Genomic DNA, 110,864 nt, shown 5'->3' with positions numbered 1-110,864 from the left:
CCGCGGCGTTCTCCGGGTCAAGCTTGCTGAACGCCGTCACCATGTTGTCCACATAGATCTGCACGTTCACGGGCGACATCCACGCATGCGGGTTCGGTTTGCCCTGGTAGGAGTCCTCGCTGATGGACATGACCTCCACACCGTCACTGACCACGGCGTGCGGCACGTCCAGGCCCTCCACAAACTGCCCGAACCAGGCTTCGAGGTTCAGGCCGTTGTCCAGGATGAGGTCCGCCTTGGCTGCCTTGCGGATGTCGCCGGGGGTGGGTTCGTAGCCGTGGATCTCGGCGCCCGCCTTGGTGATGGACTCCACGGTGAGCTTGTCCCCCGCAACGTTCCGGGCGACGTCGGCCAGGACCGTGAAGGTGGTCAGGACCACGGGCTTGTCACTGTCGCTGTTGCCTGACGCGGCACCCCCGCACGCGGTCAGGGAGAGGGACAGGAGGACGACGGCGGCGGCGCCGGCAGCGCGGAACGCCGCCGATCCAAGGGCGAGGGTTCGGACGGCTACTTTGGCGCGCCGAAACAAAAAGTTAGGCATGCCGAACATTCTACCGGACGCCGATCTTGCCCCGCAATGTGACGCCCACCCGCCCACTCCCAACTAGGTAGCGCTAACTGTCGCTTTGGGGCCTCAAAACGACAGTTAGCGCTACCTAGTTGGGGGGGGAGCTAGGCTGAAGACATGGCCACCACACACCGGAAACCACCCGCGCCGCAGCCCGAGCTTTACCGGTTTTCCGCCCTTGATTTCACCGCCGTCAGCCTCTATGTGGCCGCGGCCGGGCTCTTCGCCGTGGCCGGGGAACTGCTGGTCCCGTTCATCAGCCAGCTTGCCCCCAGCCCGGCCGCGGCGTCGTACGCCGTGAACCTCATCTTCTATGGCTCGATCGGGATCCTGGCGCTGGCCGCCGCCCGCCGTGTGATGGCCCGGGACCTGCGCGTGCTGGCCACGCGTCCGTGGTTCACGCTGCTGATGGTGCCCGCGGCGGTGGTGGCCATGATGATCCTCACGGCCGTGGTGGTGTCAGCCGGCGGCGGAGTGGAGACGTCGGCAAACCAAGCCGGACTGCAGGCGCTGATGCAACAGGTTCCTGCCTGGCTGATGGTGCCGGTCCTGGTGGTGGTGGGCCCGTTTGTGGAGGAGTACATCTTCCGGCACCTGCTCATCGGCAAGCTCAGCCGCCGGCTCAACATCTGGCTGTGCTGTGCCCTCTCTGTAGTCCTCTTTGCCGGCATCCATATCGCAGGCCAGGAAGCCATCACGCTCAGTGCTTTGCTCCCCTATCTGGCCATGGGCGGCACGCTGGTGTTTGTCTACGTGTGGACCGGGAAGAACCTGATGTTCTCCTACTTTGTGCACGCGGCGAAGAACCTGCTGGCGGTCATCTTCATCTACGCCATCCCGCCCGAGCTATTCGAGCAGTTGCAGCAGGTCCAGCCCTGACAGCTGCCGTTCCCGAGGGCAACGGGTTCTGCATCAGCTGACCCGATTACTAGACTTGTCCGGTGAGCAACCAAATTCCCGCCAAGGTGTCCGACGTCTTTGACCCCACCCGCTGGCGCACCGTGTCCGGTTTCGATGACTTCCAGGACATGACGTACCACCGGCAGGTTGAGCGGGTCTCGACAAGCTCGACCACCGGGACGGGCTCAACAACCGGAACGGAAACCAGGGACCTGCCCACCGTCCGCATCGCCTTCAACCGCCCGGAAGTCCGCAACGCCTTCCGCCCCGGCACGGTGGACGAGCTCTACCGCGCCATGGACCACGCCCGCATGACCCCGGACGTCGCTACGGTCCTGCTCACCGGCAACGGCCCTTCCCCCAAGGACGGCGGCCATTCATTCTGTTCCGGCGGGGACCAGCGCATCCGCGGCCGCGACGGCTACCGCTATGCCGACGGCGAGACCCAGGAAACCATCGACCCCGCCCGCGCTGGGCGCCTCCACATCCTCGAGGTCCAGCGGCTCATGCGGACCATGCCCAAGGTGGTCATCGCCGTCGTGAACGGCTGGGCTGCCGGCGGCGGGCACTCCCTGCACGTGGTCTCGGACCTCACCATCGCCTCCCGCCAGTACGGCAAGTTCAAGCAGACGGACGCCACCGTGGGAAGTTTCGACGCCGGGTACGGCTCGGCGCTGCTGGCCCGCCAGATCGGCCAGAAGTCCGCCCGCGAGATCTTCTTCCTGGCCCGCGAGTACTCCGCGGACGACATGGTCCGCATGGGCGCCGTGAACGAGGCCGTGGACCACGAGCGCCTCGAAGAGGTGGCCCTGGAATACGCCGCGGACATCGCCCGGCAGTCACCGCAGGCCATCCGCATGCTGAAATTCGCCTTCAACCTTGCCGACGACGGCCTGGCCGGCCAGCAGGTCTTCGCCGGCGAAGCCACCCGCCTGGCCTACATGACGGACGAGGCGGTGGAAGGAAAGGAAGCCTTCCTGGAGAAACGGGACCCGGACTGGTCCCGCTTCCCGCACTACTTCTAGGCACCACGTCTAGGCACCACTTCAAGCCGGCCGGCCCCAGGCCCCGGCTGACTTCAAAGGCAGGACGGCACATGAATCTCGGAACCCAGACCATCGGTCCCACGGACATCGACCCGGTGCTCAAAGCCCTGGCCGCCGCCCTCCACGGCGAGGGACCCGCCGTCGAACTTTCCGTGGGCCCCAACGGCGAACTGGTGGTGGGACACACCGAGACGCCCGGCTGCGATGACGCCGTGGCGGTGGTCCGCACATCCGGCTCCACGGGCGCGCCGAAGGCCACCATCCTGACCGTCGAGGCGCTGGCGGCCTCATCCATGGCCACCGCCCTTGCGCTCAAGGGCGAGGGCCAGTGGCTCCTGGCCCTCCCCGTGCAGTACGTGGCAGGCGTGCAGGTCCTGGTGCGGTCACTGTTCGCCGGCACCCGCCCGTGGGTGATGGACATGTCCGGCGGTTTCACCCCCGAGGCGTTCACGGCCGGTGCCCTGGAGCTGACCGACAAGTTCCGCTTCACCTCGCTGGTCCCCACACAGCTCCAACGCCTCCTGGAGGCGCCGTCGCCGGAGACCCTGGCCGTCCTGCGGCGGTTCAACGGCATCCTGCTGGGCGGCGCACCGGCGTCGGCCGGGCTGCTGGACGCCGCCCGCGAGGCCGGCGTCAGGGTGATCACCACCTACGGGTCCGCCGAAACCTGCGGCGGCTGCGTGTACGACGGCGTGCCGCTGGAAGGCGTCCAGGTCCGGGTGGCCGACGACGGCCGTATCCTGCTGGGCGGCGACACCGTGGCCGCAGGGTACGTGGATGCGCCCGAAGCGACGGACACGTTTTTCGAGGAGGACGGCGTCCGCTGGTACCGCACCAATGACCTCGGCACGCTGGACGCGGACGGCCGGCTCACCGTGCTGGGCCGCGCCGACGACGTCATCATCACCGGCGGCGTCAAGGTCTCCGCCGCGCATGTGCAGGAAGAGCTGGAAAAGTCCGACGGCGTCGCGGCGGCTTTTGTGGCGGGTGTCCCGTCAACGGAATGGGGCCAGGCCGTGGCCGCGTTTGTTGCGCTCGACGCAGGCGCCGCGGGCACCCCCACCGGGGATCACGCCGTCGTACTTAAGGAGGAATGGCACCGGCGGCTGGGCCTCCTGGCGCCGAAAACCGTGCTGGCTGCCCCGGAACTGCTGATGCTTACCAACGGCAAGCCGGACCGTCTGGCGATGATCGACCGGCTCAACGCGCTGCATCAGGGAAAGTAGAGTAGAGCTGCACCGGCGCCCGTTCGCGGCCGCCACCACCGTTTCGCCGTTCTCCCGACCCAACACGAGGTACTGACCGTGGCCACAGCCGCACAATGGATCCAAGGCGCCCGCCTCCGCACTTTGCCGGCCGCCATCGCCCCGGTACTGATCGGCACCGCCGCGGCCTACGAGCTGGATTCGTTCCGCCCCGTTAATGCCGTGCTGGCCGCCCTGGTGGCGCTGCTGCTGCAGATCGGCGTGAACTACGCCAACGACTATTCCGACGGTGTCCGCGGCACCGACGAGGACCGGGTTGGACCGCTGCGGCTGGTGGGCTCCGGCGCTGCCCGGCCGGAACACGTCAAATATGCAGCGTTCGGCGCCTTCGCCGTGGCCATGCTGTTCGGCCTGGCGCTGGTGGTGATCACCCAGAGCTGGTGGCTGATCCTGGTGGGAGTCGGCTGCGTCATGGCCGCATGGGGCTACACCGGCGGCAAGAACCCCTACGGCTACATGGGCCTGGGCGACGTCTTTGTGTTTGTCTTCTTCGGCTTGGTGGCAACGCTCGGCACCACCTACACCCAGGCCGGCCAGGTCAACCTGTCGGCCGTTATCGGCGCGATCGGCACCGGTCTCATTGCCTGCGCCCTGCTGATGGCCAACAACGTCCGCGACATCCCCACCGACATCCAGGCCGGAAAAAAGACCCTGGCCGTGCGCCTGGGCGACAAGCACGCCCGCGAAAGCTACGTGCTGATGCTGGCCGTGGCCATCCTGCTGGTGGTCATCCTGGCTCCCGGGCGGCCGTGGATGCTGATCGTGCTGCTGCTGATCCCGGCCTGCCTGATGCCCGCCTGGCTGATGATCAACGGCCGCAAGCGCAAAAGCCTCATTCCCGTGCTGCAGCAGACCGGCCTGATCAACCTCGGCTACAGCCTGCTGTTCTCACTGGGACTGGTGCTCAGCCACGGATTCTAGGCCGAATCGGGGCGGGGCTAAACGTCGGGCGTCTTCGGGGCCGGTGTTCCGGTTTCGGGTGCCTTCGTTTCGGGTGCCTTCGGGCCGCTGTTCCGGATGGTGACATCCGGGTTGGCGTCCAGGAGGCTATCCTCGGCTTCGGCGTCGGCCACCTCGCTTTCACTTCGCAACGGCTTGGCCTTGCCGGAGAGCCGTCCGTGAATGGCGGCAGCGGCGGCGTCGCGCTGTTTCTGGAAGAAAAGGTAGCTGACCGCAGACGCGATCAGCGCTGCGCAGATGACTGACAGCACCGCCCCCAGCTTCAGGAACATAAAGAGCACAAAGAGCGGCGCAAACAGCGCCAGCCGGATCAGGGAGTATTTCAGAAAAGCCACGGTACAAGTTTAGCCGCCTTCCCTGAACGCCCCCGGCCTGCGGACGATAGACTTAATGGCATGCTCTTCCGTGTGGTTCTCGCCGTCGCCGTTCTCGTCATCTTTGTGTATGGCCTGGTGGACGTGATCCGCACTGACGGCCGCCTCACCCGCGGGATCTCCAAGCCGGCCTGGATCGTGGTGATGATTGTCCTTCCGGTGCTCGGCGCCATCCTGTGGCTGCTAATCGGCCGTCCCCGTGACTCAGCCCCGGTCCGCCAACCACGCAGCCACCCCACCGCGCCGGATGATGATCCCGATTTCCTCCGCAACCTGGAAATGCGCCGACGCAACCAGACCGAAGCTGCCCGCCTCAAGAAGCTCAAGGATGACCTTGAGGCGAAGGCCAAGGCCGACGGCGGTCCCGCTGGCACCGGACAGGACAACGCCGGTACGCGGGGCAAGGGTGGGATCGGCCACGAGGAAGCTGGCGATGCGAGCACGGGAGACGCGGACACGCACGATACCGGCGACGTAAAGTAGGAGATACATGGCCCAGCACCCCGACGGAGAATCCCAACAGCCAGTTGCACCCGCCGGGGCTGCTACGCCCCCTCCGCCGCCGCCGCGGCCCGGGCTGTCCTACGCCGCGCCGGCGCCCATCGTGGTCATTCCGCCGACACCGCGGAGCGTCCGTCTGGCGCGGACACTCTGGCTGCTCAGCTTCGTTGCCGGCCTCGCCGTACTCATCGGCTCCTTCCTCACCCTCGACTCACACCTGGAGCGGCTCCGCACTGTGGTGGACCAGATGTCCCCCGGCGGCGGACCTGATGCTGTGACCACATCCACGGCCATTGTTTTCTGGGGTAGCCTGGGCGCCCTGCTGCTGGTGATCCTGCTCGAAGCGGCGGCGCTGGCTATTTTCTCAGCGCGCCGCGGCTGGTCCCGCTGGCTGATGATCCCCCTGCTGGCCGGGCAGGTGGTGGTCATGGTGGTGGCCGCGGCTTTCCTCGTCCCCGAGGGCGACGCCGGCAGCTATGTTGTCCTGCTCTGGGGAGCCCAGTTACTCCTTGCGTTCCTCGGCCTTGTGGCGGTTTTTGTGCCGTCGGCGGGCGGGTGGCTCAAGGCAGCGCGGATCCAGTCGGCGCAGGTCAGGCCGGCGCGGACGCGGCAATAAGGGCTGACCTCAGGCGGACTGCGGGTGGAGCTGCAGGGCCGAACATTCAGCCACAACGCCCTCACAGCTGCGCATCACCACGCGGCAGGCCTCCACGGCTGAGCGCTCCGTCAGCGGGTTTTCCGATACCGTCCGCCACCGGTTTAGGAAGCGGCGGGCTTCGGCCAGGACTATGTCCGGTCCGGCATCCGGAGCCAGCCCCATCCTCAAGGCGGGCGCCGCACCCCAGCCGCCGACCAGCCTTTCAGCCTCCACCGCCAATTCATCACTGAGGGATACCCCCGTGGTACGGATCGTGGCGAGCAGGCGGAGCTCACGGAACTCATGGGCGTTGGCCTGAAGGCGTTCCAAGGCTGCGGCCAGGCGGCCGGCCCCCTCCCTGGGCGCGGTGCGCAGCAAGCTTTCCACTCCCACCAAGGCATTGCGGGCTTTGAGGGCATCCCCGCGGGCCTGAAACTGCCGGGCCACAAGGTGCAGCAACGGGTCCAGCCCGCTGCGCCGGGCCAGTTCATGCGCCAGTGGCGTGGGTTCCGTGAAGCCACTCCGAATCAGCACCACGCCCAGCCGTATCCCAAACAGCCCGAACCGCTCAAGGAGGGAGGCGCGGGCTTCGGCGCCCAGGCTTTGCGGGACAGTGGCCCTGATGAACCTGTCCGCCGAGAGCAGCATCCGCTCCCGGGCCGACCGCTCCATGCCGGCCAGGACCTGCATGGACTCGAAGTCCGACTGGCGCATGCTGCGTGCGCTTTGTGCCAGCAGCCCGGCCACCGGGACCACCCCCAACGCCAGCTTCCGCAGGCTGTGGTCCCGGCGGTACCGGTCAGCGATGTCACCCGCGGAGAGCAGCGAATCAATACGGCCCGCACCGATCTCGTCGGCACGGGACAGCACGGCAAGGGCGTTCACGGTTCCCGACCTACCCGCCTCGGTATCCCTGAAGGATTCGAGGAACCGCAGGTCCGAGGCGTGCATGTGGCGCATGAGGTAAATGATGGCATCAGCCTCGGAGGGCGCGTCCACGGGGATGAGGAAATCGGTGGACCGGGCAGAGACGTTTTCGGACAACGAGGCGATTCCCGGAGTGTCTATCAGGGTGAGCTCGCGCAGGGCCGGCGAGGGCCACTCCACCACCAGCCGTTCCATGTCCTCGGCGCGGGCGTTTCCCAGGACAAACACCAGGCGGCCGTCCACGCGCTTCAGCGGCAGGATATGCGGTTCACCGGCAATGGGGTAGGCCGTGATCCGCGGCGTGTGCCCGTAGCGGTACCAGGTCACAATCCTTGTGCATTCCCCGGTGTCGGTCGGGGCGATCTCCTCCCCGATGATGGCGTTCAGCAGCGTGGATTTTCCCGCCTTGACCATGCCTGCCACAGCGAGCCTGAGGGGCTCGGACAGCCGCCGGGCATAAGTCTCCAATGCCGCAGCCGCAGCGGGGTCGTCCGCATACACGAGCAGGGCGTCCTGGATCAGGTCCGCCACTCCCGCGCTGATGGACTCCTTCATCTGCCCGCCGAACCCACCGGCGCCGTGCCCACCGACTGACTGCCCGTCGTCGGGTTTCCCGACGCCGGGTTCCCCATCGCCGTTGCGCGCCCGGCCGGAGACTGCGCGGCCTGCGGCCCCGGGGATTGGGCCACTTCGGCGGCCACCAGGCCGGCGGCATGGTGCAGGGCGTCCACCTTCTTGAGCTCGGCCTTGATCTCGCGGATGCGGATGTCCTTTTCCAGCGTGTAGGTGGTGGCTGCCTTCTGGGCCGCCGCCACCGAATCCGCCAGGGAGCGATGGTGTTCGTCCGCGATTTCCGTGAAGTGGTCCCGGGTGGAGCGCTGCACCAGCCGGAGCCGGTCCTTGAGCTGCTTGCCCACCTGGAAGGTGACATCGTCCAGCTGCCGGCGGACCAGCGCCTTGGCTTCGGCCTGCCGGCGCTTCAGCCTTGCTTCCTTGTCCTCGCGGTACGCCTTGCGGCCCAGCAGCAGGCCCGCGCCCACTGACAGGGGATTGATCAGGGCCATGCCGAAAATCCCGGTCAGGAGCCCGAACATCAGCACGCCGCCGTAGGATCCGCGCATGCCGATCAGGACCTTCTGCAGGGGGTTGATGTGCCCGTCGTCGAGCCTTGGCATGTTGTCCACCGGGTCCAACGCGTCGTCGGTGTCCGAGACGTGAAGCACCGGCAGGGCCACTTCGTCCTCTGAAAAATGCTCCGCCACCTGTGCGGCCAGCCACTGCGCGCGTTCGCTGGCCCACACAAACGTGTCCGAGATCGCGGCGGCGGCGCACTCCTCGAGCCACGCGGAAAACTGGGTCCAGGTGGGGCCGGGATCGCCCTGGTCAATAGCGGCCTCGGCTTCGCGCTGGATGCGCCGCAGGCGGTCCCGGAGGTCGTACTCCATGTCCGCGATCAGGTCGCCGATGCCGTCGTTGAGCGTAATCTGCCACCGGGCGGAACGTTTGCGCAGCTCATCGGCCTGTGACTTCGCCTCCTCCAGCCCTGCAATCATCCGCGGCGTCCCGTCAGGATCCTCAAGCGCTCCCAGCTCGGACCGCAGGGACAGGCGCAGGTTCTCAGTCACGGAGAGCAGGTCCTGGCTGACGGAGCGCCGTTGCAGCCGCTCCGCCTTGCCCACAATTTCATTCCGGAGGTGGCCGATCAGCACGGGGAAACCCGACTCGGCGTTGAGTTCGCTGTCCTGCAGGCGTGCAGCCTCCAGCCGGAGATCCGAGGAAACCGCGAACAGCGGGATGTCCGGCGCCACCTGCGCGAGCTGGGCACGGTCCATGGCCTCCACACGCCGCCAGTCCGGATACAGGTCCGTTTTGGACAGGATGCCCGCAACGCTCGGGGTGATCCGCATGGCCTGGCGCAGGAACCGCATTTCGGGCTCGGTGTATTCCTGCGAGGCATCTGAAACCAGCAGCATGGCGTCCGCTGTGGGCAAGGCTGTGAGGGTGGTCAATGTGTGCGAGGAGCCCAGTCCCCCCACACCCGGGGAATCGATGACCGTCAGCCCGCCGGCCAGGACCTTGCGGGGCAGGAAAACTTCGGCCGCTACTAGCTTCTTGACGTTTCCGGGGTTGCCCCGCTCGGAAACGTAAGCCGCCAGGTCCGCTATGTTGATGGGCTGCCGCTCCAGTGCGGCTTCGTCGCCGGGCTCTGTGCCGGCTTTGGGCAGCAGGATGGCGGCGGACGCGGGTTCCCCGTGGCGGACCACGGTGGACACCGAGGTGGCGATGTCGTCGTCGACAGGGCACACCGGGGCGTTCACCAGGGCGTTGATAAGTTTGCTTTTTCCTTGCTTGAATTCCCCCACCACGATCACGCGGATACTCGGATCCTTCAGCCGGCGCAGGGTCTGGTCCAGGCGTTTCCGCAGGTCCGCGCGGTCCCCTGTCCCCACCAGCTCGATGCCCTGCTCCACCAGCAATGCCAGCTGGACGGCGTTCATCGGCACCGGCGCACGTCCAGGACCTCCCGGTCGTTGCGATTCAGCCATGATCTGTCCTTTGCAGCAGGAGTGCGGGTGGGGCGGGGGATAATCCGCGAAGAGCCCGGCAGGAGGTCGATGGCCTCCTGCCGGGCGCTCCCGGTACACGGAACTTGATGTTTATAGGCTGATCTCCGAATCTTCGACCGCGACGTCGGTGTCCACAGCCACGTCAGTGTTCGTCGAGTTGTCCTCGGTGGAGTTGTCCTGGAAAGAATCCTCAACCACAACCTCAACCGGGTTGAAGGAATCAACCACCTTCACCTCGGTGGTCTCCGCCTGCGAGTTGTCGTTGAAGGAGTCCTCAACCGCAACCTCGGTGTTGGTGGTGTTATCCGAGTTGTCCTGGAAGGAATCCTCAATCGCAACATCGGTGGTGGAGTTGTCTTCGATGGAGTTGTCCGAGTTGTCGTTTACTACGATGGAGTTGTCCTCGGTGGAGTTATCGGAGTTGTCCTGGAAGGAATCCTCAATCTTCACCGAGTTGTCCACCGAGTTATCCGAGTTGTCCGAATTATCGGAGTTATCGGAGTTGTCCGAGTTGTCGTTGAACGAATCAGCGACATCAAGGTCAACGTCGGTGTTGAACGAATCGGCCACATCCAGATCGCTGTTGCCGATGTTGACGTCGCCGCCGGCGGTGATCGAGTTGTCCGTGGAATTGTCCGTGGTGTTGTCCGTGTTGTAGGAGTCGGTGGTGTTGTAGGAGTCCCGGACGTTGTTGTCGTCGCCGGCAGCCAGGGCCTGATCGCCGGATGCGATGACAGCCTCGTTGTCGAACCACTGGCTCACGTCGCCGTCGGCCCAGATGTTCTGGTTGACCGACTGGTCCGTGATCGTGTCCCGGTCATCCACCGTTGAGGTGTAGGAGTAGTTGTTCACCACGTGGTGCAGCTGCTGGACGGCGTGGGCGTGATCGTCATGGTGGTCGTGCCCCGCCGGTGGAGGGGTGTGGCCGGCGCCGCCGTTGCCGCCGGTCCACGAGGTGTTCCCGCCGGTGTTGTACTCCCGGTCGAAGGAAGAAGCATTGACAGTGATGGGTGCGTAGTCCAGGACAACCGGCATAGCGGCGTCAACATCGGCGGAGCAGACTTCGCGCAGGCCGGCACCCTCGAGTGAACGCTCCGGATCGTTCAGGAACTCCTGGGCAGCGGCGGGGTTGTTGAACAGGCCCATCAGGAACTGGACGAGCTGGTTTGCGAGTGTAGGCATTGGATGGTCCTCAAATCTTCTCGGAGTTGTGGATCGCCGGGCCTCGGTGCCGGGCTTAAATCAAACCTAAGGTCCTTCGTAGGGGCCGGGCATCGGGTGTGGCCCCGTACCCGGATGCCCCGCATTAGGGGTTTGCCTGTTTCGTGGCTAGGGGCAGCAGGGCTCAGTCCGGGCCCGGATGATCTGCCCTTAGCGCCAGCCTCAGGCGCACCAGCAGATCGGAGCGGTTTTCGGCCCCAAGCCTCCGCCGCATCCTGGCAATGTGATGTTCAGCGGTCCGGGGGGAAATGTAGATGGCTTCGCCGATTTCCCGGTAGGTCTTCCCTTCCAGGACCAACCGCGCCACTTCCTTTTCGCGTTCGCTGAGCCCCGAGGCGTCAGGATGCGCGCCATGGTTGTTCTCGGCGGCGCTGCGGCGTACTTCCGGTGACAGCCCGTCGGGTGGCCCTGTGGTTCTGCCCTGCGGGTGGAGGTCCCTGGCGCAGGCAAGGAGCCGCATCATGTCCCTGCGCTCGTCTACCTGCGCGGCCGCATGTCCTGCCAGCCGGGCCCCTTCCCACGGCATGCCCACCATTTTCAGTCCCCGGGCAGCGTTCTCCACATCCGTCGCCTGGAACCGGCCGGCCAGGACGCTGACCCAGGCCTTGCCCGCGGCGGCGAGCACAGCGGCCATGTGACTGTAGTCCGCGGCCCGCACCAGCGCTGCCGCGTGCGGGGCAAGGTCGGCCGGGCTCTTGTTCAGCAGGGCAGCCTGGACCGCCGCCCAGTGAAGCGGAACGGCCCACAGGGGTGGCTCCCCCAGCTTGGTCAGCAGAGCCCACGCTTCATCCAGATAATCCGCGACGCGCCGTGTCTCCCGCAACCGGGCGGCAGCAATCATCAGTTCGCCCCACGGCAGCAGGCTGTAAAGGTCGACGGCGGAGTGCAGCATCGCTTCGCGGGCGCGCTCCCAGGCCATCACCAGGTCATGGACGTCGCCGCTACGCCGCGCAAGGCCCACTTCCAGGGCCGCGCACAGGAACTCGTCCCTGGGAACCAGCGGCCAGTGGTTGGCTTTGGAGGCTTCGTTGATGGCCAGCCGTGCTTCGCCAGCATCGTCCTGCTGCATGGCCGACCACGCCTGCAAGAGGTGGAGCCGTGGCTTGGCGGCGTCACCGCCCTGCCTCGCGGCGACGGCGGAGCGGATGATGGTGTCCGCTACGTGGGATTCACCGCTGTGGAGGGCCAGTAACGCGGCCAACGCTCCAGGGGTGTCCGGAAGGGGCAGCGCCGAACCGGACGCGTTGAGCATGTCCGAAGCATGGATCAGCAGGGGAAGGCCCTTGTGTGGATCCCGCTCCATCGACTCCATCACGCCCTTGCCCGTTTGCGAAAGCGCCACCGCCAGTAGGGTGGGCGACACCGGTGCCGACCCGGCGGGAAAGACCTCTTCCGCGCCCGCCCGGTCGCCGCTGCCGATCATGGCCACCGCGGCAAGCGGGGCGGACCGGCCCATGTTCGCCGGACCAAGCCAGGCATAGAGGTCGGCACTGCGGACCAGCAGCCCGCGCTGTGCCCAGACGGAAGCAGCAACATCCACGCCAAGTCTGACATCCGGCGGATCAGAGCTCACCAAGAGCCCGTCAATAATCCGGCCGGCGGCGTCGAGGTCGCCCGTGGCGGCTGCGGCCTGGGCGCGGCGGGCAGCGATGCGCAGTTCGTCCACCCCTGCCAGCAGCGCTTCGCTGTACAGCTGGGCGGCCAGACCGGGGTTGTGCTGCAGTGCTTTGTCCGCTGCGGCTTCGAGTTCGGCGGCGACCCTCGGGTCCGCCAGTCCGCCCCTCGCCAGCTCGCGGGCAAGGTCGCCGAAGGGCCGGCCCTCGGCCGAAACAAAACCGACGAGTTCCCGCTGCAATGCATGCACACGGGCTGTGGGCGTGCCGTTCAGGAGCGCATGTTGCGCGGGTCCGACGACGGTCCCGTCGGCAAGCAGCAGGCCCGAGGCCTCGGCGCGGTTTACCACGGCGTCCATGCCCGGACTGTCAGGGCTTTCCAGCTTGTGCGCCAGCTCACCGGGCAGCGGACCGGGCAAGGTGAACCCCACAGACAGCGCCAGCAGGAGTTCACGGACTGCCGCATTCTCGCCCCGCAACTGCTGTGACATGTCAGCGGCTCCGGCGGGAGCCGACGTCCCTGCCTCGCGCAGTTCCCGTTCGGGCTGAGTTTGATCGGCGGCCATGCCTCAGACCGCCGGTTCGGTGGTTGGCACGGGATCCGTGGTGGGGGACGGTTCCGCGAACGGGTCGGGAACTGGCGCAGGGTCCGTCGTCGTATCGGGCTCCGGCGCAGGTGCCGACGACGGCTCGGGAGCCGGGCCGGTGGTCGGATCGGGAGCCGGGTCAGTGGTCGGATCCGGCGCAGGGTCGGTGGTCGGATCCGAAACCGGGTCAGTGGTCGGATCAGTGGTGGGATCCTGTGCAGGGTCGGTGGTCGGATCCGAAACCGGGTCAGTGGTCGGATCAGTGGTGGGATCCTGTGCAGGGTCGGTGGTCGGATCGGGAGCCGGGTCTGTGGTCGGATCAGGGCCCGGGTCAGTGGTCGGATCCTTTATAGGATCGACGGGCAATGGGACCGGGCCCGGAACCGGGTCCGTCGTCAGGTTGGTCACCGGACCCTGGGTGGAGCCTCCGGAACCCTGTGCAGGCTCACCAGAAGTGCCCGTCCCGGCAGCGGCCCCGCCGGCGGCTGGTTGGCCTGCTTCGGTAGGTGGCCTGCTGGTGGACGAGGCAGCAATGTCCAGTCCCGAGGAACTGGCCGGCGTGCTGCTGTCCTGCAACTGGGCGCTGGCTTCAATCCCCTGCACGGGGACCTGCGCCGCGCCTGCTCCTGCTCCTGCCGCGCCTGCTCCTGCCGCGGGGCCACCGGAGCCAGGCCCGCCGGTTCCGTCAGGAGGAGCAGCGCTTGGGGTGTCCTTCGCTGCATCTGCCGGCGCGGCGAACATCGCCGAGAGGCTGCCGAGTCCGTCCGGGCTCTGGGCTGCAGTCGCCGTCAGCCCGGTGAAGAGCGCCGCCACCGCTGCCACGGCGGTGAGCCGCACGGACGGACGGGGGGCATGCGCTCCGCCCTTGCGCCCGGCGGCATGGGCACCGGCGGCGAGTGCTGCAGCACCGGCGTCGGCGTGCCGGGACCAGCTGGCTCGTCGGCTGGCAGCTCCATGATGCCCGTCAGCCTGCGTGAGTACGACGGCGTTAGCCAGCTGTGCGGTCAGGGCAGCGGGCTGCGCGGCCCCCTCCGGCTGCGTGCGGAGGGCGGCAACCGCGGCGCCGAGGCAGATGGATGACTTGGGATCGGCATCCACGGCGATGGGCCGGTCCAGCTGCTCCGAAATCAGCTGCGCCACCAGGGGAATGCGCGAGGAGCCGCCGATGAGAAGCACCGCGGACAGGTCAGCCGGGGTGAGCCCCAGGTCCTGCAGCGAACGCTCCAGGGCATCCACTGTCTCCCGGATGGGCTCGCTGATCATTGCCTCGAACTCGGAACGGACCAGCCGCACCTGCTGCTGGAACCCCGGCAGCAGCACCGAAATGCTGGCCTCGCTGTCCGCGGACAGTGCCTCCTTGGCTTCAACACACTCCCGCCGCAGGCGCGACAGCGCCGCCAGGGCGCCGGGCGCCGACGGGTCAAGATTGGCCAGGCCCTGCCCGGCGTGATCGGCAACGTACCGCAGGACAGCTGCGTCGAAGTCGGCGCCGCCGAGCCCCTCGATCCCTTCGGGACGGCCCAGCAGTTCAAAGTGGCCGGCGTCCGTTTTCTTCAGGACGGCGGTGTCGAAGGTCCCGCCACCGAGGTCGTAGACGGCGATGGTGCTGCCATCCTCCACGCGCACCTGGGCGGCGTAGTGCAGCGCCGCCGCTTCCGGCTCGCTGATCAGGGTGACCTTGGCGAGGCCTTTGTCCGCGAGGGCAGCGAGGATGAGCTGCGTTCGGTGCGCGCCCCAGGAGGCAGGGTGGGAAAGGATAATGTCCGACGGCGGCGCGCCCTCGCGCTCTTCAGCCCGGTCTGCGACCCAGCGCGCCATCGTGGCGAAGACGTCCTCAGCTGGGAGGGAAAGCGTGCCGACGGCAATGGGGACGTCGTCTCCGACCCGCCTTTTGAACTCCCGCACCACCCGCTCCGGAGAGTCAAGGCCGCGGCGTTCGGCCGCCTCCCCCACCAGGATGGGGCCTTCCTCGGGGTAGTAGACCACAGAAGGAACAGCCGTTCCGCGGAGCCCCAGCGGCAGGCTCTCCGGTACACGTGAAGCGTCCTGATCGATTCGGACTATGGCGGCGGCAGTGAAACTGGTCCCGACGTCTACGGCGAGAACATAGCTCATGGGCACCTCGGGCAAAACGCAGCTAGTTGTCTGCGAGCTTCATCACTGACAACTCCCACCAAGGTAGCATCACCGTCTGCGGGGCAACACCCTTATTCATACATCGATTGGCGTATTATGTGGCCGCTTGTGCGGACATCCGGAGAAACCCCAGTTCAGAGGCCCGAGTAGGAATGCAGGCCATTAAAAAACTGGTTCACGATGGTGAAATTGAAGACCACGCAGAGGTAGCCAACGATCGACAGCCACGCGGCGCGGGTGCCGGTCCAACCACGCGTGGCGCGGGCGTGCAGGTAGCCTGCGTAGACCACCCAGATCACGAAGGTCCAGACTTCCTTGGTGTCCCAGCCCCAGAACCGGCCCCAGGCTTTTTCAGCCCAGATGGCACCGAACATGAGGGTGAAGGTCCAGCCGATGAAGGCGATGGCGTTGATGCGGTAGGACAGGTTTTCCAGGCTCAGTGCCGAGGGAACCAGGCGCATAAAACCAAGCTTGTCGGCACCGCCGACTGCCACCGTCTTTTGCCGGTGGGACTGCACCAGTTGCAGGGCGGACATGGCGAACGTAAGGGTGAAGAGCGCGGAGGAGAGCACCGCGATGGAGACGTGGATGATCAGCCAGTAGCTCTGCAGCGCCGGGACCAGGTGGCCCACGGGGGTCCAGTACGCCACCGACGCAGCCACCAGCATGATGATGGCCAGGCCCACCACAAACGTGCCCAGGAACCGCAGGTCGCGGCGGATCAGTACCAGCAGGAACACGGCCACGGCCACAAAGGCGCCGGTGGTCAGGAACTCGTACATGTTGCCCCACGGCACCCGGCCTGCACCCACGGCACGCGTGATGACGCCGGCGGCATGGATCAGCACGCCGAGGACGGTGAGGGCAACTGCGACGCGCCCCGGAACGCGCCGTTCCGCCGCATAGCGCATATCGGCGTCGGCGGTCTGCCCTGCCCCGGAAGCGTCGCCGCCCCGCTTGGCCACGGATGACGACGGCCGCTCGGCCCGTCCCACCGGTCCGGCCAGGTGCGAGTCCACCCTGTCCGCTGCCACTCTGTCGGCTGCCGCGGCTGAACCAGCAGCAGAACCAGCAGACGCACCGGCGCCGGCCATCGCGGGCACCTTGGTCCCGGCAGCCTCGGCCGCCTTCAGGTCAATGGCGCCCAGCGCCCTGCTGCTCTTGGCGAGGTCCCAGGCGAAGGCGATGAAGGCCACGGTGTACGTGCCGGCGGCGAGCAGCATAAACAGCTCGCTGTACTGGCCCATGGTTTCGTTGATGGCGAACGGCATTAGTGGTCCTTTTTCGGCCCGGTGGGGCCTGCTGGGGTGGTGAGCGAGTCTTCGCCATTATCGTCCTGGCGGCTGGGAGTTTGCTGGGTGACGCTGGAGTCGGAATCGTCAGCAGATTCGCCGGAATCGGAATCCGCAAGCTGCCACTCTTCGGACAGCAGCTTCCTGACGGCAACCGCTTCCGCGGCGAGCCGGTGGTCCTCACCGCGGGCAAGCAGGCCATACTCCACCATGGTGCGACCGTCCTCGTGGGTCCCGGTCCGCACCCAGACGCGGCGCCGGTTCACGTAGAGCGAGACGATCAGGCCGCCCACGGCCAGCAGCGCGAAAATGAGGGCGTAGAGCTGGCCCGGGTTGTGGTGGATGTCCACGCCCACGTAGCGCTTCACGCTGTCAAAGCTGATGCTGCCTTTGCCGTCCGGCAGGGTGTAGGTGCTGCCCGGAGCCAGGGTAATGCCGCCGGCGTCCAGGTTGCGGGCGTTCAGCGGCGTGAGGTCACTGACGTCCAGTTCAAAGACGTTCTGCGGCGAGCCGGCGTCCAGGCCAAGGTCCCCGAAGTACGAGTTCAGGGTCAGTTGCGGGTTGAAGAGGTCCGGATCGCCGCTGAAGGACACGCCCTCCTCGGTGATAAACGCCGTGGGCAGGAAGAACCCCACAAAGCCCAGCTGTTCGGGCCGTGCGTCGGGGACCTTGATCACCAGGGACGAGTAGTAGTTGTCACCCTGGAGCTTGGCCACCACGGGACCCTGCATGGCCACGTTGCCGGCGCCGTCACGGACGGTCACCACGGGCGCGTAGCCGTTGCCGGTGAGGTAGATGCTGGTGCCGCCCAGGGTCACGGGATCGTTGACCTTCAGGACTTCCTGCTTGGCGGGCGAGTCCGGGGTTTCCCGCGTGGTGACTTCGGCGTTGAAGTCGATGGGCTGGCCGATTTTTCCTGGTGATTCGCGGTCAAACAAGACGTCGAATTTGTCCAGCTGGATGGAGTACGGCTGCAGCTGGCTGGACTGGAAGTTGGTGCCGGGGGTGAACTGGTCGTAGCCCACCAGGGTGTTCACGAAAGTGTCGCCCTCCACCAGGATGCGCTGGCCGCTGTAGCCGAACAGGCCGCCCACGGCCACCGAAACCAGCACGCCGATCAGCGACGTGTGGAACACCAGGTTCCCCACTTCCTTGGCAAAGCCGCGCTCGGCGCCCAAAGACGGCCGCGCGCCGTCGTCGTTCCTCACTTCAACGCGGTAGCCGCGCTTCTTCAGCACCCCGGCGGCGCTGCGGATGGCGTCCGACGCCGGGAGGCCGGCGTCGGCGGGAACCACCAGGGTGCCGTACTCCGGGAGGCGGGAGAGACGTTTGGGGGTCCGCGGCGGCTGGGAGCGCATGGCCCTGTAGTGGGCGATGGCGCGCGGGACCACACACCCGATCAGCGAGATGAACAGCAGGATGTAGATCGCAGAGAACCAGGCTGAGGAATAGACGTCGTAGAGCTGCAGGGTGTCCAGCAGCTTCCCGTACTCCGGGTTGTCCTTGATGTACTGCGTCACGATGGACGGGTTGGCCGGGCGCTGCGGGAACAGCGAACCGGGCACCGCGGCGACCGCCAGGAGCAGCAGCAGGAAAAGCGCCGTGCGCATGCTGGTCAGCTGGGTCCAGGCCCAACGCAGCATCTCCACCGGCCCCAGGACTGGCAGCGCCGCCTCAGTTCTGGCGGCGGCAACGGGGGCCGGGGACTTTTTGTTTGCTTTCACGCGCTCGCTCATCAGATCGGCAACTTCACATCGGTTTGGAACCAGTACTGCAACTCGGTGACCCAGGTGCCCCAGACGCCGCTGGCCATCAGCAGGCCCAGCACCACCAGGATCCCGCCGCCGATCCGCTGGATGGCCAGGCGGTGCGTGCGGAAGAAGGACATCACGCCCATGCCGCGTCGCACCGCCAGGGCGATCAGCAGGAACGGGATGCCCAGGCCCAGGCTGTAGACAAATGCCAGAAAGGCACCCTTGGCTGCGGAGGAACCGCCGGACAGGCTCAGGAGCTGGACGGCGGAGTAGGTGGGCCCGATGCACGGGGCCCAGCCCAGGCCGAACGTGAGGCCCAGCAACGGCGCGCCCCACAGGCCGGCCGGCGGCTTGGCATGGATCTTCGCATCACGCTGCAGCCAGCCGAAACCGCCCATAAACACTACGCCCATGAGGATGACCAGGAGCCCCAGCAGCTGGGTGATCCAGGCATTCTGCGAGCCGGTGATCAGGGTGCCGAGCTGGCCGAACGCGCCGCCCAGAAGCACGAAAATCACCGAGAACCCCAGCACAAAAAGCCCGATGCCCGCCAGCATCCGGCCGCGCTTCTGTTTCTCCAGGTCCACGCCGCTCAGGCCCGTGACGTAGCCCAGGTAGCCGGGCACCAGGGGCAGCACGCACGGCGACAGGAAGGACACCAGGCCGGCGAGCAGCGCCACCGGGATGGCAAGCAGGAGCGAGCCGTTCAGGATGGTTTCGGCGAAGGGGCTGTTCACGGTCCGGGGCCGCCGCTACTCTGCCACGGCGGCGGTGATGAGGGCTTTGAGGGTGCCCTTCTGGATTTCGCCCAGCACGCGCGAGGCCACGCGGCCCTGCTTGTCCAGGACCAGCGTGGTGGGGACTGCCCCCGGCGGGACCAGCCCGGAGACGGCCAGGAGCACGCCGCCGTTCTTGTCGTCGAAGCTGGGGTAGGTCAGGCTGAAGGTCTTGTCGAAGGCCTCTGCGGTGCCTTTTTCATCGCGGAGGTTGACGCCGAAGAACTGCACGCCCTGGTCCTTGAAGTCCTGGTGCAGCTCTTCCAGGATGGGTGCTTCAACGCGGCAGGGTGCGCAGGCGGCGAACCAGAAGTTCAGGACTGTCACCTTGCCCTGGAAGTCCGCGGGGGCTATCTGGGTGCCGTTGAACAGCGTGCCGTTAATGGCGACGGCGGCCTTGCGGTCCGCCGCGGTGAACTCGGTCACCGAGCCGTCCCCGGCCACGTAGTTCTTGTTGTCGCCGGCTTTGGCCTGCTTGGCGAGGGCGTCTTCCTGCGCACAGGCGGACAGCCCCAGGGTCAGGGCGGTCAGGGCGGCGCCGCCGGCAGCGAGTATGGCACGGCGGGATGCGGTGCCTGAAATAGCGCGGGATGTTGCGCGGTTGTTCGTCATGTCAGGCTCCAGGGGTGCTGGCGGCACCGGGAAGAAGTACGGCAGCGGGCTCACTGTACTCAACGCGCAGGAGCGAGCCGTCGTCGTCGAACACCAGGGAGGTGATGGAGGTCAGCGTGCACTCGCGTTTGCGCGGGTCATGCCACAGCGGCCTGCCTTCGGCTCTGAGGCGGGTGGCCCAGATGGGGAGCTGGTGGCTGACCATGATGGCTTCCGGGCCGTCGGTTCCGTAGTCGCCGGCGGCCAGTTCGATGGCCCGGAGCCGGGCGTCCTCAACAGCTGACATGACGCGCGCGGCCTGGGCCTTGTACGGTTCGCCCCAGGACGGCCGGAACGGGTTGACCAGGTGGGGCCAATGCTTGGGCTTCCGGAGCTCGGCCTTGGTGACCTTCATGCCCTGGAAGTAGTTTTCCGCTTCAATGATGCGGCTGTCCGTGTGGAGTTCCAGGCCAAGCGCCTCTGCCGTGGGGGCCGCTGTCTCCTGCGCCCTGACCAGCGGCGACGCCGCGAGATAGACGATCCTTGCCCCTCGCGCGGCACGTTCGGCGAAGTGGTCGGCAAGCATCTGCGCCATTTCCCGGCCCAGCTCGGAGAGGTGGAATTCGGGCAGCCTGCCGTACAAAACGCGGTCAGGATTGTGGACCTCGCCGTGGCGGAGCAGATGGACAGTGGATTGGGGCATGTTTACCAGTTTCTCAAAGATGGCGTGCGATCCGAAATCTTCTACATTCAGTAGAACTCAAATTTTTGGAAAAATGTTCCGGAACCCGGAACAAAACATGCAAACGCATGTTTATACTGGATGCAGCGGATAGTTGAGGATTCAACAGATGAAGCGTCAAGCTATCCGGAAGTACCACCCGACAAACACAAGGAGAAACACCATGACTCTTCCCGCAGACGTCACCACCGGCACCTGGACCCTCGACAACTCGCACAGCGAGATCGCCTTCACCGTCCGGCACGCGGGCATCAGCAAGGTCCGCGGCCAGTTCAAGGATGCCGTGGCAACCCTGGACCTCGCCGACAACGTGGCCGATTCCAAGATCAGCGCCACCATCCAGACCGCCAGCTTCGACTCCGGCGATGTCAACCGCGACGGCCACGTCCGCGGCGAAGACTTCTTCGACGTCGAGGCCTTCCCGGAAATCTCCTTCGTCTCCAACGGGCTCGTGGCCAAGGGCAACAGCTACGAGCTGACGGGGGACCTCACCATCAAGGGCGTCACCCGGCCCGTTGCCCTTGAGACCGAGTTCAACGGCGTGGCCGTGGACCCGTTCGGCATGACCCGCGCCGGCGTCTCCGCTGAAACCACCATCAGCCGCAAGGACTTCGGCCTGACCTGGAACGCTGTGCTGGAAGCCGGCGGCGTGTTGGTCAGCGACAAAGTTGCCATCAACCTGGAGCTCGCGTTCATCGCACCCGCAGCATAGTTTTCTTCCTGAAGCACCCCGGCCGCCATATTTCCCCGGAATCTGGCGGCCGGGGTGCTTTGTTTTAACCCCTAGATACAGGCTGACACGCGGTCTACAGTGAGACCCATGAGCAACAGTGAAGTACCGCAGCCACAGCAGCCCCAGCAGCCCGGCGCCCAGCCGCCCGGCGCCCAGCCGCCTGCCGCCAACGTTCCTCCTGCCAGCAACGTTCCTCCGGCCGGCTACCAGCCGCCACCGGCCTACCCGCAGCCGGGCCAGGCCTACCCGCAGCCCGGTCAGCCATACAACCAGCCCGGCCAGCCGGGCGGCTTCCGCTTTCAGATGCCAACCGACGGCCCCCGCAACTTCAACGACGTTATGCCCAATGCCGGGTTCTCCGGCATGTTCAGCGTGACCGGGCTGCCCACCGAGCTCAAGGTGTCGTACTGGATCTGGCTCATCGGCGGCATGCTGGGAGTCCTTGGCGGCCTGTTCGGGGTGCTGGGCTCGCTGGCGTTGTTCGTCGTGGCACCCGGCTTGGCTGCGGTGGTCCTCGTTTTGGTGCTGGTGGCACTGGCCCTGGCGGCGGCCCAGATTGTCCTGGTCCTGAAGATGAAGGAGGGCAAGGAATGGGCGCGCCTTGCGCTCACCATCGTGGCCGGCGTTTCGCTGGTGCTCGCCGTGCTTGGCGGCAGCGTGGGCGGCGGCGGCATGGGCCAAGGCATCGGCAACAACTGGCTGGGCTTCCTCATCAGCGCCGCGGCAACGGTGCTCATGTGGCTGCCGAACTCGCAGGCCTGGTTCAACGCCGTCAAGGGCCGCGCGTAGACCGGATCCAGTAGAAACACAGTCTTGCGCGACCCCGCTGAGTTCTGTGGGAATACCTCTCCGGAATGATCCCCCGCGGCACCCGCCGGGGGTACGGTGGGAAGTAAGCCGTACTGGGGGCAGGCCAGTTGGACTGCACCCAGCAGCCGAACTGACATCCGACCTGCAAAGGACCGCTCATGAGCACGCCTGTCCCGCCTCCCGTCCCGAACGAGCCCGAGCCCGGCAACCAGCCGCCAGCGCCCCGCTACGGCGAGAACAGCCCGCAGTTCGGGCAGCCCACACCGCCGGCACCACAGTACGGGCAAAACGCCCCGCAGTATGGCCAGCAGACTCCCCCGGCACCCCGGTACGGGCAGAACGCCCAGCAGTATGGCCAGAACAACCCGCCGCAGTTCGGCCAGCCCACGCCTCCGCCCTATGGCCAGCAGCCGTACGGGCAGTCCCCTTACGCGCAGTACCCGTCCGAGCAGCCGCAGGCCACGGGATCCAACGGGGTTCCCCAGCTGGTCAATATCTCGTTCTGGCTGCTGATTGGCGCGGGTGTTGTGTATGTCATCAGCCTGCTGATGGGCATTGGCATGCTCGATGACCCGGCGATGCGCCGCGCCTTCGAAGACGCCATGCGCAGCGGTGGCGCTTCCGGCACGGAGTTTGCCTTCGACGATTTCAAGGGTGTCCTCGCCGGGTCGCTCGTGGTCTTCGCCATCATCGGCGCTGGGTTGTACGCGCTGGTGGCGTTCTTCGTCCGTAAGGGCAAGAACTGGGCCCGCATCCTCGGTACGGTTTTCGCGGCACTGTCCATTTTCGGCCTCTTCGGACCACCGAGCCTTGGAACCGTGGGGACGCTGGCCGGGATCGCAGCGATCGTGCTGCTCTACCTGCCGGCCGCGGCACCTTACTTCCGCAAGCAGCAGCCGTTCGCTAACCCGTACGGCGCCCCGGGCACCACGCCTGGAAACCCCTACGGGCAGTAGCACCAACGAGTCGCATCCACACCCTAACGGGCGTGGGCCCCATCAGCCGCCGACGAACTAGGCGGTCTGGTCCGGGGTCTGCGCCCGTTGTGCGTGATAGGCGAGGATCTGCAGTTCGGTGGCCATATCCACCTTGCGGAGGTTGACGCCCTCGGGGACCTGCAGCATAACGGGGGCGAAGCTCAGGATGCTGTGGACACCCGCCGCCACCACGCGGTCGCACACGGCCTGCGCCACGTGGGCCGGAAGTGCCAGGACCACCATGTTGGCGCCCGTCCGCTGCAACACGGCCTCCATGTCCGCAGCGTCGCTGACGCGCAGCCAGCCCACCTCATTGCCCACCACCATCTGGTCGGCGTCGAAAATTGCCACCACATCAAAACCGCGGGACTCGAAGCCGCCGTAACGGGCCAGGGCTTTGCCGAGGTTACCCGCGCCAACAATGGCGACCTTCCAGTCGTGGGTCAGTCCCAAGGCCGCGGAGATGTGACGGCTCAGGTACTGCACTTCGTAGCCCACTCCGCGCGTGCCGTAGGAACCCACATAGGAAAGGTCCTTGCGCAGGGTTGACGAGCTCACGCCTGACGCTTCCGCCAGCGATTCCGAAGATACCCGTTCGACGCCGTCGGACAGCAGCGTGTTAAGGGCGCGCAGGTAGATGGTCAACCGGGCCACTGCTGCGGGCGGTATTTGCTTGGCGGCCTCTGTACCGTGGACAGGCTGTGCCCCGTGGACAGGCTGTGTACTGTGGCCAGTTTCTGCACCTTGGACAGCCTGCGGAGATGAATCCAGTGAAGTCACTATCCCCTCCATCCCATCGCGTCGTGACTCCACTCTAGAGCCCCGCCGCTGGTGCCAACAAAGCCGGTGTCATTTCTGCGAGGCCGCTTTCCTATTGGGCCATGGCGCGTTGGAGGACGCGCTCCAGCCGGGCTTCGTCGATCTTCCAGAAATCGCGTTGGATTCCATCCACCAGGACCACGGGGATTTCCTCCGCATACCGCTCACGCAGTTCCGGCAGCTCGTCCACCTGCTGTTCCGTCCACCCGAGTCCCAGCGAGGCAGTAACGCGTCCGACGGCGTCGCGCGCCCCTGCGCACAGGTGACAGTCTGCTTTGGTGATGAGGACTACCTCGGGTTTAGCCATGCATTAACCGTATCGCCCTTCTGGGCGGAAAACAGGGCAGAGGACAGCGGCCGACGGCCGGGCGTACGGCGACGCGGGTATCCGGGCGGGCACTGGCACTCACGCTGGCACTGAAATCCTGGCCACCGAGTATTGACTAGACTCGTGGACATGCCCGAGGAGAAGTACGTCGCTGTGGTGACCCAGCCGGATGCGTTGATGCAGACCGGCGAGGCCGCCTTCTTCGACGTCGATAACACCCTCATGAAGGGCGCCAGCCTCTTCCACGTTGCCCGCAAGATGCACCAACGCGGCGCCTTCACCCTGACGCAGGCTGCGGGGTTCGCGTGGAAGCAGTTCAAATTTGTGGCGCGCGGCGAGAACATGGACGACGTCCATGCTGTCCGCGACTCCGCCCTCACCCTCGCCGCGGGAATCACTGTGGAAGACGTCAAGGCCCTGGGCGAAGAGGTCTACGACGAAATGATCGCGTCGAGGATCTGGCCCGGCGCCAAGGCACTGGCGCAGCAGCACCTCCGCGTGGGCCGGCGGGTCTGGCTGGTTACCGCAACCCCCATCGAGGTTGCCGCGGTAATTTCCACCAGGCTCGGCCTGACCGGAGCCTTGGGCACCGTGGGCGAGGTTGCCGACGGCATGTACACCGGCCGGCTGGTGGGCGACATCCTGCACGGTTCCGCCAAGGCAGTGGCAGTGCAGGCCCTGGCCCACGCCGAAGACCTGGACCTCAAGCGGTGCTGGGCCTACAGCGACTCATACAATGACATCCCGCTGCTGTCCCTGGTGGGGCACCCGGTAGCCATCAACCCCGATGCCAGGCTCCGCCGCCACGCGCGGGACAACAACTGGCCGGTCTACGACTTCCGTTCCGGCCGCCGCGCCGCCACCCTGGGGCTCAAGGCAGCAACGGCCGGCGGCGCCGTGTACGGTCTCTGGCGCGGATACTCCCGGATGCGCGGCCCCCGCATCTAGGACCCGGCCCGCCAGCTGCTGCGCCTCGCGTAGGAGCGCATCGCGGCCGAACGCGGGACGAAGGTCGCTCAGCGACCGTAGGAGCGCCTTTCGGACGTGTCTAAGCGACGGCGAGGCACAGCCGCTGGCACGCGACGAAAACAAAATGCCCGCTGCCGGGAAGGCAACGGGCATTTCACGCTTGTCGAAGTATCTCTACTTCTTATTGCGGCGCTGGTGACGGGTCTTACGAAGCAACTTGCGGTGCTTCTTCTTGGCCATACGCTTGCGACGCTTCTTAATAACTGAACCCACGAAAGTTCCTCACAAACTAGATGCAGTACCTGTCTGATGGAAATGGTCCGTGGACAGAGCTACAGACTGAAACAACTGACAGATTCTTACAATGACGTAAAACGTTCCTTAACAGGGTACCGCTTCTTGGCGATGCCCACTGACCGCGGGTAATGCTCAGGCGGTTTCGGAGTGCCCGTCCACCACAGCACCCTTGAGGTACTGCTCGACGGCGCTCTCCGGCACCCGGTACGACCGGCCGAAACGCACCGCGGGCATTTCGCCTGAGTGGACCAACCGATAGACGGTCATTTTGGAGACGCGCATGACCTCGGCCACTTCGGCCACGGTCAGGAACTTCGCGTTCGAGAAGTTCTGTTCTGCGGACATTTCCCTATTCCTTTGCTGATGGATGACGACAGTACCCCAGCTTTGATTCATATGCGGTGTGCCGATGCTGAGCCATCCACCAACCATGTGTTAGATACTCTAGAGGTTCATGGGGCTGTAGTGAAAGTCATCCGGGCAATCATTAAGCGGTCCGGCGCTTCCTGGCGGACGCCGCGAGCTGATCGAGGACCGAAACGGATACGTCCCAATCCATGCACGCGTCCGTGACACTCTGCCCGTAGACCAGTTCCGCCCGGCCCGCCGCATGCTCGGTGACATCCAGGTTCTGGGCACCGCCCACCAGGAAGCTCTCCAGCATGACACCCGCGATGGCCTGTGCCGCCTCGCCGCCGTCCTCCAGCTGTGCGCCGATTTCCAGTGCCACTTCCGCCTGCCGGTGGTGGCTCTTGCCGCTGTTGGCGTGGCTGGCGTCCACGATCAGCCGGGGGTTGAGCCCCTTGCCGGCGAGCTTGGCGGAGGCGCTTTCGACGTCGGCCGCTGAGTAATTGGGCCCCTTCCGTCCACCCCGGAGGATGATGTGGGTGTCCGGGTTCCCGGCGGTGGCCACCAGCGCGGCCCGGCCGTCGCCGTCGATCCCCAGGAATGCCTGGGCGGCAGCGGCGGCGCCGCACGCGTCGAGCGCGACCTGGAGGTCGCCGTCGGTCCCGTTCTTGAAGCCGATGGGCATGGAGAGACCGGAGGCAAGCTGGCGGTGGATCTGGCTCTCGGTGGTGCGCGCCCCGATGGCTCCCCACGAGATGAGGTCCGCCATGTACTGGGGGCTGATGGGTTCCAGGAATTCGGTGGCCGTGGGCAGTCCCAGCGCGGTGACCTGCTGCAGGAATTCCCGGGCGGTCCGGAGCCCGGTGACCATGTCGTGGCTGCCGTCCAGGCGAGGATCGTTGATCAGGCCCTTCCAGCCCACCGTCGTGCGGGGCTTTTCGAAGTAGGTGCGCATCACGATCAGGAGGTCGTCGCGGTGCTTTTCTGCCTGGCTGACCAGGCGGCGGGCGTATTCCAGTCCAGCCTTGGGATCGTGGATGGAGCAGGGGCCCACGATGACCAGCAGCCTGTCGTCCACGCCGTCCATGATGGCCCGGACTTCGTCGCGGCCACGCTCGACGACGTCCGTCACCCGGGCGTCCAGGGGCAGCTCGGCGATGAGCTCCTGGGGCGAGGGCAGCGGCGTGAATTCGCCGACGCGCAGATTGGACGTGGATTTCGAGGGAGTGGCTGTCGCGGTGCTCATGTTCGGGTCCTGTTCCAGATAGGAAGCGGGCCCAGATCAGAACCCGCCGGAGAAATGGCGAAGGGCAGAGAATGATCTCTGCCCTGTTGGCTCTGAAGGAAGATGGATGCGTGTCAGTTAGACGCGGGCTCCTCCAGAGCCAACGAAAAATACGCATACCAACGGATTGTCATAGGCAAACCATAACCGCGGGCTGCGACCGCCGCAAAATCTCGGCCGTCACACATGGAAATCCGGGCTTAAGTCAGTCGCCTCGTCCCCCCAACTGAGTAGCGCTATCTGTCGTTTTGAGCGTCCAAAACGACAGATGGCGCTACCTACTTGGTCACTTGGGTGTCAGGCCAGGAGCTCGCGGAGGTACTGCAGCTGCCTGATCCAGTGGTGCTCCTGGCCGCCCTCGTGGTTGTTGAACCGGTAGACCTCGATCTCCTTTTGTGCCGCGGAGTCGGCGCCGTAGGCATTGAAGCTGGCGAACACGGTGGACGGCGGGCAGACATCGTCCACCGCACGGAACGCGTCCACGTACACGCGGCGGTAGTAGTAGTAGTAGTAGTAGTAGTAGTAGTAGTAGTCCTCGCGGCTGCCGGCGCCCCTGGTCAGCAGCCCCGCGTAGGCCACCTCGCCCGCGGACGGGTGGGGATCCGCCGTCTCGCCGAGGATCCCGCCGTAGCCCTGGCCGCGGGTGTCCATGATGAACTGCGCATGGCCGGCCTGCGCCCACTTGGTGTCCTGGTTGACCAGGCCGCGGCCGCCCGAGTAGCCGATGTAATGAACAACCACGGGCAGCCGGGTCCCGGCGCTACAGTTCGCCGGGAGGTGCAGCCAGCCCTTGATGGGTGCGCCGCCATAGCCGGCGAACGTCACGTCAAACGTGTCGATGACCGATAAGTGGTTCTCAACAGGCCCGAACGTGGCGTTGAGCGGGGAACGTCCGGGCCTCGTCGAGCGTGGCGTCCCAGAAGTCCTGCAGATCGGCGGGCGGCGTGACCCGCGGGGCGTAGCCGCGGAGCTGGTCAAGGGGAAGGTCTAAGAGGGGCATGCTGCTGTCCGGCGGCACCTTCTTTGAGCGCGAAGGGACACTTGGGGCCCTCCGGTTGGGGCCGCAAGTGTCCTTTCGCGCTGGAGGTGGGCGCTGGGTCGTGGGCGCTGTGTGGTTGGTGGTTACAGGCGGGAGAGCTGCGGCGTGAACGTCTGCAGCTCGTGCGATGAAACCACCAGGCGGCGCAGTTCTGTGAGTCCTCCGCTGATATGCCCGGCGGCACGGGCCTGGACCAGGACATTCCCGACGGCGGTCGCTTCCGCAGGTCCTGCCACCACCTTCTGGCCGGTGGTGTCGGCCGTGAGCTGGCAGAGCAGCCTGTTCTGGGAGCCGCCGCCCACGACATGGACCACGTCCACGGTGCGGTCGGCGAGGCGTTCGGCGTCCGCGATGGCCCGCGCGTAGCAGGCGGCGAGGCTGTCCATGATGCAGCGGGTGATGGCCGCTGGGTCATCGGGCAGGAGGTCCCCGGAATGGCGGATCGTTGCGCGGATGCGGTGGGGCATGTTGTCCGGGGCGATGAAGGCGGAATCGTCGGGGTTGATCTGCGGTCCGCCCGGGGGCAGCGCCGCTGCGGCGTCGAGCAGATCAGTGAGTTCCGGAGTGTAGCCTTCGGCCGCCCAGGTCCGCTGGCATTCGCTGAGCAGCCAGAGCCCGCCCATGTTGCGCAGGTAGCGGATGGTGCCGTCCACGCCGCGTTCGTTGGTGAAGTTCGCTTCGCGGCTGGCCTCGGTCAGGACGGGATGGTTCAGTTCCAGCCCCACCAGCGACCAGGTGCCGGAGGAGATGTACGCGAAGTTCTCCTCCTGGGCGGGGACGGCGGCGACGGCGGAGGCGGTGTCGTGCGAGCCGACGGCCACCACCTTGGCGCCGGCCGGCAGTCCCACCCTGGACGCGACCTCCGGCAGCAGGGTGCCAATCGTTTCGCCGGGCTCGATCAGCGGCGGGAACAGGTCTTTCCGCAGCCCCAGGGCGGTGAGGAATTCGGTGGCCCACTCCCCCGCGACGGCGTCGAACAGGCCCGTCGTGGAGGCGTTGGTGGATTCCGTGCGGCGCTGTCCCGTCAGCAAAAAGGCGATGAGATCCGGGATCAGCAGCGCCTGCAGACCGTCCAGATCCTGCTCCGTGGCCAGTTGGTACAGCGTGTTGAACTGCAGGAACTGCAGCCCCGTGGTGCCGTACAGCCGGGCAGGGTCCAGTTTCTGGTGCACGGGCGCGACGGCGGCGCGGCTGCGGTCATCACGGTAGCTGTACGGCTGGGCCGTGAGTTCGCCAGCCTTGTTGACCAGGCCGTAATCCACGGCCCAAGTATCGATCCCGATGCTGGTGATGGTTTCGTCCTGCAGCGCCGCCACGGTGGCGGCGGCAGTCAGGCCCGCCAGCACCTCGGCGAACAGTGCGTCGAAATCCCAGCGGAGGCCGCCGTCGAGCTCCACCACGCCATTGGGAAAACGGTGCACCGTTTCCAGCTCCACGCCAGAGCCGGTAACCCGGCCCAGGATGACCCGGCCGGAGGACGCGCCGATGTCGACGGCGGCGAACACGTTGCGGGCGGAAGTACCGCCGCCGTCGATACCGTTGTTGGTTGTGCTCATCGAAGGAAGGCGGCTGCCACTCCGGCGTCCACGGGGATGTGGAGTCCGGTGGTGTGTGACAGTTCGTTGCTGGTGAGGACCGCGGCTGCGTTGGCCACGTGCTCGGGCAGGACTTCGCGCTTGAGCAGGGTGCGCTGGGCGTAGTACTTGCCCAGTTCCTGCTCGTCCACGCCGTAGACCGCGGCGCGCTTGGCGCCCCAGCCGCCGGCGAAGATCCCGGAGCCGCGGACCACGCCGTCGGGGTTGATGCCGTTGACGCGGATGCCGTATTCGCCCAGTTCTGCCGCGAGGAGCCGGACCTGGTGGGCCTGGTCAGCCTTGGTGGCGGAGTAGGCGATGTTGTTCGGGCCGGCAAACACGGAGTTCTTGGAGGAGATGTAGATGATGTCCCCGCCCATGTCCTGGGCGATCATGACCTTCGCTGCGGCCTTCGAGACCAGGAAGGAGCCCTTGGCCATGACGTTGTGCTGCAGGTCCCAGTCCTTTTCGGTGGTTTCCAGCAGCGGTTTGGAGATGGACAGGCCGGCGTTGTTGACCACCAGGTCCAGGCCGCCGAACGCCAGCACCGCGGCATCGATCGCGGCCGAAACGTGGGCTTCGTCGGTGACGTCGGACTGGACGCCGATGGCGACGTCCGCGCCGCCGAGTTCGGCGGCGACGGCCTGGGCGTTCTCCAGGTTCAGGTCGGCAATGACGACGCACGCGCCGTCGGACGCCAAACGCGTGGCAATCGCCTTGCCGATGCCCGACGCCGCGCCGGTAACCAGCGCGATGCGGGAGGCGTGCGACTTGGGCTTCGGGAGGCGCGCGAGCTTGGCTTCCTCGAGGGACCAGTATTCGATCCGGAACTTCTCGGACTCCTCGATCGGGGCGTAGGTGGAGATCGCCTCGGCGCCGCGCATCACGTTGATGGCGTTGAGGTAGAACTCGCCGGCAACGCGGGCGGTCTGCTTGTTCGCACCGTACGAGAACATGCCCACACCCGGGACCAGCACAATGGCCGGGTCCGCACCGCGCAGGGCGGGGCTGGCCTCGTCCGCGTGGCGGTCGTAGTAGGCCTGGTAGTCCTCCCGGTACGCGGCATGGAGTTCCCGCAGCCGGGCGATGGAATCCTCGATCGAGGCGTCCGCAGGCAGGTCCAGGATCAGCGGCTTGACCTTGGTGCGCAGGAAATGATCCGGGCAGGACGTGCCCAGCGCACCCAGCCGCGGATGCTCGGCCGCTGCCAGGAAATCAAGCACGACGGCGTCATCGCTGAAGTGCCCCAGCTGCGGTTTGTCCGTGGACGCCAGCCCGCGGATCACCGGGGCCAGCGCGGCGGCTTTGGCGCGCCGCTCAGCCTCCGGCAGCGCGCCGTAGCCGGGCAGCTTGGCGCCGAAGGGTTCGGCTTTGCCGTTGTCCTTGATGTAATTTTCGGCCTGCTCGATGATCCACAGCGAATTGGCCTCGGCCTCTTCGCTGGTGGCGCCCCAGGCCGTGATGCCGTGGCCGCCAAGGATGGTGCCGATGGCCTGCGGGTTGGCGTCCTTGATCGCGGCGATGTCCAGGCCAAGCTGGAAACCGGGACGGCGCCACGGCACCCAGAGAACCTTGTTGCCGAAGATCTTGGCGGTCAGGGCCTCGCCGTCCACGGCGGTGGCAATGGCGATCCCGGAGTCCGGGTGCAGGTGATCCACGTGCGCGGCATCCACCAGGCCATGTATCGCAGTATCGATCGACGGCGCGGCGCCGCCCTTGCCGTGCAGGCAATAATCAAACGCGGCCACCATCTCGTCTTCGCGCTCAACACCCGGGTACACGTTCTTCAGGGAGTTCAGCCGGTCCAGGCGCAGCACGGCGAGGTTCCCGGCCGTTAGTGTGCCCAGGTCCCCGCCGGAGCCCTTGACCCAGAGCAGCTGGACGTCCTCGCCAGTGACCGGGTCCTTCTCGGTGCCCTTGGCCGAGGTGTTGCCGCCGGCGAAGTTGGTGTTCCGCTTGTCCGCGCCGAGGCGGTTGGAACGGGAAATCAGTTGGTCAATTGTTGGATTCGTCATGGTCTTACGCTCCCCATCCGGCCTGGTGTCCGCCTTGGCGTTCGGTATTGATTTTTTCCTGGTATCCGCTGGCGGCGAAGGCGCCCATCGGGTCCGCGGGCAGGCCGCGGGATTCACGCCATTCGGCCAGGTCGGGGCGGACATCGGTGTAGAACGCGTCCATCAGCACCGCGTTCGCGGCCAGCACGTCGCCGGAGTTCTGCGCTGCCTCCAGGGCGACGGTGTCCACCAGCAGTGCCCGTGCCGTCATTTCCTGCACGTTAAGCACGGAGCGGATCTGGCCCGGGATTTTCCCCTCGATGTTGTGGCACTGGTCCAGCATGAACGCCACACCGGCGGCTGGCTCCAGTCCACCTCCGCGGACCACTTCGGCCATGATCCGGAACAACTGGAACGGATCCGCTGCGCCGACAATCAGGTCGTCATCGGCGTAGAAGCGCGAGTTGAAGTCGAACGAACCGAGCTTGCCCAGGCGCAGGAGCTGCGCCACGATGAACTCTATGTTCGTGCCCGGCGCGTGGTGGCCGGTGTCCAGGCAGACCATCGCCTTGTCGCCCAGCGCCAGGCAGTGCACGTAGGAGGTACCCCAGTCCGGAACATCGGTGTGGTAGAAAGCTGGCTCGAAGAATTTGTATTCCAGCACCATCCGCTGTTCCTCGCCGAGCCGGTCGTAGACCTTGCGCAGGGATTCACCCAGCCAATCCTGGCGGGAGCGCATATTGCCCTGCCCCGGGTAGTTGGTACCGTCCGCGAGCCAGACCTTCAGATCCTGCGAACCGGTCTGGTTCATGACCTCAAGGCACTCATACATGTGGTCCACGGCCTTCTGGCGCACGGCCGGGTCGCTGTGCGTGAGGCTGCCGAACTTGTAGTCGTCGTCCTGGAAAGTGTTGCTGTTGACCGTTCCCAGTTTCACGCCCAGGCCGGCGGCGTAGTCCGTCAGGGCAGCGTAGTCGTCCACTTTGTCCCAAGGGATGTGCAGGGCCACTGCGGGGGCCAGGCCCGTGAGGGCGTTGACCTGGGCGGCGTCGGCGAGTTTCTCTTCGATGGTGCGCGGGGTTCCGGGTGTGGCGAACACCTTGAAGCGGGTACCGGAGTTGCCGAAGGCCCAGGAAGGCAGTTCAATGCTCTGTTGTTCGAGCGTGGTCAAAACGTCGGTGGGGATAGACACGTCAGTCTCCTTTGGATGCTGGGTGGGTGAGGTCTGCCACGGCGGCCAGTTGGTCCTCGAGGTTGAATACTTCTGTGAGTTGGAGGAAGCCCTCATCGGGGGCTCCATCGAGGTCTTCGAAGAAACCGGACATTTCCGCCTGCCAGCGAGCGTTGACTTCCGTGGCGGCCATCCGCGTTTGGGCCTCAGAGAGGTTCTCGGTTTCGAAGTAGCCGATCAGGAGCCCGTCAGCGCGGAGGAAGAGTGAATAGTTGTTCCAGCCGGTGGACTTCAGGGCTTCGAGCATTTCGGGCCACACGGCGGCGTGGCGCTGTGTGTATTCCTGGATGAGACCGGGTTTGAGCTGGAGCTGGAAGCAGACGCGCCGGGTGCTCATGAGAGCACCACGTTCCGATGTTCGATGCCCAGCAGGGACGCTGCAGCCTTGATGTCGGCCGCGCGGTGACCCACGCAAAGCGCCCAGTGGTGGCCGATGCCGGTCTGGCTCCATTGGTCCACCCAGAGTCCGGGGTCCCCGCCGAAGTCCACGCGTGAGGTGGTGTTGCCGATTGCCAGCAGCGGGCCGGGAACTACTTCGCCCTCGGAGGTGATGAAGACGTAGCTGCCGTCCGGGTCCTGGCCGAGGCCGAAGGTGGTGACGGGTCCGTGCCGCACATCGAATTCGACCGAGACGCCCCAGCCGCGCTTGCCGTGGTAGACACCCAGTCCGCGCAGCAGCGGGTCCTGCGCGGACACGGCCAGATGCGCCGGTCCGTCGTGACCCATTTCCACCACGTTGTCGAAGAAGTTCAGGGCCTGGATTTCGGTGAAGGAACCGCCGGCGCCGATGGCCTGCGCGGCGAGCATGGCGATGGAGGTCCGCAATTCGAATTCGCCGGCCATGGGGATGCCGCGGGCAGTGAGGATGGAGGAGCCCAGAATCATGCCGGCACCCAGCCGTTCATGCTGTTCTCCGGCCAGCCCGCGATGGTAATAGGCCACCGAGTCAAGGTCAAAGTCCTCTACGAGGCGGTCCAGACCCACAGATACTTTGGCGCCCCAGGCGAAGTCGTCGTCGTTCACCGAATCATCCAGCACGAAAAGTCCGCGCGCCAGCTCAAGGCGTTCGGCCACCTGCGCTTCGGTGACGGCGTTGACCCGTTCGCGCAGGTCATCGAATTCGAGCACTTCCACGTGGGAACCGAAGGTCGTGGAGACGGTGGTCAGGTCGGTGGCGACGTCAAGCATGCCCGGATACAGGTGGCCCATGAGCCCGTGCCGGGCGTTCCGCAGCCGGGCGCGGACGCCGGCTGCGTGGACCCACTGGTTGATCCTTTCCCAGGCGGATTCCTGCTTCAGGTGTCCGGAGACGGAGCGGAAGTCGATGCCGGCACGGCGGAAGACGTTGGCGACCTCGGGCACCGGGCATTGTCCGCAGTAGGCGAGCCACTTGCCGGTGTCGAAGTTGGCGTGGTCCATCGCTTCGGTGGGCTGCAGGTCGATCACGAGGACGGGGGTCTTGGCCCGTTGGGCGATAGGCAGCACCATGGAGGAGGTCAGGTAAGTGGTCAGGAAGATGACGATCAGATCGCAGTCAGCGACGCGCAGCTTTTCACCGGCCTCGCCGGCTTCCTGGGCGTCGGAGATAAAGCCGGTGTCGATGACTTCCGCGTCGAGTCCCTGGAAACGGCCAGTGACGTAGCGGACGGAGTCCTGCAGCTGGGGCAGTAGTTCCGGAAACTGGGGCCAGTAAGCGCCCAGCCCGCCGGAGACCAATCCGATGCGGGTGGGCCGCCTCCGATGCGGCTGCAGCCGGGCTGCGGATTGTTTCTGGTTCGTCATGATGAGTCTTTCTTGGCAAGGCAAAGTCAAGGGAATGCGTCAGCCCCGGCGGGCAGGCGGGCCGTAGTGCGGCACCGCCTGCCCGGCGGATAGGAGCGGCAGCGGCGTGCCGGAAACCGCTAACGCGGGCCGGACGCCGATCCGCTAGAACTGGTACTTGTCGATGTTTTCGGCGTTGAAGACCGTCGGCGGGCCGACGATGACCAGTCCGCCCTCTTCGATTGTGCGTTCGCCGAGTTCACCGGCAGTGAACTTGTCCCCGACTGCTCCGGTGATCTTCCCGTCCGCCAGGGCCTTTCCCGCGAAGGCTGCAACGTAGCCGAGCTGCGCCGGATCCCAGAGCGCGAACTCCTTGACGGTCCCGTCCTTCACGAATGGGCGCATTTCATTGGGCAGGCCGAGCCCGGTGAGCGCCACCTTGCCCTTGTACGCGGACGTGGAGAGGTACCGGCCGGTGGCGGCAATGCCGACCGTGGTCGGAGAGATGATGCCCTTCAGGTTCGGGTGGGCCTGCATGAGACCCTGCGCTTCCTGGAAGGACTTGGTGTCGTCGTCATCGCCATAGACCTTGGCCACTAGCTTGATGTCCTTGTACTCCGGGTTGGACGCCAGCTCCTCCTCCATAAACTTGATCCATTCGTTCTGGTTGGTGGCGTTCGCGGTGGCGGACAGGACGGCGATTTCGCCGCTGCCGCCGATCTGCTCGGCGATCAGTTTCGTCTGGATCAGAGCCACTTCTTTTGCCACCACCTGGCTAATGAACAGGTCGCGGCAGTCGGGGTTGGCGTCCGAGTCGAAAGCGACAATCTTGGCGCCGGCGGAACGCGCTTCGCCCAGGGCGGTGCAGACGGCATCCGGGTCATTGGCAGCGATCACAATGACATTCGTGCCGGCCTGCGTCTCGGCGTTGATGAAGGAAACCTGGCTGGACGCCGAGGCCTCAAGTGGGCCTACGACCTGAGAGGAGGCGAAGCCTGCCTCCTGGGCACCTGCCTTGCCGCCGCCCAGGACAACGTCCGTGTACGGGTTGTTCAGCTGCTTGGGGATGAAGGTGATTTTCTGGTCCCCTCCCGCGGCGGGGCTGCCGCCGCCGGCAGATCCCGAGCCGCCATTGCAGGCGGTCAGGGCCAGCGCAGCCACGGCGGTAACCGCGACCAGGCTCCCCAAACGACCGATCGGGCCTGTGTTCTTTCGGTTCAACATCATTGTTCTTCCTTTTTCCTCGTGCGGTAAATGCATCCGGTTCCGTGCGGACGCGGTTGCTGGTGAGCGGTTGTTCAGGTCGATTTCTGGCTAAAGCTTCGGCGGACGCGCCGGGTGTGCCGCCATTCTTTGACGGCGGAGCCGATGCTCGGCGCCACCACGGAGAGGATCAGGAGCAGACCGGTCACTGTGATGAGGACGACGTCGGACACCCGTCCCAGCCGCAGGGCGTAGTTCAGTGTCCCGATCAGCAGGACACCGGCGATGACGCCGGGGATGGACCCTTTGCCGCCGAAGATCGATACGCCGCCCAGCAGCACGGCGGCAATGACTGCCAGCTCCAGGCCCGAGGCGTTGTCGCTTCGGGCACTGGTGTAGCGCAGCGTCCAGTAGATACCGGCAAGTGCTGACACTGCGCCGGATCCCACATAGAGCCAGAATTTGCTGCGGGCCACTTTGATGCCCACAAAGCTTGCGGCTTCCTTGCTGTATCCCATCGCGAAAAGGCCGCGTCCGAAGGGCGTTAAGTGCAGCAGAACCCCGAAGAAGATCATCACCAGGACGACGCCGATCATCACCGTCGGGATGCCGGTTCCGCCAAGTTTGGAGGTGAAGAAGGCGGTCAGCGCCTTCGGGAAGTTGGCCACCGCGTTATCTCCGATGACCACCAGGGCCAGGCCGCGGAAGAGTGCCAGGGTGCCGATCGTGACCGCCAGTGAAGGCAAGCCAAGGACGGCGATCAGAAATCCGTTGAACATTCCGGCGATGATCCCGGCCAGGAGGCTGATCACCAGCACTAGCCAGATATCCATGCCGCCAGCCCAGAGCACGCCCATCAGGGCGCTGGTCAGGCCGGCGGTGCTGGCGACGGAGAGATCGATTTCCCCCGTGATGATGATGAGCGTCATCGGCATCGCGATCAGCAGCACCGGGATGACATCCAGGAGCAGGAATCCGGTAGTAACCGGAGAGGCGAAGCGTGGGATGGCGATGGCTGCGTAGATCAGGAAGGCGGCCAGTGCGTAGATGGTCAGGGCGTCGCGGCCCGCCAGGATCCTGGCCGCCCCGGTCCTGCCTTTGGGTTCCGTGACCAAGGGCTTGGTGCTGTCAGTCACAGGGGCTGATGCACTGCTGGTGGACGAAGTGGTCTCAGACATTCCGGGCCTCGCTTATCCGCAGTTTCTTGGCTGTGCGCAGGCTCGCCACGCGGTCGATGATGATGGCAGTGAGGATCAGCACGCCGACTATGGCCTGTTGCCAGAATTTGTCCACGCGCAGTGCGGTCAGGGAGCTGGTGATGGTTGTCAGGAGAACGGCGCCGAGGGCTGCTCCCGCCACGGATCCGCTGCCGCCGAATATTGCCACGCCTCCGACGACGGCTGCCGCGACTACGTCCAGTTCCATGCCGGCGCCGGTGGTTGCGCCGACGGAGTTGAATCGGCTGGCGTAGAGCACACCGGCCAGACCGGCCAGTGCACCGTTGGCAAGGAAGGCCAGGAATACGCGCTTGGATACCTTAATGCCGAACGCGGTGGCCGCATCCGGGTCCGAGCCGATGGCGTACAGGTCCCGGCCCGGACGGGTGCCGGACATGTACACCGCCACGGCGATGACGACGACGATGGCCAGCAGTGTGATGATGGGGAACCCCAGCACGGTGTTCACCGAGAGGGCGCCGAAGGCGTCCGGCCGGTCACCGGCGAAGAACTGTTTGCCACCTGCCCAGGCGTTGTTCAGGCCGCGGAACACGTAGAGCGTCCCGAGGGTAATGACCAGCGCGGGCACTTTCGCTACCGTCACCAGCAGCCCGTTGAAGGCTCCCAGCAGCGCCCCGAATGCCATTCCGATCGCGAAGACGGCGATGATCGGCAGATCAGGCATGGCCGAGAAGATGAACCCCGTGCCGAAGGCAACTAAGCCAAGCATGGACCCGACGGAGAGGTCGATGTTCCGGGTAATGATCAGCAGTGTCTGCCCAGCCGCCAGAATCATGATGATCGTGGCGTTCAGCAGCAGATCTTTTACGCCCTGGGGCGAGAGAAACAGCGGATTGTTCAGGTAGGTGATGAGTACCAGGAGTGCCAATGCGATCAGCACGGGCAGTTCGCGCAGCCGCAACACCGAGGCCAAGGCGCCCCTGCCAGCGGCGGGAGTCGTCGTCGTCTTGGTTTTCTTGTGGTCCAGAGCGGAGCTCATGGGGTCCCCCCTGCGGAAGTTGCTGCGTGCATAACTGATTCGGGATTCGCCTCGGCGCGGTCAAGTTCGGCAGTGATCCGGCCCTCGCGCATGACCAGTACCCTGTCTGCCATGCCGAGGACTTCGGGCAATTCGGAGGAAATCATCAGAATGGCGATCCCCCGGCCCGCAAGGTCTGAAATGAGCCGATGGACCTCGCTCTTGGTGCCGACATCGATGCCGCGGGTAGGTTCATCAATGATCAGCAGCCGCGGGTCGGTGGCCAGCCACTTGGCGAGCACCACCTTCTGCTGGTTGCCGCCCGAGAGCGTGGAGACGGCGTGCTCCTGCGAGCCGGTCTTGACCTGCAGCCGCCGGCTCCAGTCCTGGGCTGCACGGCGTTCGGCGGCACCGTTGATGAGCCCCGCCGTCGCGAACTTGTTGCGCAGCGTGAGGGTGACGTTGCGGGCCACGGAAAGGTTCATGACCAGGCCCTGCTTGCGGCGGTCCTCCGGGACAAAGCCCATGCCGGCGGTAATTGCAGCCTGAGGATCCCGTGGTTTGAGTTTCCGGCCCTCGAAGTTGACATCGCCGGCGTCGTAGGGGTCGATCCCGAAGACGGCGCGGGCAACCTCTGTCCGGCCGGCGCCAACCAGACCGGCCAGTGCGACGATCTCCCCCGCGCGGACCTCGAAGCTGATGTCGCGGAAGACCCCGGCCCGGCTGAGCCCGTCCACCTTCAGGACCACATCCCCTATTTCCGCAAGCGTCTTGGGGAATAGCGCTCCGATGTCCCGGCCAACCATCTCGCGGACAATCTGCGAAACGGTCACTTCGACAGTCTGGTGGGTGGAGATGTACCGGCCGTCCCGCATCACGGTGATCCGGTCGCAGAGATCGAATACCTCATCGAAGCGGTGTGAGATGAACAGGATGCCGGTTCCCTTATCCCGGAGACTGCGGGCAACGGCGAACAACCGGTCCACCTCCACCCCGCTAAGCGCGGCCGTCGGCTCATCCATCACCAGCACCTTGGCGTCCAGCGAAATGGACTTGGCGATCTCGATGATCTGCTGGTCTGCGATGGACAGGCCCTCGGCTATACGCGTCGGATCAATGGGGACGCCGAGCCGCTCGAAAAGCTTGGCCGCCTCGCGGACCATGGCGGCCCGGCTGATCAGTCCGAACCGGCCCTTGGGCTGGCGGCCGATAAAGATGTTCTCCGCAACGGTCAGGTCCGGAAAGAGCGTGGGCTCCTGGTAGATGACGGAAATTCCGGCGGCTTTGCTCTCGGCGACATTGCGGAACTGGACGCTCTCGCCGTCGACCCTGAAGTCGCCCGAATCAGGGTGGTGCAGGCCGGCGAGGATCTTAACCAGGGTGGATTTACCGGCGCCGTTCTCGCCCACCAGGGCATGAATCTCGCCTTCCAGGATTTCGATGGTTCCGTCGGCCAGGGCTACCACCGGGCCGAACGTCTTAGCTGCGTGCTTCAAGGAGAGCGCCATCCTGCGCTCACGCTCCGGGGGGCCGGAGCCGGGTTGTGACCTGGTTGTCTGCTGCATAAATTGACCGCACCTTTGGGGCTGGAAGACGATGATAATGAATCGTTTCATAATTCCTGTGATTTGAATCATAGGCTTCTCCAGCCATGCACGTCAAGAGAGGCGGGAGATAGGCGTCCATGATTTTGATTCGTTTCATTGAAAGGTTTCAAATCAGCGATGTCACGGGTATTCTGGGCCCTATGCGTCGCACTGTCCGCAAGCGCAGACTGTTGCGCCACCCACGATGAGGAGTTCGGACATGGTTTCAGCCAGTGTCAAGGACGTCGCGGCACTGGCCGGCGTGTCCGTGGGGACGGTTTCCAATGTGCTTAACCACCCGGATAAGGTCTCTACAGCTGCCTTGGCGAGGGTCCAGGCCGCCATCGACGCGCTGGGCTTTGTCCGCAACGATGCCGCCCGGCAGCTGCGCGCCGGCATGAGCCACAGCATCGGGTTGGTAGTCCTGGATGCTGCGAATCCGTTTTTCACCGATCTGGCCAGAGGTGCCGAAGACCGGGCCGCCGCGGAGCATTTCACCGTGCTGGTGGGCAACAGCAACGAGGACGCGGCGCGGGAATCCGCCTATCTGGATCTCTTTGAACAGCAGCGCGTCCGGGGAGTGCTGCTGTCTCCGGTCGGCAACGTCATCCCGCGGTTGGAACAGCTGCGCAGACGGGGCATCCCCACCGTCCTCGTGGATCGGCAGACTGATAACCGGAGCTTTTCCTCCGTGGCCGTGGATGACCTGGCTGGCGGTGAAATGGCGGTGCGCCACCTGCTGTCCCTGGGCCGCCGGCGCATTGCGTTCGTGGGCGGGCCGGTGAACATCCGGCAGGTGGCCGACCGGCTGTCCGGGGCGTGCAAGGCCATCCTGGGGGTGGCAAATGCCACGCTGGAGGTCATCGAGACCGAATCCCTGACTGTGCTCTCAGGGACGAGGGCAGGTGAGATGATCCAGCGCCGGCCTCCCACCGAGCGTCCGGATGCGGTCTTCGCCGCCAACGATCTGCTAGCCGTGGGTGCCCTCCAGGGTCTGATGCTGACAGGTGGCGTGCGGGTGCCCCAGGAAGTTGCCTTGATCGGCTACGACGATATCGAGTTTGCCGCGGCCGCCGTGGTACCGCTGTCCTCCATCCGCCAGCCAAGCGCACTCATCGGGTCCACGGCCCTGGACTTGTTAATCCGGGAGGCGAGCCCAGAGGTCGGTTTTGAACCCCAGCAAGTGGTGTTTCCGCCCGAGCTGGTGGTCAGGGCCTCCACACAGGGCTGACGGCCGTAGCCCGGCCCGGCAACTTCGACGCAAATATCTCCGGATTGGACCTCGCTATTTCGCGAGATCCAACCCGGAGATTCTTTGTTCTTACTTGGGCTCACGCATTGTTCCGGTCCATCAGCCCCCCTAGCATCAGGCTTCCGGCTCCGAAGAGAGTGCCCGGCCGGAAGAGGCTCGGTGTTGGATCATCCATTGGCGCCTCGGGGAATGGAAGCGCTGCTTCTGGCTATTGGGCCTCCAATCCCCGGAGGCGCCCCGTCCGGATCCAGGGGTGCCGGCGGCTCATCCGGCTGGTTGGGGCCCGGCAAAACCTTGGGATCACGGGCAAAGGGTGATTCTCCCGGCTCCTGCTGGGCCGGTGTGCCCCGGGGTACCGGTTCACGTTCGGATATGTACTGTCAATCTCCCGCATGGAGCTGGTATCAGTGCCGGCATGGCGTTCGGCTCCGGTCCGGTCCGGTCCGGTCAATCTCGTCGTCGGGGGGCCCCCGTGGCAGTTCAAGTCTGCGGCGTCGAGGCCCCTTCACGGGCGGCCATCCGGGCCCGCACACTGCGTCGAAATCGCCACATTCCACGTCGCCCGCCAGCAGGCCGTCCTGGCCAGGGAGCAGCGTCCAGTTGTGCCAGCCGGGGGGCATCCTTGGTGGCCTGGAGCATCTCCGGCCCAGACAGTCGCATGGCGCCGCCTGCACTCATCGCTCAGTCCGGGCTGGGCCGACGAGCGAAAATACGCCCTCATTCGCGACTCCGCTGAGATTTCCCCTTCTTGAATCAATTCATTATTACGATTCAAAGTACTCTTGAACTCAAGCAGGTATCAGGCAATTTGCACCCCGCTACGTATGAGAGCTTGGAGAAACATGAAGCGGTCAGCCAGCGTCAAGGATGTTGCCAACCATGCCCAGGTGGCCGTGGGCACGGTGTCCAACGTCCTGAACTATCCGGACAGGGTCTCGCAGCGGACCAAGGACCGGGTGCTGCGGGCCATCGATGAACTCGGTTTCGTCCGCAATGACGCCGCCCGCCAGCTGCGCGCCGGCCACAGCCGGACCATCGGGCTGATCGTGCTCGACGTCGGCAACCCCTTCTTCACGTCGGTGGTCCGTGCCGCGGAGGATGCCGCAGCGCTCCAGGGCAGCGCCGTGCTGTTGGGCGACAGCGGCCACAACACCAGCCGGGAATCGAACTACATCGACCTTTTCCAGGAGCAGCGGGTGCAAGGCCTCCTGATCTCGCCCGTGGGCGACGTCACCGCCCGCATCGACCAGCTCCGCGAACGCGGCGTCCCCACTGTCCTGGTGGACCGGCTCGCCGATGAGAGCAAGTACAGCTCTGTTTCAGTGGACGACGACGCCGGCGGTTACCTCGCTGCCCGGCACCTGCTGGACACCGGCCGCCGTCGGCTCGCCTTTGTGGGCGGCCCCACTTCCATCCGCCAGGTGGCGGACCGCCTTCAAGGCGCAGAACGCGCAGTGAAGGAGGAGCCCGACGCCACCCTGGAGGTCCTCGATTCCGACGAGCAGACGGTGCTGGCCGGCCGCAGCGTTGGCAACCTGCTGGTGGAGCGGGGGCGCGCGGACCTGCCGGACGGCATTTTCTGCGCCAACGATCTGTTGGCCCTGGGCGTGATGCAGTCCCTGACCATGACGCACACGCTGCGGATCCCGGAGGACATTGCTCTGATCGGTTACGACGACATCGACTTTGCCGTCTCCGCCGTCGTTCCACTCTCCTCCATCCGGCAGCCCACCGAGGCGCTGGGGCGCACGGCCATCGAGCTGCTTGCGGAGGAACTCGAATCCGACAATCCGAAGCACCGGGCCGTCATCTTCACCCCCGAACTGGTGGTGCGGCAGAGCACCGGGCCGGCTGAAAACACATCGATGTAAGCGTTGGTTAGCCAGTCAGAAGGGCCGCTAACCAGCACTTCCTCCCGCCCTTGATGGAACCCTCCGAGACCCCACAGTTTCCCCTTGTCAGCTCCCCCGAACGTGTGGGACTCTGCTGGGAGGAGCGAGAGGTCCGTGAGTCCAGTGGCACAAAGCACGGAGATCGACGGCGCTGCTGTCGACGAATTACAGACATCCTTTCGGGGCGAACTCGTCCGCCCGGATGATGCCGGCTACGACGAGCACCGCAAGGTGTGGAACGGGTCGATTGACCGCCGTCCCGCCCTCATAGCCCGCTGCACCGGCGTCGCAGATGTACGCGCTGCCATCCGGCTGGCCCGGTCGCAGGACCTGCTGGCCGCCGTGCGCGGTGGCGGTCACAGCTTCCCCGGCCTGTCCGTCTGCGACGACGGCCTGCTCATCGATCTGGGCCCGATGAAAGGCATCCGGGTGGACCCCGAGGCACGGACGGTCCGTGTCCAGGCCGGCGTGCTGCTCGGCGAACTCGATCGCGAGACGCAGGAGTTCGGCCTCGCCGTTCCGTCGGGAATCGTCACTCATACCGGGGTTGCGGGCCTGACGTTGGGCGGCGGCATCGGCTGGGTCATGCGGAAATACGGACTCACGATCGATCAGCTGCTGTCCGTGGACGTGGTCACCGCCGACGGCGAGCTGGTCCGGGCAAGCGAACATCAGAACACCGACCTCTTCTGGGGCGTACGGGGCGGCGGCGGGAACTTCGGCATCGTCACCGACTTCGAGTTCCGGCTGAACCCCGTGGGCCCGTACGTTATGGCCGGTCCCGTCTTCTGGCAGATGGAAGATGCCCCCGAAGTGCTCCGCTTTTACCGGGACTGGATCGCGGACTGCCCCGACGAGCTTATGACCATCGCCGTGCAGCGGAGGGCCCCGGCACTGCCGATCGTGCCGCCAGACCTGGTGGGCAAGCTCGTCATTGCGGTCACCGCCTGCTACACGGGACCTGTCGAGGACGGCGAACGGGTCCTGCGGCCACTGAAGGAATTCGGATCGTCCGTGCTCGATTTTTGCCGACCCAAGCCGTTTCTGGAGCATCAAAAGACGTTTGATCCATCGTTCCCGCACGGCTGGCACTACTACGTCAGGTCCTGTGACGTCGCGGCCCTCAGCGATGACGTCATCGACGTCGTAGTGGAGCACGGCAGCCGCATCAGCTCGCCCGTCACCAGCGTCGCCCTGTGGCAGATGGGCGGAGCTGTAGGCAGGATCGACGACGATGCTACCGCGTTCAACGGCCGCCAGGCCGGGTTCACGTTCAACATCAACGGCAACAGCAAGACCGCCGACGGCTTTGACGGCGAGCGCCAGTGGGCGCGGGACTACTGGTCAGCCCTGGCGCCCCACCACACCAGCGTCTACGTGAACTTCCTCATGGAAGAGGGCCAGGAGCGCGTCAGGCACGCGTATGGCGCCGCCAAATACGACCGGCTCAAGGCACTCAAGCGCACATACGATCCCACGAACTTCTTCAGGCTCAACCAAAACATCAGGCCTGACTGATGACCCTGCTATTGGATCGAAGAACATCATGCTCAAAACCCTGCTGTGCAAGATGAACCTGCGCCACGATTGGCACATCCAAACCACGGACGACGGCGGCCGCTACCGGCGCTGCACACGCTGCGGTAAGTACCAGGAAGGCGGCAGTGGCGGCCGGAACGGCAACTGGGCAGCGCCACTGGGCATGTAACTGTGCATGTGACTGGGCAGGCAACGGTCCCACCACGCCTCCGCCCGGGAACAACAGCTGCCCTGCCCCGCACGAACGGTGCGGGGCAGCACCGGTCATGCGGGGCAGCACCGGTCATGCGGGGCAGCACCGGTCATGCGGGGCAGGACCGGTCATGCGGGGAAGGGCCGATCATGCGGGGCAGGGCCGGTCATGCGGGGAAGGGCCGATGGATTCCCGCGGCCCGCAAGACACACACCCGGGCGGCCGGCGAGTACGTCTGGCGCCCCGACCACGGCAGCATCGTCCGGGCTGGCGGACCGTCTCCCGGCGAACCGTCCGCCGCCGAGGGCGAGCTGACCGAGAACCTGTCCTGGAACGGGCCCGACGGCGCTCCCATCCTGACCGAACAGCGCACCTGGACGTGGGCCGCCGTCGGGCCTTCCGCCTGGCGCCTCACCCTGGACTTTGCACTCTCCCCTGCCGGCAATCAGCCGGTGAGCCTGGGAAGTCCGGGTTCCAACGGCCGTGTTGGGGGCGGTTACGGCGGGTTCTTCTGGCGCCTTCCCGAATGTTCCGGGGCGCGCGTCTGGACGCCTTCGGGGGTGGGTGAGTCCGCCGTGCACGGGAGTGTAACGCCGTGGCTCGCCTGGTCGGGCGGGTTCACGGGGGGAACGTTCGACGGCGGCACTCGCGTTGGCGCCGTTCGCGACGGCGCGGCCACGCTCGTGTTCGTCGCCGCGGCGGGTTCAACGGACCCGTGGTTCGTCCGGGTGGACGGATACGCGGGAGTTGGCCAGTCGCTGGCCTGGGACGCGCCGGTCATCGCCGAACCCGGCGCCCCGGTTCGCCGCAGCGTGACCGTGTTCATTGCCGACGGGATTTTGGGTACGGAAGACATTGAGACATTGATCAATACACAGGGGGACAACTCATGAGCCAGACAACAACCGCTGCTACGCCGCCGTCGCAGCTGACTGAAGCCGCCACCTTTGCGGACCAGGGCCGCCGCACGCCGCCCGCCTCCATCCCGGACCGTGCCATCAAGCGGCGCCGGGTCCTGGACATTCTGGCCGCCAAGGGGCAGGACTCGTTGCTGCTCACCACGCACACGGCGCTGGCCTGGTACCTGGACGGCAGCCGCGTCCACATCAGCCTGGCCGGCGATCCCATCGCCGCGCTGCTGGTGGACCGGGATGGCGACCACCTGGTGACGTTCAACAACGAGGCCGGGCGGATTGCAGCCGAGGAGCTCCCCACCGGCGTCTCACTCCACACCGTGCCCTGGTACGGAAACCTGCACGAGGCTGCCGCCGCCGTCGGACATTCTTCCGGAGTGCACGCCGGCACCCCGCTGACCGAGGCCTCGGTGGCCACCGAATTGAGGGCTGCCCGGCAGCAACTGCTGCCCGGCGAGAGCGCCCGCTACGCCCACCTCAGCGCGGAACTGGCCGGCATCATGACCGATGTGTTGTCCACCGCCCGACCTGACACCACCGAATTCGAACTGGTGTCCGCCCTGGCCGGCCGCGTGGTTGGAGCGGGCGCGGAGCCGCTGGTACTCCTGTGCAACGGCATCTCCCGGAGCGACTTCCGGCACCCGCTGGCCACGCACGCGCCCCTCGGACGCCGCGCCATGGCCGTGGTGTGCGCCCGCCGGGACGGCCTGGTCGCGAACATCACCCGCTGGGTAAGCTTCGACGCCGGGACCCCCGAAGAGCTCGACGCCGAGTCCCGCATCGCGGCCGTGGAGGCGGACATCTTTGACGCAACAGTTCCCGGTGCACGGCTGGACCTCGTCTTCGGCGAGATCAAGGCGGCCTACGTCCGCCACGGCTTCGGCGCGGAGCAGTGGGAGCAGCACCACCAGGGCGGACCGGCGGGCTATGCCGGGCGGGATCCGCGCGTCACCGCGGCAGCCACCGACACCGTCGTCCTCAACCAGCCGTTCACCTGGAACCCGTCAGGACCCGGCGTGAAGATCGAGGACACGGTCCAGCTCACCGCGTCCGGCATGAAAGTCCTGACGGTGGATGACCGCTGGCCCGCTGCCACCGTGAACGGCCTCAAGCGGCCGGTGACGCTGCAGCTGTAGGCCCTGCCGTTAGACGGCATAGAGAAGCCCAGCGACGGTCGTCCCGGGGCTTCTCCAGGGTCGGTGATCGAACGGGGGTCTTGTGGCACAGGCTGTCTTGAGCGAGACTCATTGAGCACATGATGAACTGATCATTTGGATTGCAGGACAAAACCAGCGGGAAGGGGACGCAAGGGCGCGTCCGTGTCTGCTCCGTGGCAACGACGCCGCCGGGGCGGATCCCGCAGACCGGGAGGATTGCTATGGCCGGAATGTTCGAACTGTTCGTTGACGCGGAGTCGTATTTCAGGTTCCGTCTGACTGCGCCGGATGGCACCGTGATGGCAGTGTCCAAGGCTTTTGACAACAAGAACGCAGCTGTTGCCGGTATCGCCGCCGTGCGTGAATACGCGGGCATGGGACTGATTGCCGATGTTTCCCCGACGGAGAGGCGGGCCACGCCGCCGGAGGCACGTGACGTCACTGTCCAAGTTCGTGAAGTCCGGCGCATTCCGGCTGCTGACCTTCACGCACGTTCCCGGGAAATCCATCGCGCCACCAGCGAACGTCGATGGGCCGGCGCAGTTTAACGCTCTCGACTCCAACAGCCCGGCCCGGGCCCTTCGCGAAGACCCGGATCCATTCGTTCGCCGGCTGCCGACCTCGGCTCGTTATATCGTCGCGACCGGTTGTTCCTGCGACCGGTCCGCGGTGCGCATGGAGCGCTGCGCGAGGCCCGACGTTGACGTCGCTGTAGTCCCCGGCACCTCCGTGCACTTGATCGTGCTCGGAGCTGTGTACTTGGCAGCGTCAAAGAATCTACCTGGTTAGTGCGTGCTCCAGCCATCGGGCTGCAAACCATCTATATCGGTGAATCCGTACTCTCTGGCAAGTTGAGCGGAGCTGACCGACTGCTGATTCCATTTCCCGCGGTCAGGGTCCGCTGCCAGCGCAGCTACGGCCCGACCGACATAGCGGGGTGACTCCGAGAAAGCGAAACCTGCGGGGGCGTCTGGGTATCCGCCGACCAGGCCGGGGTCCAAAGCGTCGCGCCAGTTGGTTTCGGTGACTCCGAAGCTATCGAGCATCATCTCCGACCGTAGCCATGCAGGCGTGATGGCGATCGCCGTTACTCCGTGCGGTTCCAGTTCGTGGCCTTGAGAAAAGGCCAACCGATTGACCGCGACCTTGGCCAGGTCGTAGAACACCGAGATCCGGTACTCAGTGGCGTTGAATTTGGTAGTCCCATCGGTGACCTTAATGAGAAGACCCCCACGCTTGGTGATTAGCAGCGGAAGCGGACTGTACGAGGTGATCAGATGAGTGTCAATGGCTAGTCGCAGGATGCGCAGCCCTTTGTCTAGGTCGTGCTCCCAGATAGGGGTGTTCCACTCGGCTGGGCCACCTTCCAGGACCTCAGCACCCCAGATGTCGTTGACCAGCACATCGAGACCGCCATATTCAGTTCGGATCCGCTGAGCCAAGCTTCGGACCTCTTCGGAGTCGAGATGATCGACCTGGATGGCGACTCCGGCGCCGCCGAGCCGTGTGACCAGATCGGCCGGGATTTCCGCTGAAGCTGGTCGTGACCATCAAGCCTGATGGCACGCAGGCAGTGGATATTCAGTGGCCAGACATTAGTGAAGCAGAGATTGTCTTGGCGATCACGAGATGCCGCACCTTCTTGCTGCCCGGGGAAGACAACTACTTGCCGAAGATCCTAGCCTCGATGCGAAGGCTGTACAGCGATCCCAAATGGATGGTCCTCCACGAGGCACTGGAACAGGACATTGCTGCAACGATAAGCGGTAAGGACCTCAGATAGAACCTAATGTACAGCGGCAGTTGGAAGGCCGATCAGCCTCCCGGAGAGGCAGACATGATCGGCGATTCCGAGCTGGCGATGCACTACATCTACGGCGAGGTGCTCCACGAAGATGAATGGCGCCGACAAGAGCTTGCCAAGCATGGCCTCGATAGCAACTCGACGAAACTGGCTGTCATTATGCAGATGAACCTGGTGATGAAACGAGTCCACGCCATTCGCCATGTACTCCGCCGAATGGAACGTTCAGAGTTTCCCTAGTCCGCGCCGGAACTCAGATCCTCACCCGGTGGTGCTCGTGTCAACCTGATCGGAGCCCACAAGGACGGCCCGAACGGTACCCACCTGAGCGACACGCCCGGTGCCCGCGCAACGAGTCTTGCTGAGTGTGCCCTCGGGGACCATGGCTCCCAGCGCCGCCTTCGCTTCTTCGTACGTCTCACCTACGGCGTTCACGCGTGCGAAACTGCCGTCTGCGCCGTCAATGGTGCCTGCAATCACCACCCCCAAACTTTAGCCACAACCCAGCCTTGGCCTCTGGGTTTGAGCTACTTCCGGAGGGGCAACGAACCTGCGATCATTCAAGCAGGCCTCCTGAAGGTGGGACCGAACAACCGGGCCGGTTGCGTTCCGTCCCACACCGAGGTACCCCGTGGAGGACCCACATGCATCCCCTAACCCTGATCATTATTGTCCTGGCTGCGGCGGTTCTGTGGATTGCAGTTACTGGGAGTCTGCTTGCACACCTCGCTCACTCAGAGCGCCGTGAAGGGCTGAGAGAACCCCGTAAGAGTAGGAGTGCGAACGGCCTAGGGCGGGGGCATGGGACCAAAACCACGAGGCGACTGAAAGTGCGGCGCGTGCGGCCGCCTCGGCGGGTAGCCCTGCACAGTCGAATTAGGTAGGCACTACTCGAGAACGGGACCGGGCATCCCCTAGGGTGGAGACCCGGCGTCGCCGGTGATTCGACGCGGTACCTTTCATGAACCGGATGTTTCGGGCAAATCGACATGGCCCGCCTGATCCGCAGGTCACTTATTTCAGGCCAGTCAGGCTCCAAATAGGCGCGGCGGCGGATGATGGAGGCAAGCGAAGGGTCATCGGGTTGCTAGCGGCGGCGGTTATCACCACGCTCATCTTCGGCAGTGTCTATGTCTCACTCCAGCAGCTCGGCCGCCGCTCAGCGAATGCGGCACCGACGGCTGCCGCTGCGGCACAGGTCCAGCTGATCGGTTCGGAGCCACCGGGGGCGCCGCGACTGGAACTGAGCCCCGACAGTTGAGTCTTCATCATCATCTATGGGGAGGACGACAAGCCGACATCCGGGACTGTCACCCTCCACGGGTCACTTCCCGTCCTTCCCACCGGGTCAAATTTGGCGGGTTCTTCCCCGCCGGCGTCAACGGAAAGCTCAAGAGGAGCGGCGGCAGCTGAGGCGCATTCATCCTGAGGCGATAAAGCCGCCGCGGACCTCAACGGGGCGGGCTGGCTGCCAGCCCTTTCGGAGGCAGCCCAGGAACTAAAAACCGGCAGAGCAGCAACAGCAAAGCAACGACGGCGAGGATCACCACAAATTCAGTCGACATTTCCACAGACTACAGAGGCGCCGCAGGGAGTGCGCCTTGGATTCCAGTTCCCCGTCATCGAGGGGCCCAGGAACCCCCGCCTGGGGCCCCGGTTGAGTTCCGGCGTTGGGTCGCTGGATACGCCGGCTTTGACGTCGTCGCATTTGAGGGGTACCTAATCTGGCGCGCCACTTCCCTCGAGAAAATGGTGCTGCCTGCCCGAAGGTTACGGGACCGTAAGGTTTGGTCTCTGGCGTGGAGGCCGGGCGGAGCGCATAATCGTCACGTGCTGGCCGTGACCCTCGTCAGCATGCGATGGGGGCACGCGAGGGCGCTTTTTGGGCGGATGGGGTGAGTGGATTGTCAACGAGCCAGGCATTGGATGATGTGGTCAGGGTCGCGCGGGAGCACGCCGAGAGGGTGGACACCGACGGGGTGTACCCCGTTGAGGCGGTCGCAGAGTTGCGGGCCGGCGGCCTCCTGGGGCTGGTGCTGCCCGTCGAGGCCGGCGGTGCCGGTGCCGGGCCGGAGGTATTCACCGAGACGGTCAGTGCGCTGGCGGAGGCGTGCGGTTCAACGGCGATGATCTATCTGATGCATGCCGCCGCCGCAGTCACGATTGCGGCGGCGCCGCCCCCGGATCTGCCCGACCTGCTGGCCGGGATGGCGCGCGGGACAACGCTGGGCACGCTGGCCTTCAGTGAGCGGGGATCCCGGTCGCATTTCTGGGCGCCCGTCTCGATCGCGACCGCCAGCGGGACTACTGTCCGGTTGCGCGCGGATAAGAGTTGGGTGACGTCGGCCGCTCACGCGGATGTCTTTGTGGTCTCGACCGGTGCGCCCTCGGGCGTGCCCGGTGAGGTGGACCTGTATGCCGTTCCCGCCGGTACGCCGGGTTTGAACGTGGCCGGTCCCTGGCGTGGGCTCGGGCTGCGCGGCAACGACTCCGCACCGATGACTGTCGACGCTGGCATTCCGGTCGGGTACCGGCTGGGCGGGCCGGCGGCGGGCTTCGCGCTGATGATGGAGACGGTGCTGCCGTGGTTTAATCTCGGTAACGCGGCGGTCTCGCTGGGTCTGGCATCTGCAGCTGCCCGGGCCGCTGTCGAACACGTTGGAGCGGCCCGGCTCGAACACCTGGGCCAGTCCCTGGCTGGGTTGCCTACGATCCGGGCCCAGATCGCCCGGATGGGCATCAGCCTGGCGGCGCAGCGTGCTTATCTGGCCCATGCCGCGGGCAGCGTCGCGGCTCCCGGGGAAGAGACGATGCTGCATGTGCTCGGGGTCAAGGCCTCGGCCAATGACGCGGCGCTTGAGATCACTGACGCTGCCATGCGTGTCTGCGGGGGTGCGGCGTTTTCCAAGCACCTGCCCATCGAGCGGGCCTTCCGTGATGCGCGGGCGGGCTCGGTCATGGCGCCGACCGCGGATGCGCTCTATGACTTCTATGGCAGGGCCGTCACCGGCCTGCCGCTGTTCTGAGGAGGCTGGATCATGTCCGAGCAGCTGCTGGTGGGGGCCGTGGCCTACACCCCGAATGTGGTGCCCATCTGGGAAGGCATCCGCGAGTATTTCGCTCGGTCGCCGGCACCGATGGACTTTGTCCTGTTCTCCAACTATGGACGTCAGGTCGAGGCGCTTCGGGCCGGACAGGTCGACATCATCTGGAACACCAACCTGGCCTATGTGCGTACGGTCATGCAGACCGGGGGCCGGGCCCGGGCACTGGCGATGCGGGACACCGACACCCGGTTCGCGACTGTGTTCGTCGCCCGCACCGGTAGCGGGCTCTCCGGCCCGGGTGCCCTCGCCGGTCAGCGGCTGGCCCTGGGGTCCGCGGACTCGGCCCAGGCCGCCATCCTGCCGCTGTACTACCTGGCCCGGGCCGGCCTGGACCTCACCTTGCTGGAGGTGACGCGGTTCGATAGTGACATCGGCAAGCACGGTGACACCGGGCGCAGCGAGCTGGACGCCATCGACGCTGTACTCGCCGGCGAGGCCGACGTCGCGGCCATCGGAATCACCACCTGGGAAGGCATCGGCGGCGGGGAGCTGATGCCGGAGGCACTGGAGGCGGTGTGGCAGACCGAACCGTACTGCCATTGCATGTTCACCGCCCTGGACACCCTGCCCGCCGAACGCTACGAGCCGTGGGTCAGCACGCTCCTGGCCATGGACTGGGAACGGCCCGAGCACCGCCGGATCCTGGAGCTCGAGGGGTTGCGGCGCTGGGTCCGGCCCGAACTGGACGGCTACACCGGGCTGTTCGCCGCCGTCGAGGAACAGGGGGTGACCAAGTGGTGGTGATCCTGGACCTGGTACGCATGGTGGGGACCCTGGCCGAGGGTGCCACCGGTGCGGTGACTATTGGCTCCGCGACCGAGTTTGACCTGGTCCAACGCTGGTGTGAACGAACGGGCAACACCCTCATCACCAAGTCATGGACCGACGTCGGTCCCGGCGCCGTCGTCGTACGCCGCGGCCGACTGCCCGACCCGGCAGTGACGCTGGGACCGGACCGCCTGCCTGGGGCCCGGCTCTGGCTGTACACGAACTTCCACTGCAACCTGGCCTGTGACTACTGCTGTGTCGCCTCCTCACCCAGGGCCGAGCGCCGGGAGCTCGGCGTCGAACGGATCGCCCGCCTGGTGCGGGCGGGCGCCGACTGGGGCGTCCAGGAGGTTTATCTCACCGGCGGCGAACCGTTTCTGCTGCCGGACATTGCCCGGATTGTCACGGACTGTGTCCGGCTGCTGCCAACGACCCTGCTGACCAACGGCATGCTGTTCCGGGGGCCCGGGCTTCGTTCCTTGCAGGCGATGCCGCGCGAGGGCTTCGCCCTGCAGATCAGCCTGGACTCCCCGACCCCCGAGATCCACGATGGGCACCGCGGTGCCGGCAGCTGGGCCCGGGCGGTGGCCGGGATCCAGGTTGCACTGGGCGAGGGTTTCCGGGTCCGGGTGGCTGCCACGATCGCATCGCCGCACGCGACCGATCTGGCCGCACTGCACGATTTTCTTGACGGGCTGGGCATCCCGCGGACCGATCAGGTCATCCGCCCGGTCGCGCAGCAGGGGGCAGCCAGCACTGGAGTCCAGTTCAGCCGCGAAACACTGGTCCCCGAAGTCACCGTCACCGCCGACGGGGTGTACTGGCACCCCGTGGCCGCGACAGATGACCAGGCGCTGGTCAGCACGCAGATCGAACCCCTGGGACCGGCGCTCAGCATGGTCTACCGGCTCTTCGCCGAACAATGGGCTGCTGCCGGCGCCGCCGCCAAACTTTTCCCCTGCGCGTAGCCGGGCTTAGAGTGTCCGGACCGGCTCAGCGGACCAACCGAAATCCGCGGGAGCCTGCGTGCATTTCACAACTCACCCGATGTACGCCAACCGTAAGGCTTTGCGGGTCGCCCAGGACACTCCTTGGGGCTAGCATGAAGCCATGACCCCCAACGACGAGGTGCTTGTTGTACAAACATACGGCGGGCGTGTGGGATGGCCGGCTGGCCCTTTGCCCTGCAACAGCGCGTTCATGAAGGACACCGGCAAGGTCTCCGACCATGTCTGATCTGGCCGCGACCACGACGCCGGGCGGCAGGACCGCCGCCGAAGGTCTCGACTCCGGGCGGACCGCCCGGGCCGTCATCGCCGGCCTGCGAATTGTCGTGGCCTTGATGTGGATCCAGAACGTCGGCTGGAAACTCCCCCCCAACTTTGGCCGCGACCAGGGCACAGGACTCTTCCAGTTCACCAGTTACGCTGTTGAGCATCCGGTCGCCCCGCCTTTCTCCTGGCTGGTCCAGAACGTCGTGTTACCGAACTTCACACTGTTCGGCTACGTCACCCTGCTGGTCGAGTTCAGCCTCGGCGCGTTCCTGCTCGCCGGCCTGCTCACCCGGTTCTGGGCTGCGCTCGGCATCATCCAGACCCTGGCGATCACCATGTCGGTCCTGAACGCACCCAACGAGTGGCACTGGTCCTACTACCTCATGCTCGCCGTGCACGCGGTGCTGATCGCGACGGCCGCCGGCAGATCCGCGGGGCTCGACGGCCTGCTCCGTCCCCGCTGGCGGACCTCCTCGAACCGCCTGGCCAGGTTGGCGCTGAGGGCATCATGACCGGTCCCCGCGGCGCCTTTCGTACCGGGCTGGATCGGGGCACCCGGCGCCGGGCGCTCACGCTCAGTGCCGCCACAGGGGCAACCGCCCTCTTCGGACTCATCGACTATAATCCGCTCAAGCTGGTGCCGGTCAATCCGGCCCAGGCCGTGATTCTTCTCGTTCTTGCCCTGATCGGCTTCGCCGGGACCATGCTCGGATTGCGCCCGATACTGTTCGGTGTCGGGGCAGGGATGATCGCCCTGGGCCTCATCCGCCTTGCCACCTACGGACAGGGGTTCGGGCTGATCGCCGGCGACGTCGGAACGGCAGCGCTGCTGACCGGACTCGGCATGGCCTTCATCGGAATCATGCTCGTCGGTGACCAACCAACACCTGAACGGCGAACCACGCCCACCGGACCGGACTAATGACTGTGGCTGTGTCTGGGGCCGGCGAGCCTATCCTGCCCCGATGCGAGTCCCACGATGCGGTGAAGCGGCCAGGGACAAGGCCGCATCCGCGTGCCTGGACCCATGGCGTGGCGGCGTGAGCGAAATGACCGGGCCCACTGTGGATGTTGTTCTGCCGTGTCTGAATGAATTCGGGGCACTGCAATGGGTCCTGGCCCGGATGCCTCACGGGTACCGGGCCATCGTGGTGGACAATGGCTCCACCGACGGTTCGGCGGAACTTGCGGCGGAGCTTGGGGCGACGGTGATCCGGGAAAACCGGCGAGGATTCGGGGCGGCAGCCCATGCCGGCCTGCTCGCCGCTACGGCGGACTTCGTGGCGTTCTGTGACTGCGATGGCTCCCTGGATCCGTCCGACCTGCCTGCCCTGCTGGCGCCTGTCATGGCCGGCACCGCCGATCTCGTGTTGGGCAGCCGCCAGCCGCAGCGCGGTTCATGGCCTTTTCATGCCCGTAGCGCCAACTATGTCCTGGCCTGGTTGCTGCGCCGCCGCACCGGCGAAGCCGTCACCGACCTCGGACCCATGCGGGCCGCACGCCGCGCGGATCTGCTGTCCCTTCAGCTTGAGGACCGCAGGAGCGGATATCCGCTGGAGATGTTTCTCAAAGCCAGCCTGCGGGGCTGGAGAATCACCGAACTTCCGGTGGTTTATGCCCCGCGCATGGGCAAGTCCAAGGTAACCGGAACAGTCCTGGGCACGGTGAGGGCTGTGCGCGATATGTCGGCACAGCTCCGGGCGGCAGCGGCCGCAGCTGCTGCCGGGCCGGTCCGCAGCTTCCCCGGCAGCGAGGAACAGCCATGAGGCCGACCCCGGATCTGCAAGTGGCGGTCTTCGCCAAGGAGTGCCTGCCGGGCCGGGTGAAGACCAGGCTGACTCCGCCATTGACGCCCGATCAGGCCGCTGACCTGGCACAACTCAGCCTCAGCAGGACCCTAGATACCATCAGACTCCTGCCGGTACGCGAACGGCTGCTGGTGATGGATGGGACACCACGCGCCCGGGATGCCGCAGGATTCGCCGTTGTGGCCCAGACCGGCGGCCTGCTGGATGAACGGCTCGCCGCAATCTGCGACGACGCCACCGGCCCCTTGCTGATCGTCGGCATGGACACACCCCAGATTTCACCGGAGCATCTTGCCCCGCTACTCATGGACTGGTCCGCGGCGACGCCACAGCACGATGCCTGGATGGGACCGGCCACCGACGGCGGCTTCTGGGCGCTGGCCCTCCGCCGGCCCGATGGCGCGCTGGTCCGCGGCGTGCCGATGTCCACGGACACGACCGGAGCCGACCAGCTCTCCCGGCTGGCGGCGGGCGGACTCTCAGTAGGGCTGTTGCCGGTTCTGAGGGACATGGACCACATGGACGATGCACGGGAGATCGCCGCGGAAATCCCGGGCACCGAATTCGCAGCCGCGGTGGCGGCCGCCATCGAACAAATGCAGACCAGAGGCCGCGGTGACAAGCCTGAAGACCGGGTTGCGGTCTCCGGGCCGGCCTAGTACTACAATCGCGTTTATATTTTTGGCTGCATCGGCGTTTTAAGCGGACTTTCCGCTCAGAGCCTGTTAATCAATGGTGGTGAGTGATGATTGTGTGGCGAACGTAGAACAATGGGCCGAAGGTCTGGAGGAAATCGGCGATCTGATTGGGCCGCGGTTTGTCCGGTCTGAATCACGCCTCCCTCACCACCGCCCCTTACCCCGCCGGGTGAAGGCGTGCCGCCCGGGCACCTCCCGTGCCCGGGCAGCCCCACCCCGGCAGCGGGTGAAGGCGGTTCGGATGTGTTGAGGCTACTTCGCCAGGAACTGGATAAGGGCTTGGTTCCATTCGTCGGGGTGGCTGACGTTGCACCCGTGGGGGGCTCCGGTGATGACGCGCACTTCGCTGCCGGGAAGGGCGGCGTGGGTGCGCTGACCGGATCCTTCGAAGGGTACGGTGGCGTCGCCGTCTCCGTGGAGCACGAGTGCGGGAACGGTCACCTTGAGCAGGTCGTCACGGAAGTCGGTGCCGCCGAAGGCCGCCATGCACGCGAGGGCCGCCTTTTTTTGTCCGCCTGCTTGCACAACGCGACGGCGTCCTGACGCTGCTGTTCGCTCACCTTGAGTTCTCCGTTGACGGAGAAGAAGTCGCGGGTGAATCCGTCGTAGAACTCGTCCTCGTCCTTGGTCAGATCAGCGGTCATCTTTGCGGCCGCCTCCTTGGTCAAGGGACCTTCAGGGTTGTCATCACCCTGCATCGGGACCGCGGAGGCGAAGACCACGCTGCGCAGCCGTTCGGCGCCGTAAAGGCTGAAGTAGCGGGCGACTTCGCCGCCGCCCATGGAAAACCCGACCAGGGTGACGTCGTTCAGGTCAAGCTGCTCCAGCAGGGCGTGCAGGTCCTCGGTCAGGGTGTCGTACTTGTAGCCGGACACTGGTTTGTCGCTGCGCCCGAAGCCGCGACGGTCATAGGTGATAACCCGGTATCATGCTCCCTGCAGGGCCGGTATCTGGGCCTGGAATGCTTCCCCGGACAGCGGCCAGCCGTGAATCATGACCACCGGCCGACCCTGGCCGCCGGTGTCATCCAGGTGCAGGTTGGTGTCCTTGAACAATCCGTGATGTGCAGTGATTTCGGTCATGCCTCGCCCTTCGATGCTCGTACCGTGCCGGATGGGGCCAGCCTACACAGGCCGTCAGCAGGCTGTCCTTCAAATCAGAGAACTTCCTTCGGACATCATCGAGCCAATTGGGTCGGTTATTCCGCCAGTCCCGGTCGGGCAGTCCTTCAGGGCAGGTGTGACGAATAGCGTGCGTGGGGTAGTTTCCTGATGGGCGCGCCGTCCGGCGGGTGGAGGACAACATCCCCTTCGAAGGGGAATGTCATGAGAACGATCAACCGTATTCTGGCTCTAGCTGGAATCGTGTCCTTGGCGGCCATCACCGGCTGCGCAGCTCAGGAAGGGGGCTCTTCCGCCCCGCCGCCCGCGACCAGCTCCGCTGCCCCATCAGCTGATGGATCGGCGCAGGCGGGTGAGGCAGTTATCACGATTCGGGACTTCGCCTATGAGGTTCCGGCATCGGTGAAGCCAGGGGCGACGGTGACGGTAACGAACGCGGACAGCGCCCCGCACACGCTGACTGCCAAGGACAAGGGCGGGTTCGACATCGAGGTCCCAGGCGGGGCAACGGCGATCTTCCAGGCCCCGGATGCCCCGAGTGAATACGGGATCATCTGCAGCTTTCATCCGCAGATGACCGGGACGCTGGTCGTGAAATGAACCGAGAAATGAGTCGGTCGGAACTGAAACCGCAGGCACGGTTTCTTTGGATGCTGCGTGTTGGTGTCGCGGCGGGCCTGGTGGTCAGTGCCGTGATCCATGTCCAGCTCGCCCCGGGCTACCAGCAGGCAGCGCCGGGCGGCCTCGGTCAGGGCACCTTGTTTCTCGTCCAGGCCGGCGCCGCGGTCCTGGCCGCGGTGTTTGTGCTGGTCAAGGGTTCCCGGACGGCTTTCGCGGCCGCCGCCGTGGTGGGTCTGTCGTCCCTGGCCGCGGTCATCCTGTACCGGTATGTCCAGGTCCCGGCTATTGGGCCGCTGCCCTCAATGTATGAACCGGTTTGGTACGCGGCCAAGGTTGTATCGGCGGTCGCCGAAGCGGTCGCCGGGGCCCTCGCTGTCGCCGGGTACGCCCTGCTACCTAAGAGCCGGACTGGATCAAGGACGGCTGCCCGGCGCCGCCGCCGCGGCGCTTCGGCTGCTTGACCCAGCCGGATCACGGCCTCCTGAAGTGCGCTGGATACCTGCCCGGCGGAGCCCTGCCCAAAACGTTTGTGAACCCGGCCACAATTTGGCCCATCCTTTTTGTGTGCTGCTCCGAAGTACTGGTGACCCCCTCCCGGGGGCGCCAACATCACACGCGCGTGAATGAGGAGATTTTTCAAATGAATAAGACACTCCGCTTTATGGCAGTTCCCACCCTCGCTTTGGCCGCCCTGGCCCTTTCCGGTTCCCCCGCGATGGCCGCGGACCAGTCCTACCAGTCCACCCTGGGCCAGCTCAACGGCAGCGCAGGCGCCGGCACCATCACAGTTGATGTCACTGGCAACCAGGCCCACGTTGTCCTGAAAGTTTCGGGTATGCCGGCGACGTTCATGGATGCCCCGTACCCGCACGTCCAGCACATCCACGGCGGCAAGCAGGGCACCTGCCCGGACCCGTCGGCCGACAAGGACGGGGACCAGGTCATCTCCACCACCGAGGGCGACCCGTTCTACGGCCCCGTCGTGACCACCTTGTCCACCAGCGGCGACACCAGCCCGGCAGCGGGCCTTGACCTCAAGGTCGGCGGCCAGGGCGCCGCCTACACCGTTGACCGCACGTTCGAACTGAACGCCGAAACCAAGGCAGCCCTGAAAGCCGGCACCGCTGTTGTGGTGGTTCACGGTCTTGATCCGGCCACCCTGAGCGCGGCAGGCCAGGCCGCCAAGTCCGATCTGGCCCCGACCCTTCCGCTCGCCGCCACTTCCCCCGCCCTGTGCGGGACCCTGAAGGCCGGCCAGATGAAGATGCCGGCAGGCGGCGCTGACACCGGCGTCACCCAGGAAACCGGCACCGACACCGGAGCCCTCGCTATCGGCGGCGGCCTGGCCCTGATCGCCCTCGCCGGCGGAGCCTACGTTGTCCGCCGCCGCAGCGCCGAATCAGCAGCCTAAGCAAGGGCTGACGGGACCATCACTGTGACACTCATGAATCCCGGCCACCGCAGAGGCCCCCTGGCCTCTGCGGTGGCCGGGGTTCTGCTCCTGCTCACCCTGGCCGGCTGCGGCGCAGGAAACAACGGAACGCCCGACGCCGGCTCCCCACCTTCCGCTTCCGCCTCATCTCCGGTAACACCCGGCACGACCGCGGCTCCGACACCGGCTACAGCCACCCCGCCGCCCGCCGCCCCCGTGGCGTCCCCGCCCGCACAGCAGCTTCCGCCGGTGATGGGCGCGTCGGCTCCCGTCACCTTGGCCATTCCCTCGATCGGGGTCCGGACGGACCTTCTCCACCTGGGACTGCGGGAGAACGGCTCCCTGGAAGTCCCGGAAGACACCGGTAACGGCGCACCCGCCAGCTGGTACAACGGCTCCCCCACACCCGGCGAACGCGGCCCCTCCGTGATGCTCGGTCACGTCAACGCCCTCGGCGGGAACACCGGGGTGTTCGCAGACCTCCAGAAGCTCAAAAACGGCGACGAAATCAACGTGTCCCGAACCGACGGTAGCATCGCCGTGTTCACCGTTGACCGCGGCGCCCTCTACAGCAAGAACGAATTCCCCACTCTCGAGGTCTACGGGAACACAAATAACGCCGAACTCCGGCTGGTCACCTGCGACGGGTACGATCCCGCCACCGGGCTCTTCGATGACAACTACGTCATCTACGCCACACTCAAAACCTGACAACGGCCCTCGCCTGCGGAAGCAGGAAAGGGCACGGATGGATAAGACATGAAGAATCGAAACCAAGCCCTGGCCGCCCTGGCCGTAGCATCGGTGCTGCTCTCCGGCTGCGCCGCAGCTGCCGGGTCCGTTTCCGCTCCGTCAGCGGTTTCGACGACGGACCCGTCCGCAGCGTCACCCGAAGCGGGGCACACCGACAGCCACGGCAGCGGGCACCACAGTGACGGGTCATCATCCCCGGGCACCCCCAAGGCCGAAGGTCCCAGCGATGCTGCCCTGATGGTCTGCGGAGACCAGCCGATGGACCGGCTCACCGCCATCCTGAACCTGGACTCGGACGCGCACACCGTCAACGACTGGGCCAACAACACCTTCACCTGCACCTACCACCTGGACGAAGGGGCACTGATAATCTCAGTCCAGGAAGCCGTCGACAAGGCGTCCGCCCTAACCTACTTCAACGCGATGCAGGCCCTGGCCAAAGACGCCACACCCATCGAAGGCCTCGCGAACCTCGGCTTCCCGGCCTACGAAACCGCCGACGGATCAGCAGTGTTCCAAAAAGACAGCTTCGTCCTGCACGTGGACGCCACCGACCTGCCCGCCACCCTGGGACCGGAGAACATCACCAGGAACGCCCTGGCCTACCAGCTCTCCACCACCATCCTGGCCTGCTGGGTCGAACACCCCTGACCCGCTTATGCGCAAACCAAGGCACCAACCGACGGTACCCATGAAAGGTTCACCCATGAAAGCAAACACCAGAACCGGTAGCGCGCTCGGACTCGCGGCAGCGGCAGCCGTGCTGGTATTGTCCGGCTGCGGGACCCCCGGCACCTCCGGGTCCGACACAACAGCCAACCCCACACTGACGGAACAATTCCCCTCAGCTCCTGCCGCCACCACAGAACCTGCTCCCTCAACCTCCGGCCCGGGCTCAACACCAGCGGCGGCCCCGGCGAAAATACTGATCAAGGGCTTCAAATACCAGGGCGCGGAAACCGTGAGCCCCGGAGCGACGGTCAGCGTCACCAACGAAGACATCGAAGCGCACACCATCACCGCTGACACCGGTGACGCGTTCGACGCCAACATCCAAGTCGGCACCGGCACCTTCACCGCACCCGTCGAACCCGGGACCTACCCCTACCACTGCAACTTCCACGGCAACATGAAAGGCACCCTCACCGTGAAATAACACCCCGGCAGAAGGACGCAGTACACCGGGAACGAAGTGGGGTCTGGAACGGAGATAATCGTTCCTTCGTTACCGGCACGTGCGTCCCGAAGGGTCTGCGCCCGTCTTCCCGGATCGAGGTTTCCGTGGCCCGGTTGCCTTCCACGCGGCAACTCACCGATGCGGGGACCGACACATGGGCGGGTCTCGGGCATGCCCAACGGTATCCCCAGGTGGTCCTACAAACCCCAGGGCTTATCCGCGCTTTCCGGGCTGCGTTGCATCGAAGAACCGCAATGCCTCGCTGTTTTGGCCCGTACCCACGCCCGTTCCTTTCTCGCGGATAAAATCCAGATCCTCACGGGAAAGCAGCATCTGGCCGTGCCCGTCGACGTCGACGTGCCCCGCGGAATTTTGCTTGATCATGGCAGTGACAGTGCGCGGCACCATCACGCATCCCGGATTATCCAGGAGCCACTGGCGCGTCTCTGAATCAAGTCGCTCCCACTCGTCTTTGAGTGTCATCTCGTACATTCACCCTTTTCCGTTTCCCCAGAAACCCTCCATCCGGGCCTGGGATTCCGCTAAGAGTACGTCTCACGTCAAAAGAAGAACAGTGTCCCTTCACCAACTCTGGAAACATCACAACCTCTGGGCGCCGTGACTGTTAGCCAAAGCGGAGCGTCAGGGATTAGGACTTTGGAGATGCCACTGCATGGCTTCGTCCCGTGAGGTGAAAAACGTGTCGGGCAGGGCGGGTTAACCCCTCCGAGGAAGGTTGCAAGACACGCTTCCCCGTTCAAGCTGCGGTTCCCGGCCAGGTGGGCTCAAATCGGGTTGATATTCCCAGCCCCCCTTGCTTGAAGCGGACCGAGTCAGTCAGGCTGTGTCAATGACCAGTAGCCCCATCGCAGACTATGGACTGCTCTCTGACTGCCGGTCCGCGGCGTTGGTGAGTGCTGCAGGATCTGTGGACTGGTTGTGCCTGCCCCGGTTCGACAGTCCCTCGGTTTTTGGACGTCTCCTGGGTGACGACGCAGGGTTCTGGTCAATCCGTCCTGTTGCTGACTTCACGTCCACCCGGCGATATGTCGGTCCCAGCATGGTTCTTGAGACCTCTTTCCGCACCGACGAGGGAGAGGTCACCCTGACCGACGCCCTGGCTCTTGGAAACGGGAACAGGGGCCATGACCTCGGTGCCGGATCACCGGGGGCGCTGTTGCGGCAAGTTTCCTGCATACGAGGAACGGTTCAGCTTGACGTCGTCTTTGTGGCGCGACCGGAATACGGGTTGATACGGCCTTTGGTCCACGGGGGATCAGGTGGGCTGTTGATTAGAGGAGGCGCCGCAGTTCTGTCAGTGTCTGCTCCTGTTCCGTTTACGATCGAAAGCGATGTCGCCCGGGCCCGCGTTGTTGTGCGAGACGGTGATGCTTTTGGATTCGCCCTTGAACACGCGAACAGCTGGGAGGATGCGCCCGTCTTCTGGGCACAGGAGGAAATTTCCCGGCGGCTTGCCGACACCGTTGAGGGCTGGACGAGCTGGTCGGGGATGCACCAGAACTACACCGGCCCGTGGCAGGAACTGGTCTCCCTGAGCGGGAGGGTGCTGCGGGCGCTGACCTTCCACCCCACTGGAGCGATCGTGGCCGCCCCCACCACGTCCCTGCCGGAGGTCATCGGAGGCCAGCGCAACTGGGACTACCGCTATACATGGGTCCGGGATGCAAGCATGACGCTGCAGGCACTCTGGGTTGCCGCCTGCCCGGTCGAAGCCGGAAGATTCTTCCGCTTTCTGGCGACGGCTGGCTCCGGCCAACTGGGCGAGGGTGAAGAGCTCGGGATCATGTACGGGCTCGGTGGTGAACGTGACCTGTCAGAACGTGAACTGCCCCACCTGCCGGGTTGGCGTTCAAGCACGCCCGTCCGAATAGGGAACGCAGCATGGCGGCAACGCCAGCTCGACGTGTACGGGGAACTCCTGGACGCTGCAGCAATCTTGCCGGAATACCTCGCAGATATGGACCCGGACACCCGCAAATTCCTTGCAGACGCCGCCGATGCAGCAGCCGCACGGTGGCAGTCCCCGGACCAGGGGATCTGGGAAGTCCGCGGCGAGCCCCGCCACTACCTGTACTCAAAGCTCATGTGCTGGGTGGCCGTGGACCGCGCCGTCAGCATTGCCGACCTCCTGGATGCCACGGACAGGGTTCCTTATTGGCGGGACGTACGAGAGCAGATCGCCGCTGCTATAAAGGCCCAGGGCTGGAGTGATACTGCCAACTCCTACACCCAGGCGTTGGGCTCCGATGAGCTGGATGCTTCAGCACTGATGCTCTCAATTGTCGGCTTCCTGCCGGGGGATGACCCACGGATGCTGGCAACAATTGACGCGATCCAGCGGCATCTCACGGACACAAGGGGCCTGGTGTACCGGTACGGTGGTGAAGACGGGCTGCCCGGGGCTGAAGGGACGTTCCTGCTGTGTACGTTCTGGCTCGCCCACGCACTTGCCCTCGCCGGCTCCGTTGAGCGCGCCCGGGAAGTCTTTGAAGGCGCTGCAGGCTTCGCCACAGAGCTGGGCCTGCTTTCTGAAGAGGTGGCCGCCGGCAGCGGTGAGTTGTTGGGGAACTTCCCGCAGGCGTTCAGCCACATCGGGCTGGTCAACGCTGCCTGGGCGATCAGCCGGGCTGAGGAGAAGTACCCCGGGTCCGGAACCCCGGCCAGCAGCAGGCTGTGATCCGCTTAGCGGTGTTGCTGGCTTTCATTGCGGCCGCACTCCTGTTGCCTGTTCCGACTGTGGATGATCTGCAGCAGTACTTCACGAACACCCGGTGGGTCCCGCCGTTTATGTCCTGGGCTGCGCTGTGCTGACCCTTCGCCAGTGCCTAAGAACGTCCTGGCTGTGTCAAGCATTTCTGGCCCCGGTGTGACGGCTGTAGGTGGCCCCACTTGCCCGGGTTTTAAGCGTCGGCTTGGTTGTTCCCTGATGCTTTCGGTGCGCGCGGATTATCCGCGGTGAGGGTGTTGGGGTTAGGCCGGGTAGATGGAGACGGCCGTGGCTTTGATGACGTAGTACACGGTCATTCCGGGTGTAAGTCCGAGGTCCGCAGATGCGGCTGGGGTTTTGACCCACCGCCCCCATGCCGGCCGGAGACGGGACACCATCCGTATCGAGCGCCGCTCCTCCGCTGAAAGGCTGCTTCCAGGGGGGGCAACCCGCTGGACCACGGGAGTAGTTGCTAGTCGTGGTTCCAGACTTTAATTGACGACAAAAGCAAAAGCAGGACGAGCAGCGGAATGAGGACCAGGCTGGGAACAACTCCTAGCAGGAGGCCGCCGATCACCGTTCCTGTGATGGATCCCAGAGTCATGGTGATAAGAAAGCGTTTGTTCTGTCCCAGAACGCCGAAGCTCTTGTCCCTGCTGAAGCGGGCGAACGCGACGAGCATGGTGGGTAGCGACACTGCCAGGGAGAGGCTTCCGGCGATCTTGATGTCGGTGCCGTAGAGCAGGACGATCGTGGGGATCAGCAGCTCTCCGCCGGCGACTTCCATCAGGGCAGCCACGACGCCGATGATGACGCCGGCCGCGACGCCCAGGACGGTCCGCGGGGTGGCGGGAATCGTGAGGGGGTCGATGGGGAAGAAGTGGGTGACGAACAGCAGCACGGCGATCAGGACGAGCAGGACCGCGATGATCCGGAAGAGAGTTTTGGACTTCAGCCGGGTGGCCCAATGTGCCCCGATCCAGGCGCCGATCAGGCTGCCGGCCAGGAGGTTCAGGACGATGAACCAGTACGGGGATAGCTCGCCGAGGGGAACAGCGAGGAGCCTGGCTGGCAGGGCCTTGATGACGACGATCAGGCTCATCCCCCGGTGAAGCCGAGCCGGTCAACGGCGGACCAGATTTCCTTCACCAGGGCAGCGTCGGTGTAGTAGGCGTTGGTCGTGGTCCGCGACGCGGCGGCGTACTCCCGCTCGCTCAGGACGTCGCGCAGCTGGGCGCGTTCGTTGGCCCAGTCGTCCTTGTCGAACAGCTGGGGCACCGCTCCCCAGCTGGACCACTGGGCGAGGGCGCGCTGCTCGGCCTCGGTGGCCGGGCGCTGCTGGGCCTCAAGCTCCCGGACGATGCGGATTGCTTCCAGGTTCGCTGTGAAGCGGGCTTTCTGCCCCGAGGGTGCAAGGTCGGCCTGGGAAGCGGGGCGGAATCGTCTGGCCGCCGCGGCCGCCGAAGGCTCCTGCTGCGGTTCGGGTTCTATCTCTCGTCGTCCTGCCGATTGGAGGCCGGCTCCATTTCCTCTGGCTCCGTGGGCAGTCCGTCGTAGATCATCTCCTGGTACGCCATCTCCCGTGCCCGGAGTTTGGCCATGTTCACCAGCCCCACGTACTCCAACGGAGCTTCGCTCCCCCGGGCCGGCATCAGTTCTTCGCTCAGCGCCCAGATCCGGTCCTGGATCGCCCTGCCCAAGGTCGAAAAGTGTGTCTCGGGGTCCGCTATCTGGGCGTAGGTCTGCGGGTCGTGCTGCTTCATGGTTTCCATGGCGTGTCTGCCGTGCTCGTTCATTTACTACCTCTTCCGGTTCGGCCCACAAGGACTCCAGACTCAGCTGACCCTCAATGTGGTTTTTCGATTTCCTCGGTGCCATGTGCGCCGTTCCCCCTCCGTTGGCCTCCACGCTAGCGAAGGCATCGATGGATTAACAGCCGCACCCTTACTCCTGCGGGACCTGCAAGCTCTTCCGCTGGCGGGCGAGCTCACGGACCACGGTGGCCTCGCTGACGTCGATGGTCTTGGCGATGTCGCGGATCGTCCGCTTTTCGCCGCGCATCCGGTGGGCGGTGGCTGCCTTGTCCGGGGTCATTTTGGTTGGCCGGCCGCCAACGCGTCCCCTGGCCTTGGCGGCGGCGAGACCGGCCATGGTCCGCTCGCGCAGTCGGTTCCGTTCGTATTCTGCGATGGCCGAGAAGAAGTGGAACATCAGCACGCCCTGGGACGTCGTGGTGTCCAGCCAGGTGTCCGTTAGCGACCGGAGTCCGACGTGCCGGTCCGCCAGCGTCTTCACGACTCCAGCGAGGTCAGCAGTGTTGCGTCCCAGCCGCGATAAGTCGTTGACGACCAGGATGTTGCCGGGTTGCAGGTGATCCATGCAGTCCTGCCACTGCGGCCGTTCCTGGGTCGCCCCGGAAGCGTAATCGGTCCAGATACGAAAACACCCTGCAGCATTCAAAGCATCCAGCTGCAGGTCCAGCGATTGCTCGGTCGTACTAACACGTGCGTATCCGATAAGAGTCGCGTTCATCGAGCTTTCCTCAATTTCAGCAGACCGAAAAGCCCGAGGCCGAGTGGTTGGGCCCCCGTTAGCAGTCCAGCGTCTATGCGATAGCTAATTGGTTTTCTTGCGTCCAGTTTTCCCAGTAGCGTTTCGGCGTCATGCCGTCCAGGGATCCGTGGGGCCGTTCATGATTGTAGATAGCTTTCCATTCGTCGGCCAAATACTTCGCTTCGGCCATGGTGTCCATGATTTCTCCGGAGAGTTGTTCCCTTCTGAACTGGGCGTTGAAGGATTCGATGAAGCCGTTCTGCCAGGGCGATCCCGGGTCGATGAATGCGGTGTCGACCCCGGCGGTGTTGCACCACTCGATCAGCCGAGGTGGAGATCCTCGATACGGACGGGAAGCGAGGACTCCAGCGAAAGGTTGCCGGCAATGCCCACGGACACGGAGCGGAGGCCGTCGAGGTAGCCGGACGGACGGCCCAGGGGATCCTCGCCGGGACCGTTGAAGAGGTCGGAAAGGAGCAGGTCGTCGCCGCCGCCGTGGCCTCCTTCGCCGTTGACGATGGGCACCTCGTAGGCAGCTTCCCAGTGGCGCTGGACCACCAGGCGTTCGCCGTTGCGGCGGACGGCGTCTTCCTCCTCGATGGGGGTGGCGCTCGGGTCCACCACGGTCTTTTTGTCCGTGCTGTTGAGGACGGCGGCGCGTTCCACCACTTCAAGTTCGGCCCGTCCTTCGGTGCCGTTGACGGCCACGCGGTAGCCTTCCCACGGGCTGTGGGCGTTCAGGGAGTAGCTCAGGCGCGGGCCGCCCTGGTACTCCACCACGAGTGCCAGGTTGTCCTCGATGGTGACGCCGCCGGTGAAGACGTCCTGGTCACGGCGGTAGCCGTCGTAGTGCTCGTTGTCCAGGAAGAGGGCCTTCAGTCGCTCATCCTCCCGCAGGTCCAGCGCGAACGGATCCTTTTCGGCACTTGCCGGAGTGCCGGCGTCGGGCGTTCCACGCTCCGGACGGGGACCCAGACCGCGCTCGGCGGCGTTCTCATCGCCGTAGAACTTGAGGCCACCGGAGGCGAACACGCGCTCCGGGACGTCGTTGATCCACCAGTTGACCAGGTCGAAGTGGTGCGATGCCTTGTGGATCAGCAGGCCGCCAGAGTTCTTCTTCTCGCGGTGCCAGCGGCGGAAGTAGTCAGCTCCGTGGACGGTGTCCAGGACCCAGCTGAAGTCGATGGAGGTGACCTTGCCGATCACGCCGCTCTGGATGATTTCCTTGAGGGCGCTGTTGCGCGGTGAGTAGCGGTAGTTGAAGGTGACCACCACGTTGCGGCCGGTTTCTGCCACGGCCTTGGTGATGCGGCGGCAGCCTTCGGCGTCGATGGTGAGGGGCTTTTCGACGACGACGTCGGCGCCCGCCTCGAGTGCCTCCACGATGTAGTCCGCATGGGTGTAGTCCGGCGTGGTCACCACAACGCGGTCGATGTTGTTGGCCTGGATGTAGGCGGTGAGGTCTGCGGGGTCAAAGGAAGCGACAGGTCCGGGCGCACCGAGTTCCTGGATGAGCTTCTGGTAGAACTCCGCGCGGCCGGGGTTCACGTCGGAGAAAGCCACAAGTTCCGCGGTATCAGCGTGCTTGCCGAAGATGGCCCGGATGTACATCTCGGAGCGGCCACCGGTGCCGATGAGGGCGATGCGGGCCTTGGTACGCGTGCCTGGCTCCGGCGCTGAAGTGAAGGCCGCGGTAGCAGAACTCGATTCGGCTGTGTTGGCCATGAAGGTCCCTTTCGAAGGCTTCAATACTCGGCCGTGCTGCGGCCGCGGGTGGTGCTCTGGACTGTGGTCCTGGCAGGTGAGAAAGCGTTTTCTCAGGGCCGCTACATGATTTCTATCAATAGACGTGCGGTCCCGTCAACCCTTATCCTCTCCAAGGGAAAGCGCTTTCATACAGAAAGGCCCGCTGCGGCGGTGGCGAAGCCAGCATCCGGCGCGCCGAACAGGTGGAAACCGGTTTCCGAGAGCGTTGTATGCTGTCCCACGGGCGCCGGTAACCACGGGGACCGGGACTTACGAAAGGCAGGGCCATGGCCAGGAAATCGGCAACCGGCAGGATCGGCATTGCGGACGTTGCCGTGAAGGCCGGGGTTTCGCACGCCACTGTTTCGCGCGTCATGAACGGCAACTTCACGGTGGACCCGGACATCGCGGCACGGGTGCGGGCGGCCGCCGTCGAGCTCAAATACCAGCCCAATCCCGTGGGGCGCAGCCTCGCGCTGGGAAAAACGGACACCATCGGCATTGTGGTGCCGGACCTTGCAAACCCCACCTTCCAGGCGATCCTGCGCGGCTTGAGCCGGGCTGCGGCGGAGGACGGCTACCGCGTCCTGATTGCCGATTCCTTCGAAGTCTCCAGCGAGGAAGCCATCCTGGCCGGCGAGGCCCGCCGGCGCTGCGACGGCCTGGTGCTCTGCGCCCCGCGCATGAGCGATGCCGAGCTCGAAGAAATCGCGCCGTCGCTGCACCCGCTGGTCCTGATCAACCGGACGACGGCGGCGGCCGGGATTCCGAGCCTCGTGGTGGACTACGGGCAGGGAGTCCAGGACCTCGCCGAGCACTTGGTGGGCCTCGGCCATACGCGCCTGGCCTTCCTGGCCGGCCCGGCAGGCAGCGCCTCCAACGGGCTCCGGCTCGAGGGCCTGGAGGCGTTCAAAACCCGGCACCGGCAGGTGGCCGTCACCATGCTCGACGGCGGCTCGGACTTCGATACGGGCCACGGGGCGGTGGTCTCGGTCCTGGCCAGCGGCGCCACGGGCATTCTGGCCTTCAACGACCTCGTGGCCATGGGCCTGATGAGCGGCCTGCACGAACGCGGTGTGGACGTTCCGGGCGACATCTCCGTCACCGGCTTCGACGACATCCCGTTCGCCCGCTACACCACACCCACCCTGACCACCGCGGCGGTTCCGATTGCCGAGCTCGGCGGCCAGGCCTGGCGTGAACTGCGGGCACTCATCCGCAAGGAAGGCCACGACGCCCCGGGCAGCCGGTACCAGCCGCGCCTGGAAATCCGGGCAAGCAGCGGCCCCGCCAAGGCCCCACGCACTGCGGCCCACGGCTGACCCGCCGCCGCCGAATCCTCCGCGACATGACACTTCGCGGCAGTGTTGATCGCTGACATTGCCGCCAACTGCCATGTCGACGCCGCGTCAGCCTTCCGCCGGGCGCCCAACCCCGCCCTCGCGGTAGTATCCCTCGATGTGGGCAGCCACCAGCGTGGCGGCGCGCGCGCCGTCGTCGTTCCTGATGGCGGCCAGAATCTCCCGGTGCTCCGCCTGCAGGCGCGACGCCGTTGCATCCCAATCCGGAAGATTGGCGGTATACCGGGCTGTATAGCCCTGGATGGATTCGCGCAGCGAGCCCATCATGGCGCTGACCACGGCATTGCCGGCGGCGTCCGCGAGGGCCAGATGGAACCGGATATCCAGCGCCAGGAAGTCATCCGCCGTCCGGGCAACGCGTTCGACGGCGTCCATCTCGCCCAGGAGCGTGGCGGCCAGGTCCAGCTCCGGAGCGTCGGGCTTTGCCCGGGCAGCCGCCCAGGTCTCCAGCAGGATGCGCGTTTCCACGATGTCGGACACGGGCAGATGCTGCGTGGCAACGTGGAGCCGCAACGCGGAGCCGAGCGCCGCCGTCGGATCCGAAATCACCACCGTCCCGGCTTCCGGGCCGGAACCAACCCCGGCGCGGACCACCCCCATGGCCTCCAGGATCCGGATGGCCTCGCGTACCGAGGTTCTTGACACGGCCAGCTGCTCGGCGAGCGCCCGCTCCGCAGGCAGGCGCCCGCCCACGCTCAGCTGTCCGTCGGAGAGCTGCTGTTCGATCCACGTCAGGACAAGTTGGTGCGTACGCATATCACCATCGTAGTTGATGTGGTTGGACCACATGGTTTAGAGTGTGGTTAGACCACAGCCCGACCCCCTGTGCCAGGCCCACCAACGGAGGCAGCCATGACCCACACCATCCAGCCGAACAATCCCGAGGTCACTCCTACCCCGGATGCCACGGATGTCCCGGCCGCCACGGTGCCCCGCCCCGCCGGCCCCGCCGGCCCTGCGGCGGTGCCGGCTGCGCTGAAGCGCCGCATCCCCAAGTACTCGGACCTGGCCCCGCTGATGCAGTTCAAGAAGCCCGAATTCAGCAAGGAAGCACGGCTCAAGCGAGCCAGCACCATCTGGGACCTGCGGGACATGGCCAAACGTCGCACGCCGCAGGCCCCGTTCGACTACACCGACGGCGCCGCCGAGGGCGAGATCACCCTGCGCCGCGCCCGCGAAGCCTTCCTGGACATCGAGTTCCGGCCCGGCATCCTGCGAAACGTCTCCAGCATCGACCTCAGCACCAACATCCTGGGCAAGTCCTCACGGCTGCCCGTGGGCATCGCCCCCACCGGCTTCACCCGCATGATGCAGTCCGAGGGTGAATACGCCGGCTCGCAGGCAGCCGAAGCCGCCGGCATTCCGTACACCCTCTCCACCATGGGCACCGCCTCCATCGAGGACGTGGCCGCCGCCGCCCCGAACGGCCGCAACTGGTTCCAGCTGTACCTGTGGACGGACCGCGACCGTTCGCTGGAACTGATCGAACGCGCCGCCAAGGCCGGCAACGATACGCTCATGGTCACGGTGGACACCGCCGTCGCCGGCGCCCGGCTCCGCGACGTCCGCAACGGCATGACCATCCCGCCGGCACTGACCGTCAAAACCGTCCTGGACGCGTCCTACCGCCCGGCCTGGTGGTTCAACTTCCTCACGCACGAGCCGCTGACCTTTGCCTCACTGTCCCGTTACACCGGAACCGTCGCGGATCTCATCAACTCGATGTTCGACCCCACGCTGACGTTCGACGACCTGGACTGGCTGCGCGAAACCTGGAAGGGCAAGCTCGTGGTCAAGGGCATCCAGACCGTCGAGGACGCCCGCAGGGTAGTGGACCATGGGGCGGACGGCGTTGTGCTCTCCAACCACGGCGGCCGCCAGCTGGACCGCGCGCCCATCCCGTTCCACCTGCTGCCCGACGTCAAAGAAGCGTTCACCAAGGACAACTCGGACGCGGCCATCATGCTGGACACCGGCATCATGAGCGGCGCGGACATCATCGCGGCCCTGGCCCTGGGCGCCGACTTCACGCTGATCGGCCGCGCGTACCTTTACGGACTGATGGCCGGCGGCCGGGCTGGCGTGGACCGCACCCTGCAGATCCTCGAGAAGGACATGGCCCGCACCATGGCGCTGCTGGGCGTCAGCAAGATCTCCGAGCTGACCCCGGACCACGTACGCCTGCTCAACAAATAGCCCGCCCGCCCAACTAGGTAGCAGTAAGTGTCGTTTTGAGCCCTCAAAACGACACTTACTGCTACCTACTTTGGGTTAATGGGGCTACTTTTTGCGGCCGAACTTGGGGAGATTCGGGAGGTTGGCCAGCAGGTCCGCGGCTTTCGTGGCGGCGCGGCCCACGGTGCGGCCGATCTGCTGCGGCACGGTGTCGTCGCTGAGCGGGGCTACGGAGCCGCCGGGAATCACGACGGCGGGACTCAGTTCGGCGCCCGGGCGATCGAGGACGGCGGCGGCGGCAACGTTGTCCGAGAGCGGGGTAGCGACGGTTCGCTCGGTGCCGGCGTCCGCCTCCGCGCGAGGTGGCTTGGCGACGGCGGCCGCCGGGCCGACGTCGAACGTCTCCAGCCAGCTGACGATCCCCTCCAGCGGTTTGGCGTTCAGCGCGTAATAGCGCTTCTGGCCCTGCGCCCGCATGCTGACCAGCTGCGCCTCGCGGAGGACTTTCAGGTGCTTGGAAATGGTGGGCTGGCTTGCGGAGAGTTCTTCCACCAGCTCACCCACTGCCTTGTCCCCGGCGCGCAGGGATACCAAAATGTCGCGCCGGGTTGCTTCCGCAATGACGGCAAATACGTCGTCTGTCACCATGACTCCCACCCTAGCGACATATACGCCGCCGGGCATCAACTATTTCGCCCGTGACCGCCCCGCGCGGGTCGAAGAAGGATCAGTCGAACCAGGGATCAAGTCCGTGCAGCGGAAAAACGGCTTTGCGGGTGGCCATGACGGTGCGGTCCACGGCGTCGTTGGGGTCGAACCCCACTTCCCAGGACCGCCACCAGAGCTCCACGTCATCGCCCATGAGGCCCGGGGTGTCCATGCCGAACTTGTCCGAAACATACGTGCGCCAATCCTCCGGCACCGGGGTCTGGAGCGGAACGGGACGCCCGGCGGCGATGGCGATCAGGTGGCTCCAGGAGCGCGGCACCACGTCGGTGACGCTGTACCCACCGCCGCCCGTGGCGATCCAGCGGCCCTCACAATGCCGGGCAGCGAGATTTCCGACGGCGGTAGCTGCCTCGCGCTGGCCGTCCACACTGATGTTCAGGTGGGCCAGCGGATCACGCCGGTGCGAGTCGCAGCCGTGCTGGCTCACGATGACTTCGGGCTGGAACGCGCCCACGAGCTGCGGCACCACTGCGTGGAAAGCACGCAGCCAGCCGGCATCGCCGGTGCCCGACGGCAGGGCAATGTTGACGGCACTGCCCTCAGCCTGCGGACCGCCGATCTCGTTCGCGAAACCGGTCCCCGGGAACAGCGTGAGTCCGCTTTCATGCAGGGAAATGGTCAGGACCCGGGGGTCGTCCCAGAAGATGCTTTCCGTCCCGTCGCCGTGGTGCGCATCGACGTCGATGTACGCCACGCGGCGGATGCCGCCGTCGAGCAGTCTCTGGACCGCCAGCGCGGAGTCATTGTAGATGCAGAAGCCGCTGGCACGGTCGCGGGCCGCGTGGTGCAGGCCGCCGCCGAAGTTCACGGCGTGGAGCGCGGATCCGTCCAGGATGGCGGACGCAGCGATCAGCGATCCGCCTGCGAGCCTCGCGGCGGCGTCGTGCATGCCGGCGAAGGCCGGGTCGTCGTCGGTGCCCAGTCCGCGGGCTTCATCCGGCGATGTCGGGTCGTCGCTGACCCGGCGGACCGCAGCCACAAACTCAGGCGAGTGCACGGTTTCCAGTTCGGCATCGGACGCAACCTCCGGAGCCTCCACGGACACATGCGCCAGGTCCAGCAGGCCGAGGCTGCGGGCCAGCCGGGCGGTCAGTTCCAGCCGTGCCGGAGCCATGGGGTGGCCGAGGCCAAAATTGTAGGCCGTCATGGCCGGATTCCACACCACCATCGTTGGTGGCGCGGGCTGGCTGAGACCGGGCAGGAATGTCATCAATGACAGGCTACCGGAGGACGCCACTGCCCCAGCCCGGCCATTACGCGGGCATTAGTGGTTTACTACTGGAGGAAACAGTTTCAACCGAGGAAAAGCCCCCCATGACGCAACGCCAGTCGAGGCCCCGGAACCCGGCCAGCTGGCACCCCGCCGCACCGGAGCGCGAAGGCCTCTGGATCTTCACCCGCGTACGCGACTTCGTCGACGATATTGCCAATACGTCGCCCGCGCGGCTTGCCCTGAGCGCCTTCGGGGCGGTCTGCCTGGTCTTCACGTTCATCCTCTCGCTGCCCATCTCCTCCGCCACCGGTACGGCCACTCCGATACACCAGGCACTGTTCACGGCGGTGTCCGCGGTCTGCGTGACCGGCCTGACGGTTGTTTCGACGGCGGTGCACTGGTCCTTCTTCGGCCAACTGGTCATCCTGATCGGCATCTTCGTGGGCGGCTTGGGAACCCTCACGCTCGCGTCGCTGCTGGCACTCATGGTGAGCAAGAAGCTTGGCGTCCGCGGCAAGCTCATCGCCCAGGAGGCCATGAACAACGCCGGCCGGCTCGGTGAAGTGGGTACGCTGCTGCGGATCGTCATCGTGACCTCCGTGGTGATCGAGGGTGTCCTGGCGCTGGCGCTGATCCCCCGGTTTATGACGTTGGGTGAGCCCTTCTGGCAGTCGGTGTGGCATGGAGGCTTCTACGCAATTTCCTCCTTTAACAACGCCGGCTTCACCCCGCATTCGGATGGCATTGTGCCGTACGAGACCGACCTGTGGATCCTCATCCCGCTGATGCTCGGCGTGTTCCTGGGCAGCCTGGGTTTTCCCGTGGTCATGGTCCTGCAGCAGAACGGGCTCAACTGGAAGAAGTGGAATCTCCACACCAAGCTGACCATCCAGGTGTCCTTCATCCTGCTGGCCGCCGGTACGCTACTGTGGGCGCTGATGGAGTGGGACAACGTGCGGACCATCGGCCACATGGAGATCGGCGACAAGATCACCCATTCGCTCTTTGCCTCCGTCATGACCCGCTCGGGCGGGTTCAACCTGGTGGACCAGAACCACATGGAATCCACCACCATGCTGCTCACCGACGCCCTCATGTTCGCCGGCGGCGGTTCGGCGTCGACGGCGGGCGGCATCAAGGTGACCACCATCGCCGTGATGTTCCTCGCCATCGCCGCGGAGGCCCGCGGCGACTCCGACGTGAAGGTGTATGGCCGGACCATCCCGCAGGGCACCATGCGGGTGGCCATCTCAGTGATCGTCGCCGGCGCGACGCTGGTCTCCGCCTCAGCGTTCCTGCTCCTGCAAATCAGCGGCGCATCCCTGGACCGCGTGCTGTTCGAAACCATTTCAGCCTTCGCCACCGTGGGACTGAGCACCAACCTCAGTGCCGAACTGCCGCCGTCGGGAGTGTATGTCCTCACCGCCCTGATGTTCGCGGGCCGCGTCGGCACCGTCACCCTTGCAGCTGGGCTGGCACTGCGCCAACGCAGCCAGCTGTACCACTACCCGGAAGAGAGGCCCATCATTGGCTAATTCCTCAGGCGCCCCCAACCGCCCCGCCCACAACGCGCCGGTCCTGGTGATCGGGCTGGGCCGCTTCGGCTCGTCCACCGCCGAGCAGCTCGTGAAACAGGGCCGCGAGGTGCTGGCGATCGAGCGTGACCGGTCCTTGGTCCAGAAGTGGGCACCGCTCCTCACACACGTGGTGGAGGCTGACGCCACCAACATTGATGCGCTGCGCCAGCTCGGTGCACAGGAGTTCAGCTCGGCCGTTTGTGGCGTGGGCACCTCGATAGAGTCCTCCGTGCTGATCACCGTCAACCTGGTGGACCTCGGCATCGAGCACCTCTGGGTCAAAGCCATCACCCCGTCGCACGGCAAGATCCTCACCCGGATCGGCGCGAACCACGTGATCTACCCCGAGGCCGACGCCGGCGTCCGCGCCGCGCACCTGGTCTCCGGCCGCATGCTGGACTTCATCGAGTTCGACGACGACTTCGCCATCGTGAAAATGTATCCGCCGCGCGAGACGGTGGGCTTCACGCTGGATGAGTCCAAGGTGCGCTCCAAGTACGGCGTGACCATCGTGGGCGTGAAGTCGCCCGGCGAGGACTTCACCTACGCCCGCCCGGAAACCAAGGTGTCCGCCCGCGACATGCTGATCGTGTCCGGGCACGTGGACCTGCTGGAACGGTTCGCGGCCCGGCCGTAGTCCTCACCCGCGAAAATGTCAGCCGAGCTGCCTGGTGATCTCCGCAGAGCGGTCCGCTGCGGCGCGGGCGCCGGCGGCGATGATGGCCGGAATACCCCGGTCGTCGAAGGTGGCGATGGCCCGTTCTGTGGTTCCGTTGGGGCTGGTCACTCCCTTGCGCAGGGCCGAGGGATCGGCGCCTGGCTCGGCAAGCATAAAGCCCGCGCCTGCGACCGTCTCCCGCGCCAGGAGCAGCGACAACTCGGGATCCAGGCCCAGTTCGACGCCGGCAGCTGCCATAGCCTCGGCCAAGTAGAACGCGTAGGCGGGACCCGAGCCGCTGATGGCCGACAACGCGTCCACCTGATCCTCGGGAACCTCCACCACGGTGCCCGTGGCTCGGAGGATGTCCTTGACGGTCTGGAGCTGTTCCGGCGTGCAGTTGGTTCCGGGTGAGACGGACACGACGCCGCGGCCCAGCTTGGCAGGGGTGTTCGGCATAGCGCGGATCACCGGCTGTCCGGGAGGCAGGGCAGCTTCCAGTTGCGTCAGCGACACGGCTGCGGCGACGCTGACAACGATGGCCTTCGGGGACAGGGAGCCGCTGATCTCGCGCGCCAGGTCGACGATGCCTACCGGTTTGACGCCAAGGATTACGACGGCGGATCCCTTGGCCGCCTGCTTGTTGTTGTCCGGTTCTTCTTCGCCTGCGATGGCCGTGATGCCGTGGTGACGCACGGCCAGTTCCGCAGCGCGTTCAGCACGCCTGACTGTAGCCACGACGTCGGCGGGGTCGGTTCCCCCGCCCAGGAGGCCGGCGAGGATGGCTTCGTTCATGGATCCACAGCCCAGGAAGGCGATTCGGTTGATCATGCTTCCATCATTGCAGTTCGGGTGGGCGGCTGCAGAAATGGAACGAATCGGAAAAAGCGGGAACCCGGCGAAATCGATTCACAGCGGACTCCCATGTTCGCTGCAGCTTGCACACAACTTCGCCGCCTAACGTAGTTATTACCTCATTGAGGGTGCGAGTGATGCGGCAAGCATGGGGATGTTTGCCCGAGGCGCCGGTGGTTTGCAGCAGGTTTTCCCCCATTTTCCTGCTGCGGACGCCGGCGCTTTCGCGTTAACGCTGCTTTCAGGCGGGTGAAGGCTCGATCGCCTGGCGTGCCGCGGCGGGCTCAACGATATGCGGGGCCGGATCCAGCGGGCCGGCGAAGACCAGCTGGTCGAGCCGGCGCAGGATCAGCCCTTCACGCAGCGCCCACGGGCAGATCCTGATCTTCTTGAACTTGAACATTTCCAAGGCAGCCTCGGCCACCAGAGCCCCGGCGAGTAGCTGGTGCGCGCGGGCCTCTGACACGCCCGGCAGAAAGAGCCGGTCCTCGGACTTCATGGCTGAAATGCGCTGCGCCCACACGCCCAGATCCGTGGCGTTAAGTGTGCGCTTCACGTAGGGCCCTGCGGCGCTCGGGGCTGCTCCGGCGACCCTGGCGAGCGACCGGAAGGTCTTGGAGGTTCCAGCCACAACGTTGGCGCGGCCCAGGCCGTCGAACTGCCTGACTGCCGGGGCGAGGGTGGCCCGGATGTAGCGGCGCAGCTCTTTGACGCTCTTGGCGGAAGGCGGGTCCTCAGCCAGCCAGTCGCGGGTCAGGCGGCTGGCGCCCAGCGGCACGGAAGTGGCCACTTCGGGCAGTTCGTCCTGCCCGAAGGCCATTTCGAAGGAGCCGCCGCCGATGTCCAGGTTCAGGATCGGTCCCGCACCCCAGCCGTACCAGCGGCGGACGGCGAAGAAGGTCATGGAGGCTTCTTCGCTGCCGGTCAGTTCCTGCAGGGTGACAGTGGTTTCGTGCTTGACCCGGGCCAGCACTGCAGGGCCGTTAGTGGCTTCACGGATGGCCGACGTACAGAAAGCCAGCAGGTCGTCCGCTTTGTGCCTGGCGGCAAACTCCCAGGCTTCAAGGACGAATTCGGTCAGCTCGTGCTGTCCTTCGTCGGTGATGTTGCCGTCGGTATCCAGGTATTGGACCAGGGATATGGGCCGTTTGTGCGACGCGAAAGGCACCGGACGCGCGCCAGGGTGGGCGTCCACCAGAAGAAGGTGGACAGTGTTTGACCCGATATCAAGGACGCCTAGCCGCATCCTGCCATTATTCCCCCGCCCGGGCCCTCACTCACAACCTGCACTAAAGATGTCAGTTTGCGGAGGCGTCCTCGGGTGCGCCGTCGGGAAGCTCATCCGCCCGCTTGAAGTCGCGCTTGATGTTGGCGACGCCCTCCGGGTTGATCTCAAACCCGTACGCAGCGCCGGGGTTGATCACCATGCCCAATTCCTCGCCAATGTTGGCGATGATGGCTGCACCCTGGGTCCCCAGGACGTTCGGGGCCGCCTCAAGATACTGCTCGTCAACGCGGCTGGGGTGCGAGAACACCGCAAGGACGGGCTCGCCGTCGGCGTTCGCCAATACCAGCGGCTCCACCTGGGAATCCTCCCCCTCGATCCCGTCGGTGCTGATGACGTAGACCTCGCTGTTGAGGAAGGACAGGATGACGTCCACCGGGCTGCCCTCTGGCTGGCCGCCCAGGGCGAGCTTCTCTTCGAGGTCGTTGAGCGGCGTGAGATCGGCTGTGCCGGGCTGTTCAGTCATGTATCTACTCGACCACGTTGGAGAGCCCGGCGCAATTCCGAGGATGACACATGGACCGGGATGGGAGGAATCCGGCAGCGTGCGTCTAAGCGAGGAACGAGCGAGCACGCCGAGGATTTCTGCCATCCCGGTCCGGAGTTACTTCTTAGCGGGAGCCTTCTTCTTTGCCGGGGCCTTGCGGGCCGTTGTGGCGCGCTTGACCGGACCCTTGGCCCGCTTCTCGGCGAGGAGTTCAATGGCCTGTTCGCGGGTCAGTTCCTCCAGGGACGTGGACCGCGGGACGGTGATGTTGGTGATGCCGTCGGTGATGTACGGGCCGAAGCGGCCTTCCTTGACCACGATGTTCTTCTCGGAAACGGGGTCCGGTCCGAACTCGGCCAGCGGCGCCACCGCTGCACGGGCGCCGCGCTGCTTGGGCTGCGAGTAGATCTCCAGCGCCTGCTCCAGCGTGATGGTGAAGATTTCCTCTTCGGTGCCGATGGAGCGGGAGTCCGTGCCCTTCTTCAGGTACGGACCGAAGCGGCCGTTCTGCACCGTGATGAGGTTGCCTTCGGCGTCCTCACCCAGGGCGCGGGGCAGGCTCATCAGCTGCAGCGCTTCGTCCAGGGTCACGGAATCCACGGTCATGGACGCGAACAGCGAACCGGTGCGCGGCTTGGCCTTGACGGGCTTCTTCGGCGGCTTCGGCTTGCCGTTCTTGTAGTACTCCACGGGCTGGTTGGCCAGCTGTTCCTCGGTCATCTCCGGGATGACCTCGGTGACGTACGCGCCGTAGCGGCCGTTCTTGGCGACAACGCTGTGCCCGGTGTGGGGGTCGTCGCCCAGTACGCGTTCTTCCGGCGCAGCCGTTTCCATCAGTTCGATGGCCTTCGCCGCCGTCAGTTCGTCGGGCGCCAGGTCCTCGGGGACGTTGGCGCGGGAGTTCTCCACGATTTCGCCGGTCTTGGCGTCCACCGTGGCAGCGGAGCTTTCCAGGTACGGGCCGAATTTGCCCACCCGCAGCGTGATCTCATCCGTAATGGGAATGGAGTTGATTTCCCGGGCGTCGATCTCGCCCAGGTTGTTCACGATGCTGAGCAGGCCCGGATCGGAATCTTCACCGTAGTAGAAGTGCTTGAGCCAGGCAGACCCAACCGCCTGGCCGTTGGCGATCTTATCCAGGTCGCCTTCCATGTCTGCCGTGAACTCGTAATCCACGTAATCCGTGAAGTGCTGCTCAAGCAGGCGGATCACGGAGAACGCGATCCAGCTGGGCACCAGCGCGGAACCCTGCTTCCGGACGTAGCCGCGGTCCTGGATGGTGGAAATAGTGGAGGCGTAGGTCGACGGGCGGCCGATGCCCTTCTTCTCCAGCTCGGCGGTCAGCGACGCTTCGGTGAAGCGCGGCGGCGGGGAGGTCTCGTGGCCCACAGCCACAATGTCCGACGCCGTGAGGGCATCGTCCTTGGCCACGTTCGGCAGCCGCCGGGCTTCGTCGGAGTCGTCGTCCCCGCGGCTTTCGTCCTTGCCTTCTTCATAGGCGGCCAGGAAGCCCGGGAAGGTGATGACGGTGCCGGAGGCGGAGAATTCGGCGTCCCGGCCATCGGTGGCTACGGCACCCAGGCGGATGGTCGCCGTCGAACCCTTGGCGTCACCCATCTGGGATGCGACGGTGCGCTTCCAGATCAGTTCGTACAGGCGGAACTCGTCGCCGGAGAGCTGCTTGGCCACCTGCGCCGGGGTGCGGAAGGAGTCACCGGCGGGGCGGATGGCCTCGTGGGCTTCCTGCGCATTTGCAGCCTTGCTGGTGTACACGCGGGGCGACGCCGGGATGTATTCCGGGCCGTACAGCTCGGAGGCCTGGCGGCGGGCAGCCGTGACGGCTTCGTCGCTCAGCGCCGAGGAGTCGGTACGCATATAGGTGATGTAGCCGTTTTCGTACAGCCGCTGGGCCACCTGCATGGTGCTCTTTGAGGAGAAGCGGAGCTTGCGGCCGGCCTCCTGCTGCAGCGTGGACGTGGTGAACGGCGCCGCCGGACGGCGTGTGTACGGCTTGGTGTCCACGGACCGGACACGGAAGTCCGCATCCTGGAGACCTGCGGCCAGTGACGTGGCGAGTTCCTCGTTGAGGTGCGCCGCATTGCGCGAGGTGAGGACGCCGTCGTCGTTGAAGTCGCGGCCGCTGGCCACCTTGGCGCCATCTACGGCAGCGAGCTTGGCCTTGAATGAACCGGCGCCGGCCCCGAACTGGCCCGTGAGGTCCCAGTAGGAGGCGGCCTTGAAGGCCATGCGTTCGCGTTCACGGTCCACCACCATGCGGGTGACCACGGACTGCACGCGGCCGGCGGACAGGCCGCGGGCCACCTTGCGCCACAGCACGGGGGAAATCTCGTAGCCGTAGAGCCTGTCCAGGACGCGGCGGGTTTCCTGGGCGTCCACCAGGGCCGTATCAACATCGCGCAGGTTGTCCATGGCGCGGTGGATGGCTTCCTTGGTGATTTCGCCGAACGTCATCCGGTACACGGGGACCTTGGGCTTGAGCACTTCCAGCAGGTGCCACGCGATGGCCTCGCCCTCGCGGTCCCCATCGGTTGCGAGATAGAGGGCGTCGGCATCCTTGAGCGCGGCCTTCAGCTCGGTGACCTTTTTCCGCTTGTCCGCGGACACCACGTAATACGGTTTGAAGTCGTTTTCGATGTCGACGGCGAACTTGCCCACCGAGGTTTTCTTCAGTTCTGCAGGAAGCTCAGACGGCTGCGGCAGGTCGCGGATGTGACCAATGGAGGCCTCTACGATGAAGCCCTCGCCGAGGTACTTGGCGATGGTCTTGCTCTTGGCCGGAGACTCCACAATCACGAGTTTCTTGCCTGTTTTGGCCTTGCTTGGCACGGTGCTCCTACAGAAAAAGGTTGCTCGGGCAGATGAGCCCATATTGGCCTAGTTCACCATATTTTGGACAATCGTGCGCATTCATGTGGAAAACCCGTTGACTCATCAGGCACATCCGGGACGCCGATTTGGGGTGTTCCCGGGCCCGCCAAACCACTATTCAGCAGGCTCGGAAGGAACCAGGAAACCGTCGCTGACCAGGTTCGCGACGTCGTCGAGCAGCCCGGTCCGGAACGCGTCGCCGTCGAACCCGTCCTCTCCGGCGAGGCTCCCGCCGAGCAGCGCGGCAAGGGCTCCGATGATCTGGCCGACGGAGAGGTCACCGTCGCACGCGGAGACAAATCCGGCCAGTTCGGTGCTGAGCAGATTGGTCCGGCGCAGGCCCGCGCCCTGGCGCAGCAGGATCACGCCGGGGTGCTCGGCGCCGGGGCGCTGATGGCGTTCCTCGGTGACGTCGTCCACCACGAGCAGGTGCGCGTCCGCCAGGCTGTTGGCGGCCAGCCAGTCGGAACGCTCGACGGCGGCGCCCAGGTGAGGCCCGATGGGCTGCTCAATGGGGTACGTGATTTCCTCGAAACGGCTAATGGAGGCGGCGCCGGATTCCGACAGCGGCCGGCGCAGCCAGATCATCCCGAAGCCGATCCCCGCCACGTTCCGGGAGGCGAAGTCCGCCAGGTACGCGGCGTAGGCGTCCCGGTAATGCTTCCGGTCGCGGGATTCGGACGCGTCCTGCAGCCACGTTTCGGCGTACTGCTCCGGGCCCACCTGCTCGCGCTGGATGAACCAGGCATCCGCGTCCGGGCCGATCCAGCTCTTGGGCCGCTCATACCATTCCGTCCCGCCGGGGATTTCCCAGTTGCCCAGCATCTGCGCGGTGCCGCCCGGGGCCAGGGCACCGGGCAGCGCCGCCACGAGCGAGGACACAATGTCATCGCCGGGCAGCCCGCCGTCACGGTAGGTGAACTGCCCGGACGCGGCTTCGCCCAAGGTCCGCGGGGTGATGACGAACGGCGGGTTGGACACCACCAGTTCGAATTCCTCCCCCGCCACCGGCTCCAGGAGCGACCCCAGGCGAAGGCTCACCCGGTCCTCCAGCCTGTCCGGGTCCAGGTGCAGGGCCGCGGCATTAAGCAGGAGGTTGAACCGGGTGAAGGCCAGCGCCCGCTCCGAGATGTCCGTTGCCGTCACGTGCTCGGCATGGTGCAGGAGGTGGAAGGACTGGATGCCGCAGCCCGTGCCCAGGTCCAGGGCCTTGGCGACGTGGCGGCGGACGGTGGTCTGCACCAGCGTGGTGGACGCCTGCCCGATCCCCAGCACATGGTCGTGCCGGAGCATGCCGGCCTGCTGGTGCGCGGCGAGGTCGCTGGCGACCCAGAGTTCGGCGCCGCCGCTGCCGTCCTCATTGGCGTCCCAGCCGTACGGCCGCAGATCCGCTTTCGCCTGCAGCAAGTCCTGCGCCGGCTGATCAGCGCCGGGCAGCTCAGTGCCGGGCAGCTCAGGGCCGGGCACGGGCTCGAGCAGCCCCAGCTCGATCAGCCCGTCGGCCCGGATTCCCGGCAGGGCGGCGTCGAGCGTTTCCTGCGTTTGCGGTTCCGCCAGGAGCCAGAGACGCACGACGGCGGCGAGCGCCGCCGTCGTCTTCTCACCGTTCGCAGGCCCATCCTTCGCCGCATCATTCTGGAGGGCGCTTTCGGTGGCCAGCAGCGCCGGGATGATCTGGTCCCGGTTCAGCGCGCGGTAGGCTGACTCGCCCAGCAGCCCCGCCACGCCGTCGAGCGTGTAATCCACCCGGCGCAGGTCCGCGGCGAGCGCCGTCAGCAGCCCGGGGAGGTCGCTGCGCGGGGCATCGGGGGTGTTGCCGGCCAGGAAAAGCGTGGAATCAGTCACTGCCCAAGTCTATTGGCGGGCCGATGTCCAGCTGACGGGCTACAGGTTCGCCGCCGCGTAGGTCTTCAGGGCATCCCGGACGAAGCCGGCACCCTCGGCGCCGCCATAGTTCTTCGCGAACCGGGGGTCAGCAACGTACATCTCACCGAGCCCGGTGACGTATGCCTTGACGTCACCCTTGCCTGCATCACCCTTGCCGCGGGCGTCCGACGCCGGGGTGCCCGGGATGCCGGTCAGCCATTCGACGTGCCGCCTGGCGATGTCCTGGGCCGCCGCGCTGTCCGGTGCGATACCCGCCGTGGCGGCGGCGATCCAGTCCTCGCCGAGCTTGTGCGAGCGCTGCTTCCACGCGGCCTTCTCCTCGGTGCTCATGCCGCGCCACCACGAATCCCCCTTCGCGTAGGCGTCCTTGCCCCAGCGTTCCTCCACTTCGCCCTTGTACTGCGTATGGTCGAAACCGTTGAACATGTCTTCTGCCGTGATTTCGCCACCTCCTTTCACTGCTCCGATGGTTTGTGTGACCGACGCGATCTGCCGCGCCAGCCTGTCCTGTTCCTGCTTGAGCCATTCGAGATGCCCGGTGAGTGCCTGGGCGGCGTCCGTTTCGTCGTCGAGCACCTGGCTGATCACCGGCAGGCCCAGCCCCAGCCCGCGCAGGAGCAGGATGCGCTGGAGCTGCACCAGCGCCGCCTGGTTGTAGTACCGGTAACCGTTGTGGCCGGTGCGGCTGGGCTTGAGCAGGCCGATGTCGTCATAGTGCCGCAGCGTCCTGCTGGTGGTGCCGGCGATCCGGGCGATGTCCTGGATGGACCAGTCCATGTGTTCCTCCTTCCTGCTCTGTTTGCGGGATGGCCCGGACGTTCTGTTCCGGCTGATGGTTCAACGATAAATGTTGACGTAGCGTCAAGGTCAAGGGCCTGAATCACGGAGCACAGATGGAGCCGGGTAAGTTGGAAGCATGGTTCCGTTTCCTTCCTCCATGCCGCGTGCCCTCTCCACTGTGGCTGCAGCAGCTGTCCTCCTGGGTGTCTCAGGCTGCGCGCAGCAGCTTTCGGTGGAGAACGCCGATGTGCCGGCCTGGAAAGCCACGGCTATGCCGTCGGCCAGCGGCATTGTTGCCGAGGACTCCGGCAAGATTCTCAACGCCCAGCCCATTGACCATACGGAGAACGTGCCGGCAGGCAAGTACACGCTGACACTCGTCTGCGAAGGCGGCGGCAAGGCCTTCCTCGCAGTGCGGTCCGGCGGCAAGGAACTCGCCGACCTCGGGGCCGCCTGCTACGGCGCGCGGGAGTCCATCAAGATCACACTCCCGGAATCCGGACCGCTGCAGCTCAGCGCCTCCAGCGTCGACGCACCGCTGATCTACGCCTACCAGCTGGTCACCGCGGGCTAGTCCCTTCGAATCCACCGTGCGGCTGACCGCCGGACGGGTGACGGCTACGCTGGCGCCCACCAGCCGCGGGGAATCCTCGGTCGCCGCCCGTCGCATCGAAACGGCTCCCGGGGAACCGCCGGCCGGTCAAACCCCCGCTGCCCCGGCAGGCAGCAGCCCCTAACCCCCTCCCCCGACCAGCCCTCCCCTCACTTCCTCGAGGCTCTGGATTGGGGTCCGTGCCGGGCATAGAGTCGGAGTATGCCCGCAACGCAGGGGGCGCCGCCGCCCCGCAGGGCGGTACGTCGTCCGGGCGCTTGCCCGTCCCGGTCAGTCTCCGTGCGCACCCGGGTGAGGGCCGCCGTCGTACTCTGGACGGCGGGCGCCCTTGTGGCCGGAACTGCGCTCGCCGGATGTGAATACACGTACGACGAAGGGTGGCGTCCCGCCGAGGCCCCGGCCGCGCCGGAGGTGACCGAGCCGGGGCCACGCGCTGAGTCGTGGCGGAACGATCCCGTCAGCGAGGCTGAAATGGAGGCCTGGCTGACGGAGTCCCAGGTGGGGTCCGGCCTGCAGGTGGCGCATAGGACATTCGGCCTGTTGCGCGCGGAGGCAGTCCGAACGGACGCCACGGAGCCCCTCCCCGCCGGAACCTACGTCCTGGTGCTGGTGTGCCGGAGCCAGCGGCGCGTCGACTTCAAAGTCCGCAATGACGAATTCACCATGGTGGACCTGAGCCTCCGCTGCGGATCACGGCGCGAAAGCGTGATCTACCTTTCCAAGGAAACGGTGCTGCATTTCCAGGTCGAAGCGCAGTCGCCCGCCAATTTCGCGTACCGGCTGGCCCGGCTCTGAACTTTTCTGCCTGCGGCTTTGATCCGGCCGCACCGTTCAGGCCACGCAGCCTTCGGGCCACGCAGCTCAGGCCGCGCAGCCTTCGGGGCAGCGCAGCGTCTCCGGGCTGGCGGCACACTCGGCGCAATACAAGGTCAGCGTGCGGCAGCTCGGGTTGGAACAGTTCTCGAACTTGCTGGTGCGGGCGGCACAGCGGACGCACCCACCGATGGTCTTGGCGTCCTCACTGAATTCCAGGTGCATGCGCTTGTCGAACACGTAGAGCGAGCCTTCCCAGAGGCCCTGGTCCTTGAACGTTTCGCCGTAGCGGACGATGCCGCCGTCGAGCTGGTACACCTGCTTGAAACCGCGGTTCACCATCAGGCTGGAGAGCACCTCGCAGCGGATGCCGCCGGTGCAGTAGGTGACCACCGGTTTGTCCTTGAGGGCGTCGTACTTGCCGGAGTCGAGCTCCTTGATGAAATCGTGGGTGGTGGCCACGTCAGGGACGATCGCGTCCTTGAACTTGCCGATCTGGGCCTCGAAGGCGTTGCGGCCGTCGAAGAACACCACGTCCTCGCCGGCCTGTTTCGTGGCTTCCACCAGTTCGTGGAGTTCTTCGGGCTTCAGATGGGTGCCGCCGCCCACCACGCCGTGCTCATCCACCTTGAGTTCGCCTGGCGCGCCGAAGGAGACGATCTCGTCCCGGACCTTAACGCTCAGCCGCGGGAAGTCCTCCGCGCCGCCGTCGGACCATTTCACGTCGATGCCGTGGAAGCCTTTGTATTCGCGTGTGGTCTTCACGTATTGCTTGACGGCGCCGATTTCGCCGCCCACCGTGGCGTTGATGCCGTCCTTGGAAAGGAGGATGCGTCCGGTCAGCCCGAGTTTTTCGCACAGGGCACGCTGCCAGAGCCGTACCGCGTCCGGATCAGCGATGGGGGTAAAGCCGTAAAAGAGCACAATTCGGTTCAAAGCCACGTATTTAAGGGTACTGGGTTGCCGGGCATCGGGCCCGCCCGGTGGCCGGGGCTAAGGCTGCGCCGCTGCGATGGCGGCGTCGCGCCTGTTCAGGGCGGTTTCAGCCGTCCGGTACCCCAGGACGACGACGGCGAAGGGCACCGAGGTGGCCGTCACGGCGGCTCCGAAAGCATCAGCGCCATTGTTGAGGGCGAGTTCTGCCGCACCGTCACCAACGAGGCGCGGCACCACAAACAGGACCAGCGCGGTGAGAAGCCCACCGAATCCCGGCCGGTGCACTCCTGCGGGCTCGGAGCGTGATCCCAGAAAGTCCAGCGGGCGCTTCGAATTCCGGTAGGTCAGGGCGCCGGCCACCAGCGGGACGAGCCCGCCGGCAAGCCAGAGCAAGTAGCCCACACCCGTGGCCGTCTCCCAATATCTTGCGCCGCCCACCATGGCCACCATTAAGGCGACACAGACCAGCAGGGGCAGCGGAAAGGTGCTCTTGGACGGATCCTTGGTGGCTGGCATGCCGTCAGTCTTGTCTGGTCACGATTGCATAAGCAAGTCACATCGGGGCACCCGACCCCTGTTGCTTGTGTCGGGGCTGGAATACCCTCATGACATGAGTCCGGACGCCTTGGTTGGAGACATCACACGCCTTCTTGAAGTCTGGTTAGCTGGCTGGGCCGGCTGCCGCGGTTACCAGACCTCAGTTGAGGGCCGCTTCCCCGCTGCACTGCGGGCCGACACCACCGGGGAGTGGGAATACTTCGCCCATGACCCCTCCGCTGACGAGTTCGCTGCCCTGGCCGCGAAGACCGCCGAGGCCCCGGCCAGGGTCCTGACCATCCTCACTAATGATGTTGCCCGCTTCAGTGCACTGGCCCAAAAACACGGGCTGAACGTCACGTCCGCATCGCAGGCCATGATGATTGTGGACATGGCCACGCAGGATACGGAAGATCCGTGGCTCTCCGACGACGATTTGAACCTGGTCACCTCCCAGCTCGACGGCGTCCACCACGCGGTGGTCCGCTCGAGTGACACGGTAGCGGCGAGCGGCAGGGTTTTTGTGGTGGGCGAGACTGCAGTGTTCGACAAGATTGTGGTCCAACCAGCGTTCCAGCGCCGCGGCCTGGGCAGCTTCATCATGAAGGCCCTTGCGGCGCAGGCCATCGGACCGTATGTGGAGAACGGCCTGCTGCTGGCCTCGATCGACGGCCAGAAGCTGTATTCCCACCTGGGCTGGTCAACTGTTTGCCGCGTGCTGATGCTGTCCACGTCCGACGAAGGCGCAGACCTTTCCGTGGGGTGATTTTTCCCCGGGTGAAAGAATGTTGGGGTGAACCCCCATGACTCCCTGATTCCATTGCTGGGCCGAGGCCCGGACCCGGAACAGCTGCGTCATGTCCGCACCATCCCAGCCCGGCAGGCAGTCCACGAACCGTGGCCAACGTGGGCACACGCGGATCTGGTGGCCGCTTACGGCTCCCTGGGCATCCACGAGCCGTACCGGCACCAGATCCAGGCCGCCAACCTGGCCCACAGTGGCGAGCACGTGGTCATCGCCACCGGCACAGCCTCCGGCAAGTCCCTGGCCTACCAACTGCCGGCCCTTGACGCCATCCACCGCTCCGAACTGCGCGTCTTGTCCGACCCGGGAAAGATCCACGACGACGGCGCCGTGACGCTCTATCTCTCCCCCACGAAGGCACTCGCTGCCGACCAGCTCGCAGCCATCCGTTCCCTGGATCTGCCCACCGTACGGGCCGAGACGTACGACGGCGATACCGACACCGCGTCCCGCCGGTGGATCCGGGACCACGCCAACTTCATCCTGGCGAATCCGGACATGCTCCACTTCGGCATCCTTCCCAATCACGCCTGGTGGGCCAGCTTCTTCCGGCGGCTGCGGTACGTGATCGTGGATGAGGCCCACAGCTACCGCGGGGTGTTCGGCTCGCACGTGGCCAACCTGATGCGCCGGCTGCGACGCATCTGCGCGTACTACGGTGCCGGGACCACCCATCCAGGGCCGGTGTTCATCGCGGCCTCAGCCACGGCTTCTGAGCCAGGCACATCGTTCGGCCGCCTGATCGGGGCGCCGGTCCGGGCCGTTGCCGAGGACTGCTCGCCGCATGGTTCCACTACGGTGGCTTTCTGGGAGCCTGCGCTGACCGACCTCAAGGGCGAGAACGGTGCCAGGGAGCGCCGCACCGCCGTTGCTGAAACGGCCGATCTGCTGGCGAACCTGGTTTCGTCCCGCATCCGGACCATCGCCTTCATCAAGTCCCGCCGCGGAGCGGAGACAATCGCTTCGATCACCAAGCGCCTTCTGGATGAAGTGGACCCCAGTCTTCCCCAACGCGTGGCCGCCTACCGTTCCGGCTACCTTCCGGAAGAACGCCGGGCCCTGGAAAAGGCACTCCGCTCCGGCGAATTGCTGGGGGTCTCCAGCACGTCCGCCCTTGAACTGGGCATCGACATTTCCGGGCTGGATGCCGTCCTGGTCGCGGGCTGGCCAGGCACCAGGGCGTCGCTGTTCCAGCAGATCGGCCGGGCTGGGCGCGCGGGCCAGGATGCGATTGCCGCGTTTGTGGCCAGCGATGATCCGCTCGACACCTACCTGGTGAACCATCCCGAGGCGATTTTCGACGTGTCTGTGGAGGCCACCGTCTTTGATCCCTCCAATCCCTACGTGCTGGGGCCCCATCTTTGTGCCGCCGCCGCGGAGCTTCCGCTGGGCGTGGCTGAGCTGGGCCTGTTCGGCGGCACGGCAGAGAAGCTGTTGGGGCAGCTCGTGGCGCAGGGCTATTTGCGCCGCCGGCCGGCGGGCTGGTTCTGGACGCACTCCCAGAGCGCTGCGGCCATGGTGAACCTTCGTGGCGACGGAGGCGGACCGGTGAGCATCGTTGACGCCGACACCGGGTCCCTTCTCGGGACCATGGATTCGCCCCAGACGCACTACCAGGCGCACACAGGTGCCATCTATGTGCACCAGGGCGACAGCTATGTGGTGGAGGAACTGAACGAAGACGACCACTGCGTGGTGGTCCGGCGCGCCAACCCCGACTACTACACAACGGCCCGGGACGTGACCCAGATCGAAGTGCTCGAAACACTCCGGACTGAGCACTGGGGCGATATCGCCGTTCACTTCGGCGATGTGAAAGTGACAACACAGGTGGTTTCCTTTCAGCGCAAGGCCTTGATTTCAAACGAAATCCTGGGCGAGGAGCCGCTGGAGCTGGGCGCCCGGGACCTGTTCACGAAGGCCGTCTGGTTTGTGGTGGAGAACCGTTCGCTGACGGGCGCCGGGCTCATCGAGGCGCAGTTCCCGGGGGCCCTGCACGCCGCCGAACACGCAGCGATCGGCCTGCTGCCGCTCGTGGCCTCCAGCGACCGCTGGGACATCGGCGGAGTATCCACCGCAATCCACGCCGACACCGGCGTGCCCACCATCTTTGTGTACGACGGGCACCCCGGCGGTGCCGGCTTTGCCGAACGCGGCTTCGACAAGGCAAAGGTGTGGCTCTCGGCGACGCGCGACGCCATCCAGGCGTGTGAATGCGAGTCGGGCTGCCCGTCCTGCGTCCAGTCCCCCAAATGTGGGAACAAGAACAATCCGCTGGACAAGGCTGCCGCCGTCACGCTCATCGACGTCCTCCTCAAAGACGCGCGCGAAATGCCTCTCCGCAGTGCGGAATTCCTGGCGAGCACGGAGCCGTTCAGCACCACAGCCGCTCAGGGCGGCGGTCCTGCCCGCGACTGACCGGTTGCGGCGCCAACCAGTGTGCGTGCATTGAGCTCCGTTCGGACCATGACGGTCTGGCCGGCCCCTTCCGTACAGCTGACGAGTGCCGCCTCATGGCGGGCTGCTACCTCGGCGGCCACCGTGCAGGGGTCTCCGGACGTGATCCCGCGCAGGGCATCGGCCGCGGCAAGGGCAGCGAGGTCCGCCGCTGCCGCTGCCCTGCTGGCCATCACCGCGGACTGTGCGAACAACAACATCAGGGCCATCGCCATGATGACAACCAGCGCCAGTCCCGCAGCCAGTACTGTTCCCGAACCGCGCTCCGGGTTGTCCCGGAATTGCCTGTTCACAACGGCGCCTCCTCCGGGGCCCCGCCCGGCTCCAACACCGGATTGGCCGCGGTAGCCGGCGTTTCGCTCCGCGTGGTGGCCTTGGCCGTGAGTGTCCATGGAACTGTTGCCCCCAGCGGCCCGCCCACACCGTCGGCCACCGTAACGCTGAGCCACTCACCTTCAGTCCCAACGGACGCCGTTGCCGAGGTCCCCGCCAAGGTCCTGACGATCCCCTGCACTGAAGCCGCGTCCTCGCCACGGGCCAGCGCCCTGGCGCCGGCCCGCGCCGCCTCCTCGAGCCTGAGCTGCGTGACGCCCGCGGAGGCTCCCGCCAGGAGCAGTGCGAGGAGCAACAGGACTGCCGGCAGCGCTACCGCGAACTCCGCCGTCACGGCGCCGTGGGCGTTCCCCGGACCACGGCGGCGGCGACGGAACCGGCGACGGAACGCGGCCGCCGGTCCCAGCGCCACGCGGCTTTCCACACCCTGGTTCCGGCAGCGGCCACAGCGGCTGCTCCGGTCATCAGCCCGTGGCAGCGCTGCCGGCGGCAGACTCATGGCAAGGCCAGCGCCGTGCGGATGAGGTTCAACAGGAATCCGCGCACTTCGTCGCTACGGAGAATGAAGACGAGAAGTCCGGCGAAGCCAACCGCGGCAAGCGTAGCTGTCTCACTGGGTCCGCTACTGTGCCCGAGGGTCCAGCACGCCTCGGACGGTCATGGACTCCGGAAGGCCACCCACCAGGGGTCCGGCCACCTCAACGCGCAGGGCCAGCAGCTCCGCCAGCTCCAGCCGCTCGGCGTCCCCGAGGTGCTGCAGCCGCTCCGCTGCCCGGTCAGCCAGAGCAGCAAGCTCGGTGAGCTGGCGGGCGTTGCCCCGTGCCCCGGGACCTGCCGACTGCAGTGCGTCCAGCTTGGCCTTCACGTCTGCGAGCTGGGAGCGGTAGCGGGCCACCCGAACCAGCAGTTCCTCCGGTTCGTCGGCCATGAACGCCTCGTCGGTGGCCCTCTGAATTGCCCGGGTGAGCTTCCGGGCCTGCTCCCCCAGCCGCTCCACTTCCTGGGTGTCCGCCTCGCTCGTGGTCCCGCTCTGGGTCCACTCTGCCGCCAGTTTCAGCAGCCGCGCCCGGTCGCCGAGGACGCCGACGACCTCGGCCCAGACCGCAGCGTCGAGTTTGGCGACGTCAATCTGTCGGCAGTCGCAGTCCGGCTGGCCTGCCTTGGGCCTGCGCTTGCACTCGGGACGGTAAATCGGCCTGCGGACCCCGGAGCGCTCCAGCACCAGGACCCCGAGGTAGTGCCTCCCGCAGGTCCCGTGGACCCTGGTTGAGAGCCACTGCCGCTGTTGGTTGTCCTGCCGCTGGCCGGACCTTGGGGCAGCGTCCAGGACCTGCTGGAGCGCGTCGAAGGTCTCCCGGTCCAAGGGTGGCTCGGGCAGTTCCAGGACCACCGGGTCCCCGTGCCTGGGTTTGCCGGTGCGGGGATCGGCCTGGGTCTTGAAGTAGCGGTCGCCGGTCTTGCCGACGTGCCCCCAGTGGTGCTCCCCGGTGACCAGGGCCGGGTTCCGGAGCATTCGGCGGACTACCGTGTGGGACCAGTCGGCACCGGTCCGGGTGGGGACGCCCTGGCTGTTGAGTTCGCGGGAGATCTCGCCCGTGGTCCGGCCTGCGAGCGCGGACTTCACCATCGACTGGAGGGTGTCGCGCTCTGCGGTGTCCGGGACGGGTCGGGCCTCCTTGCCCTTGCCTTCCAGTCGCCAGCCGTAGCTGGGCTGACCACCGGGCCAGCCGGAGCGGGCTACCTTGGCGCGTTGCCCCGTAATGCTGCGCTCCCGGATCAGGTCACGCTCCATCTCGGCCACCCCGGCGAGGATGGTGCGGGTTAGCTTGCCCGCGTTGGTCGAGAGGTCGATGTTCTCGCGGATTACGAACAGCGTCACGCCCAGGCGGTGCAGCTCGTCGGTGATCCGGATGGCGTGGGCCGCGCTGCGGCTCATTCGGTCCAGGGACGCGACGACCACGGCCTGGACCTCTCCGGAGCGGCACGCGGCCAGGAGCGCCTGCCACTGCGGACGGTCGTCCTTGGCCCCACTCAGGCCCTCGTCCACGAACTCGCCCGCGAGCTTCCAGCCCCGACCCTTGACTACGGCTTCGCACTTTTCCCGCTGGGTCTGCAGGGAGCTGCCGTGGTCCACTTGCCCGAGTGAGCTGACTCGCCCGTACCATGCTGCGTTCATTGCCTTCTCCTACAGCTTTGCCCCGGTTCCCCGGGGCTGGCTGGTTGTGGTTGGTTAGAGTGCGGTCCAGTTGCCTGAGCCGTCGCGCCGGTCGTTGATCTGGGTGACCTTGCCGTTGGTCCGGGTGGGGTAGATCCAGCGGCCCCGCTTCACCGGCTCGGCCTCGGTCCACTTACTGCCCTTGGCGGCTGCGCGGTCGGCCTGCGCCTGGGCCTTGGCGGTGAGCCGCTCGGCCATTTTGACGGCCTTCGCCCGGAGAGCATCGGAGCCGAGGTCCTCCTCCGAGTACTGGCGCTCGTAGCCCTCCTGGCGTGAGGCGACGAGGTCGCGGGCCACCAATCCGGCGTGGCGTGCGTCGTGCCCTGGGCGGTAGAGGCTCTTCGCGCTCTGGGTGGCTTCCCCGCAGCCGCAGGTGCACTGGACGGTTGCCTTCTCGGTGGTGGTGGTCTTGGCGGTGGTCTGGGTCTTGGTCATTTTCGGCTCCTGGTGGTTTCGGTGGTGGTTGGGTTAGAGGCCCTTGACGAGCTGGAAGAAGACCGCGAGGTCCTCGGCGGAGAGGGCAGCTTCGGCCTTCATTACCCAGCGGAGCTGGACGGTGTCGGAGTTGGCGGCTGCAACCTTCGCTGCGAAGTATTCGGGGGTCTGGTTCTTGGTCATTTTCGGCTCCTTGGGTGTGCCTTGCTTGACTCTCTGTCAAGGAAAAAACTCCATCGAAACACGCGAATTTGAGGCCCCACAAGTATTTGGGGCCACGCCCGACCGCGTGGACGTGCCTGTGGACAACGTTTCGCGAAAGTTTATTTAACCCACACTGTGGACTAAGCGTTTTCGCAGGTGAGAGGCTCGAACCGCCCGAAAGAATTTTGTTTTCCACAGGTTGACCCCCAGGCTGTGCACAGGTATGCACACTTAGTGCACAGGTTATCCACAGGCCGAGGGGTGCCGGGGATGGGTTAATCCGCAGTCTTCCGGCTACCGTCTTGGCTATGGACTTCTTCGCTTTCATCAACGGCTTCTTCTCCTGGAGCCAGACGCCCCTGGGCGCAAACATTGTTGGGCCACTGGTGGTGGTCCTGGCCACCACCGCTGGCATCGTCCTCACCAAGTTCGTCCGCTCCTTTCCGGACAGGTTCGACCGGTGGTTGAAGCGGAGGGTGGGGCTGATGTGAACCAGCCCCACGTCCCCGCGCTGGCTCACTTCGCCGCTACCTTTGCGAGGGCTGAAACCGGGGTGACCCGGACCCAGCTCTTCCAGTAACGTATTGCCACCGGGAGCAGGCGCTGCACCTCGGCGTCCTTGCTCCGGGTCGTCGTGGCCCACTCCTTGACCTCGCGCAGAGTGGTCGGCACGCTGGGTAGTCGGGCAGCTGCCAGGTCCTCGAAGAGCGGGAGAGACAGTCGGCCAGCCACGCTGCGACGGTCCTGCCTCGCCAGCCACCAGACGAAGCTGCCCTCGGTTACGTTCTCGGTGTTCATTGTTTGTTTCCTCTCGTTGGTTCTGACGGGACCAGGGGTACGGACCCCCTCTTTCAGAAGGGGGGTCCGACGTACCCCTTCCGGCGTACCCCTGGCCGTACCCCCTGCGTACCCCTCGGCGTACCCCTCCCCGCCGCGTCGTGACGCGGGAGAGCCTGAGAGCCGTACCCCTGCCGTACCCCTGGGTGTACCCTCTGGGGCCGAGAGGGGTCCGTACCCCTCCGCGTACCCCTTGTGGACCCCGCTCACAGGAGCAGTCCCTGCGCCTCGGGACTGACCGTCTCCGCACCCCTGGGGGTGGCCCTCCAGACCGTGGCCTGCTGCCTGCCGCGCTGTTCTTTCGTGGACTCAGCCAGACCTTCGGAGGTCAGCCGGTCCAGGTCGCGACGGGACTTCTGCTTGTCCCTGTCGCTCTTGGGGTCCCGGCCCATTTCCTCGGCCAACTCCGTTGCAGTCAGACCTTCTCCACCAGCACTGACTAGAAGGTCCAGCGGGTCTGCCCCGTGAATCCGGGTCGTGGTGCCTGCGGTGTGGTCATTCCGGATCTTCCAAGGTCCGACCACCGCTGCTGGTTGCTTCAGGTGGACCAGTTCAAGGTCCAGGTCCCCGGCCTCGCCCCAGAGCAGGATGACCGACCCTGCACCGCTGACAATCCAGGCGGAGCCGTAAACACCGTTGAGGTCGTTTGGTTTGCTGCCGTCCGAGTGGGCCTTCTTCTGGTGGTGCAGTTCGAGGACCTCAATCCCCCGGGCGAGCAGCATCTGGCGTGCCCGGTTGTAGCCAGAACCCGCTTCGTCCGAACTGAGGTTCACGGCAGCGTCCTTGACGCTGTCCACAATCACCGTGTCGGCACCAACCTCCAGGGCCAGTTCGAGGAGCGTCTCAGGGTTCCGGGCGACGTCTTGCGGCGGTGGTCCCTGGCGGACCACGAGCCGCTCGTTAATCACCTCGCGCTCGGACCGGTCGAAGTGCCTCCGCAGCGACCGGGCGATCTGCTGCGGACGGTCCATTGCGAGGTAGAGAACCTTGGACTTGGTCGGTGTCACTGGCAGATCCAGGACTTCACCGGCCCCCAGGCCCAGCCTCGCTCGGACTACCTGCCCCGCGAGGGTGGTCTTGCCGACACCGGTTGGACCGACGAGCATGAGCGCTTCACCTTCAGCCCACAGGACCTGCGACCCGGTCCCCCAGACAGCGGGAGTGCCGTCCGGGATGTCGAACATGAAGTTACCGCCAGCGGCAAACATCCCCGCCTCGGTCGTGCCCTGGAGTCCCGCGTCGACCAACCTCCGCTGGGCCTCCTTGCGGACCTGGAGTCGGCGCAGCTCCTGAGCTACCTCGGCTTGGAACCCGTCCGAGTCCGGGTCGACCTTCTCGCGTTCCCGGTCCCAGATCGAGTTGACGACCTTGACTACGTCCTCGTCCGACTGCGGCGGGTTGCAGAGCTGGTTTGCGCGGTCCACGTGGTCGGCGTAGTCCTCGAACTTGAGGCCAGTCTTGGCGTAGTGTCCCGCGACCCTGGCGAGCCAGTCATTGCGCCCACCCTCGGATGGTGGAAACTGCAGCAGCTCGCCCAGGGACCCTGCAGCGGCGCTTCCGGGTCCTGCCTCCCCGCCCGAGTGGCTCTTCTCGTGAACCAGCAGAACCCGCAGGGCTTCCGGTGCCTCGGGCAGGTCCTCGACTCGCGGGAGGTCCCCTTCGTAGGGCTTCCCGTCCACAACTGAGCCTGGGGCGACCACGTAGCCCCCGTCCGACCGCACGTCGACCCCGGGCCGGATTCCTGCGGTGCTTCCTGCGTGTCCCCGGTAGTAGTGGTGAAACCCGCCGCTGGTAGTCGTGACGACGACCGGGTCGGGCAGGTCCAGCCCAGCAACGAGTTCGGCGTATTCCCCTGGTCCGTCCTGGGGTTTGCCGTCTTTCGGCTTGACGTCGAGGTCCGGAATGAGCAGACCAGACAGACCAGTCGCGATCCCGACGTTGGCACTCGGGTAGTCCTTCCACCAGCGGCGGATCTGGTCCGGGTCGGTCGTGGCGTCCTTGTAGCCCTCTGCACCGTGCTTCTTGCTGAGACGTGGGGTCTTGCCATTGGGCCACAGAGGGAAGACCCAGTAACCCAGGGATGCCAGCGTCTGGGCCACCTCCCCCAGGGTTCGCGTGGTCGGTTCCGCGTAGGGCGACTTAACCACCGTTGGCCTCCTGCTCCTCGCGGCAGAAGACGCACGTCTCGGGCTTGTAGATCCCGAGCTTTACGTGTTTCGTTACGTGTCCACCCCGGGAGGGCTTGCCCAGTCGGGCCTGACGGTTTCGCTCAAGCCACTGGTCGTTGGGGTCTGCAATCTTGGCCAGCATGCTGGCCCTGGCTTTGGCCCGCGAGGCGGCGTCGTTGTACGGCATTACTTCTCACCCCCGACCGTGGAGGTGGTGCCGAACAGGAGTTCAAGCAGACGGGAGAAGCTGGCAGCAGAGAGACTGCTGGACTGAAACTTGGTGGTCACGGTGTGCTCCGAAGGTTTGACCTGACCCGAAGCTGCTGCCGCGCAAACGGCGCTTACGAGGGTCCGACGCCCTGGCCTGTAGGTTTCGCCTACTCGACTGGCTGTCGTTCGGAGCCTTACCCTAGGGACCCCCGAATCCACCTTGGTGTGCGGGAAGCGCTCACTACCCAGAAAACAGTACGGTTTAGGGTCGTGTCAACCAGTGCGACTCGGGACACACTGCCCCGGGTACGGTTGAGGCCCCGGCGACCAAACCGGGGCCTCTGGAGCAGGAACCGCAGGACCATCAGAACACCGGGTTTGCCAGCCACACAACCAGCCCGGGGAGCAGGCCTTCCTTGAACCGGGAGGGCCTGGGCGGTACTCGTGGCCCCGGAAGCCACGCGAGGTCCTCCGTAGTACCAGGACGGGGCCACCGTAGGCCAGACAAGCGAAGACCCCCGGAGTCTCAAGTCTCCGAGGGTCTTCTGAAGCTGCAACCCAATGCAACTGGAAGTGACGGGTAAGAACAGCGGGCTGAGGGCCGAAAACCCCGTCCCGAAAATCGGAACACGAAGTTTGGCTACGCCACAACTACTTAGACGACTGCGTCCTCCGGAGCTTTCGAGACAATGGCCGTAGCGATGGTTTCGACGTTGACGTTGATCTTGATCAGGTCCCTCTTCGCCTCCTCCAGCACCTTCTCAACGCTCGTGCCTTGACCGATTGCCCGAAGGAGCACCAGAGCCATGATGCTGGCGTGGGGGTAGTTCAAATCCCCAGCGTCGGTCAGTCTGGCAACCCAGCCCTTCCTCTCAGGGTCAGCGTCAAACTGCAAGCGAAAGCCGAACCGGTAGGCCAGCGCTGTCATCTCCTCCATCTGCTCCGGAGTCGAAATCAAGTTGACACTAGCTTCAATGCTCGTGCGAACGTTCATGGCCATTTGTAGTCCCCCTACCTGGGAAGGACCCAGCGTCCTCCCCTCCGGTCAGCTTGCCACACCCCCACCGACAGTGAGCATAGAATGCGCATTCGAGTCATGTCCTCGTGCGTACGAATGCGCATGCGAGTCCCCCTATCAGCAACGGGGAGGGGGAGGACACTATCACGGTAACCCTGTCTCAGGTTCCCTTGTCGTCGAGGCGTGAATGCCCCCCGTACACGGAGGACCCCCGGTACCGGTTGAGCTGGTACCAGGGGTCCCCTCGGTGGGTGGAGCAGGTCGTTCAACGAGCCGAAGGAAGCGGCCCTCGCGGCCTTCCGGGTGAGTAACAGAAACCCGGTTGACTCCGTCTGGCGGGCGGTTAGCCCGCCAAGTCTGCCGCCTGTTAGACGGTGACGAAGGTTCCCTTCACGATCGCCTTGGGCCGCGTGACCTCCAGGCCGAACCGGCCCTCGGTGCGGGCCTGGACCTGGTTCCGCTGGAACATGTCGCCCGGGGTTCCCCACTCGGTGCGGATTCCGCCGTCGCGACCGATCGCCACGGAGTTGTCACCCAGGAGGTAGTAGGAGTTGGGTACCAGTGCGGTGGAGAGGGCTACCGGTACTCCCCAGGCGGTACGCTTCTCGGCGTCGATGGCGTTGCCGGTGTCGAATTCGCCGGAGGTGTTGCGCTTGGTGGCGATGGCTTCCCAGTCGTTCGGGTTGAGGATGAACACCGAGGGTGTCTCCCCTGCCGTCTCCAGCCGGGTCAGCGCCTTACGCATTTCGACCAGCTTGTCGGTGTTGCCTGCGGTCGAGACGAAGAGCTGGATGCCGGAGGTGTTGGCCAACCCGGTCAGGTTGTCGCCGGTACCGTCGCCGGACAGCACCTGGGCTTCCAGGGCCACCAGGACCGACTGAGTGAGTTCCATGCCGACCCAGCCACCGAGTGCGGCGTCGTCCTCCAGGACGAACTTGTCGATCGGCTCGGACAGGGTGGCGATGACGCTCAGTTTCCCGGGCTTCTTCTCCAGTCCCATCGCGGTGGTGGGCTTTAGCCCGCCTGCCGGGACGACCGCTGCGTTGTCGGTCCGGCTGACCTGGGCCAGGAAGGAGTAGGACGCGGGACGCGCCACGGTCGGGATGTTCTGCAGGAAGGTCCGCAGCGGGCGACCGAGGGTGACCGGGGTCTGGTTTATCAGCGGGGTTCCGATGACCACCGAGCCGTTGGTGACCAGGGCCTTGGAGCCGTAGCTCCGGTTCTGCTTCATGGCGTTCAGGAGGCTGGTGGAGTGGCTCTTGGACCCGAGGTCCAAGTACTCCGTCTCGCCGCTGCCCAGGCCGCTGGTGTCGGTGAAGTAGCCACCGTCCGGAGTCCGGACCATCTCGGGTGCGTCGCCTGAGCCGCCAATGGTCTTCAGCAGCTCGGAACCGCGCTGCTGGCGGTCCACCTTGGTCACGAAGGCCTCGCCCATGCTCTTGGCGTTGTCCACGATGAGCTGCTGCTCCGGGCTGAGCGGACGGCCAGCTTTGAGGGCCTCTGCCATGATGAGGCGGGCCTGGGCCAGGTTGTTGATGGTTTCGTCGTCAAACATTGGGTGCTCCTTTCGAGAGCAGTAGAGGTGTAGACGCCTGGGAGGCGTCTGTTCTACGGCTCGAAAGGACTAGCGGACCTTGACCTTCGCTCCTCGCGGACCTTGCCCTTGCGGGTCCTCGGTCGGCTGGTTGCGTCGGTTCCTTAGCTGGCTGCGGTTCGACTGCCGTGAAGCTTTGGTTGGCGCGGGCTGGCCGATTTCTCGACGGACCCCATGTGGCCTGGCTTCACCCCCAGAAAAACACGCAGTTTAGGTGCGACACAATGCGGACACGAGACCCTCCACCGACTCTGGGCACGGCTAGGATGAGCGCATGCGAATAACTTGGGGGATATTGGCCGTGTCTGCGCTGGTCTTGACGGGCTGCGGGTCCGCGACGGCGACGAGCGCGAGTCCGTCGGCATCGGCCACAACACCAGCGCCGTCTCCCACAACCACTTCGAAGGCCGAGATTGGCGAGTCCATCTGCAAGGACGAAGCGGGCGACTCAACCGGCAAGACCGTGGACATCGACCAGGTCAGGCTCCTCAGCGACGGCAAACTGATGTTCATGACCTTCAACACGGTGGCGGCAGTTCCGACGTCAGGCACCGTCCTTTACTCCGTGACCGCCTGGAGTCCGGACGGTAAGACGGGGTACCAGTTCGGGACGAAGTTCCAGAACGGCAAAGAGATCGCCAACTTCGTCTTCAACATCAGCAAGAGCAAGCAGGAGAACATCACCAACGGAGCCGTGGCCGCAGACAAGCAGGTCAGCACCCGGTACCCGCTCGCCCAGCTCGCTGGTCTCGGGGACAAGTTTGGGTGGTCAGCGACTGTGACCGTGGACGGCACGGATGTGGACCGTTGCCCCGGAGGCGAAGCCAAGACGCAGTTCCCCAACACCTAGGCGTCTCGCAGCCGCAGACCCCGTGAGACTGCTCTGAGGGTGGCTATGGCGTATTCGGCCGTCGCCATTCCGGCCTCTGAAGCTGTGAGCCGGGGCCGGCGCTTTTTCGCCTCGCTGGCACCGGGGTAAAGCTCCACGACGCTGCCAACGGCCTCTGGGGCCTCCTCCCGTTGGCAGGTACAAGCGTCCAGTCCTGCATTGGCAAGTACTACGGAGTCCCATGCGGTGGTACCCGCAACTCCCGTGCTGAGCTCCGGCGCAGGGGCGGCGGAAAGGCTGTTTTGGATGATGGTCATGGTGACGGTTTCCCTTCTGTGCTCCGGCCGAGTTGCCGGCTGATTTCGACTCTTCCCGGCTCCGCAGATCTCGGTAAGTGCAAACATCCCGTAAGTGGATAAGCGCCGCTTTGAGCGGATTGTGGAGGACGGGACGGGGTGTGGAGGAATGGACCGTAGCTCAAATCCCGCGGTCAGGACCCGGACGGCACCAGTGCCAGCAGGACCGGGACTACGCCCAGGCAGATGAAGGCCGGGAGCGAACACAGGCCCAGCGGAATGACCAGCTTCACGCCGAGCGAGGCCGCCCGTTTCTCCGCAGCGCGGAATCTTTCCCGGCGCAACCTCGCGGCCTGTGCGTACAGGATGGCCGACGACGGCGCTCCGGTCAGGGCGGCGAATCCCAGTGCGTCACGCAATTCCAGGATTTCAGGAAGACGGACTTCGGAACTGCGCCAGGCTGTCTCCCAGTCGGCTCCGATGGCGAGCGCAGACACCACCGGACGCAGCGCCTTGCCGTAGTCCGCGGAGGCCGAGGCCGCGACGAGTTCCAGGGACCTGCCAATGCCAGACCCCGCGTCCAGCATCGCGGCCACGAGCTCAAGCATCATGGCCGTGTCACGCAATCCGTGAAGGCGGCCGCCTTGAGTGAGTGCTTCATCGGCCCCATGCGGCCCGGCGCCCACGTCCCCTCGCAGTCCGAGCAGTCGCTTTCGGACTCGGCTTGGCTGCGAAAGGGCAAGGCAAGCGGCAGCAGCCAGAACAACGGCCAAGGCCAGCCCCGGCACAAGAATGTCCGTCATGGCACACCGGCCCCGGCGGCAGCACCGACCAGGCGGGCGGACCAGATTCTTCCGGTGATGGTGAGGCCCACACCCGCTGCGAGGGCCGCCAGTCCCAGCGGGGTGCCGATCAGGATGGCCAAGGGATCCACGCCCAACGCTATTCCCAGGCCCAGTCCCATCAGCGGGAGCCACGTCAGGAGACCGACCGTGGCCTTGGGCCCGGCGAGCGCTGTCTGCCGTGCGGCCTCGGCATCGTCTTCCACTTCCAGTTGGGCCGCAAACCTCGCCAGGACATCCGCCAGGGGACAACCGCTGGCTTCGGCAATGTCAAAGCAGGCGGCAAGCTCACACCAGATCCGTAACTCCCTGCTGTCCGCGCGCGAAAACTCCGATTGCGCGGCCTTCCTGATCGCCTCCGACACGGGTGCGCCCCGGAACGCTGCTGCCCGGACGGCGCCAAGCATCACCAGGGAACCTGCGCTGAGGCTCGGACCGCTGCGCCCGGCCGCTGACCCACGGATTGGTTCCGCCCTTCCACCAAGGTCCTGCGATGCGCGTGAACCTGCGCCCGTAGTTGCGGAAACTGGCTCCCGACGGCCACCGTGGACCAGCCACAGTTCATCCCATAGCCGTGCCGGAGTGCGGCCGCCCTTCAGCAGCGCAGCAAGCTGCTGCACCACAAGGGTCAGTGACAGGTCATTCCGTTCCGGTCCGGCACGGAACAACTTGCGCCACGAGCCGCCCGTCCTGGTGCCACCAGCCCCGCCGTGAACCCGCGAGGCGAAGCCTGGTCCTGCACTCCCCACGGCCCGCCGGAAACGACCTGTGGCACCGCCGGGCGGGCTGAAGAGCAGCACGACCGCCAGCACGAGGACGACGGCCATCAGAAGTGTCATACGGCGGCACCCGCCTCGAGGGACAGTCCCAGCCGCTTGCTCAGCGCCTCCCAGGCTGGACCGGTGCCGACCTGGCCGCGTCTGGCCTCCAACGCCGGAACCACGGTTAGACCGCCGGGACCGTCCTGCACCACGCCCACGCAGGCAACATGCCGCCCGTGGCCGGACCGCTCCACGTGGACCACAACGTCCAAGGCACTGGCTGCCTGCAGCCGGACCGCGTCCTGGCCCATGCCTGCCAGTGCCCCCAAGGCTGTCAGGCGGGCCGGGACAGCGGTGGCAGCGTTTGCATGGATGGTCCCTCCCCCGCCGGTGTGGCCTGTGTTCATGGCGGTCAGGAGTTCCCGCACCTCGGCGCCACGGCATTCCCCCACCACCAGCCGGTCCGGCCGCATCCGCAGTGCCTGCCGGACGAGTTCGCCGAGATCCACTTCGCCGCCGCCTTCGAGGTTTCCGTGACGGGACTCCAGCGACACAATGTGCGGATGGACGGGGTTCAGTTCCGACGCGTCCTCGATCAGGACCAGCCGTTCAGCCGGGGAGCACAGCCCCAGCAGGGTGGACAGCAACGTGGTCTTTCCGGAACCCGTGGCCCCGCTGATCAGGAAACTCAGCCGCTGCTCAACAACCCGTTCAAGGACCTCCTGGACCGTGCTGCCGAACATGCCGCCGGCACGGAGTTCGTCCATGGAGAAGACCTGCTCCCGCCGGATGCGGACGCTCAGCAAGGTGCCGGCGATGGAAATCGGCGGCAGGACTGCGTGGACGCGGTATCCGCCCTCAAGCCTGACATCAACGCACGGGGACCCGTCGTCCAGCCGCCTGCCGCCGGCGGCCACCAGCCGCGATGCCAAGGCCCGCACCTGTGCCTCGCCGGAAAACGAAACCCCTGCCGGTTCGAGGCCCTGACCCCGGTCGATCCAGACCGAGTCCGGGGCGTTGACGAAGATGTCGGTGACGTGCACGTCCCGCGTCAGTTCCTGGAGTGGGCCGAGCCCGTTCAGCTCGGCGCTGATCCGTTCCACGGCGGCAAGGGAGCCGGCAGTCCCCAGCAGCCGGCCGGTGGCCTGGACGGCGGCGGCAACCCGGGACGGGGTGACAGGTCCGGCGTCGGCCATGACTGACTCACGGACGGTTTCCAACAGCGCCGAATCCAAGAAGCGCGGATCCAGGACGCGGGCCTGCCGACGGCGTGCCCCCGTCCGCTGGTCCTGGGGCGACGGCGGCGGGACTGGCCGCTGCGCGCTCACGGCAGGTCTCCGACAGGGATGTCGCCGTCCAGCAGATCGAGCACTGCGGCGGCGAAATGCCTGACACTCCGTCGTTTGCCCACGTCAAGGAGCCTGCCGTTTTCCCCGGCAGCCGTAACGCCGCGCAGCTCCGGTACGCGGCCCTGGACGGGCAGCCCGACGGCGTCCGCAATCAGTCCGGCGTCCAGCGCGGCACCGGCCTTGCCCCGGACCAGGAGGGCCGCCTCAACCGGCGGAAGTTCGTGCAGCAGCCGGGCCGTGGCCACCGCGGCCTTCAGCTGCGCCGGCACAACCACGAGGATGCGGTCGCAGTCCCAGGCAAACATACGCACGGGTTCGGCGCCCCGGCCGATGTCCACCACCACCAGTTCATAGCCCCGCCGGGCCGCATCCAGCACGCCACCTGTGGTGGCGGCATCCACCGGTGCCGGACGGTCGCGGCTGCCGGGCCAGGACAGGAAGGAAAACCCGCCGGCGACCGGCAGTGAGTCGGCCAGCTGCTCGGGATCGATGCTTCCGCTCGCGTCGGACAGGTCAGGCCAGCGCAGCCCCGGCGTCTCCTCAGCCGCCAGTGCCAGTTCCAGGCCACCACCCCACGGGTCGCCATCAACCAGCAACACGCGCACACCCAGCCCGGCTGCCGCCTGGGCGATCCAGATTGCCGCGGTGGTGGCACCGGCACCGCCGCAGCCCCCTGTTATCCCGAGGACGAGCCCTCCCGCTTCGGGTGACCGCGACCGGCTCAGGTACTCTGCCAGCCAGGCCGCGGCATCCGGAAGCACCGCCACCCGCTCCGCTCCGAGGGCTGTGGCCAGGTGCCAGAGACTGTCCCCCTCCCCGTTCAGGCCCACCAACACGGCAGGGGCCCGCCGCCGCGGCGGCAGCTCGCGGACATCGCTCCCCACCAATACTGCGGCCGCGGCGTCCCAGTACTTGGCGGCATCAGCCACGTCCGCCACCACCCGCAGCTGGCCGCCGGCGGCAGCCACAATCCGCTCCACTTCGCCCTGCAGAAAGTCGTAGCCGGTGACCAGGAGAACCTCGGCACCAGCGGGGTCCGGCAGCCAGGCTCCCGCGGCCTGTGCCGGGGCAGGCGCACGGGACGTGGAACCACGGGCCTGGGAACCACCGGATTCAGATCCTTGGGGAGGGGAGGGCCGGGCACGGGACAGCTGGGCGGAAGGCCGCTCGGAAGGGGGTGGCGATAGCTGGTGCCTGCTCATGCAGCAACTCTCCACCGAACTCAAGGGGGAGAAACAGGGCCATGCCACCGTATGTGGACAACTCCCCCACCCGGCCGAAAGGCCGGACTGAAAGACGGCCCGAACGACCGGACCGGTTACTGCTTCCCGTATTTGCGGTGGACGGCCTGCTTGCTGACCCCAAGGCACAGGGCAATGGCCTCCCAAGACAGCCCGGCCTGCCTCGCCTTGCGAACCAGGGCCGTTTCAGTGCGGCCGACCTCCTTCTGCAGTTCCGCCACCGCGTACAGCGCTTCAGCGGGGCCTTTCCCGTCCATTGATGCGACCAGCGTTTTCATCCGCTCTACCTCCATTCGTCAACTTTAGTTGACGAATGGAGGGCCGTCAACACATGTTGACGGCGTGGGATTGGGGCTTGAATGTCCCCGCCACAGGGCAGAATTGGACCTATGTATCTGCTGCTCGCCGCCCACTCCCACGGCGCAGCCCTCCAGCAGGTCACCCAGGCGGGCGATCCGCACCCCGACCGCCCCGAACCGCGCCTCATCAGCGCAAGCGAGCTGGCCGGCGTCGTACGCCAGCTGGAGAACCGGCCCCGTGAGGCGCCGCCCCGCTGGATCTGGAACCGGACCCAGCACTGGTACCCCGCCCTGCTGGCGGCCGGCGTGGAACTGGAGCGCTGCTATGACCTCGGTTTGTGCGGCAATATCCTGGCTTATTCGCAGTTCACGGCCCACACGGAGTACGCCCGGAACGCCGACAAGGAATCGTTGGACGATCCCCAGGAGACGCCCCGCGCCCTCCAGCCGCCGCCCCCGCCAGCGGACCAGGGCGCCCTCTTTGACGACGTCCGCCACCGCGCCCCACGGCAAGGACTGGCGGAGCTCCGCGCAGAATACGCCGCCCAGCAGGCAGCCCTGGCCGATGCTGCACCGGAAGAAAACAAACGGAAACGGCTCCAGCTGCTGCTGGCCGCCGAATCCGCCGGCGCCATGATCGCCGCGGAGATGCAGCACACCGGCGTCCCCTGGCGCGAGGACCTGCACGAGCAAATCCTGGCCGGCCACCTTGGGCCGCGCCCACCGTCCGGTCACCGCCCCGCGAAGCTGGAGGCCCTGAACACCGAGCTCCGGGGGCTGCTCAACTCGCCCGGACTGAACCCGGACTCGCCGCAGGAACTGATGCGCGCCCTGCACCGAAACGGCATCGAGGTGAAAAGCACGCGGCAGTGGGAGCTGATGGAGTCCAGCCACCCCGCCATCGAACCGCTCCTCGCCTACAAGAAACTGTCCCGCCTGCACACCGCCAACGGCTGGGCCTGGCTGGACGCATGGGTAGCCAAGGGCCGCTTCCAGCCCGAGTATGTTGTGGGCGGGGTCGTGTCCGGCCGCTGGGCGTCGCGGGGCGGCGGGGCCCTGCAGATCCCGCGCCAGATCCGCGGCGCCGTCCATGCGGATCCCGGCCACAAGCTCATCGTCGCGGACGCCTCCCAGCTGGAACCCCGGGTGCTGGTGGCGCTGGCACAGGACTCCAAAATGGCCGAAGCGGCGCGCGACAAGGACCTGTACGCCGGCATCGCCGCCCAGGGTTTCGGCGGCGATCGCGCCAAGGCGAAGGTCGCCCTCCTCGGCGCCATTTATGGCGCAACTACTGGCGAATCCGGCCGCCTGATGCCGCAGTTGGCACGGACCTACCCCCGCGCCGTCGGCTTTGTGGAGCAGGCGGCGCGCGACGGCGAGGCCGGCGGCACCGTGACCACCAGGCTTGGCCGGAGCAGCCCGCCGCCGTCGGCAGGGTGGTTCCGGAGCCAGCAATCGGCCACTGCCGAGGAGCAGCGCCGCGCGGAATCGATTGCCCGTTCCCGCGGCCGATTCACCCGCAATTTTGTGGTGCAAGGATCCGCCGCTGACTGGGCGGCGTGCTGGCTGGCGGAATTACGACGGCGGCTGCGGGCCCTGCGTGCCGACGGTACCGTTGCGGCGGAGCTGGTGTTTTTCCTGCATGACGAGGTGATGGTCCACGCCCCCGAGGCTGGCGTCCAGGCCTGCATCCGGGCCATCGAGGAAGCTGCCGCCGCCGCGAAGGAACTGCTGTTCGGCCCCATCCCGGTGGAATTCCCCGTCAGCGTGGCCGTGGTGGACTCCTACGACAACGCAAAATAGCAAAATTCGGTTAGCCGGAAGAAACCTACCCGGGAGTAGCTGGTCGGAACGTCTGTGACCATGGTTACATCGGAGCAGCGACTGAAGCAGACGGTCCAGCTATTCATGCAAAGACGCATATCAGGGGAGGTCCGGCCTATGGCGGGCAGGTTTGAAATACATCGTGTAAGTGACGAGTGCTATCGGCTCAGGCTCACCGATTCAAACGGAAATATCGTGGCAGTTTCGCCCGACTTCAAGCATCTCGGTGCCTTGAAGGACGGCATCAATGCCCTGCGTGAAAACGCGGCCACGGGCATTGTTGTTGATCTTCGGCAGCAGCCGGTCACCAGCTAGGCCGGTGTGCGCGAGCTCAGCCGGCGCGCACATGGTGCAACCCCGGTGGGCTCAGTCCCGCCGGGCCACACCGACCCTGCGAGCTACCCCGAACCTAGAAGACCACCTCGTGGAGCCGGGTCCGGTCCCACGGCACGGCCCAGCCCAGCTGCTCAAAGAGTCCATCCAGAATGATCCCGGTGAAGCCCCAGACCAGCACGCCGCTGACCGCGAATGCGGGGCTGCTGAAGGTCCTGCCATCGCGGCTGACCGTGGCTGTCACCCGGTTGGCCGGGTCCAGCAGGTCCCGGACGGGGATCCGGAAAACCTGGGCGGATTCGGCGTAGTCCACCACGTGAACCGGCGACGGCGACGCCCACCATCCGAGCACCGGCGTCACCAGGAAGTTGCTGCGCGCCAGCCCAAGCTCCTGCAGCACGCCCAGGACCTCCACACCGACGGAGTCCAGTCCGGTCTCCTCCTCGGCTTCCCGGAGGGCTGCGGCAACCGGGGTTTCGTCCTCGTCGATGGAACCGCCGGGAAAGGCGACCTGGCCGGGGTGGGAATCCAGGGTGTGCGCGCGTTCCAGCAGCAGGACATCAAGATCCGCCGCGGCCAGGGGTTTGCCGGAGGCGGCCGGAACGTCGTCCAGCACACCGAAAAGCATCAGGACTGCCGCCTTGCGGGCTATGGTTTCATCCACGGTCAGTGCCGCCCAGGCAGTGTTCGGCGCGGTGACGTCGCCGCTGTCCGATCTGCGCACCAGGTCGATCAGGTCCTGGCGTGCGCTCACGGGAGCCGCCTCTGCGATTCCATCCGGATTTCAGCGGCGCGGTGCGTCTCGGCCAGCAACCGTTCCAGGAGGCTCTCGCTCCCGGGCGCCAACTCGTATTTAAGGAGTTTGGCAGCTTTGACGGGGTCAGTCTCGCCCAACCCGTAGCTGGGGCACCAGTTCGCTACCGGACACGCGCCGCAGGCTGGCTTCCGTGAGTGGCACACACGCCGCCCATGGAACACCACCCGATGCGAGAGCATGGTCCAGTCCTTGGGCCCAAACAGTTCGGCGACGTCGAATTCGACCTGTACCGGGTCCTCGGACGTGGTCCAGCCGAAGCGCCGCGCGAGCCGGCCGAAGTGGGTATCCACAGTGATCCCGGGGACGCCGAAGGCATTGCCGAGCACCACGTTGGCGGTCTTACGCCCCACTCCCGGCAGCGTCACCAGGTCCTCCAGCCGGCCGGGGACCACGCCGTCGTACTCGTCCACCAGGCGGGTGCTCAGGGCCAGCACGCTCTTCGTTTTGGCCCGGAAAAAGCCGGTGGGCTGCAGGATCGCTTCCAGCTCGGCGGGATCGGCCTCTGACATGGCCCGGGCGTCCGGGTACCGCGCGAACAGGATCTTGGTGACCTGGTTGACCAGCACATCGGTGGTCTGGGCCGACAGGACCGTGGCCACGACCAGCTCAAACGGGTTCCGGAAATCCAGCTCCGCGTGGGCGTACGGGTACTTCTCCGCCAAGGCCTTGTTGATCCGCCGCGCCCGGCGCTTCAACGCCAGCAAAGACTCCGGGGCTGTTGTGGCCGGGCCGGATCCGGGTCTACGGGACGTGGCCACGGGGCCGGCTAGCCGCGCTCGATGTTGCTGAGGTCGCGCAGCACGCCCACCCGTCCGTCGGTGTGCTGGACCAGGAATTCGTGGCCCCGGTCCTCCAGGGCCAACACCCAGCCGCCCGGTTCAATCACAAAGGCGGGGGCGCCGGTCTGGGGGTCCACCGCGGTCCGGTGCTGTGCCACGGCAAACCAGAACGCCTCATGCGCCGGCTCTTCGTACGATTCTTCCGGCCTGGAAGCCGGATCCACGGTGGCGCCGATGGGCTCCACGCGGCGCACCTGCTGATGCACGGCCGTCGCCGCAGGTTCCGCGGCAGACTGGCGAGCCGGGGCAGCGACGCCTGTGCCGGCGTCGTGGGTTGCTGCTTCAGGGGCAGCCGCAGCCGCCGTCGGGATGTCACCCGCAGAAGTCTCCGCAACGGCGGGCGCCGTGGAGGTGCCCGTCGCTGAAGGGGAAGGCACGACGTCGGCCGCCTGGGTTGCGGGGCTCGGGTCACCGGCAGCGGTCCACTCGTTGACCTCCGGGGCGGAAGAGACGGCTGCTGACGCAGCCGGAGAGGAGGTGGGCGCGGCGGAAAAGGCCCCGGCCGAAGCGGCGGGGGTGGCGGCACGCGCAGAAGTTGCCGCTGCAGGTGTGGCGGTAGGCGCGGCAGCCTCCGGAACGGGCGCGGCCGCAGGCTTGGGTTCCTTGGGCGTGTGCGGCTTGGGCAGCGGGACAGCCGAGTCGCGCGCCATCACGTGGGCCGGGGTTTCGTCGCGCCCCAGGAAGTCGCCGGCGAAGTACGGAATGAAGCGGCTCAGCACGGTCCCCGCGAACAGCACGACGGAACCCACCAGGCCCACCAACAGGCTGGGCACAAAAGCCGCGGCCGTGGAAACGAAGAAGAACGCCAGTGCAAAGGAAGCCACCACAGACCCAAACTGGTCAACGGACAGCGAACCGATGCGGACCTTCGTGGCGGGAGCGAGCCGACGGGCAACAAAGAGTGCCGTGACAATCAGCGGCAGCACAATGCCGAGACCCAGGAAGAACAGGCTGCCTGCATTCCAGAGATTAAACCGGCCGAAGAAGATGGGCAGCAGAGAGGCGACCAACAAAATGAGGGTGGCGGCGAAAACCGTCAGGTCCCGCAGCGTGAACGGACCCAGCACGGCCTGGTTGGTGGTGCCCGGCTTGGTGCCGGCCGGCTTCTGCGCGCCCTTCGCTGAGCCGCCTTCCGGGGTGGTGCCATGCCCTGCCTCGGTTGCGCGGCCAAACTTCTGGCCGAAGCTTTGCTGGTTCATTCTGTACTCCTTAGCGTGGCGGCACCGGGACGGTTCCGTCCCAAAACTGTGCCGTCCGAAACGGCGGAAACGGCCAGGCCCGGCAGTGATACACCGGATCCGACAGCTCCGTAGAAAGTCACAATCCAATCTCAGCCTAGTCAACCGCATGGCCGATCACTAGCTGATCCGCAGCGGCGGGACGCCAGCGAGCAGGGTCCTTTAACCATTCACCGCTAAATAAATGCCGTTCGCGGGCGCCTTTGTGACAGCGAACACATCGCGGCCCCGGCACGTATTAGGCTTGATTCCGGAACAGCTCTTTGCGGATTGTCCGTGATCGGCCGCTGCCCAATGCCGCGCAAAGCAAATGTCGCGCAAAGCGGCGGAGCACGGCCGGGCGACGGCAGCCGCTGAAAAAGACCGATGAATGATGAGGTTCACCATGTCTCAGGACACTCCCGGCTCCACGGCCACCGCCCCCGCAGCTGCCGTGCAAAGCGACCAGCAGACCAACCAGCAGGGCGACGCCTTTGAAAACCTACTGCACGAAAACCGTGCTTTTGCGCCCAGCCCCGAATTCGCTGCCGACGCCGTAGTCACCGCCGCTGATTATGCAGAGGCCGACGCCGACCGCCCGGCTTTCTGGGCGAAGCAGGCGCGCGAGCTGCTCACCTGGAGCAAGGACTTCGACCAGGCGCTGGACTGGTCCAACCCGCCGTTCGCCAAATGGTTCGTGGGCGGCGAGGTCAACGCGGCGTACAACGCGCTGGACCGCCACGTGGAGAACGGTCTCGGGGACCGGGTGGCCATCTACTTCGAGGGCGAACCCGGTGACACCCGCACCTACACCTATGCCCAGCTCACCGAAGAGGTGAAAAAGGCAGCGAACGCCTTCGAATCCCTCGGCGTGGAGAAGGGCGACCGTGTGGCCGTCTACCTGCCAATGATCCCGGAAGCCGTCATCACGCTGCTGGCCTGCGCCCGCATCGGGGCCGTGCACTCCGTGGTGTTCGGCGGGTTCTCCGCGGACGCCCTCCG

112 protein-coding genes and 4 pseudogenes (1 of these 116 running past the window's edge) are annotated in these 110,864 nt (G+C 65.9%); 46 read left to right on the top strand and 70 right to left on the bottom strand.

Annotation, left to right across the window (positions count from 1 at the left end; genetic code table 11):
• On the bottom strand, window positions 1-541 hold the 5' portion of the coding sequence (locus tag ACVWY0_RS08620) for a metal ABC transporter substrate-binding protein (protein ID WP_485836323.1). Its footprint begins 470 nt before the window's first position; the window shows 541 of its 1,011 coding nt (coding positions 1-541); its start codon is at window positions 539-541; its stop codon lies off the left edge, out of view.
• Between the two features lie 144 nt (window positions 542-685).
• Here ACVWY0_RS08620 and ACVWY0_RS08615 point away from each other — a divergent pair, with 144 nt between their 5' ends.
• The 4 genes from ACVWY0_RS08615 (at window position 686) to ACVWY0_RS08600 (ending at window position 4,700) form a co-directional block, all read left to right on the top strand.
• On the top strand, window positions 686-1,447 hold the full coding sequence (locus ACVWY0_RS08615; protein WP_485836322.1) for a CPBP family intramembrane glutamic endopeptidase: 762 nt from the start codon (window positions 686-688) through the stop codon (window positions 1,445-1,447).
• Window positions 1,448-1,509: 62 nt separating this feature from the next.
• Window positions 1,510-2,493 carry a 1,4-dihydroxy-2-naphthoyl-CoA synthase gene (locus tag ACVWY0_RS08610; RefSeq protein ID WP_485836321.1) on the top strand — a complete coding sequence of 328 codons (984 nt, stop codon included), beginning with the start codon at window positions 1,510-1,512 and terminating at the stop codon, window positions 2,491-2,493.
• Between the two features lie 71 nt (window positions 2,494-2,564).
• The gene (locus ACVWY0_RS08605) at window positions 2,565-3,740 is read left to right on the top strand and encodes an AMP-binding protein (protein ID WP_485836320.1); all 1,176 of its coding nucleotides are present in this window, start codon (window positions 2,565-2,567) and stop codon (window positions 3,738-3,740) included.
• A gap of 78 nt (window positions 3,741-3,818) precedes the next feature.
• Window positions 3,819-4,700, top strand: coding sequence for a 1,4-dihydroxy-2-naphthoate polyprenyltransferase (locus tag ACVWY0_RS08600; RefSeq protein WP_485836319.1), 882 nt, complete (start codon window positions 3,819-3,821; stop codon window positions 4,698-4,700).
• Window positions 4,701-4,717: 17 nt separating this feature from the next.
• On the opposite strand, the gene ACVWY0_RS08595 is transcribed toward ACVWY0_RS08600, so the two are convergent.
• A complete protein-coding gene (locus tag ACVWY0_RS08595; protein ID WP_485836318.1) occupies window positions 4,718-5,074 on the bottom strand; it encodes a DUF4229 domain-containing protein in 357 nt (118 codons plus the stop codon).
• 60 nt (window positions 5,075-5,134) lie between these two features.
• Between ACVWY0_RS08595 and ACVWY0_RS08590 the strand changes: the two genes are divergently transcribed.
• Window positions 5,135-5,596, top strand: a complete 462-nt coding sequence (locus ACVWY0_RS08590; RefSeq protein ID WP_485836317.1) for a PLD nuclease N-terminal domain-containing protein — start codon at window positions 5,135-5,137, stop codon at window positions 5,594-5,596.
• Between the two features lie 7 nt (window positions 5,597-5,603).
• Window positions 5,604-6,230, top strand: a complete 627-nt coding sequence (locus ACVWY0_RS08585) for a hypothetical protein (RefSeq protein WP_485836316.1) — start codon at window positions 5,604-5,606, stop codon at window positions 6,228-6,230.
• Between the two features lie 9 nt (window positions 6,231-6,239).
• Here the strand turns inward: ACVWY0_RS08585 and ACVWY0_RS08580 are convergent, their stop codons facing one another.
• The 10 genes from ACVWY0_RS08580 to ACVWY0_RS08535 all read right to left on the bottom strand — a co-directional run bounded on the left by ACVWY0_RS08580 (window position 6,240) and on the right by ACVWY0_RS08535 (window position 20,418).
• Window positions 6,240-7,733 (bottom strand): dynamin family protein, encoded by a 1,494-nt coding sequence (locus tag ACVWY0_RS08580; protein ID WP_485836315.1) that lies wholly within the window; start codon window positions 7,731-7,733, stop codon window positions 6,240-6,242.
• Complete coding sequence (locus ACVWY0_RS08575; RefSeq protein ID WP_485836374.1) at window positions 7,730-9,676, bottom strand: dynamin family protein; 1,947 nt, start codon at window positions 9,674-9,676, stop codon at window positions 7,730-7,732. Before ACVWY0_RS08575 ends, ACVWY0_RS08580 begins: the two co-directional genes overlap by 4 nt.
• Window positions 9,677-9,835: 159 nt before the next feature.
• Window positions 9,836-10,927, bottom strand: coding sequence for an IniB N-terminal domain-containing protein (locus ACVWY0_RS08570; protein ID WP_485836314.1), 1,092 nt, complete (start codon window positions 10,925-10,927; stop codon window positions 9,836-9,838).
• Between the two features lie 163 nt (window positions 10,928-11,090).
• Window positions 11,091-13,145, bottom strand: coding sequence for a LuxR C-terminal-related transcriptional regulator (locus tag ACVWY0_RS08565; protein ID WP_485836313.1), 2,055 nt, complete (start codon window positions 13,143-13,145; stop codon window positions 11,091-11,093).
• Window positions 13,146-13,148: 3 nt separating this feature from the next.
• The gene (locus ACVWY0_RS08560; RefSeq protein ID WP_485836312.1) at window positions 13,149-15,281 is read right to left on the bottom strand and encodes an Hsp70 family protein; all 2,133 of its coding nucleotides are present in this window, start codon (window positions 15,279-15,281) and stop codon (window positions 13,149-13,151) included.
• A 155-nt stretch (window positions 15,282-15,436) separates the two neighbouring features.
• Window positions 15,437-16,573, bottom strand: coding sequence for a c-type cytochrome biogenesis protein CcsB (gene ccsB, locus ACVWY0_RS08555; RefSeq protein ID WP_485836311.1), 1,137 nt, complete (start codon window positions 16,571-16,573; stop codon window positions 15,437-15,439).
• Complete coding sequence (resB, locus tag ACVWY0_RS08550; RefSeq protein ID WP_485836310.1) at window positions 16,573-18,330, bottom strand: cytochrome c biogenesis protein ResB; 1,758 nt, start codon at window positions 18,328-18,330, stop codon at window positions 16,573-16,575. Before resB ends, ccsB begins: the two co-directional genes overlap by 1 nt.
• On the bottom strand, window positions 18,330-19,085 hold the full coding sequence (locus ACVWY0_RS08545; RefSeq protein WP_104060448.1) for a cytochrome c biogenesis CcdA family protein: 756 nt from the start codon (window positions 19,083-19,085) through the stop codon (window positions 18,330-18,332). The genes resB and ACVWY0_RS08545 overlap by 1 nt, the downstream gene beginning before the upstream one ends.
• 15 nt (window positions 19,086-19,100) lie before the next feature.
• The gene (locus tag ACVWY0_RS08540) at window positions 19,101-19,736 is read right to left on the bottom strand and encodes a TlpA family protein disulfide reductase (RefSeq protein WP_485836309.1); all 636 of its coding nucleotides are present in this window, start codon (window positions 19,734-19,736) and stop codon (window positions 19,101-19,103) included.
• Between the two features lies 1 nt (window position 19,737).
• Window positions 19,738-20,418 (bottom strand): histidine phosphatase family protein, encoded by a 681-nt coding sequence (locus ACVWY0_RS08535; protein WP_485836308.1) that lies wholly within the window; start codon window positions 20,416-20,418, stop codon window positions 19,738-19,740.
• Between the two features lie 202 nt (window positions 20,419-20,620).
• Here ACVWY0_RS08535 and ACVWY0_RS08530 point away from each other — a divergent pair, with 202 nt between their 5' ends.
• The 3 genes from ACVWY0_RS08530 (at window position 20,621) to ACVWY0_RS08520 (ending at window position 22,956) form a co-directional block, all read left to right on the top strand.
• Window positions 20,621-21,169, top strand: a complete 549-nt coding sequence (locus tag ACVWY0_RS08530) for a YceI family protein (protein WP_252570272.1) — start codon at window positions 20,621-20,623, stop codon at window positions 21,167-21,169.
• A gap of 108 nt (window positions 21,170-21,277) precedes the next feature.
• On the top strand, window positions 21,278-21,979 hold the full coding sequence (locus tag ACVWY0_RS08525; RefSeq protein WP_485836307.1) for a hypothetical protein: 702 nt from the start codon (window positions 21,278-21,280) through the stop codon (window positions 21,977-21,979).
• A gap of 179 nt (window positions 21,980-22,158) precedes the next feature.
• Entirely contained in the window at window positions 22,159-22,956 is a 798-nt protein-coding gene (locus tag ACVWY0_RS08520; protein ID WP_485836306.1) for a hypothetical protein, read from the top strand.
• A 57-nt stretch (window positions 22,957-23,013) separates the two neighbouring features.
• Here ACVWY0_RS08520 and ACVWY0_RS08515 read toward each other — a convergent pair whose 3' ends face one another.
• Both ACVWY0_RS08515 and ACVWY0_RS08510 read right to left on the bottom strand, forming a co-directional pair.
• Window positions 23,014-23,757 (bottom strand): redox-sensing transcriptional repressor Rex, encoded by a 744-nt coding sequence (locus tag ACVWY0_RS08515; protein WP_485836305.1) that lies wholly within the window; start codon window positions 23,755-23,757, stop codon window positions 23,014-23,016.
• 91 nt (window positions 23,758-23,848) lie between these two features.
• Window positions 23,849-24,103 (bottom strand): glutaredoxin family protein, encoded by a 255-nt coding sequence (locus ACVWY0_RS08510; protein ID WP_485836304.1) that lies wholly within the window; start codon window positions 24,101-24,103, stop codon window positions 23,849-23,851.
• Between the two features lie 150 nt (window positions 24,104-24,253).
• Between ACVWY0_RS08510 and ACVWY0_RS08505 the strand changes: the two genes are divergently transcribed.
• Window positions 24,254-25,072 (top strand): HAD family hydrolase, encoded by an 819-nt coding sequence (locus ACVWY0_RS08505; RefSeq protein ID WP_485836303.1) that lies wholly within the window; start codon window positions 24,254-24,256, stop codon window positions 25,070-25,072.
• 195 nt (window positions 25,073-25,267) lie between these two features.
• Here the strand turns inward: ACVWY0_RS08505 and ACVWY0_RS08500 are convergent, their stop codons facing one another.
• From ACVWY0_RS08500 to ACVWY0_RS08435, 14 genes are all read right to left on the bottom strand, one after another.
• Window positions 25,268-25,366, bottom strand: coding sequence for a 30S ribosomal protein bS22 (locus ACVWY0_RS08500; RefSeq protein WP_003792170.1), 99 nt, complete (start codon window positions 25,364-25,366; stop codon window positions 25,268-25,270).
• A 156-nt stretch (window positions 25,367-25,522) separates the two neighbouring features.
• Complete coding sequence (locus tag ACVWY0_RS08495; RefSeq protein WP_058931377.1) at window positions 25,523-25,735, bottom strand: helix-turn-helix domain-containing protein; 213 nt, start codon at window positions 25,733-25,735, stop codon at window positions 25,523-25,525.
• 142 nt (window positions 25,736-25,877) lie between these two features.
• A complete protein-coding gene (locus tag ACVWY0_RS08490; RefSeq protein WP_485836302.1) occupies window positions 25,878-26,984 on the bottom strand; it encodes a 3-deoxy-7-phosphoheptulonate synthase in 1,107 nt (368 codons plus the stop codon).
• Window positions 26,985-27,320: 336 nt separating this feature from the next.
• Window positions 27,321-27,848, bottom strand: a complete 528-nt coding sequence (locus tag ACVWY0_RS08485) for an acetylxylan esterase (protein ID WP_485836301.1) — start codon at window positions 27,846-27,848, stop codon at window positions 27,321-27,323.
• A gap of 31 nt (window positions 27,849-27,879) precedes the next feature.
• Entirely contained in the window at window positions 27,880-28,023 is a 144-nt protein-coding gene (locus ACVWY0_RS08480; protein WP_485836300.1) for an acetylxylan esterase, read from the bottom strand.
• Window positions 28,024-28,145: 122 nt separating this feature from the next.
• Window positions 28,146-29,618, bottom strand: a complete 1,473-nt coding sequence (locus ACVWY0_RS08475) for a rhamnulokinase (RefSeq protein WP_485836299.1) — start codon at window positions 29,616-29,618, stop codon at window positions 28,146-28,148.
• Window positions 29,615-31,651 (bottom strand): bifunctional aldolase/short-chain dehydrogenase, encoded by a 2,037-nt coding sequence (locus tag ACVWY0_RS08470; RefSeq protein WP_485836298.1) that lies wholly within the window; start codon window positions 31,649-31,651, stop codon window positions 29,615-29,617. Before ACVWY0_RS08470 ends, ACVWY0_RS08475 begins: the two co-directional genes overlap by 4 nt.
• A 4-nt stretch (window positions 31,652-31,655) precedes the next feature.
• Window positions 31,656-32,822: an L-rhamnose isomerase gene (gene rhaI, locus ACVWY0_RS08465; RefSeq protein ID WP_485836297.1), complete on the bottom strand. Its 1,167-nt coding sequence runs from the start codon at window positions 32,820-32,822 to the stop codon at window positions 31,656-31,658.
• A gap of 1 nt (window position 32,823) precedes the next feature.
• Window positions 32,824-33,198, bottom strand: a complete 375-nt coding sequence (locus ACVWY0_RS08460) for an L-rhamnose mutarotase (RefSeq protein WP_485836296.1) — start codon at window positions 33,196-33,198, stop codon at window positions 32,824-32,826.
• Window positions 33,195-34,643 (bottom strand): arabinose isomerase, encoded by a 1,449-nt coding sequence (locus ACVWY0_RS08455; RefSeq protein WP_485836295.1) that lies wholly within the window; start codon window positions 34,641-34,643, stop codon window positions 33,195-33,197. The genes ACVWY0_RS08460 and ACVWY0_RS08455 overlap by 4 nt, the downstream gene beginning before the upstream one ends.
• Before the next feature lie 144 nt (window positions 34,644-34,787).
• Complete coding sequence (rhaS, locus tag ACVWY0_RS08450; RefSeq protein WP_485836294.1) at window positions 34,788-35,849, bottom strand: rhamnose ABC transporter substrate-binding protein; 1,062 nt, start codon at window positions 35,847-35,849, stop codon at window positions 34,788-34,790.
• A gap of 71 nt (window positions 35,850-35,920) precedes the next feature.
• Complete coding sequence (locus ACVWY0_RS08445) at window positions 35,921-36,961, bottom strand: ABC transporter permease (protein WP_485836293.1); 1,041 nt, start codon at window positions 36,959-36,961, stop codon at window positions 35,921-35,923.
• A 34-nt stretch (window positions 36,962-36,995) separates the two neighbouring features.
• Window positions 36,996-38,042 carry an ABC transporter permease gene (locus tag ACVWY0_RS08440; protein ID WP_485836292.1) on the bottom strand — a complete coding sequence of 349 codons (1,047 nt, stop codon included), beginning with the start codon at window positions 38,040-38,042 and terminating at the stop codon, window positions 36,996-36,998.
• Complete coding sequence (locus ACVWY0_RS08435) at window positions 38,039-39,529, bottom strand: sugar ABC transporter ATP-binding protein (protein ID WP_485836373.1); 1,491 nt, start codon at window positions 39,527-39,529, stop codon at window positions 38,039-38,041. Before ACVWY0_RS08435 ends, ACVWY0_RS08440 begins: the two co-directional genes overlap by 4 nt.
• Window positions 39,530-39,827: 298 nt before the next feature.
• Here ACVWY0_RS08435 and ACVWY0_RS08430 point away from each other — a divergent pair, with 298 nt between their 5' ends.
• From ACVWY0_RS08430 to ACVWY0_RS08400, 7 genes are all read left to right on the top strand, one after another.
• Entirely contained in the window at window positions 39,828-40,838 is a 1,011-nt protein-coding gene (locus ACVWY0_RS08430) for a LacI family DNA-binding transcriptional regulator (RefSeq protein WP_485836291.1), read from the top strand.
• An 863-nt stretch (window positions 40,839-41,701) separates the two neighbouring features.
• Window positions 41,702-42,730: a LacI family DNA-binding transcriptional regulator gene (locus tag ACVWY0_RS08425; protein WP_485836290.1), complete on the top strand. Its 1,029-nt coding sequence runs from the start codon at window positions 41,702-41,704 to the stop codon at window positions 42,728-42,730.
• A 135-nt stretch (window positions 42,731-42,865) separates the two neighbouring features.
• On the top strand, window positions 42,866-44,269 hold the full coding sequence (locus ACVWY0_RS08420) for an FAD-binding oxidoreductase (protein ID WP_485836289.1): 1,404 nt from the start codon (window positions 42,866-42,868) through the stop codon (window positions 44,267-44,269).
• A 28-nt stretch (window positions 44,270-44,297) separates the two neighbouring features.
• Window positions 44,298-44,459 carry a hypothetical protein gene (locus tag ACVWY0_RS08415; protein WP_167349835.1) on the top strand — a complete coding sequence of 54 codons (162 nt, stop codon included), beginning with the start codon at window positions 44,298-44,300 and terminating at the stop codon, window positions 44,457-44,459.
• Window positions 44,460-44,632: 173 nt separating this feature from the next.
• A complete protein-coding gene (locus tag ACVWY0_RS08410) occupies window positions 44,633-45,376 on the top strand; it encodes a DUF6807 family protein (RefSeq protein ID WP_485836288.1) in 744 nt (247 codons plus the stop codon).
• Window positions 45,373-46,533 (top strand): M24 family metallopeptidase, encoded by a 1,161-nt coding sequence (locus ACVWY0_RS08405; RefSeq protein ID WP_485836287.1) that lies wholly within the window; start codon window positions 45,373-45,375, stop codon window positions 46,531-46,533. The genes ACVWY0_RS08410 and ACVWY0_RS08405 overlap by 4 nt, the downstream gene beginning before the upstream one ends.
• 242 nt (window positions 46,534-46,775) lie before the next feature.
• On the top strand, window positions 46,776-47,102 hold the full coding sequence (locus tag ACVWY0_RS08400; RefSeq protein WP_485836286.1) for a YegP family protein: 327 nt from the start codon (window positions 46,776-46,778) through the stop codon (window positions 47,100-47,102).
• A gap of 237 nt (window positions 47,103-47,339) precedes the next feature.
• Here the strand turns inward: ACVWY0_RS08400 and ACVWY0_RS08395 are convergent, their stop codons facing one another.
• Window positions 47,340-48,068: an SDR family oxidoreductase gene (locus tag ACVWY0_RS08395; protein ID WP_485836372.1), complete on the bottom strand. Its 729-nt coding sequence runs from the start codon at window positions 48,066-48,068 to the stop codon at window positions 47,340-47,342.
• A 29-nt stretch (window positions 48,069-48,097) separates the two neighbouring features.
• On the opposite strand from ACVWY0_RS08395, the gene ACVWY0_RS08390 reads away from it, so the two are divergent.
• Window positions 48,098-48,337, top strand: coding sequence for a hypothetical protein (locus tag ACVWY0_RS08390; protein ID WP_485836285.1), 240 nt, complete (start codon window positions 48,098-48,100; stop codon window positions 48,335-48,337).
• Between the two features lie 6 nt (window positions 48,338-48,343).
• Window positions 48,344-48,598, top strand: a complete 255-nt coding sequence (locus tag ACVWY0_RS08385; RefSeq protein WP_485836284.1) for a hypothetical protein — start codon at window positions 48,344-48,346, stop codon at window positions 48,596-48,598.
• A gap of 21 nt (window positions 48,599-48,619) precedes the next feature.
• Here the strand turns inward: ACVWY0_RS08385 and ACVWY0_RS08380 are convergent, their stop codons facing one another.
• The gene (locus tag ACVWY0_RS08380) at window positions 48,620-48,841 is read right to left on the bottom strand and encodes a hypothetical protein (protein WP_485836283.1); all 222 of its coding nucleotides are present in this window, start codon (window positions 48,839-48,841) and stop codon (window positions 48,620-48,622) included.
• 1,421 nt (window positions 48,842-50,262) lie between these two features.
• Between ACVWY0_RS08380 and fadE16 the strand changes: the two genes are divergently transcribed.
• The 7 genes from fadE16 to ACVWY0_RS08345 all read left to right on the top strand — a co-directional run bounded on the left by fadE16 (window position 50,263) and on the right by ACVWY0_RS08345 (window position 55,974).
• Window positions 50,263-51,384 carry an Rv1679 family acyl-CoA dehydrogenase gene (gene fadE16, locus ACVWY0_RS08375; RefSeq protein WP_485836282.1) on the top strand — a complete coding sequence of 374 codons (1,122 nt, stop codon included), beginning with the start codon at window positions 50,263-50,265 and terminating at the stop codon, window positions 51,382-51,384.
• 12 nt (window positions 51,385-51,396) lie between these two features.
• Window positions 51,397-52,209, top strand: a complete 813-nt coding sequence (locus tag ACVWY0_RS08370; RefSeq protein ID WP_485836281.1) for an Rv1680 family SBP-like protein — start codon at window positions 51,397-51,399, stop codon at window positions 52,207-52,209.
• Window positions 52,200-53,201, top strand: coding sequence for an Rv1681 family radical SAM protein (locus ACVWY0_RS08365; RefSeq protein ID WP_485836280.1), 1,002 nt, complete (start codon window positions 52,200-52,202; stop codon window positions 53,199-53,201). The genes ACVWY0_RS08370 and ACVWY0_RS08365 overlap by 10 nt, the downstream gene beginning before the upstream one ends.
• A gap of 260 nt (window positions 53,202-53,461) precedes the next feature.
• A complete protein-coding gene (locus ACVWY0_RS08360) occupies window positions 53,462-54,019 on the top strand; it encodes a TQO small subunit DoxD (RefSeq protein WP_485836279.1) in 558 nt (185 codons plus the stop codon).
• Window positions 54,016-54,429 carry an Rv1678 family membrane protein gene (locus ACVWY0_RS08355; RefSeq protein WP_485836278.1) on the top strand — a complete coding sequence of 138 codons (414 nt, stop codon included), beginning with the start codon at window positions 54,016-54,018 and terminating at the stop codon, window positions 54,427-54,429. Before ACVWY0_RS08360 ends, ACVWY0_RS08355 begins: the two co-directional genes overlap by 4 nt.
• A 127-nt stretch (window positions 54,430-54,556) precedes the next feature.
• Window positions 54,557-55,273 (top strand): glycosyltransferase family 2 protein, encoded by a 717-nt coding sequence (locus ACVWY0_RS08350; protein WP_485836371.1) that lies wholly within the window; start codon window positions 54,557-54,559, stop codon window positions 55,271-55,273.
• Complete coding sequence (locus tag ACVWY0_RS08345; RefSeq protein ID WP_485836277.1) at window positions 55,270-55,974, top strand: TIGR04282 family arsenosugar biosynthesis glycosyltransferase; 705 nt, start codon at window positions 55,270-55,272, stop codon at window positions 55,972-55,974. Before ACVWY0_RS08350 ends, ACVWY0_RS08345 begins: the two co-directional genes overlap by 4 nt.
• A gap of 291 nt (window positions 55,975-56,265) precedes the next feature.
• Here the strand turns inward: ACVWY0_RS08345 and ACVWY0_RS08340 are convergent.
• A pseudogene (locus tag ACVWY0_RS08340) lies at window positions 56,266-57,095 on the bottom strand (alpha/beta fold hydrolase).
• A 243-nt stretch (window positions 57,096-57,338) separates the two neighbouring features.
• Between ACVWY0_RS08340 and ACVWY0_RS08335 the strand changes: the two are divergent.
• From ACVWY0_RS08335 to ACVWY0_RS08310, 6 genes are all read left to right on the top strand, one after another.
• A complete protein-coding gene (locus ACVWY0_RS08335) occupies window positions 57,339-57,734 on the top strand; it encodes a cupredoxin domain-containing protein (protein WP_485836276.1) in 396 nt (131 codons plus the stop codon).
• 8 nt (window positions 57,735-57,742) lie between these two features.
• Complete coding sequence (locus ACVWY0_RS08330; protein WP_485836275.1) at window positions 57,743-58,216, top strand: hypothetical protein; 474 nt, start codon at window positions 57,743-57,745, stop codon at window positions 58,214-58,216.
• A 179-nt stretch (window positions 58,217-58,395) separates the two neighbouring features.
• On the top strand, window positions 58,396-59,166 hold the full coding sequence (locus tag ACVWY0_RS08325) for a hypothetical protein (protein ID WP_485836274.1): 771 nt from the start codon (window positions 58,396-58,398) through the stop codon (window positions 59,164-59,166).
• 33 nt (window positions 59,167-59,199) lie between these two features.
• Window positions 59,200-59,898, top strand: a complete 699-nt coding sequence (locus ACVWY0_RS08320; protein ID WP_485836370.1) for a sortase domain-containing protein — start codon at window positions 59,200-59,202, stop codon at window positions 59,896-59,898.
• A 48-nt stretch (window positions 59,899-59,946) separates the two neighbouring features.
• Complete coding sequence (locus tag ACVWY0_RS08315) at window positions 59,947-60,591, top strand: hypothetical protein (RefSeq protein ID WP_485836273.1); 645 nt, start codon at window positions 59,947-59,949, stop codon at window positions 60,589-60,591.
• 55 nt (window positions 60,592-60,646) lie between these two features.
• On the top strand, window positions 60,647-61,096 hold the full coding sequence (locus tag ACVWY0_RS08310; RefSeq protein ID WP_485836272.1) for a cupredoxin domain-containing protein: 450 nt from the start codon (window positions 60,647-60,649) through the stop codon (window positions 61,094-61,096).
• A gap of 234 nt (window positions 61,097-61,330) precedes the next feature.
• Here ACVWY0_RS08310 and ACVWY0_RS08305 read toward each other — a convergent pair whose 3' ends face one another.
• Window positions 61,331-61,609 (bottom strand): hypothetical protein, encoded by a 279-nt coding sequence (locus ACVWY0_RS08305; RefSeq protein ID WP_485836271.1) that lies wholly within the window; start codon window positions 61,607-61,609, stop codon window positions 61,331-61,333.
• 358 nt (window positions 61,610-61,967) lie between these two features.
• On the opposite strand from ACVWY0_RS08305, the gene ACVWY0_RS08300 reads away from it, so the two are divergent.
• Complete coding sequence (locus ACVWY0_RS08300) at window positions 61,968-63,815, top strand: glycoside hydrolase family 15 protein (RefSeq protein WP_485836270.1); 1,848 nt, start codon at window positions 61,968-61,970, stop codon at window positions 63,813-63,815.
• A gap of 293 nt (window positions 63,816-64,108) precedes the next feature.
• Here the strand turns inward: ACVWY0_RS08300 and ACVWY0_RS08295 are convergent.
• The 7 genes and pseudogenes from ACVWY0_RS08295 to ACVWY0_RS08265 form a co-directional block, all read right to left on the bottom strand.
• Window positions 64,109-64,201: pseudogene (locus ACVWY0_RS08295) on the bottom strand (TOBE domain-containing protein); the annotation flags it as partial.
• 116 nt (window positions 64,202-64,317) lie between these two features.
• Entirely contained in the window at window positions 64,318-64,947 is a 630-nt protein-coding gene (locus tag ACVWY0_RS08290; protein WP_485836269.1) for a TSUP family transporter, read from the bottom strand.
• The gene (locus tag ACVWY0_RS08285; protein ID WP_485836268.1) at window positions 64,944-65,123 is read right to left on the bottom strand and encodes a hypothetical protein; all 180 of its coding nucleotides are present in this window, start codon (window positions 65,121-65,123) and stop codon (window positions 64,944-64,946) included. Before ACVWY0_RS08285 ends, ACVWY0_RS08290 begins: the two co-directional genes overlap by 4 nt.
• A gap of 209 nt (window positions 65,124-65,332) precedes the next feature.
• Window positions 65,333-65,641 (bottom strand): hypothetical protein, encoded by a 309-nt coding sequence (locus ACVWY0_RS08280; RefSeq protein WP_485836267.1) that lies wholly within the window; start codon window positions 65,639-65,641, stop codon window positions 65,333-65,335.
• Between the two features lie 148 nt (window positions 65,642-65,789).
• On the bottom strand, window positions 65,790-66,377 hold the full coding sequence (locus ACVWY0_RS08275; protein ID WP_485836266.1) for a recombinase family protein: 588 nt from the start codon (window positions 66,375-66,377) through the stop codon (window positions 65,790-65,792).
• Window positions 66,378-66,450: 73 nt separating this feature from the next.
• Window positions 66,451-66,723 (bottom strand): annotated as a pseudogene (locus ACVWY0_RS08270) (integrase core domain-containing protein); the annotation flags it as partial.
• Window positions 66,720-68,123 carry a Gfo/Idh/MocA family oxidoreductase gene (locus ACVWY0_RS08265; RefSeq protein WP_485836265.1) on the bottom strand — a complete coding sequence of 468 codons (1,404 nt, stop codon included), beginning with the start codon at window positions 68,121-68,123 and terminating at the stop codon, window positions 66,720-66,722. The pseudogene ACVWY0_RS08270 and the gene ACVWY0_RS08265, both read right to left, overlap by 4 nt.
• Window positions 68,124-68,431: 308 nt before the next feature.
• Between ACVWY0_RS08265 and ACVWY0_RS08260 the strand changes: the two genes are divergently transcribed.
• Window positions 68,432-69,466 carry a LacI family DNA-binding transcriptional regulator gene (locus ACVWY0_RS08260; protein ID WP_485836264.1) on the top strand — a complete coding sequence of 345 codons (1,035 nt, stop codon included), beginning with the start codon at window positions 68,432-68,434 and terminating at the stop codon, window positions 69,464-69,466.
• An 87-nt stretch (window positions 69,467-69,553) separates the two neighbouring features.
• Here the strand turns inward: ACVWY0_RS08260 and ACVWY0_RS08255 are convergent, their stop codons facing one another.
• A complete protein-coding gene (locus tag ACVWY0_RS08255) occupies window positions 69,554-70,261 on the bottom strand; it encodes a FadR/GntR family transcriptional regulator (RefSeq protein WP_485836263.1) in 708 nt (235 codons plus the stop codon).
• 96 nt (window positions 70,262-70,357) lie between these two features.
• Here ACVWY0_RS08255 and ACVWY0_RS08250 point away from each other — a divergent pair, with 96 nt between their 5' ends.
• Window positions 70,358-71,701, top strand: coding sequence for an alpha-hydroxy acid oxidase (locus tag ACVWY0_RS08250; protein WP_485836262.1), 1,344 nt, complete (start codon window positions 70,358-70,360; stop codon window positions 71,699-71,701).
• A gap of 84 nt (window positions 71,702-71,785) precedes the next feature.
• Here the strand turns inward: ACVWY0_RS08250 and ACVWY0_RS08245 are convergent, their stop codons facing one another.
• Entirely contained in the window at window positions 71,786-72,328 is a 543-nt protein-coding gene (locus tag ACVWY0_RS08245) for an ArsR/SmtB family transcription factor (protein ID WP_485836261.1), read from the bottom strand.
• Between the two features lie 79 nt (window positions 72,329-72,407).
• On the bottom strand, window positions 72,408-73,619 hold the full coding sequence (locus tag ACVWY0_RS08240; protein ID WP_485836260.1) for an acetoin utilization protein AcuC: 1,212 nt from the start codon (window positions 73,617-73,619) through the stop codon (window positions 72,408-72,410).
• Between the two features lie 104 nt (window positions 73,620-73,723).
• On the opposite strand from ACVWY0_RS08240, the gene ACVWY0_RS08235 reads away from it, so the two are divergent.
• A complete protein-coding gene (locus ACVWY0_RS08235) occupies window positions 73,724-75,157 on the top strand; it encodes a TrkH family potassium uptake protein (RefSeq protein WP_485836259.1) in 1,434 nt (477 codons plus the stop codon).
• Entirely contained in the window at window positions 75,150-75,836 is a 687-nt protein-coding gene (locus ACVWY0_RS08230; RefSeq protein WP_104060499.1) for a potassium channel family protein, read from the top strand. The genes ACVWY0_RS08235 and ACVWY0_RS08230 overlap by 8 nt, the downstream gene beginning before the upstream one ends.
• 18 nt (window positions 75,837-75,854) lie before the next feature.
• Here the strand turns inward: ACVWY0_RS08230 and proC are convergent, their stop codons facing one another.
• The 6 genes from proC to ACVWY0_RS08200 form a co-directional block, all read right to left on the bottom strand.
• Window positions 75,855-76,688 (bottom strand): pyrroline-5-carboxylate reductase, encoded by an 834-nt coding sequence (gene proC / locus ACVWY0_RS08225; RefSeq protein ID WP_485836258.1) that lies wholly within the window; start codon window positions 76,686-76,688, stop codon window positions 75,855-75,857.
• A 265-nt stretch (window positions 76,689-76,953) separates the two neighbouring features.
• Window positions 76,954-77,958: a Ppx/GppA phosphatase family protein gene (locus ACVWY0_RS08220; RefSeq protein WP_485836257.1), complete on the bottom strand. Its 1,005-nt coding sequence runs from the start codon at window positions 77,956-77,958 to the stop codon at window positions 76,954-76,956.
• Between the two features lie 52 nt (window positions 77,959-78,010).
• Window positions 78,011-78,463 (bottom strand): SseB family protein, encoded by a 453-nt coding sequence (locus tag ACVWY0_RS08215; RefSeq protein ID WP_248758737.1) that lies wholly within the window; start codon window positions 78,461-78,463, stop codon window positions 78,011-78,013.
• Between the two features lie 138 nt (window positions 78,464-78,601).
• Window positions 78,602-81,331: a type I DNA topoisomerase gene (gene topA / locus ACVWY0_RS08210; protein ID WP_485836256.1), complete on the bottom strand. Its 2,730-nt coding sequence runs from the start codon at window positions 81,329-81,331 to the stop codon at window positions 78,602-78,604.
• Window positions 81,332-81,487: 156 nt separating this feature from the next.
• Window positions 81,488-83,218, bottom strand: a complete 1,731-nt coding sequence (locus ACVWY0_RS08205) for a DUF7059 domain-containing protein (protein ID WP_485836255.1) — start codon at window positions 83,216-83,218, stop codon at window positions 81,488-81,490.
• A gap of 39 nt (window positions 83,219-83,257) precedes the next feature.
• Window positions 83,258-84,037, bottom strand: coding sequence for a MerR family transcriptional regulator (locus ACVWY0_RS08200; protein WP_485836254.1), 780 nt, complete (start codon window positions 84,035-84,037; stop codon window positions 83,258-83,260).
• Window positions 84,038-84,176: 139 nt separating this feature from the next.
• On the opposite strand from ACVWY0_RS08200, the gene ACVWY0_RS08195 reads away from it, so the two are divergent.
• Complete coding sequence (locus tag ACVWY0_RS08195; protein WP_485836253.1) at window positions 84,177-84,614, top strand: hypothetical protein; 438 nt, start codon at window positions 84,177-84,179, stop codon at window positions 84,612-84,614.
• 240 nt (window positions 84,615-84,854) lie between these two features.
• Window positions 84,855-85,448 carry a hypothetical protein gene (locus tag ACVWY0_RS08190; protein WP_485836252.1) on the top strand — a complete coding sequence of 198 codons (594 nt, stop codon included), beginning with the start codon at window positions 84,855-84,857 and terminating at the stop codon, window positions 85,446-85,448.
• Between the two features lie 66 nt (window positions 85,449-85,514).
• On the opposite strand, the gene trhO is transcribed toward ACVWY0_RS08190, so the two are convergent.
• Window positions 85,515-86,408, bottom strand: coding sequence for an oxygen-dependent tRNA uridine(34) hydroxylase TrhO (trhO, locus tag ACVWY0_RS08185; RefSeq protein WP_485836251.1), 894 nt, complete (start codon window positions 86,406-86,408; stop codon window positions 85,515-85,517).
• 51 nt (window positions 86,409-86,459) lie between these two features.
• A complete protein-coding gene (locus ACVWY0_RS08180; protein WP_485836250.1) occupies window positions 86,460-86,918 on the bottom strand; it encodes a hypothetical protein in 459 nt (152 codons plus the stop codon).
• A gap of 94 nt (window positions 86,919-87,012) precedes the next feature.
• On the opposite strand from ACVWY0_RS08180, the gene ACVWY0_RS08175 reads away from it, so the two are divergent.
• Both ACVWY0_RS08175 and ACVWY0_RS08170 read left to right on the top strand, forming a co-directional pair.
• On the top strand, window positions 87,013-87,705 hold the full coding sequence (locus ACVWY0_RS08175; RefSeq protein WP_485836249.1) for a GNAT family N-acetyltransferase: 693 nt from the start codon (window positions 87,013-87,015) through the stop codon (window positions 87,703-87,705).
• Window positions 87,706-87,732: 27 nt separating this feature from the next.
• Window positions 87,733-90,162 (top strand): DEAD/DEAH box helicase, encoded by a 2,430-nt coding sequence (locus ACVWY0_RS08170; protein ID WP_485836248.1) that lies wholly within the window; start codon window positions 87,733-87,735, stop codon window positions 90,160-90,162.
• Here ACVWY0_RS08170 and ACVWY0_RS08165 read toward each other — a convergent pair.
• The 6 genes and pseudogenes from ACVWY0_RS08165 to ACVWY0_RS08140 form a co-directional block, all read right to left on the bottom strand.
• Window positions 90,135-90,494, bottom strand: a complete 360-nt coding sequence (locus ACVWY0_RS08165) for an Rv3654c family TadE-like protein (RefSeq protein WP_485836247.1) — start codon at window positions 90,492-90,494, stop codon at window positions 90,135-90,137. The two genes, ACVWY0_RS08170 and ACVWY0_RS08165, sit on opposite strands and share 28 nt — an antisense overlap.
• Window positions 90,491-90,946 carry a TadE family type IV pilus minor pilin gene (locus ACVWY0_RS08160; RefSeq protein WP_485836246.1) on the bottom strand — a complete coding sequence of 152 codons (456 nt, stop codon included), beginning with the start codon at window positions 90,944-90,946 and terminating at the stop codon, window positions 90,491-90,493. Before ACVWY0_RS08160 ends, ACVWY0_RS08165 begins: the two co-directional genes overlap by 4 nt.
• 83 nt (window positions 90,947-91,029) lie before the next feature.
• A pseudogene (locus ACVWY0_RS08155) lies at window positions 91,030-91,143 on the bottom strand (DUF4244 domain-containing protein); the annotation flags it as partial.
• A gap of 13 nt (window positions 91,144-91,156) precedes the next feature.
• The gene (locus ACVWY0_RS08150) at window positions 91,157-92,710 is read right to left on the bottom strand and encodes a recombinase family protein (protein ID WP_485836245.1); all 1,554 of its coding nucleotides are present in this window, start codon (window positions 92,708-92,710) and stop codon (window positions 91,157-91,159) included.
• 54 nt (window positions 92,711-92,764) lie between these two features.
• Window positions 92,765-93,184 (bottom strand): hypothetical protein, encoded by a 420-nt coding sequence (locus tag ACVWY0_RS08145; RefSeq protein ID WP_485836244.1) that lies wholly within the window; start codon window positions 93,182-93,184, stop codon window positions 92,765-92,767.
• A 33-nt stretch (window positions 93,185-93,217) separates the two neighbouring features.
• Entirely contained in the window at window positions 93,218-93,367 is a 150-nt protein-coding gene (locus ACVWY0_RS08140; RefSeq protein WP_485836243.1) for a hypothetical protein, read from the bottom strand.
• Window positions 93,368-93,696: 329 nt separating this feature from the next.
• Between ACVWY0_RS08140 and ACVWY0_RS08135 the strand changes: the two genes are divergently transcribed.
• Window positions 93,697-93,879: a hypothetical protein gene (locus ACVWY0_RS08135; RefSeq protein WP_485836242.1), complete on the top strand. Its 183-nt coding sequence runs from the start codon at window positions 93,697-93,699 to the stop codon at window positions 93,877-93,879.
• A gap of 25 nt (window positions 93,880-93,904) precedes the next feature.
• Here the strand turns inward: ACVWY0_RS08135 and ACVWY0_RS08130 are convergent, their stop codons facing one another.
• The 5 genes from ACVWY0_RS08130 to ACVWY0_RS08110 form a co-directional block, all read right to left on the bottom strand.
• Window positions 93,905-94,186 carry a hypothetical protein gene (locus ACVWY0_RS08130; RefSeq protein WP_485836241.1) on the bottom strand — a complete coding sequence of 94 codons (282 nt, stop codon included), beginning with the start codon at window positions 94,184-94,186 and terminating at the stop codon, window positions 93,905-93,907.
• Window positions 94,187-94,431: 245 nt separating this feature from the next.
• Complete coding sequence (locus tag ACVWY0_RS08125; RefSeq protein ID WP_485836240.1) at window positions 94,432-96,372, bottom strand: bifunctional DNA primase/polymerase; 1,941 nt, start codon at window positions 96,370-96,372, stop codon at window positions 94,432-94,434.
• Complete coding sequence (locus ACVWY0_RS08120) at window positions 96,365-96,580, bottom strand: hypothetical protein (protein ID WP_485836239.1); 216 nt, start codon at window positions 96,578-96,580, stop codon at window positions 96,365-96,367. The genes ACVWY0_RS08125 and ACVWY0_RS08120 overlap by 8 nt, the downstream gene beginning before the upstream one ends.
• A 678-nt stretch (window positions 96,581-97,258) precedes the next feature.
• Window positions 97,259-97,603, bottom strand: coding sequence for a hypothetical protein (locus ACVWY0_RS08115; RefSeq protein WP_485836238.1), 345 nt, complete (start codon window positions 97,601-97,603; stop codon window positions 97,259-97,261).
• 385 nt (window positions 97,604-97,988) lie between these two features.
• Window positions 97,989-99,176 (bottom strand): phage major capsid protein, encoded by a 1,188-nt coding sequence (locus ACVWY0_RS08110; protein ID WP_485836237.1) that lies wholly within the window; start codon window positions 99,174-99,176, stop codon window positions 97,989-97,991.
• A 313-nt stretch (window positions 99,177-99,489) separates the two neighbouring features.
• Here ACVWY0_RS08110 and ACVWY0_RS08105 point away from each other — a divergent pair, with 313 nt between their 5' ends.
• A complete protein-coding gene (locus ACVWY0_RS08105; RefSeq protein ID WP_485836236.1) occupies window positions 99,490-100,065 on the top strand; it encodes a hypothetical protein in 576 nt (191 codons plus the stop codon).
• On the opposite strand, the gene ACVWY0_RS08100 is transcribed toward ACVWY0_RS08105, so the two are convergent.
• The 6 genes from ACVWY0_RS08100 to ACVWY0_RS08075 all read right to left on the bottom strand — a co-directional run bounded on the left by ACVWY0_RS08100 (window position 100,062) and on the right by ACVWY0_RS08075 (window position 104,826).
• On the bottom strand, window positions 100,062-100,361 hold the full coding sequence (locus ACVWY0_RS08100) for a DUF4244 domain-containing protein (RefSeq protein ID WP_485836235.1): 300 nt from the start codon (window positions 100,359-100,361) through the stop codon (window positions 100,062-100,064). The genes ACVWY0_RS08105 and ACVWY0_RS08100 overlap by 4 nt on opposite strands.
• Before the next feature lie 173 nt (window positions 100,362-100,534).
• Window positions 100,535-101,143 carry a type II secretion system F family protein gene (locus ACVWY0_RS08095; RefSeq protein ID WP_485836234.1) on the bottom strand — a complete coding sequence of 203 codons (609 nt, stop codon included), beginning with the start codon at window positions 101,141-101,143 and terminating at the stop codon, window positions 100,535-100,537.
• On the bottom strand, window positions 101,140-102,021 hold the full coding sequence (locus tag ACVWY0_RS08090; protein WP_485836233.1) for a type II secretion system F family protein: 882 nt from the start codon (window positions 102,019-102,021) through the stop codon (window positions 101,140-101,142). The genes ACVWY0_RS08095 and ACVWY0_RS08090 overlap by 4 nt, the downstream gene beginning before the upstream one ends.
• Entirely contained in the window at window positions 102,018-103,271 is a 1,254-nt protein-coding gene (locus ACVWY0_RS08085) for a TadA family conjugal transfer-associated ATPase (RefSeq protein WP_485836232.1), read from the bottom strand. The genes ACVWY0_RS08090 and ACVWY0_RS08085 overlap by 4 nt, the downstream gene beginning before the upstream one ends.
• A complete protein-coding gene (gene ssd, locus ACVWY0_RS08080; protein WP_485836231.1) occupies window positions 103,268-104,494 on the bottom strand; it encodes a septum site-determining protein Ssd in 1,227 nt (408 codons plus the stop codon). The genes ACVWY0_RS08085 and ssd overlap by 4 nt, the downstream gene beginning before the upstream one ends.
• Window positions 104,495-104,610: 116 nt before the next feature.
• Entirely contained in the window at window positions 104,611-104,826 is a 216-nt protein-coding gene (locus ACVWY0_RS08075; RefSeq protein WP_485836230.1) for an AsnC family protein, read from the bottom strand.
• A gap of 96 nt (window positions 104,827-104,922) precedes the next feature.
• Here ACVWY0_RS08075 and ACVWY0_RS08070 point away from each other — a divergent pair, with 96 nt between their 5' ends.
• Complete coding sequence (locus ACVWY0_RS08070) at window positions 104,923-106,635, top strand: bifunctional 3'-5' exonuclease/DNA polymerase (protein WP_485836229.1); 1,713 nt, start codon at window positions 104,923-104,925, stop codon at window positions 106,633-106,635.
• A gap of 60 nt (window positions 106,636-106,695) precedes the next feature.
• On the top strand, window positions 106,696-106,971 hold the full coding sequence (locus tag ACVWY0_RS08065) for a YegP family protein (RefSeq protein ID WP_485836369.1): 276 nt from the start codon (window positions 106,696-106,698) through the stop codon (window positions 106,969-106,971).
• A 94-nt stretch (window positions 106,972-107,065) separates the two neighbouring features.
• Here ACVWY0_RS08065 and ACVWY0_RS08060 read toward each other — a convergent pair whose 3' ends face one another.
• From ACVWY0_RS08060 to ACVWY0_RS08050, 3 genes are read right to left on the bottom strand one after another with little or no spacing between them, the layout of a single operon-like run.
• Window positions 107,066-107,743: an NUDIX hydrolase gene (locus ACVWY0_RS08060; protein ID WP_485836228.1), complete on the bottom strand. Its 678-nt coding sequence runs from the start codon at window positions 107,741-107,743 to the stop codon at window positions 107,066-107,068.
• The gene (nth, locus tag ACVWY0_RS08055) at window positions 107,740-108,564 is read right to left on the bottom strand and encodes an endonuclease III (RefSeq protein WP_485836227.1); all 825 of its coding nucleotides are present in this window, start codon (window positions 108,562-108,564) and stop codon (window positions 107,740-107,742) included. Before nth ends, ACVWY0_RS08060 begins: the two co-directional genes overlap by 4 nt.
• Before the next feature lie 8 nt (window positions 108,565-108,572).
• Window positions 108,573-109,844 (bottom strand): hypothetical protein, encoded by a 1,272-nt coding sequence (locus ACVWY0_RS08050; RefSeq protein ID WP_485836226.1) that lies wholly within the window; start codon window positions 109,842-109,844, stop codon window positions 108,573-108,575.
• Window positions 109,845-110,268: 424 nt separating this feature from the next.
• Between ACVWY0_RS08050 and ACVWY0_RS08045 the strand changes: the two genes are divergently transcribed.
• Window positions 110,269-110,864 (top strand): AMP-binding protein (locus ACVWY0_RS08045; RefSeq protein WP_485836225.1); only part of this gene is annotated, 596 nt, incomplete at its 3' end.

The organism is Arthrobacter sp. UYNi723 (genome assembly GCF_054057635.1).
Note: the sequence above shows the minus strand (reverse complement) of the source record. Positions and strands in the feature narration are given on the sequence as shown.

Excerpts from the sequence above, each read along its gene's own strand:
- ACVWY0_RS08575 (WP_485836374.1), bottom strand. The coding sequence starts at position 9,676 with ATGAACGCCGTCCAGCTGGCATTGCTGGTGGAGCAGGGCATCGAGCTG.
- ACVWY0_RS08525 (WP_485836307.1), top strand. The coding sequence starts at position 21,278 with ATGAGCAACAGTGAAGTACCGCAGCCACAGCAGCCCCAGCAGCCCGGC.
- ACVWY0_RS08255 (WP_485836263.1), bottom strand. The coding sequence starts at position 70,261 with ATGCGTACGCACCAACTTGTCCTGACGTGGATCGAACAGCAGCTCTCC.
- ACVWY0_RS08215 (WP_248758737.1), bottom strand. The coding sequence starts at position 78,463 with ATGACTGAACAGCCCGGCACAGCCGATCTCACGCCGCTCAACGACCTC.
- ACVWY0_RS08100 (WP_485836235.1), bottom strand. The coding sequence starts at position 100,361 with ATGACCATCATCCAAAACAGCCTTTCCGCCGCCCCTGCGCCGGAGCTC.
- ACVWY0_RS08350 (WP_485836371.1), top strand. The coding sequence starts at position 54,557 with ATGACCGGGCCCACTGTGGATGTTGTTCTGCCGTGTCTGAATGAATTC.
- ACVWY0_RS08115 (WP_485836238.1), bottom strand. The coding sequence starts at position 97,603 with ATGGCCATGAACGTTCGCACGAGCATTGAAGCTAGTGTCAACTTGATT.
- ACVWY0_RS08145 (WP_485836244.1), bottom strand. The coding sequence starts at position 93,184 with ATGACCAAGACCCAGACCACCGCCAAGACCACCACCACCGAGAAGGCA.
- ACVWY0_RS08335 (WP_485836276.1), top strand. The coding sequence starts at position 57,339 with ATGAGAACGATCAACCGTATTCTGGCTCTAGCTGGAATCGTGTCCTTG.
- ACVWY0_RS08175 (WP_485836249.1), top strand. The coding sequence starts at position 87,013 with ATGAGTCCGGACGCCTTGGTTGGAGACATCACACGCCTTCTTGAAGTC.
- ACVWY0_RS08425 (WP_485836290.1), top strand. The coding sequence starts at position 41,702 with ATGAAGCGGTCAGCCAGCGTCAAGGATGTTGCCAACCATGCCCAGGTG.
- ACVWY0_RS08325 (WP_485836274.1), top strand. The coding sequence starts at position 58,396 with ATGAATAAGACACTCCGCTTTATGGCAGTTCCCACCCTCGCTTTGGCC.
- ACVWY0_RS08300 (WP_485836270.1), top strand. The coding sequence starts at position 61,968 with ATGACCAGTAGCCCCATCGCAGACTATGGACTGCTCTCTGACTGCCGG.
- ACVWY0_RS08140 (WP_485836243.1), bottom strand. The coding sequence starts at position 93,367 with ATGACCAAGAACCAGACCCCCGAATACTTCGCAGCGAAGGTTGCAGCC.
- ACVWY0_RS08535 (WP_485836308.1), bottom strand. The coding sequence starts at position 20,418 with ATGCCCCAATCCACTGTCCATCTGCTCCGCCACGGCGAGGTCCACAAT.
- ACVWY0_RS08570 (WP_485836314.1), bottom strand. The coding sequence starts at position 10,927 with ATGCCTACACTCGCAAACCAGCTCGTCCAGTTCCTGATGGGCCTGTTC.
- ssd (WP_485836231.1), bottom strand. The coding sequence starts at position 104,494 with ATGAGCAGGCACCAGCTATCGCCACCCCCTTCCGAGCGGCCTTCCGCC.
- ACVWY0_RS08050 (WP_485836226.1), bottom strand. The coding sequence starts at position 109,844 with ATGAACCAGCAAAGCTTCGGCCAGAAGTTTGGCCGCGCAACCGAGGCA.
- ACVWY0_RS08540 (WP_485836309.1), bottom strand. The coding sequence starts at position 19,736 with ATGACGAACAACCGCGCAACATCCCGCGCTATTTCAGGCACCGCATCC.
- ACVWY0_RS08090 (WP_485836233.1), bottom strand. The coding sequence starts at position 102,021 with ATGACACTTCTGATGGCCGTCGTCCTCGTGCTGGCGGTCGTGCTGCTC.
- ACVWY0_RS08580 (WP_485836315.1), bottom strand. The coding sequence starts at position 7,733 with ATGAAGGAGTCCATCAGCGCGGGAGTGGCGGACCTGATCCAGGACGCC.
- ACVWY0_RS08180 (WP_485836250.1), bottom strand. The coding sequence starts at position 86,918 with ATGCCAGCCACCAAGGATCCGTCCAAGAGCACCTTTCCGCTGCCCCTG.
- ACVWY0_RS08370 (WP_485836281.1), top strand. The coding sequence starts at position 51,397 with ATGTCCGAGCAGCTGCTGGTGGGGGCCGTGGCCTACACCCCGAATGTG.
- ACVWY0_RS08590 (WP_485836317.1), top strand. The coding sequence starts at position 5,135 with ATGCTCTTCCGTGTGGTTCTCGCCGTCGCCGTTCTCGTCATCTTTGTG.
- ACVWY0_RS08305 (WP_485836271.1), bottom strand. The coding sequence starts at position 61,609 with ATGTACGAGATGACACTCAAAGACGAGTGGGAGCGACTTGATTCAGAG.
- ACVWY0_RS08360 (WP_485836279.1), top strand. The coding sequence starts at position 53,462 with ATGTCTGATCTGGCCGCGACCACGACGCCGGGCGGCAGGACCGCCGCC.
- ACVWY0_RS08070 (WP_485836229.1), top strand. The coding sequence starts at position 104,923 with ATGTATCTGCTGCTCGCCGCCCACTCCCACGGCGCAGCCCTCCAGCAG.
- ACVWY0_RS08330 (WP_485836275.1), top strand. The coding sequence starts at position 57,743 with ATGAGTCGGTCGGAACTGAAACCGCAGGCACGGTTTCTTTGGATGCTG.
- ACVWY0_RS08275 (WP_485836266.1), bottom strand. The coding sequence starts at position 66,377 with ATGAACGCGACTCTTATCGGATACGCACGTGTTAGTACGACCGAGCAA.
- ACVWY0_RS08435 (WP_485836373.1), bottom strand. The coding sequence starts at position 39,529 with ATGGCGCTCTCCTTGAAGCACGCAGCTAAGACGTTCGGCCCGGTGGTA.
- ACVWY0_RS08615 (WP_485836322.1), top strand. The coding sequence starts at position 686 with ATGGCCACCACACACCGGAAACCACCCGCGCCGCAGCCCGAGCTTTAC.
- ACVWY0_RS08280 (WP_485836267.1), bottom strand. The coding sequence starts at position 65,641 with ATGAACGAGCACGGCAGACACGCCATGGAAACCATGAAGCAGCACGAC.
- ACVWY0_RS08415 (WP_167349835.1), top strand. The coding sequence starts at position 44,298 with ATGCTCAAAACCCTGCTGTGCAAGATGAACCTGCGCCACGATTGGCAC.
- ACVWY0_RS08290 (WP_485836269.1), bottom strand. The coding sequence starts at position 64,947 with ATGAGCCTGATCGTCGTCATCAAGGCCCTGCCAGCCAGGCTCCTCGCT.
- ACVWY0_RS08560 (WP_485836312.1), bottom strand. The coding sequence starts at position 15,281 with ATGAGCTATGTTCTCGCCGTAGACGTCGGGACCAGTTTCACTGCCGCC.
- ACVWY0_RS08345 (WP_485836277.1), top strand. The coding sequence starts at position 55,270 with ATGAGGCCGACCCCGGATCTGCAAGTGGCGGTCTTCGCCAAGGAGTGC.
- ACVWY0_RS08235 (WP_485836259.1), top strand. The coding sequence starts at position 73,724 with ATGACGCAACGCCAGTCGAGGCCCCGGAACCCGGCCAGCTGGCACCCC.
- ACVWY0_RS08480 (WP_485836300.1), bottom strand. The coding sequence starts at position 28,023 with ATGCCCCTCTTAGACCTTCCCCTTGACCAGCTCCGCGGCTACGCCCCG.
- ACVWY0_RS08245 (WP_485836261.1), bottom strand. The coding sequence starts at position 72,328 with ATGGTGACAGACGACGTATTTGCCGTCATTGCGGAAGCAACCCGGCGC.
- ACVWY0_RS08495 (WP_058931377.1), bottom strand. The coding sequence starts at position 25,735 with ATGTCCGCAGAACAGAACTTCTCGAACGCGAAGTTCCTGACCGTGGCC.
- rhaS (WP_485836294.1), bottom strand. The coding sequence starts at position 35,849 with ATGATGTTGAACCGAAAGAACACAGGCCCGATCGGTCGTTTGGGGAGC.
- ACVWY0_RS08195 (WP_485836253.1), top strand. The coding sequence starts at position 84,177 with ATGGTTCCGTTTCCTTCCTCCATGCCGCGTGCCCTCTCCACTGTGGCT.
- ACVWY0_RS08220 (WP_485836257.1), bottom strand. The coding sequence starts at position 77,958 with ATGCGGCTAGGCGTCCTTGATATCGGGTCAAACACTGTCCACCTTCTT.
- ACVWY0_RS08110 (WP_485836237.1), bottom strand. The coding sequence starts at position 99,176 with ATGTTTGACGACGAAACCATCAACAACCTGGCCCAGGCCCGCCTCATC.
- ACVWY0_RS08410 (WP_485836288.1), top strand. The coding sequence starts at position 44,633 with ATGCGGGGCAGGGCCGGTCATGCGGGGAAGGGCCGATGGATTCCCGCG.
- ACVWY0_RS08320 (WP_485836370.1), top strand. The coding sequence starts at position 59,200 with ATGAATCCCGGCCACCGCAGAGGCCCCCTGGCCTCTGCGGTGGCCGGG.
- ACVWY0_RS08190 (WP_485836252.1), top strand. The coding sequence starts at position 84,855 with ATGCCCGCAACGCAGGGGGCGCCGCCGCCCCGCAGGGCGGTACGTCGT.
- ACVWY0_RS08095 (WP_485836234.1), bottom strand. The coding sequence starts at position 101,143 with ATGACGGACATTCTTGTGCCGGGGCTGGCCTTGGCCGTTGTTCTGGCT.
- ACVWY0_RS08385 (WP_485836284.1), top strand. The coding sequence starts at position 48,344 with ATGTACAGCGGCAGTTGGAAGGCCGATCAGCCTCCCGGAGAGGCAGAC.
- ACVWY0_RS08250 (WP_485836262.1), top strand. The coding sequence starts at position 70,358 with ATGACCCACACCATCCAGCCGAACAATCCCGAGGTCACTCCTACCCCG.
- ACVWY0_RS08135 (WP_485836242.1), top strand. The coding sequence starts at position 93,697 with ATGGACTTCTTCGCTTTCATCAACGGCTTCTTCTCCTGGAGCCAGACG.
- ACVWY0_RS08200 (WP_485836254.1), bottom strand. The coding sequence starts at position 84,037 with ATGGACTGGTCCATCCAGGACATCGCCCGGATCGCCGGCACCACCAGC.
- ACVWY0_RS08510 (WP_485836304.1), bottom strand. The coding sequence starts at position 24,103 with ATGGCTAAACCCGAGGTAGTCCTCATCACCAAAGCAGACTGTCACCTG.
- ACVWY0_RS08310 (WP_485836272.1), top strand. The coding sequence starts at position 60,647 with ATGAAAGCAAACACCAGAACCGGTAGCGCGCTCGGACTCGCGGCAGCG.
- ACVWY0_RS08460 (WP_485836296.1), bottom strand. The coding sequence starts at position 33,198 with ATGAGCACCCGGCGCGTCTGCTTCCAGCTCCAGCTCAAACCCGGTCTC.
- ACVWY0_RS08265 (WP_485836265.1), bottom strand. The coding sequence starts at position 68,123 with ATGGCCAACACAGCCGAATCGAGTTCTGCTACCGCGGCCTTCACTTCA.
- ACVWY0_RS08120 (WP_485836239.1), bottom strand. The coding sequence starts at position 96,580 with ATGCCGTACAACGACGCCGCCTCGCGGGCCAAAGCCAGGGCCAGCATG.
- ACVWY0_RS08605 (WP_485836320.1), top strand. The coding sequence starts at position 2,565 with ATGAATCTCGGAACCCAGACCATCGGTCCCACGGACATCGACCCGGTG.
- ACVWY0_RS08355 (WP_485836278.1), top strand. The coding sequence starts at position 54,016 with ATGACCGGTCCCCGCGGCGCCTTTCGTACCGGGCTGGATCGGGGCACC.
- ACVWY0_RS08490 (WP_485836302.1), bottom strand. The coding sequence starts at position 26,984 with ATGAGCACCGCGACAGCCACTCCCTCGAAATCCACGTCCAATCTGCGC.
- ACVWY0_RS08455 (WP_485836295.1), bottom strand. The coding sequence starts at position 34,643 with ATGACGAACCAGAAACAATCCGCAGCCCGGCTGCAGCCGCATCGGAGG.
- ACVWY0_RS08470 (WP_485836298.1), bottom strand. The coding sequence starts at position 31,651 with ATGACGAATCCAACAATTGACCAACTGATTTCCCGTTCCAACCGCCTC.
- ACVWY0_RS08315 (WP_485836273.1), top strand. The coding sequence starts at position 59,947 with ATGAAGAATCGAAACCAAGCCCTGGCCGCCCTGGCCGTAGCATCGGTG.
- ACVWY0_RS08405 (WP_485836287.1), top strand. The coding sequence starts at position 45,373 with ATGAGCCAGACAACAACCGCTGCTACGCCGCCGTCGCAGCTGACTGAA.
- ccsB (WP_485836311.1), bottom strand. The coding sequence starts at position 16,573 with ATGCCGTTCGCCATCAACGAAACCATGGGCCAGTACAGCGAGCTGTTT.
- ACVWY0_RS08585 (WP_485836316.1), top strand. The coding sequence starts at position 5,604 with ATGGCCCAGCACCCCGACGGAGAATCCCAACAGCCAGTTGCACCCGCC.
- ACVWY0_RS08475 (WP_485836299.1), bottom strand. The coding sequence starts at position 29,618 with ATGAGCACAACCAACAACGGTATCGACGGCGGCGGTACTTCCGCCCGC.
- ACVWY0_RS08530 (WP_252570272.1), top strand. The coding sequence starts at position 20,621 with ATGACTCTTCCCGCAGACGTCACCACCGGCACCTGGACCCTCGACAAC.
- ACVWY0_RS08130 (WP_485836241.1), bottom strand. The coding sequence starts at position 94,186 with ATGAACACCGAGAACGTAACCGAGGGCAGCTTCGTCTGGTGGCTGGCG.
- ACVWY0_RS08240 (WP_485836260.1), bottom strand. The coding sequence starts at position 73,619 with ATGACATTCCTGCCCGGTCTCAGCCAGCCCGCGCCACCAACGATGGTG.
- ACVWY0_RS08520 (WP_485836306.1), top strand. The coding sequence starts at position 22,159 with ATGAGCACGCCTGTCCCGCCTCCCGTCCCGAACGAGCCCGAGCCCGGC.
- ACVWY0_RS08260 (WP_485836264.1), top strand. The coding sequence starts at position 68,432 with ATGGCCAGGAAATCGGCAACCGGCAGGATCGGCATTGCGGACGTTGCC.
- ACVWY0_RS08565 (WP_485836313.1), bottom strand. The coding sequence starts at position 13,145 with ATGGCCGCCGATCAAACTCAGCCCGAACGGGAACTGCGCGAGGCAGGG.
- ACVWY0_RS08400 (WP_485836286.1), top strand. The coding sequence starts at position 46,776 with ATGGCCGGAATGTTCGAACTGTTCGTTGACGCGGAGTCGTATTTCAGG.
- ACVWY0_RS08150 (WP_485836245.1), bottom strand. The coding sequence starts at position 92,710 with ATGAACGCAGCATGGTACGGGCGAGTCAGCTCACTCGGGCAAGTGGAC.
- resB (WP_485836310.1), bottom strand. The coding sequence starts at position 18,330 with ATGAGCGAGCGCGTGAAAGCAAACAAAAAGTCCCCGGCCCCCGTTGCC.
- ACVWY0_RS08505 (WP_485836303.1), top strand. The coding sequence starts at position 24,254 with ATGCCCGAGGAGAAGTACGTCGCTGTGGTGACCCAGCCGGATGCGTTG.
- proC (WP_485836258.1), bottom strand. The coding sequence starts at position 76,688 with ATGATCAACCGAATCGCCTTCCTGGGCTGTGGATCCATGAACGAAGCC.
- ACVWY0_RS08440 (WP_485836292.1), bottom strand. The coding sequence starts at position 38,042 with ATGAGCTCCGCTCTGGACCACAAGAAAACCAAGACGACGACGACTCCC.
- ACVWY0_RS08075 (WP_485836230.1), bottom strand. The coding sequence starts at position 104,826 with ATGGAGGTAGAGCGGATGAAAACGCTGGTCGCATCAATGGACGGGAAA.
- ACVWY0_RS08430 (WP_485836291.1), top strand. The coding sequence starts at position 39,828 with ATGGTTTCAGCCAGTGTCAAGGACGTCGCGGCACTGGCCGGCGTGTCC.
- ACVWY0_RS08105 (WP_485836236.1), top strand. The coding sequence starts at position 99,490 with ATGCGAATAACTTGGGGGATATTGGCCGTGTCTGCGCTGGTCTTGACG.
- ACVWY0_RS08065 (WP_485836369.1), top strand. The coding sequence starts at position 106,696 with ATGGTTACATCGGAGCAGCGACTGAAGCAGACGGTCCAGCTATTCATG.